Origin of the sequence: Providencia sp. Je.9.19, from assembly GCF_051129765.1 — a bacterium.
Classification (GTDB): Bacteria; Pseudomonadota; Gammaproteobacteria; order Enterobacterales; family Enterobacteriaceae; genus Providencia.
Window position 1 is genome coordinate 115,343 of record NZ_JBCPSS010000004.1, and the last position, 115,343, is coordinate 230,685.

Genomic DNA, 115,343 nt, shown 5'->3' on the forward strand with positions numbered 1-115,343 from the left:
AAGAGCAAGAAGCGGCTGAAATGCAGGCAGTATCTGCTATCGCTGAAGGTCGTCGCTAATCACTAAGGTGGGTCTGCCTTGTATCTGTTTGAAAGCCTTAATCTAGTCATTCAAAAATATCTTCCTAAAGAGCAGATTGAATTACTGAGAAAAGCCTATGTCGTTGCACGGGATGCCCATGAAGGACAAACCCGTTCAAGTGGTGAGCCTTATATTACTCACCCAGTTGCTGTTGCTTGTATTTTAGCTGAAATGCGCTTGGATCATGAGACATTAATGGCCGCGCTACTTCATGATGTGATTGAAGATACTCCAGCGACATTTCAGGATATAGAGCAATTGTTTGGAACTACCGTCGCCGGTCTTGTCGAAGGCGTATCCAAACTTGATAAATTAAATTTTCGCGACAAAAAAGAAGCTCAAGCAGAAAACTTCCGCAAAATGATCATGGCGATGGTAAAAGACATCCGGGTTATTTTGATAAAACTGGCAGACCGCACTCACAATATGCGCACGCTTGGCTCATTAAGGCCAGATAAGCGTCGACGTATTGCGCGTGAAACATTAGAGATTTATAGCCCCCTAGCACACAGACTAGGTATACACCATATTAAAACTGAGTTAGAAGAGCTCGGTTTTGAAGCTCTGTATCCAAACCGCTATCGTGTTATCAAAGAAGTTGTCAAAGCAGCTCGTGGTAACCGTAAAGAGATGATCCAAAAAATCCTCTCTGAAATTGACGGTCGATTAACAGAGGCTGGTGTACCGTGCCGAGTCAGTGGGCGCGAAAAGCATCTTTACTCTATTTATCGTAAAATGCATCAAAAAGAGCAGCGATTCCATTCCATCATGGATATCTATGCTTTTAGAGTGATTGTTAAAGATGTCGATACTTGCTATCGCGTTCTAGGCCAAATGCACAGCCTGTATAAACCTCGTCCAGGACGTATTAAAGACTATATTGCGATACCCAAAGCAAATGGCTATCAATCTTTGCATACCTCATTAATTGGGCCACACGGCGTACCTGTTGAAGTTCAAATCCGTACTGAAGATATGGATCAAATGGCTGAAATGGGAGTAGCTGCACACTGGGCCTATAAAGAACAAGGCGAACAAGGCACAACTGCACAAGTTAGAGCTCAACGCTGGATGCAAAGCTTACTTGAGCTCCAACAAAGCGCAGGAAGCTCTTTTGAATTTATTGAGAGTGTGAAATCAGACTTATTCCCTGATGAAATTTATGTGTTCACACCAGAAGGTCGTATTGTTGAATTACCCACTGGCGCAACACCCGTTGACTTTGCCTATGCGGTACATACCGATATTGGCCATGCCTGTGTTGGTGCCCGCGTTGACCGTCAACCTTATCCACTGTCTCAATCGCTGACGAGTGGTCAAACGGTTGAAATTATCACCGCGCCGGGCGCAAGACCGAATGCAGCTTGGCTCAACTTTGTGGTCAGTTCTAAAGCTCGCGCCAAAATACGTCAATTACTGAAAAATTTAAAACGAGAAGACTCGGTTAATTTAGGTCGTCGGTTATTAAACCACGCACTCGGTGCTGGAAATAAATTAAGTGATGTACCGCAAGCCAATATTGATGCTGAATTGGCTCGCATGAAACTGCATTCTATCGATGATTTATTGGCTGAAATTGGTTTAGGTAATGCCATGAGTGTGGTGGTTGCACGTAACTTACAGAACAACCCGCAAACCACTCCTGACGACCAAATCATCGTCGAAAGTCGTAATAAATTATCGATCAAAGGTGCTGATGGTGTCTTGATTACATTCGCAAAATGTTGTCGCCCTATTCCTGGGGACCCAATCATCGCCCATATCAGCCCTGGTAAAGGGTTAGTTATTCACCATGAATCATGCCGTAATATTCGAGGCTACCAAAAAGAGCCCGATAAATTTATGGCGGTAGAATGGGATAACGAAACTGACACAGATTTCATTGCAGAAATCAAAGTCGACATGATTAACCATCAAGGTGCACTTGCTAACTTGACCGCAGCTATTAATGATGCGAACTCAAGCATTCAAAGCATGAATACCGAAGAAAAAGATGGCCGTGTCTATTGCGCCTTTATCCGTCTGACCACGAAGAATCGTGTCCAATTGGCCAATGTTATGCGCAAAATACGTATTATGCCTGATGTTCTGCGAGTCAGTCGAAATCGTAACTAACGATATATTAATTAACAAGATACTCTAATTAACTATGAATGAACGCCGCTATCGCCGCATTTGCCAAATGATGGCGATGCGGCAGCCCGACCTAACCATTTGCCTTGAAGAAATTCATAAGCCTCATAACGTTTCTGCCATTGTTCGCAGTGCAGACGCTGTAGGTATACATCAAATCCATGGGATTTGGCCTGATCAACACGTCAAACTATCTGTCTCTTCCGCCGCTGGTAGTAATAGCTGGGTAAAAGTCATCTCTCACCAATCTACCGAAGAAGCTATTTTCTCAATAAAATCACAGAATATGCAGGTTTTAGCGACAAATCTATCCGATCACGCCGTAGATTTTCGTGAAATTGATTATACCCGCCCAACCTGTATTATGATGGGACAAGAAAAAAAAGGCATTTCGCCTAGAGCCTTAGCTCTTGCAGATCAACACATCATTATTCCAATGGCTGGGATGGTGCAGTCTCTTAATGTTTCTGTCGCCTCTGCACTTATTTTATATGAAGCGCAGCGCCAACGTCAGCTCGCAGGAATGTATGAAAGAGAACATAGTTTATTATCTGAAGAAGAACAGCAAGAATGCTTGTTTGAAGGTGGCTATCCTGTCTTAGCTGAGGTCTCTAAGCGTAAAGGACTTGCTCGCCCTTACATTAATAATATAGGGCAAATTGAAGCCGACGATGAATGGTGGGCGCAAATGCAACAACGAAATAAAAAATCAAACTACAAAGAATAAGATTCATTAATTACCCAAAACCTATGACTCGGAAAAACTGAATTCCGCCGTAACTTGAAGCATTGCGAGTATAAGATTAAGGACGAAACCATGAATAGTGGGCTACTTGATACCATTTCACTGACCTCCTTACATGGCGTTGGTGCCAGCCAGTCAGAAAAAATGAGTAAGATAGGTTTGAACACTGTTCAAGATCTGCTATTACATTTTCCTCTTCGCTATGAAGACCATACCCGCCTTTATCAAATTCGCGATCTTCTTCCTGGTACGACGGCAACAGTGACAGGCGAAGTTTTACAAACCAAAGTACTGTTTGGTCGTAAAAAAATGATGACTTGTCTCATCAGTGATGGAACCGGAAATTTGACGTTACGCTTCTTTAATTTTTCTGCTGCAATGAAAAATAATTTAGCTGAAGGGCGCAGCGTGACCGCCTACGGTGAAGTCCGCCGAGGCATGCAAGGGCCTGAAATTATTCATCCCGAATATAAAGTATCTCAAGATACCGATAATATTACCCTTCAGGAAAATTTGACGCCAGTTTACCCCACCACTGAAGGTGTTCGTCAAATAACACTGAGAAAAGTAATGGATCAAGCACTCGGGATGCTTGAAAGCGGAAATATTAAAGAACTTCTACCGGATGAACTTAGTCGTGGTTTAATCAGCTTACCTGATGCGATTCGTTTACTACACAACCCACCGCCAGATGTTGAGTTAAGTGAACTTGAAAAAGGCCATCATCCTGCACAAAAACGGCTCATACTCGAAGAATTGTTAGCTCACCATTTGAGTATGTTAGCGATCCGAGCAGGCAATGAACGCCTTTATGCCAAATCATTAACACCAACTGGAAAATTAAAATCCCAATTATTAGCACAGTTACCATTTTCACCAACGAATGCCCAAAATCGGGTTGTCGCTGAAATTGAACAGGACTTAATGAAAGATGCCCCCATGATGCGATTAATTCAAGGGGATGTTGGATCAGGAAAAACCCTTGTTGCAGCGCTAGCTGCCATTTGTGCGATTGAAAATGGTCAACAAGTTGCGTTAATGGCCCCCACCGAGATACTCGCTGAACAACACGTCAATACCTTCAAACAATGGCTTGAACCCATGGGTCTCCAAGTTGGTTGGCTTGCTGGTAAACAAAAAGGTAAAGCACGCCAGCAGCAGCAGGAAGCCATTGCCAATGGCGAAGTTGCGATGGTGGTCGGTACACATGCCATATTTCAAGAACAAATCAAATTTAAATCATTAGGATTGATTGTTATTGATGAACAACACCGCTTTGGAGTACATCAGCGCCTCGCTCTGCGAGAGAAGGGCGAACAACAAGGCTTTCATCCACATCAATTGATTATGACCGCTACGCCAATCCCACGCACGTTAGCGATGACGGCTTATGCAGACTTAGACACCTCCGTTATTGATGAACTTCCTCCGGGTCGAACACCGGTCACTACTGTCGCTATTCCAGATACAAGACGAAACGATATTATTGAACGCGTCAGACAAGCCTGTATTGACGAAGGGCGACAAGCTTATTGGGTCTGTACTCTAATTGATGAGTCCGAGTTATTAGAAGCGCAGGCAGCACAAGTTACCAGTGAAGAACTGGCTTTAGCATTACCCGAGCTAAAAGTTGGATTAGTTCATGGCAGAATGAAATCATCAGAAAAACAAAGTGTTATGGCTGCTTTTAAAAATAATGAAATTCAACTTTTGGTCGCAACTACTGTTATTGAAGTCGGTGTTGACGTCCCTAACGCAAGTTTGATGATTATTGATAATCCTGAGCGCCTTGGGCTGGCACAATTACATCAATTAAGAGGCCGAGTCGGGCGTGGGGCTATCGCCTCGCACTGTGTATTGCTCTATAAGACACCAATGACACATACCGCCAAACAACGCTTACAAGTCTTACGTGATAGTAATGATGGCTTTGTCATTGCCCAAAAAGATCTTGAAATCCGAGGCCCTGGTGAATTACTCGGCACCAGACAAACAGGTAATGCAGATTTTAAAGTTGCTGACCTACTTCGTGACCAATATATGTTGCCAGAAGTACAACGGATTGCTCGACATATCCAACAACATTACCCTGACAATGCCCAACAAATTATCGAGAGATGGCTCCCTGAGCGAGAGCAATACAGCCACGCTTAAATACTCCCCATACTTAAATAACGCCTTAAAATGAAAATTGCCGTGAACAATGTCACGGCAATACCTGCTATATATTATTGTTTTTAAAAAATGTTACCCACCGATCGTTGGAAAAATAGGTAACCATAGGTAAAGTTTGATCACGAGTGCATTCACAATATCAATAAAGAATGCACCGACCATTGGCACCACTAAGAATGCCAAATGAGATGGTCCAAACTTATCGGTTACCGCTTGCATATTAGCAATCGCGGTCGGAGTCGCCCCTAAACCAAAACCACAATGCCCAGCCGCTAAAATGGCAGCATCATAATTTTTGCCCATAACACGGAAGGTCACAAAAATCGCGTAACCTGCCATCACACAAGCTTGTACCGCAAGGATAATAATCATTGGAATGGCTAAAGACGCCAATTCCCATAACTTCAAGCTCATCAATGCCATAGCAAGGAATAATGAAAGGCTGACGTTTCCAAGAACAGAGACGGCTCTATCGAAAACACGATAAAAACCCAGTAAAGACAAACTATTACTTAAAATGACACCGACAAAAAGCACGCAGACAAATTTAGGTAAAGCAAACGCGGTTCCTGCTAAAAGCTCTGAAATATAGCTCCCAGCCAACAAACAAATAGCGATCAAAGCAATGGTTTCAATTAATACCATTGATGAAATCATACGACCAGATTGGGGTTTTTCAAATGCCGTTGGTACATCTTGCTCATCTGATGCAGTGCCTGGCGTTGGGATATTGCGAATTAAGAAACGTGCAACAGGCCCACCGATTAAGCCACCTAAAACTAGACCAAATGTTGCACAAGCCATAGCAACTTCAGTTGCACTTTTAAAACCATAATCTTCAACGAAGATTTTACCCCAAGCAGCACCTGTACCATGCCCACCTGATAAAGTTACTGATCCGGCTAACAGCCCCATGAGTGGATCTAAACCCAATAATTTTGCGAGTGCGATACCGACAGTATTTTGCACTAGCAACAGGCCTACAACGACAAAGATAAAAATAAATAACGCTTTGCCACCAGCTTTTAAACTGGCTAAATTCGCATTCAAACCAATTGTAGCAAAGAATGCTAGCATCATGGGTTCTTGCAGTGATAAGTCAAAAGAAAGGCTCCAATCAAAAAGTTGCTTAATAAGTAAAAGACTAAAAGCAACTAACAATCCCCCCGCAACGGGTTCAGGAATTGTGTACTTCTCAAGAAAGGGAACCGATTTTACAAGTTTACGTCCAAGCAATAACACTAGCGTAGCTGCTACCAGAGTACCGTAGACATCAAGATGATACATGTACGTACCTCGTCTGTTGTTAATATTATATAAAACTAAATAAGACGTTAATTTCTTCCTTAAAACGCCAAAGCAGGTGATAGGATTAGAAAAAAAATCTACACTAAACACAAGTTAAAACATATAAAAATGTGATGTTATCAATTTAAAAAATAAAAAAAATATTTTACGCAAACGATTGCTTTTTGGGCTAGTCCATTTACAATGCGTTTTTTGGCGGCAGGAAATAAAATAATGAACACAACAGCGTCTGAAAAACAGAACGTTGAAACAACGGCACAACCACAAAGTGAATTGATTTATCGGCTTGAAGATAGGCCACCGCTACCTCAAGCGCTATTTGCTGCTGGGCAACATCTTCTTGCAATGTTCGTTGCCGTTATTACACCTGCAATGCTAATTTGCCAGTCGTTAGGACTACCAGCTCACGATACTCAGCGCATAATCAGTATGTCGTTATTTGCATCGGGTATAGCATCTTTAATACAAATTAGAGCATGGGGGCCTATTGGCTCTGGCTTACTTTCGATTCAAGGCACGAGCTTTAACTTTGTTGCACCTTTGATTATGGGGGGTGTTGCACTTAAACAAGGCGGAGCAGATATTCCATCAATGATGGCTGCATTATTTGGCACACTACTTGTTGCCGCACTCGCTGAAGTTATTTTATCTCGCTTTCTACACTTAGCTCGCCGCGTCATTACGCCATTAGTTTCAGGCGTTGTCGTGATGATTATCGGTTTATCACTCATTCAAGTTGGTTTGACCTCTATTGGCGGCGGTTATGGCGCTATCAGCGACAATACCTTTGGCTCTCCTGACTACCTAATCCTTGCCGGCGTAGTACTCGCGGTCATTATCTTACTTAATCGACAAAAGAACCCCTATTTACGCGTTGCATCTCTCGTCATTGCGATGGCAGTGGGTTATCTCGTTGCTTGGTGGATGGATATGCTGCCGGCGGCTCAAGCTGCTGAGGCAAAACAATCAATTATCATTATTCCAGAGCCTTTCTATTATGGTTTGTCATTTGATTGGAATCTGCTTATCCCGCTGATTTTAATTTTTATGGTGACATCTTTAGAAACTATTGGTGATATTACCGCAACGTCGGACGTTTCTGAGCAGCCAGTTAGAGGCCCGTTATATATGAAACGTATCAAAGGCGGCGTTTTAGCCAATGGTTTGAATTCGATGGTATCGGCTGTTTTCAATACCTTTCCAAATTCTTGCTTCGGCCAAAATAATGGTGTCATTCAGCTAACTGGCGTTGCAAGTCGTTATGTCGGTTATATTGTCGCATCTATGCTGGTATTACTTGGTTTGTTTCCTGCGGTCGCAGGTTTTGTGCAACAAATTCCTGAACCCGTTCTAGGCGGTGCCACAATTGTGATGTTTGGCACCATTGCCGCTTCGGGTGTTCGAATTGTATCCCGTGAGCCACTTAACCGCCGTGCCATTATGATTATTGCGCTTTCTTTGGCCGTTGGAATGGGCGTTTCTCAGCAACCATTGATATTACAATTTGCGCCTGACTGGCTAAAAACACTGTTTTCATCAGGTATCGCTGCTGGCGGTCTTACTGCAATTGTTCTGAATTTAATCTTTCCCCTCGAAAAATAGTCCATCATTCTACCGCCAGAGTTGAATCTTCTGGCGGTTCTTCTGTATGCTATCCTTAATTGCTCGACATTTAACGGATAGCTACTTTAAGTAATAAGTAGCCAATAAAGCCAACGCTCCGACAACTTGAAGTATCACAGGTATAGATGATGAAATGGTTAACTAAGCTAATTACATACGCTCTTCTATTATTTTTACTGGTGATAGTCTTCGCCTATATAGGGCTGCAAACTCGCTGGGGTGCCTCCTATGCAAGTCAATTTTTAAGTAAATTTACTGATTATGATATCGAGGTCGGTATCATGGGCCATGAGTTTTCGAATGCGGGCGAATTTATTTTTCAAGATGTTAAATTAGAATCGCAAAATAAAGATTTATCATTAAATGCCCGCCAAATCGTCATTGATGTCAATTGGCGTAATATTTTTAACGGCACCGCAATTCGACGTTTAGTAATTACCCAAGGGGAAATTGCTGCAATTAGTGCTGAAAATTCGACAAAAATTCCATTATCCGCTGATATCCTGCAATTTGAAAATAGCCAGCTTCAATTAAAACAAGCAAATAAAACGATACAAGTATCTGGCTTCACGGGAGGAATCACCCCGTGGCATCCAACAATAAACCACCCTTTTGGTTACGGTGAATTTCGTTTTACGACTAACCAGATGAGCATTAATCAATTAGCGTTTAGAAATGTAGCAATTACCGGAAAGTTACAGGAAAAAGTCACTGAAATCAGCCAAGCGAGCGGCTACCTTAATAATGGCTATATTGCAGGTGAAGGAAAAGCCTTCACCGATGGTTCAATCAATATTGATCGTCTCGTCATGAATAAAGTGGGCTGGCAAAATGATCTCACTTTTAACAACCTATTTGATGCTATCAATAGTAATAATCCGCTACAGATTAAAAATCTTGAACTTACAAATATCGATATTCAAGGTAAAGATTGGGCGCTAGCAGGGCTCAGCACTGAAATAGATCAAATTAGTTTTGTTAGAGGAAGCTGGAGTAGCCCGAAAAGCAAGATTAGCTTCAATATGGATCAGTTGGTTATTAAAGAACAGCAGCTAGATACATTGATTGGTGAGCTTAATATCGATACTGATAATATCAATATTGAGAAACTATCAGGCTACTATAACAAAGGGGTATTTAACCTAAGTGGCACTTGGCAACGTAATGATAAAATACTCACCATCGCTGATGCTAAATTAGCCGGTATTTTATATACCTTACCAGAGGATTGGCTTGAGTTTTTCGCACAACCAGCCCCCTCTTGGCTTTCTGGCATATCCATCAAAAAATTTACACTATCACAATCATTACTTATGAATATCCAACCGCAATTTCCATTTGAGTTTACAGCGCTCGGTGCCAACATTGAAAACGTTGATCTGATTAAACAAAAACAATGGGGAATTTGGAGCGGTAAAGCGACATTCAATGCTGATAGCGGCACAATTAACCAAGTTCTGGTACGCCGCCCATTTATGGAAATCCGTCAAAGTGGAAAATCGTCTGCGGCGGCCAGCTTAACAGTGAGTACCGATAAGGGTATTAGCAAGCTTGGGTTATTAGTAAAACAAGAACCTAAAAAAATCCCATTTTTACTGCGTGCATCGGGAACAAACATTGATTTAGCTGACTTAAATCAATGGGGATGGCAAGGTTTCCCACCTCAGACTTTGGGTGATTTTGATGTCACATTACAAGGGGATTTACTTGCGACCTCACTGGCTAAAAGTACAAATGGTGAACTCATGGCAATCCCTTTGCAAGGTAAGCGCATGTATCGCACGGTTATTAAAGGTGAAGTGACTTCATCCGTTGAATCTGAAACCTCAGAGCCTTCGATGATACAACCAGAAGCATTATCGACATCACAGAGCCCTTTACCTACAGAGCTGCAAATACCATCATTAGTGGCACAATAGATTCATTACGTAATAATCCACTATATAATAAGTTAATCGCGATGTAGGTTACCAATCAATAAAAAAGCAGGTCTCGCATATTTAGCTGACCTGCTTTTTTAATCGTTTTTAGCTATTTTTGTATCGTATTGCTATATCATACAAATTTAAGCATCTTGTTTGGGTTCGGTAACAGGAAAAACCATATAAATGCCACTAAATACCGCCCCAACTTGATTTTCCGCACCGCTAACCTCAACGGTGAGTTTCACGCGAGCTTTACTGCCTCTTGCTAGACGATCAAGATCGCCGCTAAGATTCGATAAATCAGCTACTGCTGTTGGCCTACCACTTACTGGTTTAGCATAGCGAATATTCGCATCCACCAGAACGATATCGCCCCCCAACTGATGTTCTTGCATTAATAACCAAATTAGCCCCCAACCGGTAAGTGTCGCAAGGGAAAACTGGCTACCCGCAAAGATAGTTTCATGCGGATTCTGATTGCCCGCTTCTGGCATTGTGGTAATAAAACGTTTGCCCGTGTATTGATCAATGCGTACACCCATTTTTTCGCTCAATGGAATGTATTTATACCAAGCTTGCTGCAATTCACCACACCAATCAGGTCGATGTAAAATTTGATCTAACGTTTCAATCGGCTTAATCATTAGGTAATGACGGACAGGTGTTTTCAGCTCACCCGCGACAATTCCTCTATTTGCAAACCCATTTTTACTAAAAAATGGAACCGCCTCTTCCCTTACGCTAGAAACAATCCGTTTTACACCTTCTTGTCTTGCCGTAGATTCAAGCGCCATGATAATTAATTTACCTAGCCCTTTTCCCTGCATAACCGGGTTCACAGCCAAAAAGCGTATTGCACCTTCGTTATCGGCATTGATATATAAACGACCAATAGCAAGAATTCGATTTTTATCATCAACAACCATTTGATGATGAGCAGTCAGGTCATAACCATCTTTCTCAGAACCAAGAGGCTGATTAAAGGGTTTACGCAACATTTCCCAACGGAATTGGTAATAAGCTGCAAATTCAATATCATCTTTCGGTGTGCGCAGATGGTACATTGTTTCCCCTTTAATAGTTTGGATCACACTTGCAGCCAGAAAGTCACAGGGCCATCATTGGTTAAGCTCACTTGCATATCTGCGGCAAATTGCCCTGTTTCAGTGACGATACCTAACTGGCGACTTTGTTGTACAAAATACGTATAAAGTTCTTCAGCACGCTCAGGCTCCGCACCACCAGAGAAACTCGGTCTCATCCCTTTGTTGGTATCTGCCGCTAATGTAAATTGAGAAACAACCAATAAGCTTCCACCAGCTTGTTGAACATTTAAGTTCATTTTGCCCTGATCATCGCTGAAAATACGATAACCTAGCACTTTTTCACATAGGCGTTTTGCTTTTTGTTCATCATCATCTTTTTCAACGCCAAGTAAAACCAGTAATCCTGAACCAATTTGGCCAATAATTTTCTCATCGACAATAACACTCGCGTGAGTGACTCTCTGAATCAATGCAATCATGATAACTCTGTACAAAAAGAGGGAGTAACTGACTAAGCTACTCCGCTGTGATAAATCAGTATATTATTCAACTTCTGCACTAAAGTCGTAAGTGCGGAAATATTCAGGAATAGTGTCCTTATTTAAGACATGTACGCCTTTAATACCAAGGGATTGCGCGGCCTTCACATTTTCTTCTATGTCATCAAAGAAGATAGCCTCAGAGGCATCGAACTCCTCCGATTGCAGCACATATTTAAAAATTTCAGGGTCAGGTTTACGCATTCCCAAATCTTGAGATAAATAGAGGAAATCAGAGGAAGCGGCAATTTCAGGATAATGCTGCGGCCAATAGTCTAAATGCAGGCGATTGGTATTCGATAAGACGACAACTCGATGTCCTTGCTCACGCAGGCGTTCCATAATGTCGATAACTTCTTGTCTTAACGAAATAAAAATCGAGTGCCAACCTTCGGCAAAGTCTTCGAAGCTCAGAGTGATCCCGATTTCTTCACAAAGTAGCTCAGCAAACTCTATATCTGAAATTTTTCCACACTCATGTAATTGAAAGATATTCCCAAACGTAAATCGTGATCTGATTTCTTCACTCGGGGTATCGCTGAGTTCAGCCCATTTATCAAAAACACGATTAAAGTCGATATCAATAATCACATTACCCATATCGAAGATATACAGCATAAGTTTTCCTCTTCATTATTAACTAAATTTACTTTAATCATTATTCGTACAGCTGAACAGCCCTAATTAGTGATTATTCGCGTTATTTTGTTAATTTATCAATTGAGCTATCCACATTTAGGATAAATTATAAACAGTGAGAGAGGAAAAACGGATAATAGTGATGAGCTAATAAACAACAAGGGATAATTGAGAATTATAGATATCGGTAAATTGCCTTACACCACATCACTTTTTCAATGTAAGGCAACCACTTCATGCCAACAAATAACACATTAGTTAGCTTTTAACCTAAGCTAGTTACGGCTTATTTATACTGTTGCTTGATTTCTTGAACGATAGCAAGTCCACGTTTTGATTCTTTTTCTGCTATTTCAGCAGACAAACCAATGTAAGCGCGAGGATCAAGCATTTCCTTAATTTCATCACAACTAAACGCGGCAGTAATAACCTCATTTTTGATTAAGTTAGTATAAAAATCCTCTCCATCTGCGGCGGTTTTAATCGCTTCGTCATACAATAAAGAGTGTGCTTTATCTTTACCTAATTTTTCTGCCATTTTCATCATAACGTATTCAGTATTATCTAATCCCTTGTTTCTTAATACGTTATGTAGCATCCTTTCCTCATGAGGCACGATAGTTCTAGAAAGTTCTTCAGTTCTCAGTAAAATTTCTGTTGTCAGTTCAAGGGCCTCTTCAAGTAGCCCATCAAATAGCATGTATGAGCTACTATCACCTTCATAAGGTCTGACCGCAGAGTACATTCCGACGCTAGGCAACGAATACAATTTTTGAGAATTTGCGATAATACCTTTAGCTAATTTAGGATTAATTTTATGTGGCATCGTGCTACTACCGACGGTACCTTTAGTAAATCCTTCAGAGACTTCCGCAATTTCTTCTAATGTTGTACTGTAAACTTCTTCACCAATTTTATGACAAATATTCGCCATCAACGCTAAATTAGAGATATATTCTAATTTATGGGTGCTAAGATTCCTTGATGGAACCTCCATAGCTTCCATACCTGTAAGTTCAGCGACTCTTTTTTGAACGGCAATACCGACACCGGGCATCGAGTTAAACGCCCCAACTGCACCGCCCATCATGATAGTAAATACACGCTTTTCACACTCTTTCATTCTTTGGTAACAATCGATAAAATCACTTATCCACACGGAGACTTTGTATCCATAAGTAATTGGGATCGCATGACGCCCATGGGTTCTCCCCGCCATTACCATTGTTTTGGTTTTTGATGCTAAGTTTGATAAGTTTTCGATAATCTCACTTAAAAGCAACATAAACTTATGATGTACTGTTTTCATCATATACAGCTGTGAACTTTGTTGTATGTTTTGAGTAGTAATCCCGTAATGAATGTATTTACCACTCTCTTCTGAACATGCGTTCACTAAAACCTTTAAAAAAGGCACAAAACCATGACCGATTTTTTGATAAATACGGTTCATTTCTTCAAAATCAATATTCTCAATTTTTGCTTTTTGCTTAATTTCATCAGCTGCTGATTGTGGAATAAAACCTTGCTCAGCTTGAGCTTGAGCTAGCATTGATTCAAACATTAACCAAGTTGAATATTTGGCTTCATTGGATAGCAGCGCTTTTATGCCGCGATCATCAATTGTTTTACTTTTAGAATCATATAACGCTCTCATCATGTATCCCTTCTCTATTTCTTCATCGCTTCATCAACAGCATTTCGCACAAATTCTACTTTCGGTCCATATACAACATGAATATGGTTTGCCGCAGGAAAGAAAAATGCTGTACATCCTGACTCCAACATCAACTCTTTATCAATTACATTGACCTCTGAAATATCAATACGTAGTCGGGTAATACAGTTATCAACATTACGAATATTGTCTTTGCCACCTAACGCTTTAATAAGAAGATCTGCAATTTCGCCATAACGCTTTTCTTTGATTAATGTATTTTTAAGATTACTCGACTCTTCTCTTCCTGGCGTTTTAATATCAAATTTGACAATCGCCCAGCAGAAAATAAAGTACGTGATAACAGCCAAACTCGTTCCAATAATGACTAAGAAAATCCAGTTAGTATTCTCATAGAGCAAACCGAAGATGGTGAAATCAAAAATTGTTCCTCGAATATAGCCAATAGCAACACCAGCTAAAGAGAGCAGAACTGCACCAATGCCGACAATAACCGCGTAGATTAAATATAAGAGTGGTGCAATAAAGACGAAGGTAAATTCTAACGGTTCAGTGACGTTACCTAACATTGCCGTTAATACCATCGTGACTAGCATCGATTTAACTTCAACGCGATTCTCTTTCCTTGATGTCTTATATATTGCAAGAGCAATTGCAGGGAATAAGAATAAAGTCACCAACATTTGTTGTTGAGCCATAAAGCGCGTTAAGCTTGGCATCATTGCCCAATATTCACTATTTGGCCCTTGTTTAAATAACACTTCAGTCATCGCAGGCACAACACCAACAAAGGTTTGCCCATCAATAACGTAAGAACCACCCGCTTCAGTAAATCTAAACAGCACATTCCAAACATGGTGTAAACCGAATGGAATAAACAGTCGTTCACCCGCAGCAGTAAAGAATGGCCCCACAGGACTCAGGATCACTGCTGATAATTTCATTAAACCAAGAACTAATACTTCCCAAATAAACGGTAGAAACGCGCCAACCGCAATCATGAGTCCAATCATGATGATTGAAACTGATTTTTTCCCTGAAAAGAAAGCAAACGCAGTGGGCAGTTCGAGATTATAGAATTTATCCGTTGCCCAAGATGCAATTAGGCCGGTAATAATCCCTCCTGCGGCGCTAATATTCATGGTTTGTATACCTAAAACCTTGATCTGCCCCACTTGCGTCATAATGGCAACATCAGCGAGCTTACCATTGAGCACTAACCAAATATTAATGGTAATTATCAAGGTTAAATACCCGACAACAGAGGCAAAAACTGCGATTCCTTTATCTCTTTGGCTCATGCCATAGGCAACACCCATCGCAAAAAGGAGTGGAATATTGTCAAAAATAACACCTGCAATAGCACGAATACTGACTAATAATGCATTAACGGTTTCATTTCCAAGGAAAGGAAATCGAGCAATCATATATGTTTGAACTAAAGCACCACTGATCCCTAGAATCATACCGATTGGAGCTAAAACGCCAATTGGAAGAAGCAAAGTCCTCCCAAAGCGCTGAATTGAATCACTAAACTTTCTTCTGGCCATATTTTTTCCTTATGACTTAGAATGTAGAAACTATAGGGATACTAGCACTGGGAGTTCAGTGAAATAAATGCTGTTGCGGTTTTAAATGTTATCTCAGGTCATTAATTATGACCCATGTCATTTTTGAGGGTATTTGATTGATTTTTAACTATTTTCTAGTTATCAGTGCTGACTTCTTATTTAATGGCTTATTAATATAAAAGAGTGCCACAACTATAATCTAATTATTTGTTATAAAATTTAAATTAAGTTTTCTAATTCGTTTATCAGTAAATCCGCTAAAATAAAAAAGCCTATCCTTGATTTTGTGTCATCTTTTTTCGTATCGTGATTATCTGAAAAACAAAATAGAGTATTATTCGCGTAGGTCGTTAATTCATTGGTATGAAAAGCAGTCATACTAATGATATTCGCTTCTTTTAATTGTACAATTTTTGCAGTTTCAATAATTTTTTTGGTTCCCCCAGAGAGAGAAATAAATATCACTGTATCGTCCTTATTGACTAAACGAGTGAAGGTGTCAGACAAATTGTAATCATTAATGAAAAAACAGTGTAGCCCCAGCGCAAACAGCAAGTGCTCAAGATAATAGCCAACCGCTTTACTGGTTCCCCTTGTAACAATAAAGATATTTCTAGAGTTGCGCAAAAGCTTAGCGCAATCATGGATCTGCTCTTCATTAATCAAGGTAAAACTTTTAGTAATATTCTTTTCTAATTGTTTTTTATAAGAGGATGAATTAATTTTATCTTTTTTATTTTCCGTTAAAATATGATTACTAATTTGGAACTTAAGCTCTTTAAATCCACTAAATCCTAATTTTTGAGATAAATTAATGATCACCGTTTTTGAGACAAAAGTCTTAGCGACTAATTCATTGATATTTAAGTAAGGAATATCCGCAATATTATCGGTGAGATACTTCAGTACCTTTTTTTCGCTACTCGTTAAAGCATCGTAATTTTTCAAAAAATCCAACATATCTCACCTAATAAATTGAGTATCACAATCCCATCAAAAGCTAGGGGTAGAACATCGTCAACAAGATAAAAGACATATAAACCGTCAATTAATTGATTATACGTTAAATAGTGTATTTAAATAGGACTTGAAATAGCATTCTGTGAGTTACATGAGTAATTAAGTGAAAATATGCATTCGGCCATATTTCAACGATTACTTATCTTTCTCAATCGCTTTGCTTTCCATCGATTCACCATTTCATCAAGAAAGAACAATTTAAGCGCTTTTATCACTAAAATCCCCCCCCAAATGCTAATCAGCCAAATCGGCCAATTTCGATGAGGAGTGAAAAGAAAATTAACAATCAAAATTACACCACAGACTATAATCGCAATAATTATATTTTTAAATAATTTAGCTTCATCCTCTACCCGCTTTTTGGCTAGGGTAATTCGATTATCTAGCTCTGAACTTTCAATCAAGACTTCTGATGAGAGTTCAGACACACTAACATTAAAAACTGAGGCAAGAGCACTAAGCGTCTCTAAACTAGGCGTTTCACCATTTTCGATTCGCTGGATAGTTCTTATACTAAGTGATGACAATTGAGCTAATTGATCTTGAGACCATGCTCTTTGTAATCTCAATATTTTAACTTTATTATTCATAGCAATAGCACCTTAGAGTTAATTGAGTCATTGCTTAAATTAATACATCAATCAGCTATGTAATCGTGACGACAGGAATACGACTTAACGACGACACCATCATGACAATAATATAATTAGTAAAAATAAGCTCATTTATATCTCTGATTGCTATCATTATTACAGCAATGAATACGAAATAACCGCTCTCTAACTTTGTAGCAGTACCTTATTGATTGGGCTCGCTATTAATGTTAATTGCATAAAACTATCATCGTTGATGATAGAAGCTTAGCAGCAATTAATTTAACGATAGACGTAAAAAAGGCACTTCATATTGAAGTGCCTTTTCGTATATCTAATGACTAAAATTAGTCTTTGCTGCGACCTGAACGACGACGGTCATTCTCAGTCAAATGACGCTTACGCAGGCGAATTGACAGTGGAGTCACTTCAACTAGTTCATCATCATCGATAAACTCAAGCGCTTGTTCTAGTGTCATTTTAATTGGTGGTGACAGTGTTGTTGCTTCATCAGTACCTGACGCACGCATGTTAGTCAGTTTTTTACCGGTTAAGCAGTTAACTGTCAGGTCATTTGAACGAGAGTGAATACCGATGATTTGGCCTTCATAAACTTCCGCACCGTGACCTAAGAATAATTTACCGCGATCTTGCAGGCTGTATAGAGCATAAGCAACTGCTTTACCCTGACCATTAGAAATCAGAACACCGTTTTGACGGCCGCCGATTTCGCCTGGGCGAACATCATCATAATGGCTGAATGTTGAATACAGTAAACCTGTACCTGAAGTCATTGTCATGAATTCAGTACGGAAGCCAATCAAACCACGGCTAGGAATAACGTAATCAAGACGCACACGGCCTTTACCATCTGGCATCATGTCACGTAGGTCGCCTTTACGCTCACCTAACGCTTTCATGGTATCGCCTTGATGTTGCTCTTCAACGTCTAAAGTCACTTGTTCGAATGGCTCTTGCTTACGACCATCGATTTCACGAATGATAACTTTTGGACGCGAAACAGCTAACTCGAAGCCTTCACGACGCATGTTTTCAATCAGAACAGATAAGTGAAGCTCACCACGACCAGAAACACGGAATGCATCTGGATCTTGAGTTTCTTCAACACGCAGTGCCACGTTGTGGACTAATTCTTTGTTCAGACGATCAAGAATCTGACGTGAAGTCACATATTTACCTTCACGACCACAGAATGGTGAAGTATTGACGCAATAGAACATACTAACTGTTGGCTCATCAACGGCCAGCGCAGGCAGCGCTTCAACATTACCTGCATTACAGATAGTGTCAGAAATGTTCAATTCACCCAAACCAGTCAGAGCAACGATATCGCCAGCTTCTGCTTGTTGGGAATCGATACGCTCTAGACCTAAGTGAGTCAGAACTTTACCGATTTTACCATTACGTGTTTTACCTTCGCTATCGATAACAGTGACTTGCTGATTAGGTTTTACAACACCGCGTTTAATACGGCCAATACCAATAACACCTAAGTAGCTGTTGTAATCTAGCTGTGAAACTTGCATCTGGAAAGGACCTTCCAGATCAACACTTGGTGGCTCAACATACTTCACGATAGCTTCGTATAGTGGGGTCATGTCTTCAGCCATTTCAGTATGCTCAAGACCTGCAATACCCATCAGAGCTGATGCATAAACAACAGGGAAATCAAGCTGCTCATCCGTTGCACCTAAGTTAACGAATAAGTCGAATACTTGGTCAACAACCCAATCAGGACGTGCACCTGGGCGGTCAACTTTATTGATAACAACAATTGGTTTTAGGCCATTATCAAAAGCTTTTTGTGTTACAAAGCGAGTTTGCGGCATTGGGCCGTCAGTTGCATCAACAACGAGTAGAACGCAGTCAACCATGGACATAACACGTTCAACTTCACCACCGAAATCGGCGTGGCCTGGGGTGTCTACGATGTTGATGTGGTAGCCATTCCATTGAATAGCAGTATTTTTCGCAAGGATTGTAATACCGCGCTCTTTCTCCAAGTCATTGGAGTCCATAACACGCTCATCAACTGTTTCACGTTCACCGAAGGTGCCCGATTGTTGCAGTAATTTACCAACCAGTGTTGTCTTGCCATGGTCAACGTGAGCGATGATGGCGATGTTTCTTAAGTTTTGAATTGACAAGGATTTTTACCGTTTAATTGACAGAAAAGGAATATGCCTTTTGAGTCGTTATTATAGCTCAAAGCATACTTTCTACGTTAATTTGCTGTTATTTTACACGTTTTTCCACACAAGTGGAATAAATGTGAAACTCATCACTGTAAAAAAAGTTTTTAATGAAAAAACATCCAGTTGCATAATAATGCCAGAATATTTTAGAAAATAGCTCATATCAGCACTGAGAAATCACAAAGTGGTAGAATAATACGCTAAAAACTAGATATTAGCAGCCAAAAAAAAGAATAAAAAATAAACTTTCTTTCATTATCACCGTTTTTAATGTCTTTCTTCTATATTTAGATATATCTAAATTGACACTTTCGATATATCTAAATATAGTAATACCACAATATCTTTTTAGATATATCGAAAATATAATAAGGAAATACTATATGCTAATTCATTCTTGTCGTCATGTATATTATTCACATCATGATGAAAACCATCACGGTCATGGCGCTGGCTGCTGCCACAGTGAAAACCGTCACGAACACGGCGAAGGTTGTCATGGTGAAGGTCATCATGGTCGTGATCACGGCGAAGGCTGTCATGGTGAAGGTCGTCATGGCCGCGGTCACGGCGAAGGCTGTCATGGTGAAGGTCGTCATGGTCGCGGTCACGGCGAAGGCTGTCATGGTGAAGGTCGTCATGGTCGTGGTCACGGCGAAGGCCGCCGCGGTAGAGGTAAAGGCTTGCGTCGTTTATTTGACCATGGCGATCTCCATATCATGGTGCTTTCGTTAGTAGCAAAAAAACCAAGCTATGGCTATGAAATCATTAAAGACATTCAAGAAGCTTCGAATGGCCTTTATGTGCCAAGCCCAGGTGTTATCTATCCAACACTGACACTGCTAGAAGAACAAGGCTTTCTTGAATCGCAAATTGTTGAACGTAATCGTAAAAGTTTCACCCTAACTGCGGAAGGTGCTGAACACCTAGCGCAAAATAAAGATATAGAAACAATGATTACGCGAAAATTAGCAAAAGCTCGCGATATGCAACAAGGCGTCAATTTAACTGAAGACATTGAAATGGCAGTTAGCCGCTTCAAAGCACTACTGCGCCATAAAATGGTTTTAAAACAGTTAAATGAAGAACAAACTCGTCAAATTGCAACGATCATCAATGATGCAGTTAAACAAATTGAAGAAGTAAATACATTACTCACTGACAATGACGACGAATAGTCAAACCGTCACCATTCTCTACTTCTGTAAAACTTCAGCTCTGTGCTCAATCATCAGCACAGAGCTGTTCTTATTTTTGATCATCCTCTGTTCCGACACCTCTATTACTTAAAAATCCTTTTTTTATACTTTAATTTCAATCTACTAAATATAAAATTGCATTCCTTTTAGAATTTACTTAATCCAAATTCTGTTTGAAAAAACAGAACGAATATCATTTATGGTGTATATTTTATTGATATTCTTTCATTTAGGAGGTGCACCATGCTAAATATTAATCGCGAGCAAATGTCAAAACTCGCCTCAGAAGAACTCAAAAAACAACGGAATTTACTGATCGTACTTGCTGTATTGCTTTTTGTTGGCGGTATTTTTTGCCTGATCAATCCAATGATCTCAGGTATTGCCGTGAGCGCTATTCTTGGTATTTTATTTATTATGAGTGGCTTAGCGATCCTCGTCAGCACTTTCAGTTCTAGCTTATATTCAGGCTGGTCGAAAATATTCAGTTTCGTCATTGGGGTGGCTTACTGTACTTTGGGCTATTCTTTTATTAAAGACCCGATTCAAAGTTTAGTTCTACTTGCCATTTTTGTTTCTGTCCTGTTTATTATTGGTGGTGTGGTCAGATTATATGTTGGATTTCAACAAATTAAGACATCCAGTGGCTGGGTACAAATTCTCATCGGTATCTTAGACTTCGTGATTGCATTCCTGTTAATTGGCAATGGCCCGCTAACATCAATCACCTTATTAACGACCTTAATTGGTATTGAAATGTTATTCAGTGCTTTTAGCTTATTTACGCTGTTGAGCATTCTCAAAAAGAACCAATCTTAATATTCAAAAAAAGGATGCTATTGTTAGTCGCATCCTTTTATTTTTTTATTCGCTTATTCACTTTCAAAAGCGCCCATATTTAATCTTTTCACTACAACTTCATGACACTCAATTCAATATAGTTAGCTCTTTTTCACCATTTTGGTGCACCCCTGAGATTAATCGCACCAATACAGTGCAATCATTCACCTTTACCAACGCTAATACTTATTATTTCATCCTAACGATCAGTATTTATTATGCTTTATAAAGTTGGCACGATTTTCGCTTATATTAATTGCAGAATTGCAGAGTAATAAAAACTGACACTGCAAAGCCAGACAACCAACAAATACATCAACCCAATATTGTCATTTGTTGATTAGACCCGACCAGGAGAGCCGAGAATGTCCGCTGAACATATTTTATCGTTAATTGAAGAGCACAATGTAAGATTTATTGATCTGCGTTTTACCGACACTAAAGGTAAAGAGCAACACATCACTATCCCTGCTCATCAAGTTGACGAAGACTTCTTTGAAGAAGGCCAAATGTTTGATGGCTCATCATTCGGTGGTTGGAAAGGAATCAATGAATCTGACATGGTATTGATGCCAGATCCGTCAACGGCAATGATCGACCCATTCTTTGCTGATATCACCTTAATTATTCGTTGTGATATTTTAGAGCCAGGCACCATGCAAGGCTACGGCCGTGACCCGCGTTCAATTTCAAAACGTGCTGAAGATTTCCTACGTTCTAGCGGTATCGCTGATATTGTTCTATTCGGACCAGAACCAGAGTTTTTCGTCTTTGATGATATTCGCTTTGGTAACAGCATGCATAGCAGCTACTACCACATCGATGATATCGAAGGTGCATGGAATACAGGAACTAAATACGAAGGCGGCAACAAAGGCCATCGTCCTTCAGTAAAAGGTGGGTATTTCCCAGTTCCTCCAGTCGATTCATCACAAGACCTACGCTCTGCAATGTGTACTACTATGGAAGATTTGGGCTTGGTAGTTGAAGCTCATCACCATGAAGTTGCAACAGCAGGCCAAAATGAAATCGCAACCCGCTTTAATACAATGACGAAAAAAGCGGATGAAACCCAAGTTTATAAATATGTCGTGCACAACGTTGCACACGCCTTTGGTAAAACGGCAACCTTTATGCCAAAACCATTAGTTGGCGACAACGGTTCTGGTATGCACTGCCATATGTCCCTATCTAAAGATGGTGTTAACCTATTTGCAGGGGACAAATACGGCGGCTTATCTGAAATGGCTCTGTATTATATTGGTGGCATCATCAAGCATGCGCGCGCATTAAACGCATTCACTAACCCAACGACTAACTCATATAAACGTTTAGTCCCAGGTTTTGAAGCACCTGTCATGCTGGCTTACTCTGCCCGCAACCGCTCAGCATCTATTCGTATTCCAGTGGTTGCCAGCACTAAAGCACGTCGTATTGAAGTTCGTTTTCCAGACCCTGCGGCTAACCCATATTTAGCGTTCGCAGCACAGTTAATGGCCGGACTTGATGGCATCATCAATAAGATCCACCCAGGCGATGCGATGGATAAAAACCTATATGACTTACCACCGGAAGAAGCAAAAGAAATCCCAACAGTGGCAGGTTCATTAGAGGAAGCACTGGCTGAATTGGATAAAAACCGTGAGTTCTTAACTCGTGGTGGTGTATTTACCGACGATGCTATCGATGGCTATATTGAATTACTGCGTAGCGACATTCAACGTGTTCGCATGACGCCACACCCACTCGAATTTGAAATGTACTACAGTGTGTAACACGCCGTTCCACTGCTAGTCTTTGTTGCCGTGAAGCACTTGCCCCATCTATGATGGGGCCTTTTCTCTCTAAATAATAACGGTAGCAAAACTAAATTATCGACGTTAAATTGCGGTGTTACTCAGCAAATCAGGTATAATGCACCAAAATAGTGCAGATTAGTGCAGGAGTAGAACCGTATGAAAACCGAACATTTGCCCGCGCCGGAACATATTCTCGATTCACTGCTTAATAGTGTACTGATACTGGATTATGATTTGGTTATTCACTATGCCAATCATGCCGCATTACAGATCTTAACCCAGAGCCAGCGCAAACTTTATGGTACCCCCTTTCCGCTATTATTCAGCTACTGTTCATTGAATGATGAACTGATGCTAAATAGCTTAAAAGAGGGGCATAGTTTTACTGAAAATGAAATCACATTGGTATTTAATAACCACTCCCATGTGATGTCTCTCAGTGCACAACCATTTTCTGATCAATTCATTTTAGTTGAACTGTCACTACTCGATAGCCAACGACGCCTTAGCCAAGAAGTTGCCCAAAATGTGCAACAGCTTGCCGCTCGAGAACTTATCCGTGGTCTTGCCCATGAAATAAAAAATCCACTTGGGGGATTACGCGGCGCCGCTCAACTATTATCTAAAGCGCTACCAGACCCTAAACTTAACGAATACACTCAAGTCATTATCGAGCAGGCCGACCGCTTAAGAGCATTAGTCGATAGACTACTTGGCCCACAATATCCAGGTCCAAAAACTCAGCAAAGTATTCACCACATTGTTGAAAATGTGACACGTTTAGTCGCTTTAGAAAAACCGGATGATGTGACGCTAATTCGTGACTATGACCCGAGTTTACCCGACCTAGAACACTACCCTGACCAAATTGAACAAGTGCTGTTAAATATCACTCGTAATGCATTACAAGCACTTGAGAAAACAGGGGGAACCATCACTTTGCGTACTCGCACCGCATTTCAAGTAATGTTGCAGGGTGAGCGTTATCGATTAGCCGCACGTATTGATATTGAAGATAACGGCTCCGGTATTCCGTTATCTATTCAAGATACCTTATTTTATCCCATGGTCAGTGGGCGACCAGATGGCACAGGTTTAGGACTCTCTATCGCACGCAGTTTAGTTGACCAACACTTGGGCAAAATTGAATTTACCAGTTGGCCGGGACACACCGAGTTTTCTATTTATCTACCAATCAAAAAATAGGGGATAACCCATGCAACAGGGAAAAATTTGGGTCGTTGATGACGACAGTTCTATTCGCTGGGTATTAGAGCGTGCGTTAAGTAGCGCTGATTTTGATTGTACCTGCTTTGATAGCGCCAATGCCGTACTTACCGCATTAGAAACTGACCTCCCTGATGTGTTGCTATCTGATATTCGCATGCCAGGTACTGATGGTCTAGAACTACTCAATCAACTAAAGCAATCTCATCCCCTGCTACCGATTATAATTATGACAGCACACTCTGACCTTGATGCTGCGGTCAGTGCTTATCAATCAGGGGCATTTGATTATCTACCCAAACCGTTTGATATTGATGAAACCGTCGCCTTAGTGGAACGCGCGTTAAACCATAGCCGCGAGCAAAACCATACCAATCGAGATACTAAACAAAAAGCACCGATTGTCTCTTCCACCATGATAGGTGAAGCCCCTGCCATGCAGGAGGTATATCGTATTATCGGTCGTTTATCTCGCTCATCAATTAGTGTGCTTATTAATGGTGAATCGGGAACTGGTAAAGAATTAGTGGCTCATGCGCTACACCAACACAGCCCACGAGTGAACGAACCGTTTATTGCACTCAATATGGCCGCAATTCCCAAAGACTTAATTGAGTCAGAACTTTTTGGTCATGAAAAAGGCGCTTTTACTGGTGCGACACAAGTTAGACAGGGGCGCTTTGAACAAGCCAATCGGGGCTCTTTATTTTTAGATGAAATTGGTGATATGCCCCTTGATGTTCAAACCCGATTGCTCCGAGTGCTCGCTGAAGGACAGTTTTACCGTATTGGCGGTTATACTCCGGTAAAAGTAGATGTCCGTATTATTGCCGCCACTCACCAAGATTTAGAAAAACGTGTCAAAGAAGGTTTATTTCGCGAAGACCTTTTTCATCGATTAAATGTTATTCGGGTGCAATTACCTCCATTACGAGAGCGTCTTGAAGATATTCCGCGTCTTGCTCACTTTTTTTTGCAAAATACCGCAAAAGAATTGGGTGTTGAAAGTAAAGTACTCCATCCTGATAGTGAAAAAATTCTTCAACGCTATTATTGGTCAGGTAACGTTCGCCAATTAGAAAATGTTTGCCGCTGGTTAACAGTGATGGCGGCAAGCCAAGAGATTTTACCCCAAGATTTACCGGATGATTTATCTGATGAATCACATCCTAAAGCGCATAAATCTGACAATCAGACTCAACACTTAGCACAAACACAACCCGCCTTATCACGAACGCTTAGTAATGAAGGGGCTTGGTTTGAGCAATTAGCCCAATGGACAGATAATGCGTTAATTGAAGGCAAAGAAGATTTACTCGCTCAAGCTCTTCCTTTATTGGAGCACACGATGCTAAATTGCGCGCTCAAATACACCAATGGTCATAAACAAGAAGCCGCTCGTTTATTGGGTTGGGGTCGGAATACGTTAACTCGTAAATTAAAAGAGTTAGGTATAGAGTAATTTTCTCGTCGATAAATGATAATTAGATTGGTGAATATAACCACCAATCTCTTATTTATATCATCGAAATAAGAAATTGAACAATCAATAACAACAATAACAATTAAAAAAGAAACAAATAGTAAATATAAATATTGATGTAAATAAAAAAATTAATTATTAGAATCATCATAAATAGATTAAATCGGCCTATTAAAACATATCTATTTATGACAACCCCCTCCATATAGATTTTCTCATTAGCATAAAAAATAAAAAATTCACATTATGAGTTGCCAATTAAAAATAAACAATTTACTTAATAATAAAGATAATATTTTATCATTATTTAATAAGATTGACACTACTGATAAATGTTAATAATTTAAATTATTGACATTATCAGGAAACATATCCAACCCATAATGTGAAAAGAAAACAAAAAACCATAATAATAAAAACAACATAACTAGTTATACCTAAAATACACAAAACTTGTTTATTTTAAAAATAAAATACAGAATACTCACGTCTAGAGTGAATATGGTGACTTATTTAATTACCATTCAATACGAATTAATTCTCGGAGAGTAAAAAATGAAAAAAAATATTATTTCAACTTTAATGGCCACTAGCATCCTATTACTATCTGCTCATAGTTTTTCTAAAGATGGAGATATTAATTTTGTAGGTGAAATTATTGATAATGCTTGTCAAGTAACAACAGGTTCTGATGCAATTAAAGTTGTTTTAGGCAAGGTATCTAAAACGACCTTATCAAACGCGGGTAGCACCGCAGCTGCGACTAAATTTACCATTCAATTGGAAAATTGTCCTGCAACAATAAAAACGGCGACAGTCAAGTTCGATGGTGCCTCGTATAATGGAAATAACGATGTACTTCAACTAACTAACTCTGGAGCAGCTGATACAGCCCAAAATGTAGGTATACAAATTCAAGATGTAACAGGTACTACTGTTCCACTTTATACCGCATCTAGCGAATATACTTTAAAAGAAAGTGTTGTAAATAATTTAGACTTTACCGCTCGTTATATCGCTATGTCGGATAACGTGAGTGTAGGTAAAGCTGATTCAACAGCAACTTTTACAATCAACTATAATTAAACCTAATTTAAGGTTTATACGGATGTAAGCCTTATAATTGTCTATTCAGTGGTGGCGACATGAAATCTATTATTTATCTTTTTATTTTTTTATCCTCATTAACTAATATTTCCTACTCCGGTGTAATTATTGGAGGAACTCGTCTCATTTATCCAGAAGGAAATAAAAATGTTAGTATCACTGTTGAAAATCCGGATAAAACCCCTTATTTAATTCAATCATGGATAGAAAATGATAATGAAGGTAACCAATCCGATTTTACTATTACGCCACCACTTTTTCGACTAAATTCAGATAATACAAATTCCTTACGTATTTTCTTAACCCAGAACACATTACCAAAAGATAGAGAGTCATTATTTTGGCTTAATATTAAAACTATTCCAGCGACAGAAAAAACAGCTGAAAACTCATTAAGAATAGCATTTAAGACACAAATGAAATTAATTTATCGTCCAACTTCATTAGCAAAGGTAAATTTTGAGGTAGAACAAAATAAATTGGTGTGGTCAAAGGTAGGGAAATCTATCATAGTTAAAAACCCAACACCCTATTATATGAATTTTCAATCAATTAATTTTAATGGTAAAAATGCAGAAAACATTACTTATATAGCCCCATTTTCAAGCAAATCTTTTATTACAAATAATAATGAACTACATGGCACGATAAAATGGGAAGTCATAAATGATTATGGCTCCGCAATTAATGCATCGGAAATAAAAATATAGCCATAATGGCCACTAGGTTTATCTATGAAAATAAATAAAATATGCCTTAGCCTATTATTATCATTAGGCTATATAACAATATCGTTTTCTGAGCCAGAAACATATTTTGACCCAGAATTTTTAGAATTACCAAATAAAGATACCATTGATTTAAGCCAATTTGAACGCAACGAGCAATTACCTGGTCAATATTATGTTGATATTTATATTAATAACAGTTTAATTGGTTCAAGAAATATTGTTTTTTTTACTAACACGAATAAAAAATTAGAACCCTGCCTATCACTCAGTGACTTAAAAGATATTGGTGTAAAAATAAATGACTATCCCAAACTAGAAGTTACGGGCAGCCAATGTATCAATTTATCGACGATACCCGATGCTAAAAGTGAGTTTGAATTTAACTCTCAACGTCTATATTTAAGTATTCCACAAATTGCCTTAAATATTAATCCAAGAGGATATGTTGACTTAGCAGCGATAGATGATGGAGTGAACGCTCTGTTACTCAATTACAGTTATAACGGATCACGTAATACTGATCGTAATCATACTAAAAACAGTACTACATCAAACTTTGTTAACTTACGTCCAGGGCTGAATATTGGCGCATGGCGTTTACGTAATTATTCAACTTGGTCGAATAGTAGTGGGCAACCAAATAAATGGGATACTGTATACACTTATTTGACTCGCAATATTAATATGCTCAAAAGTCAATTAACTTTTGGTGATAGCTCATCGCCTTCCATCATTTTTGATAGTGTACCATTTCGAGGAGCACAACTGGTCACAGATGATGATATGTATCCAGAGAGCTTACGCGGATATGCTCCTATTGTTCGTGGAATTGCCCGAAGCAATGCTCAAATCACTATCCGCCAAAATGGTTACACCATTTACCAATCAGATGTTGCAGCGGGTCCTTTTGAAATAACTGATCTCTACGCAACAGGAAGCAGTGGTGACTTACATGTAACTATCAAAGAGGCCAATGGTAGCGAACAATATCAAATTATTCCTTTTGCTTCTCTTCCCGTATTACAACGTGAAGGATATTTTTCCTATAATGTGACAGGGGGTCAGTATCGTAGTTATGACCGCAGTGTTGATAAAAAACCCTTTGGTCAGCTCACCCTCACTTATGGCCTACCTTATGGCATAACCTTATATGGTGGTAGCCAAATAAGTAATAAATATCAAGCCTATTCTATTGGCTCAGGACAAAATTTAGGTCGCTTTGGTGCTCTTTCCATTGATATCACTCAAGCGAGCTCTACACTCAGTCATGGAGAAAAAGCTAATGGACAATCTTATCGTTTTCGTTATAACAAAAATCTGAATGATATTGGCACTAACATCGCATTAGCAGGTTATCGTTATTCAACTAAAGGGTTCTACAGCTTAGCTGAAGTATTCGATAGTTACAGAGACACAAACTATACCCCTATGAATGAAAGGCGTCGCAACCGTGGAGAAATTACGCTAAGCCAAAGCTTAGGAGATGATTTCGGTTCCCTATCTGTCGGATTTGTGAGTGAAGATTATTGGAATAGTGGCCGCAAAACACAGTCAACCATTATTGGTTACAGTAATAGTTGGCAAGGTGTTAGTTATGGTTTGAATTATAGTTATAACAAAAATACTAATAATAATAATAGTAGTGGTATTAATAGTAATGACCATCAAATTGCTTTTAATATCAATATTCCATTTAGTTTATTTGACGATTCTTTCTACTATAACTTTAATAGCACAAATACCAACGATGGCAATTCATCTGCCAGTATGGGTATTTCAGCCTCACAAATGAATAACCGCCTTAACTGGAGTATCCAACAAAACATACCAACTAAAGATTCTAATGCTGCCGGTAATATAAATGCTAACTATAAAGGGCAGTATGGGCAAATTTCAGGGGGAAGCAGTTATAGCACCAATAATTACAATTTTTACTATGGTGCAAATGGTAGCTTAGTCGCACACGCTGGCGGTATAGTCCTTGGACAACAACTCGGTGAAACTGCCGCTTTAGTTGAAGTACCAAATGCGGAGAATGTACCTATTTTAAACCAATCAGGTGTAATTACGAATAGCCAAGGCTATGCATTAGTACCCTATATGAGTGCTTACCGCAGTAATGGTATTCAAATTGACACATCGAAATTACCCGATGATACAGAAATGGAACTAACTAGCCAAACTGTCGCACCAAGCCGTGGAGCACTGGCAAAAGCTAGTTTTAATGCCAATGTTGGCTATCGCGTTATGATGACGTTACGCTTTGCCGATGGTAAACAATTGCCATTTGGTGCACAGGCCATATTCCAAAATAATAGCCAACTCAATGCCATGGTGAGTAATAACGGGGAAATTTACCTATCAGGAATGCCTGAAGAAGGTACGTTCATCATTCAATATAACGATAAACAACAATGCAGTGTGACATATAATTTGGCTAATCTACCGAACTATATTGGCTTATATAAAACCAATGCTATTTGCCAATAAAAGGAAAATAATAATGAAAAAATCACTAATTAATATTTTAGTCATAATAAGCTACGGAGTTGCTTATTCAAAATATGCAGAGGCAACTTGTACACAAAACCCAGCATTTAAGAATGTTATAAGCGACGTACCAACGACTACGTACAATATAAATTATACTGACATGACTGTGAGAGAACTAGGACAAATCGCTACAGATGTCTATGTAACAACATCGCCTAGTTATTCTTCATATGACCCTTCGACTACTGATAATTGTGGCACAGCTCACATATATTATAATTTTATAAATGGATGGAATACTAATAATAATAATTCGGGAATCCAAGGAATAACTATTAGTGCAGTAAGCTCAAATGGCTCTTTAGTCCCTTATCATCAACAAACTCCCTTTGTAGCCAACCAACCCCCTTTTAATTTTAGAGGCAATCGAAAATGGATATTAACTATAAAAAAAACAGGACAAGTAAAGCAATCTGGGTATATAAAATCCGGATATGTTGCCGAAATGATTCAAACCAATACAAATCCAAAACCAGAAACATGGTATTTAGGTAAATTAAATATCCCTGAAAATGCAATAAGAATAAATGTTATTAGTTGCTCTATAAAAGATGGAATATCATCCTACGATGTGACTATGGGAGACTGGTATGATACTCAGTTTACAACCATCGGCTCTACAAATGGCTTAATTAATATCCCCATTACTTTGACATGTATCCCTGGAATGAATATTAAAGCTAAAGTAACTGGCTTATCTGAAGGAGCTAATAATATTTTAAGTCTCAATGGCTCTGATAAAGCAACGGGTATTGGTATCCAAATATTGGATAAAAATAATATTCCAGTCATTTTTGAACAGGATATTGATATTCAAAATAAAGTACCTAATGGAGACTATATGTTTAACTGGAAAGCTCGCTATATTAAAACGGCAACTAATATAACACCAGGTACTGCAAATGCTACTGCCAGCGTAAACATTCGCTATGAATAAGGTTATTCTATGAAAAAACCAACATTAATTTTATTTATTTTAAATATACTAGCAATACCAGCACATACAGCAGATTTGGTATCCTTAAATTTTAAAGGTAATATTAAAGCAGCTAGTTGTAATTTATCTACTCCCGATGATATTGATATAAACTTAAATAATATTTCTATGGGAGTTTTTTATAATACAAATAGTGCATCTAATTGGAACCCTTTTAATATCGAATTAAAAGATTGTTCATCTTATATTAAGCAAATTAATATTACATTCACAGGTACGGCTGATAATGCAGATATAAATAGTCTCTATAAGAATCAAGGCACAGCAACTAATATCGCCATTCAGTTACAAAGTATTAATGACACTGTCATGTTAGGCAACAATAAAACATTAACAATACCGACCAATGGAAAATCTCTTGTCACTATACCTTTACAGACTAGAGCATTTTCTGTATTGGGTAACGGTACTGCTGGAACATTATCTGCCAATATTACAGCCACTATTACTTATTTATAGAGAAGATCACGATGAATAAAATTATCCTCTGTATTGCATTCATATTATTTACCCTTTCCTCTATGGCCGAGTCGATAAATATTAATGTGCATGGCAATGTAGTGACCATGCCTTGTAAAATAGAACAAAATAGTTATTTAGTTGATTTTAAAAAAATTAACTTATGGAATTATCGGGATCCGGCCCAAACTCCATGGATAGATTTTTCAATAAAACTCATAGAGTGCCCAACCACGACTAAAACTGCTAAGTTTATTATCAGTGGTACTCCTGATAACACTGATAATAACTACTTTATTAATACAGGATCATCGATAGGAAGTGTTTTACAACTTGTACAAAAAGATAATAAAAAAGTCATCAAAAATGGAACTGAGTTAGATCTTACAGTAAATAGTTCTACCAATAGTGTTGATGTACCTTTATCGGCACGAATTATAGCGTATGGTCCAAAATTAGAACCAGGAACATTCAGAAGTCATGTTGAGTTTACTGTCATTTATCCTTAATTATTAAATAAATAATAATTATCAAATATAGATAATCGATAAAATACTTTATGAACTTTATTATTTACACTGTTTTACTTAAAAGCCCATTACCAACAATATTTATTTTTAATTCATTCATATATATTGTATTGAGCTTTGTTTTTCACTATTTAGTATCATTATTTAATGAAATCCTCATATAACCAATTATTTTCAATAAGTTAGAATTAAAAGAAATATATATACCTCTAAGGAGTAGGCAATGAATAATGACTATACTATTTCTGAAATCATAGGTAATAAAATAAAATTATTACGCAAAGAAAAAGGGTTATCACTAACTCATGTTGCAAAAATTATTGGAATTAGTGAACAACAACAACTTCGCTATGAACGAGGTACAAATCGTATATCAATAGATAGATTGAAGCAATATTCTGATTTCTTTAACAAAAATATAATCTATTTTTTTAATTTCAATGATTTTGAAAAAAAAGAAATAGAAAACCATAAAATTAATAACAAAAATAAAGGTGATTAATATGAATTATTATATATCCAAGATTATTGGCGCAAGAATTCGAACTCAACGTAAAAACAAAAAAATGAGTATTCAACAACTTAGTAAATTATTAGGAATTAGCCAACAACATCAATCACGCCATGAACTAGGCGATATACGCATTCATGTAGACACACTATATGCTGTTGCTGAAATTTTTAATATTGATATTAATGATCTTATGTGTGATTTCACTGAGAAATCCAATACAGAAGGAAACATATGTAAAAATTCGCTTAAACATCAGCTTCAAGCAGAGTTGCTATTATCGCCTGACCAAATAGTTAATTATCGAAAAACGATCTAGTTATATTTACTTAGTTAATGTGTTTGCTAATGTTTTAATAAGTGCAGATATTCTACAGTCATAAAATGACAATTAAGATAATATAAAAATCTTTCCAACAAAATCTAACCTGATATGAAAAATCCTGAATAAATATTCATATTATACATCATCGAAAAATGTCAAACGACCTATTTTGATGATGTATATTGGAGGCTCTATTTTAGATTAATAAAATAAGAATATACATATTAGACAATATAGACAAAAGAAAATAAAAGCGTGTGAATTTAAAATCTAAAAAATCACCATATACGAGATAAATAAACACTTAAAATCACCATGCAATTATTAATAGTTTATTATCGTTATTTAACTTAAACAATCACCTCCCCGAAAAACCAAAATATAAATTATCATCTAACTCCTACTTAATTTTAACTCATAATGTGTTTAATAAAATTATAATATAATTATTAAATTTAATTTTCTTATATTAAACCAATTTCCTCCTGACTTGTTTATTTATAAAAATAGAATCAAAATACACTCCAGTTGAGTAAGTGATTATTCGCACAACTCAATATAATTAAATAAAAACCTTTTTGGAGAGAATTGAATGAAAAAGAACTTACTTGCATCATTAATTGCTGCAACATCTATTTTTGCTGTTAGTAATGTATTTGCAGCGGATGGTACTATCGACTTTACAGGGGAAATCACAGATCAAGCTTGTGAATTAGCAGCAGGCTCAGATGCTTTAAAAGTTAACTTAGGTAAAGTATCCAAAAAAGCACTACCAACTGCGGGAAGTACTGCTGCGGCAACTAAATTCACAATTAAATTAATTAATTGCCCAAGCACCGTTACAGCAGCATCAGTTAAATTTGATGCTGACTCTTATTTAGGTGATGACTCTGTCATTAAAATAAAACAGGATACTGGTGCAGCTACAGGTGTAGGGATCCAGATTACTGATGACGTAAATACTGTCGTACCATTATTTACAGCGTCTAAGACTTATCCACTCAAAGAAAATGTAGAAAATAATTTAGATTTCAGAGCGCGTTATATTGCTAAGACAGATGCAGTCACTGTTGGTCCTGCTAATGGTTCTGCAACATTTACAATTAATTATAACTAAATAATTCATAAGGTTTAAATGGAATTAAACCTTATTTCATATATTTACTGGTGGTGATATGAAACACATTGTCTATTTTTTTATCTCTTTATTGATAGTTATCAATACAGCTCATGCAGGTGTGATCATTGGTGGAACACGTGTTATTTATAACGAAGGCAATAAAGATGTCAGTATTAGTGTTGAAAATCCAGATAAAATCCCTTATTTAATTCAATCGTGGATAGACGGAATTGATGAAAAAAAACAATCGGATTTCACCATAACACCTCCGTTATTTCGTCTCAATGCAGATAAAACTAATGCGCTTAGAATATTTCTAACTGAGAATAAATTACCTAAAGATAGAGAGTCATTATTCTGGCTAAACATAAAGACAATACCAGCCACTGAAAGAACTGAAAACTCGCTACAAATTGCCTTTAAAACACAAATGAAATTAATTTATCGACCAACATCAATAAAAGACGTTAATTTCGTTGAAGAACAAAAAAAATTAAGTTGGTCTAAATCGGGAAATAAAATTATCGTTAAAAACCCGACACCCTATTACATGAATTTCCAAAGTATTACATTTAACGGTAAGAAAGCGATTGATATCTCCTATGCGGCTCCATTCTCTACTGCATCATTTGAAATTAATGATACAGCAAGTAATGGTACCGTTAAATGGGAAGTTATTAATGATTATGGTGCGGCATCAGATGCATCGGAAATTAAAATATAGTCTTTATAAACCTAGGCTTTTCTATGAAAACAAATAAAATATGTCTTAGCCTACTTTTATATTTAGGCTATACGGCATCCACTTACGCAGAAAACCTTCCAATTAATAATAAAATGGAAAGTAATACGTATTTTGATCCTGATTTTTTAGAGTTACCAAATAAAGACTCAGTTGATTTAAGCCAATTTGAAAACAATGAACAATTACCTGGAAATTACTACGTTGATATTTACATCAACACAAATTTAATTGGTGCAACAAATCTTAAATTTAATAAGGGTAACAATAACGAATTGACACCTTGTCTATCAATTGCTGATTTAAAAAGCTTTGATATTAAAATCGCTGATTATCCTGAACTACAAAATACTCAAAATGGCTGTGCCAATTTATCGGCGATTCCAGATGTAAAAAGTGTATTTGAATTTGATTCACAGCGCCTTTATTTAAGTGTTCCACAAATTGCATTAACAAAAAATCCAAGGGGTTATGTTGACTTAGCCGATATTGATAATGGTATTAATGCATTACTGCTTAATTATAGCTATAGCGGTTCAAAAAACTATAACCGTAAAAAAGGCGGAACTGATACAAACTCGAACTATGTCAATTTAAGACCGGGTTTAAATATCGGCGCATGGCGTTTACGTAACTACACTACATGGTCAAATAGTGATAATCAAACCAATAAATGGGATACCGTTTATACCTATGCCTCACGTGGAATAAACAGCATCAAAAGTCAGTTAACGTTAGGGGATAGTGTTTCCCCCTCACAAGTATTTGACAGTGTGCCTTTTCGAGGTGCTCAACTGGCGACAGATGATGATATGTACCCAGAAAGTTTGCGCGGTTATGCCCCAGTAGTACGCGGAATTGCACGCAGTAACGCACAAATTACCATACGTCAAAATGGTTATACCATCTACCAAACCGATGTAGCCGCAGGTCCGTTTGAAATTAATGACTTGTATCCAACTGGGGGAAGTGGTGACTTACATGTCACAATAAAAGAGTCAAACGGCAGCGAACAGGTACAGATTGTTCCCTTTGCCTCACTTCCTGTTTTACAACGTGAAGGTTATTTGTCTTATAGCGCAACTGGTGGGCAATATCGCTCTTATGATAGCCATGTGGATAGAACTCATTTTGCCCAATTCACACTTATCTATGGTTTACCTTATGGCATTACGGCTTATGGTGGGAGCCAAGTCAGTGAAGATTATCAATCCTACTCTATCGGGACAGGACAAAACCTTGGTCGTTTTGGTGCAATATCTATTGATATTACTCATGCAGATTCTAAATTGCGTGAAGACCAGAAAGAAAGTGGGCAATCATACCGTTTTCGTTATAACAAAAATTTAAATGATATCGGCACTAACATCGCATTAGCGGGTTATCGTTATTCAACTAAAGGCTTCTATAGTTTATCCGAGGTGTTTGATGGTTTTCGAGATACTGACTACACCCCTGAAATTGAGCGTCGTCGTAATCGTGGAGAAATAACCTTAAGCCAAAACTTGGGTGAAAGTTTCGGTTCAATTTCAGTTGGTTATATCAATGAAGACTATTGGAACAGTGATAGAAAAACACAATCTGCCACGCTAGGTTATAACAATAGCTGGCAAGGTATTAGCTATAGTTTGAATTATACCTATAACAAAAACACGAATAATTATTCTTACTCATCGGACAGTAAAAATAAAAGTGAAGATGACCACCAGTTCGCATTTTCAGTCAACGTACCATTTACTGTATTCGACGATACTTTTTACTATAACTTCAATAGCAATAGTAGCAGCAACAATTCAAGCACAGGCAGCATGGGGGTATCCGCATCCCAATTGAACAATCGCTTAAACTGGAGCATGCAGCAAGGATTTACCAATAAAGACAGTGGCACATCAGGTAATATGAACGCCTCCTATAAAGGTCAATATGGTGAAATATCTGGAGGCAGTGGTTACAGCACAGATAGCTATAATCTTTATTATGGTGCAAACGGTAGCTTAGTCGCTCACTCAGGTGGATTGGTATTAGGCCAGCAACTTGGTGAAACCTCGGCTATTGTTGAGATTCCTAACGCTGGCGATGTCCCTATTATGAATCAAGCCGGTGTGGTGACCAATAATCAAGGCTATGCGCTAGTGCCGTATGTCAGTGCCTACCGTAAAAACACCATTGATATTGATACCTCTGCGCTACCAAATGACACTGAAATGGACTTAACCAGCCAAAGCGTTTCACCAAGCCGTGGCGCTATCGTGAAAGCAAACTTTGCCGCCAATGTGGGCTATCGTGCCATTATGGTGCTTACTTTCACTGACGGTAAACCGGTACCTTTTGGCGCACAAGCAATATTCAACGGTGAGAGTCAGTTAAATGGCATGGTCGGTAATGACGGTGAATTGTATTTATCTGGCTTAGCAGAAAATGGAAATTTTATTATTCAATATAATGATAAGCAGCGATGCCAAGTAAATTATAACTTAGCGGGTTTATCTAATTATATGGGCTTATATAAAACGACTGCGGTTTGCCAGTAATAGGATAATAGTGATGAAAAATTCAATTTATAAATTAGCCGTAGCTATAGGGTATATGCTTTTATATTCAGAGCATGCAATCTCAGCATGCATCCAAAGCCCTAGCTTCAATAATGTTCAAGCATATGTGCCTGCTAGAACCTTCACATTACAATATGATGATACAGGCCAACGAGATCTCGAAACAATATCTATTCGATACTTAAATGATGGAAAAACATATTCTAATAACGATGGTGACTGTGGCTACTCATATTTAATAGGTAATTATGTTAATAGTTGGGTACCAAATGCATCTAAAGTCGCACCAACTAATATAGCAGGTATAGGTATTTCTGTTAGCACAGCGGCTATAGGTAGCTTTAACTCAACATTTGGACCAAGTAACCCAGGTAGTTATGCTTGGGGAATATCGGATACTGTCTGGCATATAACAATAAAAAAAACAGGACAAGTAACAACATCGGATTCTATACGTTCAGGAATGATAGCAAGATTGACTCAAACTAATACTACACCTAATAGTACTTGGTATTTAACCGCATTGAATATGCCAGCTAATGCGATAAAAATAAATGTACTTAGCTGTTCATTAAAAAGCAATCAATCAACTTATAACGTCAATATGGGCGATTGGTATGACACTCAATTTAATAACATCGGTGATACTAGTGACATGGTTAATATTCCAATCACACTAACATGTAAAGCTGGAACAAATATTAAAACAACTATTACAAGTAGTGGTGGATATGTTGATGCTGCAACAGGAAAACTTGCACTTTCTAGTATAAATAAAGCGACAGGCGTTGCAATTCAATTATTAGATAAGAATAATCTACCTATTAAACTAAATACCAAAAATAGTCTGCAAAATAGCGTTCCTGAAGGTGACTATATGTTTGATTGGAAAGCCCGTTATATAAAGACAGAAAATCAGATCACTCCAGGTACCGCTAATGCAACAGCAACTGTTAATATTCGCTATGAGTAGGAATAAAAAATGAAAATAACATATAAAGCTTTAATTTTACTCAATAGCTTGATTGTAAGCTCTAATTTATACTCTGCTGATAATATCACTTTAAATTTCACTGGAAATATTAAAGCATCAACCTGTAATTTAGTGGGCGGAGATAATATTGATATTGACTTAAATAAAATATCAGCCGGTGTACTAAGTAACGCAGGTTCTGGCTCTGTATGGAAGACCTTTGATATTAGTTTAAATAACTGCTCTCCCTATATCAATCAAGTAAAACTAACCTTTACTGGTACAGTGGATACAGCTGACGCGAATAGTTTATATAAAAATCAAGGTACTGCAAAAAACCTTGCTATCCAGCTACAAAATGGGAACGGAACAACCGCTTTAGGGCACCAGAAAATATTACAAGTTCCATTGAATGGACAAACAAGCATCAATATTCCATTAAGAACAAGAGCATTTAGCTCGCTAGGTAATGCGACCCCAGGTACCGTTTTAGCTAACATCACTGCAACGATTACCTATCTATAAAATGAGAAAATGATATGAAAAACCTTATACTATTATTATCATTAATCAGCTGCTCACTATTTAACATTGGGCAAGCTGCAAATATCAAGGTTCATGGTATCGTTACTGCAATGCCTTGCGAACTAGAGAAAACTAATTATTTAATTGATTTAAATAGAATAAACATATGGAATATCAAGGATACACAGAAATCACCCTGGGTAAATTTTTCAGTTAAACTCAAAAATTGTCCCATAGGAACGAGCCAAACAGTAATGACAATATCAGGTATATCGGATCCTATCGCACCTGAATATTTTATTAACAACGGTACCGCTAAAAATGTGGCTCTAAATCTAGCAAGTACGGCAAATAAATTGACCATCAAGAATGGTGATTCAATTACAGCTGCAGTTAATACTCAAAATCGCAGTGTTGAAATACCATTATCGGCTAGAGTATCTGGCTATGGTGGAGGAATGCTCCCTGGAAGTTTTAGAAGTCATTTAGAATTTACGTTTATCTATCAATGATAGTGAATATTTTGTTATAAACTTAGCTTTAATTAGAACAGTTTTTTAGTAATAGATATATCGATTGAAATATCATCAATATATGACATTACTTATTATTGATAAACATATAACACTCTAGTTAAAAAACTAAATATTCTAGCTTAATATTCAAGAGTCATTTTTTGAAATTTGAGTTTAGTTACCAATGATCAATTAAATTTATTAATACTAAAATATTTCCAGTATTAAACTAGCTCATTTCTACTCGAAAAATATATAGCTGGAATTTATAATAAAGGATAAAAATGAAAAAAATTAAACATATTATTATTGGGTGTATATTTTCTTATCCAATTTATACACAGGCTGCTTGTACCCAAAACCCGAACCTACGCAACGTCATCGTGGATGTTCCGGCACGAACTTTTGCTCTTCAATATGATGATACCGGAGCAAGAGATTTAGCAACAATTCAGGTTAATTTTAAAGGATCATCAGTTAATACCTTTTCAGGTAACAATGGCCAATGTGGCAATGCATATTTATATGCAGATTACGTCAATGGCTGGGTTCCCAACGGAAATAAAATTGCCGCTAGTAATATACCGGGTATTAGTATTCAGGTAAAAGCAACAGAAATTGGTTATCTGAATACTAACTATGGTCCACCAACCGCGGCTAATCCACTAGCTTGGAGATTACCCAATCCTTATTGGACAATAACAATCAAGAAAACAGGTCAAGTAACGCAACCTGGTAATTTAAAAGCTGGCCATGTTGGTAGACTAACACAGAGGAATCCAGCACCTCATAACAGTACATGGAATTTGACATCTTTGAATATCCCAGCGAATGCAATAAAAATCAATGTATTAAAATGTTCAATAAAAGCCAGTAGTTATAATGTCAATTTAGGTACTTGGTATGATACTCAGTTTCAGAATATTGGTAGTGTTAGTAACAGCGTCAATATACCTATTACCTTAAGTTGTGCTGCAGGAACAAATCTTAACGTAACAGTCACGAGCAGTGCTGGATATATTGATGTCAACACCGGAAAAATTAAATTATCGACGCAAAGCCAAGCATCGGGGGTGGGCATCCAATTATTGGATAGAAACAATAATCCAATAAAGTTAAATTCTAAATTTACCTTACAGAATAATGTTGCAAATGGGGACTATATGTTTAATTGGAAGGCAAGATATATTAAAACAGCTAATGGAATCACAGCCGGAAGTGCAAACTCAACTGCATCAGTAAATATAAGATATGAATAAAAAATCAAAAAAAGACTTAAAAATAATAAATTAAATATTTAGCTAGCATGATAAAACACAATTTTTATATTACATTATTTCTGATAAGATTAAGAAAACCAAATTAATTCACTAAGTTAATATTATTTATAAAATAAAAATCATGACAAAAGAGTATGCCTATGTCTAATTATTACCTCCCGTCTAAAATAGTCGGTAATAGAATACTTTATTATCGAAAAATGAAAGGTGTGACTGCTACCGAAATATCAAAAATTATCGGAATAAGTGAACAACAACAGTCAAGATATGAACGAGGAATAAACAGAATCAACTTAGATAGGTTATTTCAATATGCAATATATTTTGAAATTTCAATACAGGACCTTTTTATAAATAATGATGAAGAGAATCTAGAAATTAAAAGTTATTTCAAAAATGCAACTTAACCATTTCTATTAATCTAGCTTTATATTGAGATTTAAATCATGAAAAAAAACATATCAAAACTTGTTGGCTTAAAAATAAGAGCATTGCGAGAAAGTCATGGAATGAGTGCTAAAACATTAAGTCTTTTATTAGGCATTAGCCAACAGCATCAATCTCGTTATGAAAATGGTGACGTTAATATACATGTCGATACGATATATCACTTATCTCAAATATTTAATATCGATCCTGTTTATTTTTTTACCGACCTCAGTACCGAAAATAAAATAACAAACGAAGCGCATTGTAAAAAAGATTATTATGCGGCTGAAGCACTTGTCTTTTAACTGTTTATCAACCTGCTTGGACATCTAAAAATGTCTATTTATTATAACCGGTGTCAGTTTCATCATGACACCGGCTTATTTCCTCTACTTTGATTCATCCAATAACCAATTCTGAAATATTACCATTGCAGGTGTCATCGGTTTGGATTTCAAACGACTTAACCAATAACCGCCCAGAGTGACGCTAATATTAAATGGTTGAACTAATAATCCAGCACTTAATTCATTTTCAAACATACAACTCGGCACTAGTGCGATACCGTTAGTCATTAACGCCGCCTCAACGATTAAACGCGATGAGTCAAATATAGGGCCTTTAACACGCCATGGCTCAATCTCTGCGGCTAAAAACCATTTCTCCCATTCATCTTTACGATAGGAACGCATAAGTTGATGTTCTTTTAAATCAATTGGGTGTTTGAGCTTATGACCCACTTTTTCTGAACATACCACCGTATGCGCCGTAGAAAATAACGAGATATTTTCTACCAATGGCCAGAGTCCTTCACCAAAACGAATAGCAAAATCAGTTCCTTCGGCAGCTAAATTGACCACGTTATTGTGGGTCATAATACGCAAATCAATGTAAGGATATAAATGAGAAAACCGCTCTAAACGCGGTAATAACCAACCAACCGCAAAAGTACCCACCACTGAAATACTTAATACCTCGTGATAGTGTCCATCTTCAAATTGCTGTAATAATGATTCAATTTGATCAAAAGAACGACTTAGTACTGGCAATAATGCGAGTCCCTCATCTGTCAGCGCTAACCCTCTCGGTAAACGAATAAATAATTCTAAACCTAATTGTTCCTCTAGTAAGCGAACCTGCTGGCTAACGGCGGCCTGCGTTACATTCAATTCAAGACCCGCACGTGTAAAATTAAGATGACGAGCCGACGCTTCAAACGCCCGCAAGCCATTAAGTGGAAGCCGGTGACGATAGTTACCTGACATAAGATTTTCTTTTACCTCATCGAATTTTATATCGTTACACATAAAAACCTAAAACACGCATACTAGCCGCCAATAACGCATTGGTAGGTGTTAACAATGTATTTTAAAGTACTTCGAAACAGCTAAATAGTGATTTCCTGTATTTAATTAGCAATAACCTAAACTTTCTCTTTGGATAAATAACCTTATGAAAACTATTTTTCGTCAAGGACGAGTATTTCTCGCCCTAAGTTTGGCTTTTACCTCAATTTCCGCTTTGGCTCTAACACAACAAGAAATGGATGAGATAATTAAACCATTAATGGAACAACAGCAGATCCCTGGCATGTCAGTCGCTGTTTCTATTGCGGGTAAACACACTATTTACCACTATGGTGTGCAATCAAAACAAACTAAAGTTCCAGTTAGTGATAACACGTTATATGAAATAGGCTCATTATCAAAAACCTTCACCGCCACACTTGCCACTTATGCACAGGGACAAGGAAAGCTCGATTTTTCACAAAAAGTTAGCCATTACATACCTGAACTGAAAAACTCGGCTTTTGATAATGTCACCGTTATGAATCTTGCAACTCATACCTCAGGGCTATCAATATTTGTACCTAATACAGTCACAAACAGCGCTGAGCTAATCCGTTATTATCAACAATGGAAACCTGAGAAAAATATCGGTCAATACCGCTCATATTCAAACTTGGGTGTTGGCTTATTAGGTATTGTGACTGCAAAACAATTAGATATGACATTTTCCGACGCCATGGAAAATCTAATGTTGCCTGCACTTGGTCTAAAACATACTTATATTCATGTACCTAAAGACCAACAAAAGAATTATTCGCAAGGTTATGATAAGAAAGATCAGCCCGTTAGAGTAACACCCGAAATATTAGATGCTGAAGCTTATGGCTTGAAATCAACAGCCCAAGATTTGATTCGCTTTCTAGATATCAATATGCAGGTGACGAAAGTGGCTAAGCCTTGGCTAGAAGCGGCTGAAGATACGCATACAGGTGTTTATTCAACGGATTCTTTCGTCCAAGATATGATGTGGGAAAGTTATCCGTGGCCGGTATCCCTTGCGCAATTGCAGCAAGGTAATAGAAATGAAATGGCGCTTGAGCCACACAAAGTAGAATTAATTCAACCCGCTCTAGCACCTGAAACCCGTGCTTACTATAATAAAACTGGTTCAACCAACGGATTTGCCACCTATGCGATGTTTATCCCCGAAAGCCAAATCGCTGTAGTGATACTTTCCAATAAATGGTATCCAATACCTGAGCGCATATCTGCCACCTATCAGATATTGGAAAAAATAGACCATTAGTTTTGAATCTTTGATTATCATGCTCTAAATAGTTTGGACTGTAGCAAGGCGGCAAGTGAAACTAATCTTTAGTCAGCATAGCCAGCACCGCTACAGTTCAAAATATGACGAGCCTTAAATAACGCGTGAAAACTGCCGCTGCCTCATCTGACTCCTCAGATAAACATCAAAACACATACAAATATTGCGGATCAATAAACGCCCTTGTGGGGTCACTTTAATACCTGCTTCGCTCAATTCAATTAATCCATCATCTGCCATCGGTTTTAACAGTTCTAAATCCTCTGCAAAATAAACTTTAAAATCGATAGGATACATCTCTTCGACCTGTGAAAAATTAAGTTGGAAATTACAAATCAACAACTTAATCACATCACGACGGATGCAATCATCATGTGTCAATGCTAATCCACGCCAGAGTGCCTGACCTTGTTGTTCTACCTGTGCATAATACGTTTTTAAATCTTTTTGGTTTTGCGCGTAGTTATCACCCAACATACTGATGGCTGAGACACCTAAACCTAATAAATCACAATCCCCTTGGGTAGTATAGCCTTGGAAATTACGATGTAATATTCCTTCACGCTGTGCAATCGCTAGCTCATCTTGTGGGCGTGCAAAGTGATCCATTCCGATAAACTGATAACCATCGGAGGTCAGTGTCGCGATAGTTTCTTGCAAAATATCAAGTTTTTGCTCTGCGGAAGGTAAATCTTCATCTTTAATTTTGCGCTGTGCAGCAAATAGATTTGGTAAATGTGCATAATTAAATACACTTAAGCGATCTGGCGATAATTCCGCGACTTTCTTCAGTGTAAAAGCAAAACTTTCTGGTGTTTGTTTCGGTAAACCATAAATCAAATCAATACTTGTAGAGGTAAAACCGGTTTCTTTTGCTCGCTTGATTAAAGCAAAAATAAAGTCTTCATCTTGTTCGCGGTTGACGAGACGTTGTACTTCTTTATTAAAGTCCTGCACACCCATGCTTAAACGATTAAACCCTTCATGACGTAAATGGTCAATCATGTCTAATTCAATTTCACGAGGGTCGATTTCAATCGACATTTCCACATCATCAGCAAAATGGAAATGTGTTTTTAACAAAGCGACTAAATGACTGACTTGCGTTTTATCTAGATAGGTTGGTGTACCTCCGCCCCAATGCATTTGGCTGACGGTACGATTTTTCAATAATGCGGCTCGCTGAATAATTTCCTTTTCTATCACTTGTAAATATTCATCAGCTTTATGTTTTTGCCGAGTCACCAATTTATTACAACCACAGAAATAGCAAAGCTTATGACAAAAAGGAATATGCACATAAAGAGATAATGGGCGCTCGGGATAGCGCTCTGTCGCACTAATAAACGCTTTCTCATCATATTCTTGATTGAATTCTAAAGCCGTTGGATACGATGTATAGCGTGGCCCTGAATAATTATATTTTTGGATGAGAGAAAGATCCCAAACGATATTTTGCTCTGACATTAACATTCCTCAATTGACCAATAGCTCAAAACCAAACTTTGGATTGCGCCTTATTTAGATTTTTTATTAGGCGATATTTATAGGTGAGTAGATTATATACTCTAAATAATTCAAAAGGCAGCTAGGCGACAACACCGCAACTTTAAGTATGACGAGTATAGTATTGTTATGAAAAAGAGACTTGATGTAACATCAAAGAAAAGTAGTTTAGGGGAAAATAGGCATTATTTCCCCTCGTGTAAAACGAGAGGAAACATTAAAGGAGGATTATTTACTTTTTAAGATGCGCATAATGTCATCTAGTTTGTCTTCTTCCTCTTCGTTTTCTTCTTCATCGCTAAACTCAATACCCAACTGCTTCATCAGCTCATCGATACGATCTAAACAAGTATCAATATATTTTTGCTCTTTTTCAGTTATCGTTTCACCATCTTCTAAACGAGCTAAAAGGCCGTCTAAGCGATCATCACTTTCTAACATCTCTAACTCTTTCTCAGGAGAGAGCTTTTCTTTCACTATTGGTTGTTTTACCACAACCGGCGCTGCCTTGGGTTGATTTCCATCGAGAATCAAAGCCACTGGTTTTTTACTGCCCAAACGTGGGTCTACCACATTATTTTGACCGTTATTTTGACCATTTGCAGGTTTGTCTTGGTTACGACTACCGGATTTGTTACCACGATGTTTTTTATCGTGCTTACGTTCACGACCTTCAGCATTCAATTCAGCGGTCGTTTTACGGTATTTTTTTTTGGTTTTACTTGTCGGTTTTTTTGGTGAATTCATGGTCTGATACCTTGATAAAGTCAGTTTCTGCTGCGGAATCTAGCAGAATCCCTCAAGCGGCGAAAGCACTGCTTTGCAATTAAAGTAGATTTTTTTTATCCGCTTGATAACTCATAACAGTACATGATTGATTATAGCGCGATTTTGCCCTAATGGGAAAAACGGCCCCAGAATTTGAGGCCGTTAAATAAAGGAGGTAATTAAGCGTCGACCAGTATCATTTTCAATAAAAATAAAATAGCCACTAAAACAACACACAAACCAAGATCACGCCAACGGCCAGTACCAATTTTCATGGCACAGTAAGCAATAAAGCCTAATGCGATACCTTCGGTAATTGAAAAGCTAAATGGCATCATCACTGCGGTAATAAATGCAGGAACAGATTCAGTCAAATCATCCCACTTCACGCGAGTTAGGCTTGATGTCATCAGCACACCAACATAAATCAACGCACCTGCGGTTGCATAAGCAGGAACCATACCGGCTAGTGGTGATATAAACATGGTCAATAAGAACAAAATGCCGACAACGACCGCAGTCAGTCCGGTACGACCGCCAACAGAAACACCTGATGAGCTTTCAATATAAGCGGTAACGGATGACGTTCCCATTGCTGAACCCGCAACGGAGCTTAAACTATCAACATATAATGCCTGCTTCATGCGAGGGAAAGTACCGCGTTCATTAGTAATCCCCGCTTTATCCGTTACACCAATCATTGTGCCAGAGGAATCAAACAGGTTAACTAACATGAAGGAAAAAATAACACCGGAGAGTGCGAGATCAAATGAGCCACTAAAATCAACTTGCCCAACAACACTAGTGATACTTGGCGGCATAGAAAAAATACCACTAAATTTCACATCGCCAAGGGCTAAACCAATCAGCGTTGTCACCGCAATAGAAACCAATACCGCAGCATGGATATTACGAGCGGCTAAGATGGCAATAATAAAAAAGCCGAGTGCGCCCAACCAAACATTGTGATGCGTTAAATTACCGATAGATACTAAAGTATCTGGGTTAGCCACGATAATACCGGAGTTTTTCAACCCCATCATGGCAATAAACAAACCAATACCACTGGTAATACCGACACGCAAACTCAGAGGAATATTAGCAATAATCCAATAACGAATACGAAATAAAGTGAGGATAAATAAACCGACGGCACCCCAAAATACAGCCCCCATCGCCACTTCCCATGAGTAGCCCATAGCACCAACAACCACAAAAGCGAAGAAGGCATTCAATCCCATCGCAGGTGCGACTGCAATAGGCAAATTAGCCAATATCCCCATAAAGATGCTACCTATCGCCGCAATTAAGCAAGTGGTAACAAAAACCGCTTTGATATCCATGCCAGCAATAGACAAAATTTGTGGGTTAACAAATACGATATATACCATCGTCAGGAAAGTCGTACAGCCTGCAACGACCTCTGTTTTCGCCGTCGTGCCGTGTTCTTGTAGCTTAAAAACACGCTGAAACAAGCTCTGTTGTGATGTCGAGCCAGAAGATTGATTACTCATTAGATGCGCCTAAAAAAAGTTTTTTTCGACTCATACTACCGTTAAAATTGAGAAAAGAAAACGATTGCGTGAACTTTAAGACCAAAAAAACCCTAACTTACTGATACAACGTGATGAATTTGAATAATCAACTAAAGATAAATTTTTGAATGAGATAGCGACGATCACGCCGCTATTTTAAGATAATCAGGATAACGCGAGCAGTTTTTGTCTACGCCAAAACAGGAGTTTACGTTTCGCTGCTAACTTATGTGGTACATTTTGGTTACTCAATTTCTTTGCAATCACATTCGCTGCAATTTCAATGCTCAAACACATGACAAAATAGATAAAGGCAACAAATAGGAATACTTCAAGAGGATAAACCATTTCACGGTTATTAACTTGTGTTGCCAAAAATGATAGTTCCGCTACCCCGACAATATAAGCTAAAGAAGTATCTTTAATTAATGCTATCCATTGGTTGATAAACGACGGCACCATCATGCGTAAGGCCTGTGGTAAAACAATATAGAACAGCGATTGCCAGCGATTAAGCCCTAATGACATACCCGCTTGCCATTGCCCTTTACCTATCGCCAATATTCCTGCTTTCACTGCATGGGCTAAATAAGCAGAGGTGATCAATGCCAGCGCACAAACGACGGTAGTGATCCCGGGGATCTCCGTTCCCAGTAAAATGGGTAACAAGAAATAGGTCCAGAAGATCAGCATAATAACGGGAATAGCGCGGAAAAAGCCAAGAATAGCCGCGAAAACATTCATCCAAAAGCCGCGTAACATTGCCAATGCGATACCGGCTAAAGTACCTAAAATGATAGATGCGCCACCAGCAAGTATGCTAATAACCAGCGTCAAAGCCGCCCCTTCTAGTGGGCCATCAGGGTAAGCACCAAAAAGTAGGTATTGCCAATTTTGCTCGATAACTGAAAAGTCCATTTTATACCCCTTGCGCTAAATTACGCTGTTGACGCCACTGACCCCAAGCTTCCATCAATGCGATAATGGCAATATATAGCACCGTCGCAACGCCAAAGGCGGTGAAGGTTTTCAGTGTTTGACTATCGACTTGGCGAGAAACGTATGAAAGCTCAGCGACGCCAATCGCCATTGTCAGTGATGAATTTTTCACCACATTCATATATTGGCCAAGCAGCGGTGGCATGGCAATTTTTACGGCTTGTGGTAGAACGACTAATTTCATCGCTTGCCAAGATGTCAGCCCTAAAGCAAAAGCCGCATATTTTTGCCCTTGGCGTACACCACGAATACCCGCGCGCACTTCTTCTGCAATGAAAGGTACGGTATATAGGGTTAAACCCACAAATCCAGCTAAAAATTCAAACGATGGCCAACCAAGAGTCATCCCCAGTAATGTCACCGTATGAGGCGTATTCAGCCACTCCATCGCCGACGATGGCAAAATCTCACCTGAAGCAAAATACCAAAAAAACAACTGCACGAGCAAAGGTGTGTTACGAAAAATTGAAATATAGAGCGTCACTAACCAACGTAGCGGGGCTATTTGGCTGTCCTTTGCAGATGCAACGATGAAACCTAATAGCGTAGAGGCAATAATAGTACAAACCGAGATCCAGACTGTGAGTAAAAATCCATAGCCAAACCACTCAAGGTATTGGGGTGCCAGTAAGTTTGCAGACCAAAAGTCATCGCTAAAAAATTTCTCAAACATAATAAATACCTACTTCTTTCACACCAATACACTTAATACTTTAAGGTGCTAACGCCCATGCAACTTACAGTATGGCCTGTATAATCAAGAACCCCGCGACATTTGCGGGGTATCTATTTATCTAACCTTTCATCTCAATGTGTCACATCAACTAGCATTAAGTGAATACAACATCATGTTGATTGATTATGACTGAGGCTGTTGTTGGCTCAGCGGTGCAAATTTAAAATCACCACGAGGCTGTGCGGCTTTCGTTTCTGGACCAAACCAACGGTCATAGATTACTTGCGCTTTACCCTCTTTTTCCAATTTCAACAGAGTTTGATTTACGCTTTCCACCAAACGATCTTCACCTTTGTTTGTTGCCAGCGCTTGATACTCTTTTGTCAGACTAAATGGTGAGATTTCGAAATCTACTTTTACCTTTTCGGGTAAATTACCAAGCAAACCAACTAATTTCGCATCATCCTGAGTGATAGCTTGTACGTTACCATTACGTAGTGCTGCGAAGGCTTGCGGGGTGTCATCATAGGAAATGACTTTAGTATCAGGGAAACGCTCACGCAAAGTCACTTCCTGTACGGTGCCTTTGTCAGCGCCAATACGCAGTGGTTTGATATCATCTGGCGTTTTCAAAACACCTTTACGTGCGATAAATTTTTGGCCTGTCGCAAAATCAGGGATAGTAAAATCAACCTGTTTTGCACGCTCATCAGTGATGGTGAAGTTAGCACCAATCAAGTCAACTTTGCCTGAGCTTAGCAGAGGAATACGATTTGCAGGGTTCGTTGGACGCAATTCTAATTTAACACCTAAATCATCAGCGACTGCCTGGGCAATATCAATATCATAACCTGCTAATTTTTTAGTTTGTGGATCAATAAACCCAAACGGAGGATTACTATCAAAAACAGAAATACGAACAACTCCCGCCTTTTTAATATCATCTAATTTGTCCGCACTCGCGATATTCGCTGTCAGCGCCAGACCTGTAAGTAATACGGTAGTAAGAATACGAGCTTTCATTGAACACCTCAGACGGTAAGTTTTTGTAAATCGACCATCACAAGCTATCAATTAATGCTTAGCACCGGAAATAATATTAGATAATATATTTATAACCAAATGGAATAACAAAGATAATAAAAAAAGGGCAAAACCCACTGGGTGCCCTAAATATGGCTTACACCATATAGATCGCTTATTGAGCGAGAAGAAAACGAATCATTGAATAAGTGACTAATACTCTAAAAAACGCAGTTACAGCTCAAAGCATGGGGAGCTTCAACGTTTTTCAAAAAAATTGCATTACTCATGCTTTAAATAATTTAGCAGTATGAAACTAAGCCCTAGAAACATACATAAGTATGTGACTAGGGTTAGTGAATGAAGCCAACACTGCTATAGTACGAAATATGACAAGTATTCAATACGTTAAAAATACTCAAAATAATTTGAGTTGCAGCAAGGCGGCAAATGAAACTAAGCCCTAGAAGCATACACAAGTATGTGACTAGGGTTAGTGAATGAAGCCAACACCGCTGCGACTCAAAGTATGATGAGTTATTTACTCGTCAGCATCTTCTCTAAATTATCCCCACCCACATGACGGAAATCCTGCCCTTTAACATAATAGAAAATAAATTCACAAATATTTTGGCAGCGGTCACCGATACGCTCAATTGAGCGCGCACAAAATAACGCCGTTAAAACACTTGGGATCGTGCGTGGGTCTTCCATCATGTAAGTCATCAATTGACGAACAATACCTTCGTACTCTTGATCAACTTTTTCATCTTCACGATAAATACGGACAGCTTCTTCCACGTCCATACGTGCAAATGCATCTAATACATCATGAAGCATTTGTATCGTGTGACGCCCTAATGACTCTAAACTAATCAACAAGGGTTGATGTTGATGTGAGAATTTTTCCAATGCTGTCTGGCAAATTTTATCAGCAACATCACCAATTCTTTCTAGCTCGGCAATAGTTTTTGAAATCGCCATAATCAAACGCAAGTCGCTCGCCGTGGGCTGGCGCTTAGCAATGATTTTGATGCATTCTTCATCGATAGACACTTCCATCATATTGACTTTGTGATCGTTTTCGATAACTTCACGCGCTAGGGCTTCATCCTGATTATGCATTGCCGTGATAGCTTTGGTGAGTTGTTCTTCGACCAACCCTCCCATCGTCATCAACTCAGTATGGATATGTTCCAGTTCAGCATTGAACTGCCCAGATATATGTTTATTGTGATTCAGCGTATCCATCGTCGGCTCCATATCAACCGTAGCGGCCAGTAATATAATCTTCAGTTTGTTTCATTTCTGGGGTAGTAAACATTTTGTCGGTGTGATTAAACTCAATCAATTCACCGAGGTACATAAATGCAGTGTAATCAGAACAACGTGCTGCTTGTTGCATATTGTGGGTCACGATAACGACGGTGTATTCTGATTTTAATTCGCTAATTAATTCTTCAATTCGACCCGTTGAAATTGGGTCAAGCGCTGAGCAAGGCTCATCAAGCAATAAAACCTCAGGGCGAATGGCAATGCCACGCGCAATACATAAACGTTGTTGCTGACCACCTGATAAGCTATAACCACTTTGGTGTAACTTATCTTTGGTTTCGTTCCACAACGCAGCTTTCGTTAGCGCCCATTGCACACGCTCGTCCATATCAACACGAGACAATTTCTCAAATAAGCGAACACCAAAAGCGATGTTATCGTAAATAGACATTGGAAATGGCGTTGGCTTTTGGAATACCATACCAACCTGCGCACGCAATAATGCAATGTCTTGTTTATCAGTCAGAATATTTTGACCATCCAGTAAAATTTGCCCTTCTGCACGCTGCTCACCGTATAACTCGTACATTTTATTGAACGTACGCAGCAGTGTGGATTTACCGCAACCTGACGGGCCAATGAAGGCGGTGACTTTATTCTTTTCAATATCTAATGAGATATTTTTCAGTGCCTGAAACTTTCCATAGTAAAAGTTAAGGTCACGTACTTGAATCTTACAATTTTCAATTTCGTTTGCTTTGATCATGGCTACTTCTCTCTATAAATCTCTGTTCAATCCGGGGCTAGTGTTTTTTCTGTGCAAACACAACGCGTGCAATGATATTAATTAACAAAACGCATAAGGTGATAAGAAGCACCCCTGCCCATGCTAAATGCTGCCATTCTGAGAATGGACTCATCGCGAATTTAAAAATAGTCACAGGTAAGTTAGCAATCGGTTCGCTCATATCTGTACTCCAGAACTGATTAGACAGTGAAGTAAACAGTAGCGGCGCGGTTTCTCCCGCAATACGTGCGATTGCTAGCAAAATCCCCGTAATAATCCCGGATACAGATGCTTTTAACGTAATCGATAAAATCATTTTCCATTTTGGCGTACCTAGCGCATATGCAGCTTCACGCAGACTATCCGGTACTAACTTCAACATATTTTCAGTAGTACGGATAACGATCGGAATTTGCAATAACGCCAATGCAATAACACCCGCCCAACCAGAGAAGTGCTGCATTTGAGCCACCACAATGGTGTAAACAAACAGGCCAACCACAATAGAAGGGGCTGATAACAAAATGTCGTTAATAAAACGAGTTACTGAAGCAAGCCATGATTTACGACCATATTCAGCTAAATAAATACCCGCAAGAATACCGAGCGGTGTGCCAATGACTGTTGCCCATAAAATTAATAATCCACTACCGACGATAGCATTTGCAAGTCCACCACCCGGTGTGTTTGGTGGAGGCGTCATTTCGGTAAATAGATTAATGGACATTCCATCAATCCCTTTAGTTACTGTCGAAAATAAAATCCACACTAACCAAAACAGACCGAAAGCCATTGCTAGCATGGAGATAAATAACGCCATGCGGTTAATTTGACGACGCCATGCTTGGCGACGAGTACGTTCTTTTTGATTTACAACCATTGGCTGAGAGATTGACATACTAACGGCCCTCGCTCTTAGCAAGACGCATCACCATCAATTTGGATATTGCTAACACAATGAATGTAATGACAAACAGGATTAATCCAAGCTCCATCAATGCCGCGGTATGCACGCCACTTTCAGCTTCAGCAAATTCATTCGCCAACGCAGAGGTAATACTGTTGCCCGGCATAAATAATGAAAGGCTATCCAACTGGTAGGTATTACCAATTACAAAAGTAACCGCCATGGTTTCACCCAGTGCACGCCCAAGGCCTAACATCACACCGCCTATCACTCCATTTCGGGTGTACGGCAACACGATGTTCCAAATAACTTCCCATGTGGTACAGCCGATACCGTATGCAGATTCTTTCATCATGACCGGTGTTTGCTCAAACACGTCACGCATTACGGAGGCAATATAAGGAATGATCATAATAGCGAGGATAATTCCCGCAGCTAAAATACCAATACCAAAAGCAGGACCTGTGAATAATTCGCCTACAATCGGAATAGTCGACATCACATTGCCGACAGGTTCTTGGAAGTATTCAGCAAATAGAGGGGCAAACACAAAGAGTCCCCACATACCGTAAACGATACTTGGAATTGCAGCCAGAAGCTCAATAGCGATACCTAATGGGCGCTTTAACCAGTTAGGGGCAAGTTCAGTTAGAAACAGGGCAATACCAAAACTAACTGGTACCGCAATGATAAGCGCAATGAGTGATGTCACTATGGTGCCGTAGATAGGCACAAGTGCACCGAACTGCTCCGCTGGCGCATCCCACTCTTTTGTCCATAAAAACGAAAACCCAAATTTCTGCATACTCGGCCAAGATGCAAAAATAAGGGAAATAATAATACCGCCAAGCATTAACAGAGTGATTAGTGCAGCCATCTTTACTAGCGCACTAAAAATTACATCACCTGATTTGCTAGGGGCTTTAAATGCCGTTGTTTTTTCGGCCATGCGCTTTGTTCTCATTTCACACCTACGATATCATCAGTAGGATTTACAATTTTCATGACGTTTATATGCAAAATAATTCGAGCTGTATATCGGTAGCAAGTGAAGCTAACATCCAAACAACTCGAAATATGATGGATATAGAAAGTGGATGCTATTCCTCAGCACCCACCTGCCACTGCCAACCCGAGGCTCACTTTAGAACAGTGATTTACCTTGGCTATCTTTAACTTCTGTTTTCCATGCTGCACGAACTGCTGTTACGACTTCAGGTGGTAAAACTGCATAGTCGAGTGCTTCTGCTTGTTTGCCGCCTTTATCATAGGCCCAGTTGAAGAAATCGAGGACCGCTTTACCTTTCTCTGCATTAGCTTGTTCTTTGTGAACTAAAATAAATGTCGTTGATGTAATTGGCCATGCATTCGCACCGTCACGGTTAGTGAGGTCTTGAGCAAATGATTTAGACCAGTCAACTTTTTTCGCTGCTGCGCTAAAACTTGCACCTGTTGGTGATACAGCTTCGCCATCTGCTGAGATAAGCTTAGTATACGCAAGATTATTTTGTTTTGCGTAAGCATATTCAACATAACCGATTGAGCCTGGTAAACGTTGAACAAAGGCGGCTACGCCATCGTTACCTTTACCGCCAACACTTGTTTTTGACCAGTTAACAGTCGAACCAGCGCCAATCTCTTCTTTCCAGCTTGCACTTACCTTCGCTAAGTAGCTAGTGAATACGAAAGTTGTACCTGAACCATCTGAACGTCTAACAACCGCAATTGTTTGATCCGGCAGGCTAACGCTTGGGTTTAATTTAACGATTGCTGGGTCATTCCATTTGGTGATTTTGCCGAGATAAATATCACCGAGTGTTTTACCATCGAGGGTCAATTGACCTGATTCAATGCCTTTTACGTTTACAGCAAGAACCACGCCACCAATCACGGTAGGGAATTGGAATAAACCATCTTCTTTTAATTTTTCATCCGTCAATGGCGCATCTGATGCACCAAAATCAACGGTTTTTGCATTAATTTGTTTAACGCCACCAGAAGAACCGATCCCCTGATAGTTCACTTTATTACCTGTTTCTTTCTGATAAGAGTCAGCCCACTTCGCATAAACCGGAGCAGGGAATGTAGCACCAGCTCCTGTCAGGTTAGTAGCAGCAAAAGAAGACATTGCAGTCAAAGATAAAGTTGCTGCCATTACGCTTGTTAGGGTGGTACGCATCATTTTCATAATCCCTCCGGGGATGTAAGAAACAATCAAGTATTAAATTGTGGGTGAATGTCACGATAGGGAAAATAAGATAATTTGGTTGCAGCAACATGTCATATTTATGACAGTTTTATGACAGTTGATTTTTTCAATGTATTTATAGCGAGAAAAAACAGCGACACATAATGAAGATAACAATAAAACCAAATAGTTATATGAAAATAAAGGAATGGATATACGCTATAAAAAAAATGACACATTGTCATAAAAAATTTAAAAATGTTTTTTTTATAAAAAATAAACTCACATTAGCGAGTTTATTTTAGTGATAAATAGAATAAGCATTACGTTACCATAATTTCATACCTGTTTTATGCAGGCTAGGAGCAGTTATCTTGCTTGAAAGCTCGCTTATCATATCCTTTGTTACAGTTTCGACTTTTTTCTTTACTTGTTTTTCAGTTTCTATTTTTGCATTAATGACCATTTGTTCTTTTGAAGAAAAAATTGGTTTTACCTGCGAGTTTTTAGCCCGTTTTGCTTCGACCAACTCTGCTTTTATATATTTATCCCTGATTTGTTTAAACATAGGACTCTCTTCTAAACTTTTCGCAGAAAAAACAATCGATTCTTTATTTCTTTCAGGCGCAGGGGCTAATTTTTTTGATTTTAAAGATACGATGATATCTTCGGTTAACGCTTTAGCCGCATACTCAGGCTTATTACATTTTTTTCCTGCATCTTTAAACATTTGAAGTTTAGCCATTTCTTCAAATAAACCTGGAGCAATTTTACCTTTTGACGATTGACTTACCATAGTGCGCTTTCCTTCCGGTCTCTCTAAGGTAGCATCTTGGGATAACCTCAAAATTGGTGAAAGTAGTGATAGAGATAAAGGCATTGGCGGCGGAGGTGGCGTTGAAGATAACTTCGATTCAACCTGTTTTTTGGGTGAAATACCCACTACCTCAGTATGCTGATCACTCCAAGTCACTTTTTTCGATTTTTTTTCAGTTCTTGAAATAAAAACATCTTGAACATTAATCACCTTGTTCATTTTTACCAAGGCGACTTTTTTTTCACTATCTAATGGAAGGGTGCTTAATACTGTTACATTTTGAGACTTTTTAATGGCTCTAGCTAAATTATTAATAATCGACATAATATTGATCCTAATGATTTGATTGACCACTATTATCTAAGTAACTCAATCATCAGATCTTTCAGATAACGATTGTATTATTTATAGGATAAATATTTATTTTTACCGAATGAATAACTAGGAATGAATACAATTGGAGGATAACGACTATTGAGCAAATCGATAGGCGCAGTTAGATTTAGCTAACTGCTTTTTTTGAATTATTCTTCTTTCTCTTTCAATGGTAGGAGTGCGCGAATAGCAAATCCACCGCGCTCACTTTTATGAATTTCAATGTTTCCTTCGTGAGCATCAACAATACGGCGAATAATGGCAAGTCCCAAGCCTGTTCCTGTATTACTACGAGCTTTTTCACCTTGCACAAAAGGTTGGAATAAGCGTTGGATATCTTCTTCTTTGATTCCTATGCCATCATCTTCGACTTGGAACCAAACAGAGTCTTCATTTTTGCCGCTACTGACCTTAATCCAACCGTTACCATAACGATAAGCATTGACTATCATATTGGTAATCGCACGCTTAATGGCTAATGGATTACCATTAACCATCATCGAGCCAGATTCAAGTGAAGTTTCAATTTCACCAACAACGCTCATTTCAGACGTGACTGCTTCCATTAAAATAGCATTCAGGTCGCAGAACTCCATTTCCATCTCTTGCCCTGTTTTCAGGTAAGACATGAACTGACCAATAATCGCGTCACACTCTTCAATATCTTTATTTATCGATTCTGCCAAATAATTATCTTCTGGACTCATCATTTCTGTGGCGAGACGAATACGTGTCAATGGCGTTCTTAAATCATGGCTAACCCCTGCCATTAATACAGTTCGGTCATTTTCCAGTGTTTTAATACCGGTAGCCATATGATTAAATGAACGAATTGCAGCCCTAACCTCTGCGGCACCTTTTTCCTGCATTGGGGGTAAACTTGCCCCTTTACCCACCTCGCCCGCATGGTATTCCAATTCAAGCAGTGGTTTATTTTGATAACGGATATACAACCAAACACCCGCAAAAATGGTAAGGAAAATAGTCAGTGTATAGCGAAAAACGAGGGAGAATTGATTTTGACCGATCTCAGTCAAAGGCACTCGCACCCAAATATCGGGTGCAAGATAAGACGTCAGCCATAAAATCGGGTATTCACGACCAAGCTCAAGATGAACACTTGCTTTGCCGCCGAGATATTCCGACATATTTTTACTCAGAAAATCATATTCTTTTGCCCAATTCAATCCTTCTTCCATCGCGGCTGAATGTGCATAAAAAGTAATACCTAATTCATTATAGATTTTCTTGCGTAGAGCTGGAGATACTCGAACTGAGGTTCCATCTTGTAGAACCATTTTCTCTGTCATTAATGTTCTTACTTCGTAAGCCAGCACTTTATTGAATTGTTGTAAGCTAGGCATGACAACAAAATTCAACACGACCATATAGCTGGTCACAAGACTAGCAAACAATAAAGCAACAAATAAAAACAACGAGCGAGAAAATGTGCTACGTCGTGAGAACCTCAATCGCTTCATGCTTTACTACCATCCGGAACAAACACGTAGCCCAAACCCCAAACGGTTTGAATATAGCGAGGATGCGCAGGATCTTCCTCAACCATACGGCGTAAACGAGAGATTTGAACGTCGATAGAACGTTCCATAGCACTATATTCACGGCCTCGCGCTAAGCTCATCAGTTTATCACGAGATAATGGCTCTCTTGGGTAAGAAACCAAGACTTTTAAGACCGCAAATTCACCGCTCGTCAACGGCATGTTTTCTTCACCTTGGAACATTTCACGAGTACCAAGATTCAGTTTAAATTTACCGAACGTAATAACAGCATCATCCTGAGATGGCGCACCCGGTAATTCATTTGCTTGACGGCGTAGTACTGCTCGGATTCGAGCCAATAATTCACGAGGGTTGAAAGGCTTAGGTATATAGTCATCCGCACCGATTTCTAAACCAACGATACGGTCAACTTCTTCACCCTTAGCCGTTACCATAATGATAGGAATTGGGTTGTTTTGGCTGCGTAAGCGACGGCAAATAGATAATCCATCTTCGCCTGGTAACATCAAGTCTAATACGATCAAATGAATGGATTCTCGAGTCAAAATCCTATCCATTTGTTCTGCATTCGCAGCACTTCTTACCTGAAACCCTTGCTCAGAAAGGTAACGCTCCAGCAGTGCACGTAAACGCATGTCATCATCGACGACAAGAACCTTATAACTTTCCTGCATTGTGTAGCCCTCAAGATGTGCATCTTTAGAATTATTTTTCTATTGAATGTGAACATATATAATATTTATGCTCACTAATTTACCATTAACCTAAGATTTAATGAATCATTTTACACTTCATGCGGTTAGTGGCTTATAGCTTATTTCTAGAACAAAATAGGTAACTTGTCCACCTGGTGTGCTAACAGTGATTTCATCATCCACTTGTTTGCCTATCAGGGCTCGTGCTACAGGAGAATCTATCGAAATCCATTGTTTGGCTGGATCAAACTCATCCGCACCCACTAACCGGAATATTCTGATATTTTCATTTTTATCTTCTAGTTTAACCCATGCACCAAAAAACACACGCCCCTCTTGGCGAGGGTCGGGTTCAATAATCCTGAGTTGGTCTAGCCTTTTGGATAAAAAACGCACACGTCTATCAATTTCTCGCAGCCTTTTTTTACCATAAATGTATTCCGCATTTTCTGAACGATCGCCTTGAGCAGCCGCTTCAGTGACAGACTGAGTCACAATGGGGCGCTCTTCTTTCCAAAGATATTTTAATTCTTTATCAAGGGCATCCCAGCCATCACGTGTAATTAATAGACTTTTCGCCATAACCTTCAAATATGTATAAGTTGATCCGTTAATTATAATATTTTATACAAAATAATCTGCGACTTTCATACCAATAGAATTAAATTCATTCTGGAAATTCTCTCTACCACCAAGTATAACAGTGCCATTGATTTTTTTTCCGTTCTTTGAAGTAGGTATTTAAACACGACATGAATGAAACTCTAAGCCAAATCATTGCAGCTGAGCTGCATACCCAACCTAAACAAGTATTTTCTGCCATCACACTGCTTGATGAAGGTAATACCGTCCCGTTTATTTCGCGTTATCGTAAAGAGGTTACCGGCGGGTTGGACGATACTCAGCTTCGCCAGCTTGAGAGCCGTTTAGGATACCTAAGAGAACTCAACGATCGTAAGCAAACCATTCTTAAATCAATTGACGAACAAGGTAAACTCACGCCTGAGCTCAGTAATGCGATTAATACCACTTTAAATAAAACTGAGCTTGAAGACCTTTATTTACCCTTCAAACCTAAGCGCCGTACCCGTGGCCAGATTGCCATTGAAGCTGGATTAGAGCCTTTAGCCGATACGCTTTGGAGTGACCCGAGTCAATCACCTGATACACTCGCCCAAACCTTTATTAATGCAGACAACGGTGTAGCAGATATCAAAGCGGCTTTAGATGGTGCAAGATACATTTTAATGGAGCGTTTCGCCGAAGATGCATCACTTTTAGCTAAAGTTCGTGACTATTTATGGAAAAATGCCCACTTAGTTTCTGTTGTTGCTGATGGCAAACAAACAGAAGGCGTTAAATTTAGCGATTATTTTAAGCATCAAGAACCCGTTTCCCAAGTTCCATCCCACCGCGCACTCGCCATGTTTCGTGGCCGAAATGAAGGAATTTTGCAGCTTTCGCTCAACTGTGACCCGCAATTTGAGGAGCCACCAAAAGAAAGTTACTGTGAAGAAATTATTACTCGCCACCTTGACCTACGTTTAAATAATGCCCCTGCTGACCAATGGCGTAAGGCCGTCGTGAGCTGGACATGGCGTGTTAAGGTGTTGCTGCATTTAGAAACTGAGATCATGAGTGTACTGCGTGAGAAAGCAGAAGAAGAAGCCATTAATGTCTTCGCCCGTAATCTCAATGACTTACTAATGGCAGCGCCTGCTGGTATGCGCGCAACAATGGGGCTAGATCCAGGTTTGCGTACAGGTGTTAAAGTTGCCGTTGTCGATGCAACCGGTAAAGTTATCGCGACAGATACAATTTATCCACATACTGGACAAGCAGCAAAATCAGCCACAATTGTGGCAGAGCTGTGTCAAAAACACCAAGTTGAGCTTGTTGCTATCGGTAACGGGACAGCATCAAGAGAAACCGAACGCTTCTTTGCTGAGGTACAAAATCAGTATCCGGGTGTCACTGCACAGAAAGTGATTGTCAGCGAAGCTGGCGCATCCGTTTACTCGGCATCAGAATTAGCGGCTTTAGAGTTTCCAAATCTTGATGTGACCTTACGTGGCGCAGTATCCATTGCCCGTCGCTTGCAAGACCCTCTCGCAGAACTGGTTAAAATCGATCCGAAATCAATTGGTGTAGGCCAATATCAGCATGATGTAAGCCAAACACAATTAGCGCGTAAGCTTGATGTAGTGGTTGAAGACTGCGTAAACTCAGTCGGTGTTGATCTTAATACCGCATCAGTTCCACTACTGACTCGCGTTGCAGGCTTGAGTAAAATGATCGCGCAAAATGTCGTGGATTGGCGTGATGAAAATGGCCAGTTTGCTGATAGAAAACAGCTGTTAAAAGTTGCGCGTCTTGGCCCCAAAGCGTTTGAACAATGCGCCGGTTTCTTGCGGATCACCAATGGGAACAATCCGTTGGATGCATCAACCGTCCACCCTGAAGCCTATCCTATCGTGGAAAAAATTCTGGAAGTCGTCCGCCAGCCACTAAAAGAAATCATGGGTAACTCACAAGTATTAAACGGCTTAAGCCCGCGTGAATTCACCACTGAGCAATTTGGTGTACCGACCGTGACTGACATTATTAAAGAACTTGAAAAACCAGGCCGTGACCCTCGCCCTGAATTTAAAACGGCCACCTTTGCCGATGGTGTCGAAACCATGAATGACCTTACTCCGGGAATGATCTTAGAAGGGACGGTAACTAACGTCACTAACTTCGGGGCATTTGTGGACATCGGCGTTCACCAAGATGGGCTGGTACACATCTCATCCCTATCCAATAGCTATGTTGAAGATCCGCATAAAGTCGTCAAGACAGGGGAAATCGTCAAAGTTAAAGTGGTCGATGTGGATATTCCACGTAAACGTATTGCACTGACAATGCGTTTAGACGAACAACCTGGGGACACAAATAGTGCGCCTCGCAATGCGAGTCCAGCTCAAGAAAAAAATACACGTAAAGCACCTGCGCCTAGAGGCCAATCTCGCCAAAACTCAGCATCATCCGGCAATAGCGCCATGAGTGATGCATTGGCGGCAGCACTCGGCAAAAAACGTTAAAAATCCATTAATCGGCTCCATAACATGATAGTTATGGGGTCGATTATTAATTAAGCGTTTAGTTTTCAATATATTCAATTACAAATTAAATTAATAAATCTCATCTTTTGTTTAAATCTAACTCCGTATATTTACTCACGCCTTAAACTCATCGTCGCCAACAAAACACTGTCAACTCAACGCTTCGTTGATCCATATCAAGCCAAATTGACGAAAAAAGAGGCTAAATATAACAAAAGGCAGATGATTATGATTATCATTGTTAATTAGATTAATTTTTGTTTTTCGTCGCATTTATCACGGAAGCATCTATTATTTTAATAATAATTATCAATATTGTTATTCATTAAAATTATTGGAAGGCAACATGGCTATACTTCCTCATTGCAGTTATAAAATACTTGGTTTCTCACCAGAGATAAGCCCCGCTTATAGACAAAAATTACTTTCCCTTGGCTTATTGCCGGGGTCCATATTTAAGGTGGTTCGTGTCGCACCTTTTGGTGACCCTGTTCAAATAGAAACCCATCGAGTCAGCTTAGTTTTACGTAAAAAAGATTTAGCATTATTGAATCTGGACGAAACACCAACTGCGTAAAAATAAGTCATCGGTCTCGATAAGATTCTTATTGTAACTATTGGCAAGACTCTCCACTGGCAAATACATTTATTGGCAAACACTATGAAACCACTCACTATCGGCCTAATCGGCAATCCCAACGCCGGTAAAACAACACTCTTTAATCAGCTTACCGGTTCGCGCCAACGGGTAGGTAACTGGGCAGGTGTCACTGTCGAACGAAAAGTTGGCCGCTTCCATACCGCGGATCATAAAATAGAGCTAGTTGATCTTCCTGGCACCTATTCACTGACCACCATTTCAGAACAAACCTCTCTTGATGAACAGATTGCCTGTTATTTCATTTTGAGCGGCGAAGCCGATATGCTAATTAACGTCGTTGATGCCTCTAACTTAGAGCGAAATCTCTACTTAACGCTGCAATTAGTTGAATTAGGCGTACCTTGTATTGTTGCGCTGAATATGTTGGATATTGCGCAAAGCCAACATATTGATATCGATATTGAAAAATTAGAGAAACAACTCGGATGCCCTGTTATTCCAATGGTATCCACCCGTGCAACTGGTATTGATAAGCTGAAAAAAGCTATCGATAGCCAACCACAAAATAACCTACAAGCATTAGTCCAATATCCCCCTCAATTATTAGATGCTGTCGATTCATTATCAGAACAAATTTCAGCACAACAATTTAGCCAACAACAACGCCGCTGGTTATCCTTACAAATATTAGAAGGCGATATCTATAGTCGTCAGCGAGCCAATATTTCAGAAACGCAGCTTGCCGATATTCGCTTACGCTTAAATGAACATCTACATGAAGAACCTGAATTATTAATTGCGGATGCACGTTATCAATCTATCGCCACAATTTGTAATGCTGCAATTAATAATAGCGCCGCTGAACCTAACAAACTCACTCAATCACTTGATAAATACATTCTGAATCGTTGGCTTGGTGTGCCCGTTTTCTTATTCGTGATGTACCTGATGTTTGTCTTAGCCATCAATATTGGTGGCGCATTACAACCTTTCTTTGAAGGTGCATCCGAGGCGATATTTATTCACGGTATTCAATGGACTGGCGCCTATTTTAACTTCCCTGAATGGCTAACCATTTTCCTCGCTCAAGGGGTCGGTGGTGGTATCAATACAGTTCTCCCATTAGTGCCGCAAATCGGGATGATGTACCTATTCTTATCGTTATTAGAAGATTCAGGTTATATGGCTCGTGCTGCTTTTGTGATGGATAGGCTCATGCAAGCACTGGGCTTACCGGGTAAATCTTTTGTGCCTTTGATTGTGGGATTTGGTTGTAACGTCCCATCAATTATGGGTGCCCGTACACTCGATGCTCCACGGGAAAGACTGATTACAGTATTAATGGCACCCTTTATGTCATGTGGTGCACGACTCGCTATTTTCGCTGTATTCGCTGCCGCTTTCTTTGGTAAAAATGGCGCCAGTATAGTTTTTTCTTTATACCTTCTCGGTATTGTGGTCGCTATTTTAACTGGGTTGTTATTAAAACATACGCTCATGCGCGGCGAAGCATCACCGTTTGTGATGGAGTTGCCGGTTTATCATGTCCCTCACCTCAAAACGTTATTGATTCAAACTTGGCAGCGTTTAAAAGGCTTTGTGATCCGCGCAGGTAAAGTCATCGTAGTTGCCAGTATTTTTATTGGCGCACTCAATAGCTTTTCATTTTCAGGTAAACCTGTTGATAGCATTAATGATTCAGCCCTTGCTTCCGTAAGTAAAGTGATTACTCCGGTTCTTCAACCCATTGGTGTTCACGCTGATAACTGGCAAGCAACGGTTGGGTTGATCACGGGTGCAATGGCGAAAGAAGTGGTGGTCGGTACCTTGAATACACTGTATACCGCAGAAGCGATTACTGCGGAACCTTTCGATGCAGCATCATTTAATTTACTCGAAGAATTAGAAGATGCCGTTTCTGAAACTTGGGATAGTTTAAAAAATACATTTACACTAAGCGCGCTATCCAACCCTATCGAAGCGAGTAAAGGGGATGGTGAAATGGAATCCGGTTCAATGGGCACCATGGCGGCTAAATTTGGCTCTGGTATTGCGGCTTATAGCTATCTGATTTTCGTCTTGCTGTATGTGCCTTGCGTGTCGGTGATGGGTGCGATTGCTCGCGAAACCAATAAAAGTTGGATGATGTTCTCTATTCTTTGGGGACTCAACGTTGCCTATAGCCTTTCAGCTTTATTCTATCAAATCGCAACATTTAGTGAGCATCCACAAAGTAGTTTAATTACCATTGCAGCCGTTGTTCTATTTAATATTGTGTTGTTTGTTCTCCTACGTCGTATGCGTAGTCGAGTAACCCTCAATCTGCAAACTAAAACAGCGAAACAGTGTTCTGATTGCTCAAGTAGTGCTTGTCACTAAAGGAAAATATGATGGTCAGCCTGCTTCAAGTGAGAGACTTAATTGCTTTATATGGGCAAGCTGACCTCGAATTACTCAGTGAACAATTGCATACTCCAGCCCCACTGATTAAAGCAATGGCGGAAAAATTAGTTAGTTTAGACAAAATAGAAAAGGTCGATGTCAGTGCATGTTTAACAGGGGTCAGCTGCAAAGGCTGCCCTGAGAGTCAAGATTGTGCACATTTTGTGTATAAAATTAAGTGATTCAAATTTTAGTTATCTACTCTACCAAACGACACTGAAAATCTAATAAATATTCACAGAACTCATCAGGATGGGAAATAAATGGTGCATGGGCACTATTACGCATCACGATAGAAGGAGAGTCTGGGTACATTTTATCTAATAACGTCGCGACCTTACGTGGTACTAAACCATCTAAGTAACCGTAAATGCGCAAAAAAGGCACATATAAATTTTTCAATTCATCTCGTAAATCTTCTGTGCGCAGTGATTCAAGACCTGCGTTTAACACCTCAACCGTTGGTATTGGTTGTTCCAAAACAACCGATTTTAGCAATCTAGCATCATTACGCGCACTTTCAGTGCCTAAAGTTTGCAAGGCTAAAAAACGTTCAACTGTACGATGAAAGTCAGCAGATAATTGATGCTCAAAACCAAGCAAGACCTCAGGTTTAATCCCCGGCCAGTCGCTTTCATTCGCCTTGAAACAAGGGGAAGATGCCACAGAAATTAGGCCTTTAATTTCTTGTTGATGATCCAGAGCTATGCGGCTAGTGACTAATCCACCTAATGACCATCCTAACCACATTGCATTTTTAGGCGCTAATTCCCACACCGTATCCGCCATTGACTGTACATTCATTGGTGCGAAATCATGACTACGACCATAACCCGGCAAGTCAACCAAATGAATGCGAAAATGGGAAGTGATTCGCGGAATTATCGTTTGCCAAACTTGCGCATTCAGTCCCCATCCATGTAGCAGCACAAGATCTTGTTTTCCTTCGCCGACGGTCTGCCAATATAGCGTTGTCATGGTTACACTCTCTTTTAATTCGGAATCAGCCAACTATATCTATGATAACAATATCTATGCTAACAATAGAAGGGAACTGTTGGCTATGCCAACAACCATTAAAATTACCATGTCAGGGCGTCTGTAGCTTTTGTTTAAAAAGTATCCCCTTAATGCCACAATGTTGCCCACGCTGTGCATTGCCTTATGAGCCTCATGATAAGCAATTATTAGCATGTGGACGTTGCTTAAAGCAACCTCCTGCATGGCAACAATTAATCACTGTTAGCCCTTACCAAGCGCCGTTAAGAAAACTCATTCATCGCTATAAATTTAATAAACAGCCTCAGTTATCCTTTGTTATTGCGAGAATTTTTTTACTTTTTTGGCTAATGGGCTATCGTCAAAATCAATGGAAAAAACCCGATTTGCTCGTCTCTATCCCAATGCATCCACATCGATTATGGCAACGTGGATTCGATCATATGGCACTAATTGGTGAAAAATTGTCCACATGGCTCAATATCCCTTATTCGGGAAATTCATTAACGCGCACTCGTGATACACTGGCTCAGATAACATTAGAACGGGAATACCGCCTAAGCAACCTAAAAGGTGCATTTACGCTAACCACTACAGTTTCAGGGTTACACATTGCTATCATCGATGATGTCATTACCACCGGTGCCACGATGAATACTGCCGCACAATTGCTGATTTGTGCTGGAGCGCATACTGTTGATGCGTGGTCCTTGTGTCGCACCTTGTAGGAAAGGGGTAAATGGGCGTATTATAACCAACGAAAGCAGTCAACTATTATTGAGCAAATGATTATGATTAATATTACAGAAGCAGCACAGGCTCATTTTGCCAAGTTGTTGGAAAATCAAGAGCCAAACACCCAGATCCGAGTATTTGTCATTAACCCAGGCACACCAACTGCTGAATGTGGCGTATCTTATTGCCCACCAGGTGCAGTTGAAGCGACTGATAAAGAACTCAAGTTCGAAAAAATCTCAGCCTATGTTGATGAAATTAGCGCACCATTTTTGGATGATGCTGAAATTGACTTCGTCACTGACCAACTAGGTTCACAACTAACGCTCAAAGCGCCTAACGCTAAAATGCGTAAAGTTTCTGACGATGCCTCATTAATTGAGCGCGTTGAATATGTTTTACAATCACAAATTAACCCTCAGTTAGCGGGTCATGGTGGTCGTGTTTCCCTAATGGAAATCACTGATGATGGTTTTGCTATCCTGCAATTTGGTGGTGGTTGTAATGGTTGCTCCATGGTCGATGTCACCTTAAAAGAAGGCATCGAAAAAGAGTTACTTAAAATGTTCGAAGGCGAGCTAAAAGGCGTTAAAGACTTGACCGAACATCAACGTGGCGACCACTCGTTCTACTAGATCCCAAAGACTAGATTTATTTTTATTTGGCACCCGAGCATGATTAACGGGTGCCAGCTTTCCTGTATTCGCAAGAGTTTGCCCTTACAATTCGGTATTTTATGGATCATTTTGAGATAATAACACCTGAACAGGCTCATCAGCACTGGTTAAACAAGACCGCTGTACTTGTGGATGTACGCGATCCACAAAGTTTTCGTGCTGGCCATGCAAGTGGCGCTTATCACCTAACCAATGAATCAATCACTGCGTTTTTAGAACAAACTGATTATGAACAGCCGGTTATGGTCATGTGTTACCACGGGCACAGTAGCCAAGGCGCTGCACAATACCTGATTAATATTGGTTTTGAATCTGTTTATAGTATCAGTGGCGGATTCGAAGCATGGTTAAGGGAATATCCACAAGCCGTTACGGCTCTCTAAACGAGAAATCGCATTCATGACCCATATCACTTCTTTTGCTAACCCAAGAATGGCGCAAGCATTCGTTGACTATATGGCTAGTCAAAATATTCATCTGCGAATACAGCCATCATCCGAACAGCAGCAACAGTTTGAACTTTGGTTAGACGATGAGCAGCATCTTTCACAAGTTCGCCATGAACTTGATGTATTTTTGCAAGATCCGAATCATCCCCGTTATCTCGCCGCAAGTTGGCAAACTGGCAATACGGATGCGCAATTCCAATATCGCAACTACCTCACCCTCCGTTATTTAAAAGAGCAATCAGGCCCATTAACGATAGCCATTATTCTGTTATCCGTTGTGGTTTATCTGTGGGTCGTCATGACCGATGCTCGGGAAGTTTTGCGCTATTTAGCTTGGCCTATAGGCGATCAACAAACTGAATTATGGCGTTGGTTTAGCCCTGCCGTTGTTCACTTTTCAATTTCACATATCGGTTTCAATCTTGCACTCTGGTGGTTTCTCGCCGGCCAAGTTGAACGCAAACTCGGTAGTGGTAAGCTGTTCACCATTTTATTAGTCTCTGCATTGTTTAGTAATTGGGGACAATCACTGTTTAGTGAAAATAACTTTGGCGGATTATCCGGTGTGGTTTATGCCCTTGTCAGCTACGTTTGGCTAACGGGTGAGCGCCGACCTGAATTGGGAATTGGTGTACCTCGTGGATTGATGATCTTCTCAATTGTCTGGCTCTTTTTCGGTTATTTCGATATTTTAGGTATGCATATTGCCAATGCCGCACATACTTCAGGGTTAATTATCGGCTTATTGATGGGAGTATGGGATAATAGGCACAGTTTTAAACACCAGAGCTCCAAATAAAATTATTTTAATAATTAGAGGCTAACGCTGTGAAACAAACCCAGAGACATGATGCAATTATTGAACTTGTGCGTCTTCAGGGATATGTCAGTACTGAAGAACTTGTCGAACATTTTGAGGTCAGCCCTCAAACAATTCGTCGAGACCTCAACGATCTCGCTGAACAGAATAAAATCCAACGACATCACGGTGGCGCAGCACTGCCCTCAAGCTCGGTGAATGCAGCTTATAATGACCGTAAAATCATGTGGTCAGACGAAAAAGCGCGAATTGCACAACATGTGGCTAGCCAAATTCCTGATGGTGCGACTTTATTTATTGATATCGGAACAACGCCCGAAGCGGTCGCCCATGCTTTAGTGAATCATAAAAATTTGCGAGTTGTGACCAACAACCTCAATGTCGCTACTCTATTGATGCAAAAAGAAGATTTTCGTTTAATTCTCGCGGGTGGCGAAGTCCGTTCACGAGATGGCGGTATTGTCGGTGAAGCAACCCTCGATTTTATCTCCCAATTCAGGCTCGATTACGGCATTCTAGGTATCAGTGGTATTGATATGGATGGCTCATTATTAGAGTTTGATTATCATGAAGTTCGCACCAAACGCGCCATTATTGAAAACTCGCGTTGCGTAATGTTAGTTACTGACCATTCAAAATTTGGCCGTAATGCCATGGTAAACCTCGGTAATATGAACCTAATTGATTATTTATTTACTGACCAACAACCACCTGACAGTATTCTCAAAGTGATTGAACAACATAACGTTCAGCTCGAACTGTGTTAAAAAATAGCCTTCCATGATGGTAGCCTCGCTGCCATCATTCCCCTCTATATTTTCGATCCCTAGATTTTATTTTCCTTTACTCATTAGCAAATTATTCATACACAAAATAATTCGTGTTACAGCTAGGCGGCAAACGAGGATATCCCAATGAGCGTACATTAGTACGTGATTTGGGTAGCCGAGTGCTGCCAACAACGCTGTGGCGCGAAATATGAAGTGTATCGACACAAAATAATTCACATTACAGCTAGGCGGCAAACGAGGATATCCCAATGAGCGTACATTAGTACGTGATTTGGGTAGCGGAGTGCTGCCAACAACGCTGTGGCGCGAAGAATGAAGTGTATCTGCACAAGGTATGAAGTGTATAAAACTTGTTACCTATATCACGCACTTGTTATATTTATATCGATTACTAGTTGGCATATTAATGAAATTTGACTACAATCAAATGAGCGAAAACGAACATATTTGAAAGTATTTCGAACATCTCAGGGGTATGCATGGAAACTAAAGACTTGATTGTAATTGGCGGCGGAATTAACGGCGCTGGTATTGCGGCTGATGCTGCAGGCCGTGGACTGTCAGTATTGCTGCTTGAAGCTCAAGACTTGGCGAGTGCAACCTCATCAGCGAGCTCAAAACTCATCCATGGTGGCTTACGTTACCTTGAACATTATGAGTTCAGGTTAGTCAGTGAAGCGCTTGCTGAGCGAGAAGTCCTATTACGGTTAGCACCGCACATTGCCTTCCCAATGCGCTTTCGCCTTCCTCACCAACCACACTTACGCCCTGCATGGATGATCCGTATTGGCTTATTCCTGTATGATCATTTGGGAAAACGCGTTAGCCTACCAAGCAGTAAGAGTTTGAAATTTAGCCAAAACTCCGTGCTTAAACCGGAGCTGGCGAAAGGTTTCGAATATTCAGATTGTTGGGTTGATGATGCGCGTTTAGTCGTGTTAAACGCTCAAGAAGTCGTTCGTAAACAAGGTGAGGTCCGCACTCGAACAAAAGTCACTCGTGCATATCGTGAAAATGGTTTGTGGATTGTGGAAGCACAAGACCTCCGCACTGGCGAAACCGAAACCTGGAAAGCCAAAGGCCTCGTGAATGCGACAGGACCTTGGGTAAAAGAATTCTTTGATGATGGTTTGAAATTAAAATCGCCTTATGGCATTCGCCTTATCAAAGGTAGCCATATTGTGGTGCGCCGCGCCCATGATGAGCCACAAGCTTATATCTTACAAAACGAAGATAATCGTATTGTGTTTGTCATTCCTTGGATGGATGAGTTTTCAATCATTGGAACCACCGATGTTGAATATAATGGCGATCCAAAAAATGTCAAAATTGATGAAAATGAAGTCAACTACCTGTTAAAAGTCTATAACGACCACTTTAAAAAACAGCTAGGTAAAGATGATATCGTGTGGGATTACTCTGGTGTTCGTCCGCTGTGTGATGATGAGTCTGATTCACCACAGGCAATCACTCGTGACTACACCTTAGATATTCATGATGAAAATGGTCAAGCACCACTGTTATCTGTCTTTGGTGGTAAATTAACCACTTATCGTAAGCTTGCTGAAGCGGCAGTCACTAAACTGGCAAGTTACTACCCAAATGCGGGCAGTCCTTGGACAAAAAACGGTCAGCTACCGGGTGGTGATATTGAAGGTTGTGACCGTGATGGTTATTCACGCCTGTTACGCCAACGCTACCAATGGCTTCCTGAAGGACTTGCCTTACGTTATGCAAGAACCTATGGCAGCAACAGCAAATTGATCCTTGAAGGTGCTAATTCACTTAGCGACCTTGGTGAAGCATTTGGCAATAACGTCTATGAAGCAGAATTACGTTATTTAGTGAAAAATGAATGGGTTGTTGAACTAGATGATGCTATTTGGCGTCGGACTAAATTGGGTATGTGGCTGAATGATGAAGAAAAACAGCGCATTACACAATGGTTAGCAAACACAGTGGTTAGCAGAACAAACTAAAACTGCTGAACTGGCGCAATAATCCAAACGTAAAAATAGAATCTCGTTGTTATAGTAAGTTGTAGATTGAAAGCAGTCTCGTTGTAAAATAAACGCCGGTCAGTGTTTGCTGACTGGCGCTTTATTTTTAGATACGGGCTGAGGTTGTACAAATTGATTTAGTTTGCTTATAATATGTACTCACATTTTTACACGTTGGCCTAATCACACTAACGTCAATTAGCAGGTATTCCTCACGATGAACTAAGCACTGCCAGAGAATATTTTCCAATACCGTTTTTCGGTATTCATTTTTCTGTTCCTGGCGGGCAATAGTTATCATCCTATCTTATTCGAAAGATAATCTTCGTTGTCTGCCCTCTATTTATTGGAGGTATCTATGACGGCTGCTTGTCACTTTTCACAACTCAATATCGAATTTAATCAAACTGCACTTTTTCCACCTTTAAGTGGCACTCTGTTTTGCCAAAAAAATGCCTTAGTCGGTAATAATGGTAAGGGGAAATCCGTGCTAATGCGTATGCTCGCCCAAATATTAACACCCACATCAGGTCACATTCACTGGAACATCCCATTCATTCACGTTGATCAACTGACTCGTCTAACAGGCAACACGCTTATCGATGCCTTAGGGATTAGTGAACTTTATCAAGCATTTGCTCGCATTAATGCGGGTAATGGCACATTAGTCGATTTTGAATTAGTTGAAGATAAATGGCATTACCCTGCAACATGGCAAAGCCTGCTCGATTCCGCAAATCTGCCTATCTCGATGGAAACACCTATTGCGTATCTCAGTGGAGGAGAGCGTACTCGCCTTGCGCTTTGCCGCGCTTTTTTGCATCCCAATCATTTTTTATTACTCGATGAGCCAGATAACCACCTCGATACGGAAGGTCGCCAATGGTTAAGTGAAAAACTGGCACAACACACCGCAGGAAGTTTGGTTATTACTCACAACCGAACACTATTAGCCCATATGCAGAATATTCTAGAGCTCACTGACAAGGGTCTGCATGAATATGGTGGAAATTATGCCCTGTATGATGAGCAACGAAAATTTGAACTAGCCGCTATTGAAGCCGAATCGGAGAGGCTTGATAAGCATATTCGTCATGAGAAGCAGCAACAACAAGCCACATTACAAAAAGCAGCTCAACGGCGTAAGCAAGGTGAAAAAGTACGCTCAAGTGGATCGCAGTCCTTGTTATTACTGGATATGAAAAAAAATAGAGCAGAGAAAAGGCAATCGAACGTTGCTGAGCGACACCAGCGCGTTATTGGCGATTTACACGATCAGTTACAACAAAGCCAAGATAAAATCATTCATACCAAACCCCAAAAAATGTATTTAAAATATCAAGGTGATGGTCGTAAAGTCACTGTATTTGCTGCTGATTTACACTTACCTTACGGTTATCAAGCTCCTCTATCGTTTACTGCATACAGTAGTGAGCATTGGCATATAAAGGGGCACAACGGTAGTGGAAAATCGACCTTACTTAAAATACTTGCGGGTCATATCCAAGCGCTATCAGGAGAGTATCGTATCAGTGGTGAGTTTTGCTATTTAGACCAACACTTAAATCTATTAGATAAGTCGTTGCCCGTCGCCGAAGCATTACACCACTATCAACCTGCTTTTACTGTTGAGCAATGGCGCACACAACTTGGGATGTTACGTATTCGAGGGGATAAATCATTACAACCATTACATCTGCTCAGTGGTGGGGAGCAACTTAAAACCACCTTACTAGCTTTAACTCATAGTCCCACCCCACCCGCAGTGCTATTACTTGATGAGCCCGATAATCACTTAGATTTAGATTCAAAACAATTACTTGAAAATTTATTGAATGAATATCAAGGCACTTTATTTTTAGTTTCTCATGATAATGTATTTATTGAGCAATGTAATATCACCCATGAATTAAATCTCTCTAATCAATAAACAAACAAGGCTGCCCTATGGCAGCCTATTTCTAACGAATAAAGGTATTTTTCACACGACTGGAAACCAAAAAGTAAGGGATCCAAATGACACAATAAAAACCACTATTAACCGCAGTGATTAAATTTGAATAATTAATCTCTAGGCCAAAATAATTAGGGAAAACAAAACGAGCCCCAATAATCACCACCAGATAAATAATCATTGAAATGATAAACAAGAGCTTAGCGCTTTTTTTCCATTTAATTGCTGCGATAAAAGTCCATAACAGCAAAGCAATTAATAGGCCATAGCCCATTTGTAATAAATAAAATGCAGATGCAAAACCCGAAACATAAAAATCAGAATCTATTTGAGTCGCTAATGGCCAAGCAATTTTTACTTGGCTAATCTCTTGTAGCATCATGCTGATAGCTTTATAGAACATATAAAATAGCCCTATAAGCGGTAAAATAAGCCATCCACCAATGCCTTGAACAGGTACTTTTTGCACATGTTGAGCGGTAACATGAGAAACCTGTTGTTCCCCCTGAGATAACTGACGGGTTTCCATTCTAATAACCTTCTATTTACCTTGTATCTTTTCTTCAATAAATGCTTTAAGCACTTTCGCCTGATTATGTTGCGTATCTTTTGCACTATATAATAAGGTTAAATGACCTTGCTTTGCCTTTTCGACTAACGGCTGCCAAGCGGATTCATTATTATTGAGCTCTTGGCGATATTGCGTAATAAATTGTTCAAATTGATCTGTATTTTGATGAAACCATTTTCGCAATTCATTGGAGGGAGCAACAGCTTTATTCCACTCATCACACTGTAAATCCGTCTTTTTAATTCCTCTTGGCCATAATCTATCAATTAACACCCGATAACCATCTTCAATAGAGGTGGCGTCATAAACTCTTTTACAATAAATCATCAACTTACCTCTTATTATCGTGAGTTAGACCATGACTTAGTTTACAAACGTATTTTTAACTCTCACGGAAAGTAAAAAATAGGGGATCCAAATCGCACAACTGACAAGGACTCGACTAATATCTTTAATATCTGAAGGTTCAAATTCTAAATCAAGCAATGTCATTGCTAACACAATATCTGAGACAACTAGCACCAAAGAAAATAACTGGAAGAAAATATAAACTTTAATCGCTATTTTTTTCTTGGTAAAAAATACATAACATAAAAACAAGAGTACGGAATAAAGAATCGAGTTACCTAAGATTTCGAAGTAAATTAATTCTTTGAATAAAGGAATAAATGAATCTGATAGCGGATTAGTTAATGCATCCCAATATTCAATCACTTCAATATTTTGAGCATAAATCGTCGCGGGCAAAACAAAAATAGATAAAATAATGCCCAACATTGGCAAGATAAGCCATCCACCAAAACCCGTTAACTCATTTTTTATTTTTGGCGCAGGGGCAGTTGGCGTGGCAGGAGGTATCGCGTCGAAAGACTGCTGTGGTATTTTATCTTGAGATGGCTCATGATTGTTCATCTAAACATCCTTGAATTGTATCATACTCATACTTTCGCTTTATTCTGAACTAAGCACTTTTATAGGCTCCAACTATCACCGCAAATCTGTCATGATTGTTTTATCAGACTAACTATATTGCTTCTTTTCCTCATTCAAATACAACTATATTAAGCACAATATCATATTTGAATGGTAAATTATGAGTAACCAAATGCGCTTCTTAATAATAAAGAAAAGTCCTATAAGGTGATGACCATGCCAACGCTATTACTGCCAGAGCACTTTCGCTGCGATGATTTTTTTGCATTTCATTTAAGAGATCAACAAAACATTGCGGAAATTGTTGAGAATAAACAGTTACGTAAAGGCATTATTTGGCATAACAACCCTGCGCAAATAAACCTTCGTATCGATAACCAGCAAGCTATCATTTCACTCGATATCGACTCATCCAAACTTGGCTCATCAAAAAACACATCAGATGAAGAGCAAATCGTGGCTCTTGGAAAAAATTTGTTAGGTCTTCATCAAGGAGTAGAACAATTTGAAGAATGTTATTTAACTGACCCTCGGTTGGGGAAACTGATTAAAAACCAGCGAGGTTTACGGATTTATCAATCTGCCAGCCCATTTGAAGCCCTCGTTTGGGCCATTATCGGTCAACAAATCAGCGTTCATGCCGCAATTGCCATTCGCCGCCGGTTTATTCAGGCTGTCGGAATGCAGCACTCATCAGGCATCTGGTGTTTTCCGAACGAGCAACAAGTCAACCAAGTCGATGATGATACTCTTCGCCAAACCGGCTTTTCTACCGGCAAAATTGTCGCTTTGCGGGCACTATGTGATGCAATCAAAAACCAACAACTTGATTTATCTGTACAAATAACCTCATCCAATATTGCCCATCTCACGGAGCAGTTATTAAGTATAAAAGGTATTGGACCATGGACAGTGAGCTACGCCTTACTTCGGGGCTTTAATTATCTCGATGGTTCTTTACATGGCGATGTAGCAGTGCGACGTAATTTGCAAATATTACTAACACAAGATGAACAACCTAACGCCAAAGAAACTGAAAAATGGTTAGCACAATATTCCCCATGGCGAGCCTTAGTGGCAGCACATTTATGGCGCAGTCAGTCGGCCGCGGGTTATTAGTGATAGAAATGAGAAAGAAGAGAAACTGGGCAAAAAAAGTTTGTTTTGTGGCACAGAACGGTTGAGTATGCCTGAGATGAGAACATGAGGATTGAGTTTACTGAGGGGCTAAAACGATAAAAGCCCTGACGTTAATACGTTCAGGGCTTTTAAGATACTGCCAACTTAATTTTTAACATTAATGACTACTAGTTTAGTGTTACTTTGATACTACGTTTAAAATGTACAAATTTATTACGATATGGTGACTAACTGACTCCATATAATATTTGTTTATAAAACTGTTATCTCATCAAGACAAGAGTAACAGATAAACAGTACACTCTCCCACGCGATATATACTATTGATGCGTTGCCTTACTCCCCGTTGCTGACCATTGCAGCCGCAACCAAAAAGCACTATCCAAGCCTTACATCATCGCGTTTACACTCTTTAGCGATAGCAATGTGCTATCGCTGAACTGCTTGTCACAGCGTGTTTCTGTGCTGTTGATACTTAATCTACATGTTTTAAATTATATGTCAATACTGTATTTATTTACATATATTATTCATTGAAATAATGGGTTCAAAAGACCAAGAAAATCAGCAATACCGTCTCTGAAAAATAAAATATCGTGGCGTAATGAATGAAATTATTATTAAAAATACCCCAAATAAAAACCCCATTCAACCTAGCGAATTCACACTATATTGAATGAGGTTTTAAAAATTCACCACATCAATGAATTAGCGCAGCCAGTTAGTTTTAACCAGTTGAACAACTTCATCGCCACGGCCACTCATAATTGCTTTCATCATATATAAACTAAAGCCTTTGGCTTCTTGCGCCTCAATTTCTGGCGGCATTGATAGCTCTTGTTTTGCTGTCAACACATCGACAATAACCGGACCATCATGAGCAAAAGCTTCTTTTAATGCACCGTCAAGATCTTCACTTTTCTCAACTCGGATACCTTTAATACCCGCAGCATTGGCAATCGCAGCAAAATTAGGATTATGTAAATCAGTGCCAGCCGTTAAGAAACCTGCAACTTTCATTTCCATTGCCACAAAGCCCAAAACACCATTGTTATGGATGATAATTTTGACTGGAAGCTGCATTTGCGTCAGGGAAATAAAATCCCCCATCAACATACTGAAACCACCATCACCACACATGGCGATAACTTGACGATTTTTATCAACAGATTGTGCGCCCAATGCTTGTGGCATCGCATTTGCCATTGAACCGTGATTAAAAGAGCCTATCAGGCGGCGTTTACCGTTCATTTTTAAATAGCGCGCAGCCCATACAGTTGGTGTGCCAACATCACAAGTAAAAATGGCATCGTCATTTGCCAACTCACTAATTTTAGTCGCTAGATATTGTGGGTGAATAAGACCTTCATGTCCCGGCTTCGCTAAATCATCTAGCCCTTTACGCGCTTCGGCGTAATGTTTCAATGCACCATCTAAATGTTTTTGATCTTGCTTAGCCTGCAAATGTGGTTGTAATGCAGTAAGCGTTGATTTGATATCGCCAATAAGCCCCATATCAATATGACAATGAGAACCTAGGCTACCTGCATTAATATCTATCTGAATAATTTTTGCATCTGTTGGGTAGAACGGGCGATAAGGAAATTGGGTACCTAATAATACCACGGTATCCGCATTCATCATTGCATGGTAGCCCGAAGAAAAGCCGATTAACCCAGTCATACCAACGCTATACGGATTATCCCACTCAATATGTTCTTTACCGCGCAGGGCGTGAACTACAGGTGCTTTTAGAGTTTCAGCCAATTTAACCACTTCATCGTGAGCACCAGCACAACCGTTACCACAAAATAACGTGATATTTTTAGATTGATTCAAGGCTTCGGCCAATTTTTCAATCTCAGTACGTTGTGGCATGATCAACGGAGCTTGTGGCTGATACCACGTATCTTTAGCGGTTTCTGGTGCATCTTTCAACGCAATATCCCCAGGGATCACAACAACAGATACCCCTTTATTAAGGATAGCTTTGCGCATTGCAATGCCTAAGACCTGTTGAATTTGCTCTGGATTAGTGACCATCTCACAGTAATGACTGCATTCACGGAAGAGTTCTGTCGGATGTGTTTCTTGGAAATAATTACTACCAATTTCACTTGAAGGAATATGAGCTGCGATAGCTAATACAGGCACTCGATTACGATGGCAATCATATAATCCATTAATAAGATGCATATTACCTGGACCACAAGAACCTGCACAAACCGCTAAGTTCCCTGTTAGCTGAGCCTCTGCCCCTGCGGCAAATGCAGCGACTTCTTCATGACGAGTTCCTAGCCATTCAATAGCACCTTGACGGCGCAAGCTATCTGTTAAACCGTTTAATGAATCTCCAGTAACGCCCCAGATACGTTCAACACCTGCATTATCAAGAACTTTAGCAATGTAGGATGCAATACTCTGTTTTTTCATAATGGCACTCTTTTTAAGTCAGATAATTAGGTTATTTGCAGATATTCTTCATATGCTGCAATACTCACTCATTCTCAAATGCTTGGGCAATAATTGAATTGATTGTAGCTAAAGAAATAGTCTATTCCTACCGACTAAATTAAATATAAAACAGAACAATACAATAACCTGTTAATATCAAAAGAAGAACTAAGTATCAGCATAAATATGGATTGTATTTGTCACATAAAGAAATCATCAGATTTAGACTATCGCAAAAAATTTATTATCAACTTAGTGAAAATTAATATTACGTTGCTGTTTTACTAATCAAATTTATTTTTACACATAAAAAATCTATCGATATTACCAATGATTAACAACCCTATTTAAGCTAATTTCATTAAAACATGCGGTAATTACCAATTGATTTTAAATTAGTAATTTTCACTTTAAAATCATGCAAATAAAACAAAACAATCCATTAAATCTAGCTTTCAGGCAAAACCCAGCATTTACATTCAATATAAGGTGGTGGCAATGGATTAAAATCACGTTATTTTACAATATTTCGAAATTATTGTATGATAGAAACCATGTTAAGCTATTAGATGGTGACTTTTTTGCTTCATTTACAACAATCTTCACAGCCATGTTCTTTGTCATTAAATCAACTTCAATATTATTCTCATGATTTTTTTTCGCTATATTCCTGCCTACGGTAACCTAATCAAAAAATAGCTGATACAAATCAATAAAATCAGCAAAATATCATTTTCACTTTCAAATAATGTTTAAATAATTTATGTATTGTTCATATAACGACTATTCTAAATATTAAGCACTTGCTCTTTATCCAAAAAACTCAGATGTGAAAAACCTACATTTTGAATGTCGTTTAAAAAGTTCTTAATATTCAGATAACAGGATGGCTCCATGAAATTTAGAAAAAAAAGAGAAAAACCGTTAAATATTAATGATATTACTATCATTGATGACGGTAAATTAAAAAAAGCAATCACCGCTGCTTCGCTGGGTAATGCGATGGAATGGTTTGACTTTGGTGTATATGGCTTTCTAGCCTATGTATTAGGTCAAGTGTTCTTTCCGGACGCATCACCGAGCGTTCAGATGATTGCCGCATTAGCTACTTTTTCAGTACCTTTTTTAGTTAGGCCACTCGGAGGACTTGTATTTGGTGTCCTAGGTGATAAATATGGTCGACAAAAAGTATTGTCGATGACCATTATCATTATGGCAATCAGTACCTTTTGTATAGGGTTAATTCCTTCATATAACAGCATCGGTATCTGGGCACCGATACTATTACTTATTGCTAAACTGGCTCAAGGGTTCTCAGTCGGTGGCGAGTATTCAGGTGCCGCTATCTTCGTTGCAGAGTATTCACCCGACCGTAAACGTGGCTTTATGGGAAGCTGGTTAGATTTCGGTTCAATTGCCGGTTTTGTACTAGGTGCAGGTGTCGTAGTACTGATTTCAAGTATTCTAGGGGAAGAAAGTTTTCACGATTGGGGCTGGAGAATTCCATTTTTCTTAGCACTTCCTTTAGGGATTATTGGTCTTTATTTACGTCATTCTCTTGAAGAAACCCCCGCATTCCAACAACATATTGAAGCGTTAGAAAAACAAGATAAAGCCAATATTCAAAACCCACCGAAAGTTTCTTTCCGTGAAGTGGCGACTAAATATTGGAAAAGTTTGATGATTTGTGTCGGCTTAGTGATCGCAACTAATGTAACTTATTATATGTTGCTGACTTATATGCCAAGTTATTTATCACATAACCTGAATTACTCAACCGACCATGGTGTGCTAATTATTATTGCCATTATGATGGGTATGTTATTTGTTCAGCCATTGATTGGGTTGATGAGTGACAGAATAGGTCGTCGTCCTTTTGTCATCGCAGGTAGTGTAGGTCTTATTTTCTTAGCCTATCCGGCCTTTATGTTGATCAACAGTGGTTCTGTCGGCTTAATTTTTGTTGGTTTATTAATTCTAGCTGTATTATTAAATTGTTTTACGGGTGTAATGGCATCAATTTTACCCGCTATTTTTCCAACCCATATTCGTTACAGTGCTTTAGCAATCGCCTTTAATATTTCAGTATTAATTGCAGGTGCAACACCAACAGCAGCAGCATGGTTAGTCGAATCAACCCATGATCTGTATATGCCAGCCTATTATCTGATGGTGATCGCCGCTATCGGTTTGCTAACCGGTATTAAAATGCCAGAAACTGCAAATAAACCATTAAGAGGTGCGACTCCTGCGGCTTCTGATAAAGCAGAAGCAAAAGAGATCTTATCTGAGCACTTTGACAACATTGAACAAAAAGTTGAAGATATTGAAAAAGAAATTGCTGAACTTGAGAAAAAACGTCAATCTTTGATCAATCAGCACCCTAAATTGGATTAACCTTTTCAAAGGCAAAGGAGGAAAGCGGTGGCAGCAAAACAAGTTTGTCATCTTATCTGGTTTCGCAATGATTTGAGAGTCACAGATAATAAAGCGCTTTCCTCCGCCTGCGCTGATCCGCAGGCGAAAGTGATTGCATTATTCACCGCTACGCCACAACAATGGCAATCGCATGATGTTTCTGCACGTCAAATTACTTTTTTGCATCAAAACCTCGTTGCATTACAACATTCCCTTGCACAACTCGGTATTCCGTTAGTTTGTCATACTAGCGCGAGTTTTACTGAGGCCGCACAATGGGTGCTTGATTACGCCAGCGAACAGCAAGCGGATGCACTTTTTTTTAATCGCCAATATGAGATAAATGAAAAGCAACGGGATGAGTGGTTAGTCAAACAATCTCATGCCTTACATATTCATGCTTTTGATGATGCTTTACTGCTTGCTCCTGGAACCGTGAGCAATCAAAAAGGCGAAATGTACCAGGTCTATACACCATTTCGGCGTGCATTTACCTCTCAACTTGTTGTCACTGATTGCCGTTCGTTAACTGTGCCAGAAAAACGCGGTAAAGCCCTCGAAATTAACGAAACACAACCGTTGTTTGCACATGCTGCGGCTGATATCTCGCCACAATTTGTGGCCGGAGAGCAAGCCGCATTACAGCAACTGAGACAATTTTGTCGTGAGCGTGTCCAAAATTATCAACGAGATAGAGATATTCCCTCAGTCAATGGAACCAGTCAATTATCCCCTTATCTAGCCATTGGCGTATTATCTCCACGACAGTGTTTTAACCGCTTACATGCGGAAAACACTCAGGTATTAGATTCTCCAGACAGTGGCGCTTTTACTTGGCTTAATGAATTGATTTGGCGTGAGTTTTACTCTCATTTATTAGTTGCTTTTCCGCGACTTTGCCGTCATCAACCGTTTATTGAATGGACTCAACATATTCAGTGGAATAACTCCCCTGACGATTTTAATGCATGGAAAAACGGACAAACAGGCTACCCCATTGTGGATGCAGCAATGCGTCAGCTAAATGAAACGGGTTGGATGCATAACCGTTTACGTATGATTGTGGCCAGTTTTTTAGTAAAAGACTTGCTCATCGATTGGCGCAAAGGCGAAAAATATTTTATGAGCCAACTGATTGATGGCACATTAGCGGCGAATAATGGGGGCTGGCAATGGTCAGCGTCAACAGGGGTTGATGCATCACCTTGGTTTAGAATTTTTAACCCAACGACCCAAGGAACCAAATTTGATCCACAAGGCACATTTATTCGCCATTGGTTACCTGAGTTAATGTCGGTGCCAGATAAATATATCCATACACCTCACGAATGGGCTGATAGTAATCACATTCAGCTCAATTATCCAACACCGATAGTTGACCATAAACAAGCGCGATTAAACACCCTAGAGGCTTTTGAGGCCGGAAAGCGAAATAGTTTGAAATTATCATCACCGTGATTGCCCTAAAATAGCGTTCAAGAATAATCAATGTAATATATGAATTTAGCCGTTATTATAATAAATCCAAATAAAAGGAGATGATATGCAGGTTATTTTACAAGTAGATTTCCCTTACCAAGGGCCTTGGGGCGATGAAATGACAACAGCGATGAATGAATTGGCTGAGTCTATCAATCAAGAGCCGGGTTTTATGTGGAAAATTTGGACGCAAAACCAAGAAACACAAAAAGCAGGCGGTATCTATCTCTTTGCCTCAGCAGCCGAGGCGCAAGCTTACTTGCAAAAGCATAGCGCCCGCTTGAAATCCTTCGGTATTCCAGCCGTTAACGGTGAAATCTTCGAGGTGAATACTGCGCTTAGCCAGCTAAACCAAGCGCAATTTATCAAATAACGCAATTAGCCTTGAAATTCAAACAGCATGACGTCTGAGGTAAATGAGCCATCTTCCTGTACTGCAAAATAGCTTTTTGCCTCATCGCTTAATGTGCTTTGATATAAGCGAATAGCCTCAATTAGCGGTGCTGGCGTTCTCATCCGCTTAACCCAGCTAGTAAATTCAAGCTCTAAACGAAAGCTTTTAATTTCACGAACGAATAGCCCTGCATTATTAAACATACCAGACCATTCCCCTGCGGAATAGTCGCGAATATGAGATGTATCCCTCAGTACTTCCACCGTTTGCAGATAAATATCCAGTAAAGGGTGTCCCGGTGAAACAACATCGATGAAAATACCTCTTCCTCCGGGTTTTAATACGCGACGAACTTCACGTAAAGCCCGCTCAACATCATGCCAATGATGAGCAGAGTAACGACTAATCACAATATCAAAAGTATCTTCAGCAAAAGGCAATGATTCCGCAGTGCCTTTACAAGTCGTAATGTTATTGAGACCACGTTCTGTCGCATTTTTTTCGACTACTGTTAACATCGCGTCTGATAAATCATAAGCCGTCACAGAACATACCAGAGGGGCGGCGCCGAAACTGGCATGCCCTGCGCCACAGCCTAAATCAAGTACATTGGCCTCATTACTGCCACTGAGTGAATGTATTAAGACCTTTAAATCCTCGCCCTGTGCATGAACTTGGCTGGTTAAATATGAATTTGCCTGTTCGTCAAATTGTTGGTAAACCGCTTGATGGTGTGTTTTCACTTTTTGTTTCCCTACGTTTTTCCACATGAAATGAAATATAATTATTTATCCATCAAAACAGAAAATGATTGAAAAAGCACCTATTTGAGCCAATAAAATAAGCAATTTATATTTAGAATACGGTATAACGCACGTGGTCAGAACTCTTTCAAGCAAGTCGAGCCACTTTATGAAATCGAAATAGATCGCCCAAAACTCGCCTTTCAAAATCTGATTTCGAAATCGAGTTTATAAAAATTTATCGTTTAAAAACGATCAGTTTCGTCCTCTTATTTTTTATACGCAGCAAGCTTAATGTAAATTTAATATTTGCTTAAAAAATTAAGTAATTACACCTAAACTATGAATTAGTTATAAAGTTAATTTTTATTCTGCCGATAATAGCTGAGTGATAAAAATAGAGAGCTTATACGGTATAAAATTTAACTTTAACCATAAAAGACCTCGTAATTAATATGGGTAAATATCGAATATGGCCAATTTAAAAAAAACCATAAAGAATATTATTGATGAAAAAATAATCAAAATGTTTTTTAAATGCCTGGTTAATAATAATGTCATACAAATAAAATATAATTGCTAAATCACCCTAATTAAAATTAGCACTTATTTAAATATTAAAAATATCTATATATTAATTAAATAATTGAAACATTAGACCAATTAAAAGCAAATAATCGGAATATTAAAAACAATGATTACTATAAATAATCCTAAGTTAGCAAATAATCACCAATAGCCTTTTCATTTAACATACTGATTTAAAATAATTTAAAACATCATTTTTTACATAAATTCACTATTTGCAACAAGTTATTAACTCCAACAATATCTACAATATTTATATAAAATATCATTTTAAATTAAAACTTAGAATAAAAAATCATATATATAATTAATATCGACATATAAACCACAATCACCCATCCTAAGTGTACCCATTTCAAGATATAATTTTTATATATAAAATGACTAACTTTCGCCCTCTGTTTAAATAAATGATTACACGTATAATGACAGGCTATCATTTTTGATATAAGTCAAATTATCTAAAATAAATAGAAAATAAAACATTAATCACTTTTAAAGTGATTACGTTTTGCTATTGATTTTTTAATTTCCTCTTACATCTAAGTAATTAAAAAATTGCTTTAATGATTAATTAAAATTTTTTATTAAATTAAAAATTTAATATTTTACTTATTTACCATCGTCATGAATAACAACTCTTCTCGGAGAAGAAAATGAATAATAAATTTGCATTATCTGCTGCCACAGCTCTTATTTTATCTGCAACACCAGCTTTATCAGCGGATAATGCGGCAGGTGGTGTAATTAACTTCAGCGGTGCAATTACTGATACAACTTGTACAATTAATGGTGGAAAAAGTGCAGATTTTACTGTTGCATTGAATCCTATTACTGCAGCTGATGCAGGTATTACTACAGGTCTGATTGATAAAAATAAAAAAACAATCGCGTTAACTTTTTCTGACTGCGCACCCGCAGCAAAAGCCATTGATACCCCATTAACCATTCATTTCTCATCTGCAGATAATATCTCTACTGACGGTAATTATTTGCAAAATACGACTGTAAATGAAAATGATGTATCTGTTGCGCGTAACGTCGGCTTTGCTATTGCAAAACCAGGTACTAAAACAGCAATTCCATTAAATAAACCCTTTGTAACTGATATCAAAGGCAGCGCGACTAACCCAGCTAAACCTGAGTCATTAGCCTTAGATATTTACTACTATAAAACCAATGCATTACCGGCAAAAGTAGGTAGCTTGAGTTCTAACGTAACTTACACAATTTCTTACCTGTAATGATTAATAGCCAAGTTAAATAACTAACTTGGCTATTTTTGAGCGAATGAATATGCGTATACTTATTTTACTTTCTTTAATATTTAGTGTTAATTCCGCATTTGCCAATATTGTGGTCAATGGCACTCGCGTTATTTATCCGGCGAGTAATAAAGAAACTATCGTACAATTAATTAATAACGGTAATGATCCCGCCTTGGTACAATCTTGGATTGATGATGGTGATATCAATTCAACGCCAGAAACTGCTAATGTGCCATTTTTACTTTCACCTCCAGTTATAAAGGTTTCAGGTAATGCAGGCCAGCAACTGCGAATTAAAAAATTACCCTCTTCATTGCCAACGGATAGAGAATCTATTTTTTATTTAAATGTTCTCGATATTCCCCCGACACCCGATAATTTACAGGGACAAAATACGATGCAGTTGGCTATTAAAACGCGTATTAAACTGTTTTATCGTCCAACTAACTTACAAAGTATTTCAGAGAATGCAATTTCAACCGTCGAAGCGAAAGTTGAAAATCAAGGATTTCGCCTCACGAATACAAGTCCGTTTTACATCACCATTGCCAATATCAATGACGACAAAGGCCAAAAAGTACTTTCTGAATCGTTAATGATCGCCCCATTTTCTAATGTATTTGCACCTGCAAAATCCCCCGTAAAGCAGGGTAAAACCTATAGTTTGCTATATGTTGATGATTTTGGTGCCTATAAAGATAAATCGATCGTTGCGCTGTAGCTTTATCGTAAAAAGAACAACAATCCCACCAGTTAGAGAACCTGTAATAATGAAGCAGTACGGCCATCATAAAAGCCTGTTGGCAATATGCCTACTTTTCGCAACATCACCGAGTTGGGGAGTTAATTTTGACACCTCATTGCTCGCAGGTGACTCTGCAAAGTCAGACTTAACTCGCTTTTATGAAGACCAAAATATGCCTGCTGGTATCCAAGAAATGGATATTTACGTCAATAATGACTGGAAAGGCCGTTATCCGTTCACCTTTACTGGCGATGACAAGAAAATATATCTTGAACAAAAAGAAGCCATGTTGCTCGGGGTATCTCTCCCTAAACTTGACACTGAGCAATATGACTACTCATTAGAACAAATTGTTCAGGGAGGAAGCTATAGTGTTGATGTTAGTACACTAAGTATTAAATTATCTGTACCACAAAGTTTCGTTTTACGTACCCAAGTCGGCTACGTGCCTCCTGAGTTTTGGGATAGCGGCGTACCCGCAATGATCTTTTCCTATAACACCACTTATTATAAAACGAAGAATAAAAATGGTGCTAAATTATCCAGTGATGACTTTTATAGTGGTTTAGAATCCGGTCTTAATATAGGTTCTTGGCAATTTCGAGATAACAGTACCGTCAGAAAGTACTCTGGTGAACAACTGAAATGGCAGAATAATACCCGCTATATTCGAAAATCATTACCGATGCAAAAATCCAATTTATTAGTGGGTGATTTCTATACACAAGGTAATTTATTCGATTCTATGCGGATCCGTGGTGTTTCGCTCGCCTCCGATATCAACATGCGTCCAAGCTCTCAACAAGGTTTCGCCCCTATAGTTAGAGGTGTCGCACAAACAAATGCGCTGATTAAAGTTCTACAAAATGGCAGTGTTATCTATCAAGAAAGTGTCCCTCCGGGGCAATTTACCCTTGATAATATTCAGCCTACAGGCTCCGCAGGTGACTTATTAGTCATTGTGCAAGAAGCCAATGGACAAGAACAATCCTTTACTGTCCCCTTTTCTGCCGTTCCGGGTATGTTAAAGGAGGGGGTCAGTAACTATGCATTATTTGCAGGAAAAGTGAATCAGGACGGAGGAAACTACACTCCTTCTTTTGTACAAGGTACTTTTGAGTATGGTTTTAATAATTTAATCACCGGATACATAGGCACTATCGCCAGTGAAAATTACCGAGCCTATTTAGTGGGTTCAGGTTGGAATCTCCCTATTGGGGCAGTTTCCGTTGATATTACCCATGCAGATACACAATTACTGAATGATTCGCAACATGGGCAAAGTATGCGTGTCTCTTATAGTAAATTTTTAGATACCACAGCCACTAACTTCACCTTAGCGGCCTATCGTTATTCAACTAAAGGCTATTATAGCTTTAATGATTCAATTCATGCTCACGATGGCTATCGCTCATACCAAGAATCTATTGATTTGTATAAAAAAAATCAAAAAAATAATCAAGAAACACCCGCAGTTGATCTTAATACTTGGGATTCCATGCGAGGCGCAAGACCCAAAAATACCTTCACCATCAATTTAAACCAACGACTACCAGAAAGCTGGGGCACATTTTATGTTTCAGGATCGCAACGTGATTATTGGGCAACCATACCTGCAACACGAGAATATCAACTCGGCTATGCCAATTCTTATGCACAGATGAGTTATTCATTGTCAGCAAGTCGTGTACGAGACGGACAAGGAAAAGAAGAAAATCGCTACTATTTGTCCCTAAGCTTGCCTATGTCGTTATTCGATAACAATATTTGGGTCAGTTCTGGTTTTACCGCCACCGGCTCCGGTTACCAACAAAGTACCCTTTCATTAAGTGGAACCGCCCTTGAGGCAAATCGTCTTAATTATGCGTTTTCTGGTAGCAATCAGCAAAATGGACAAAATATGGCCAGTGCCAATGTCACCTATCGCGCTAATGTTTCCACTTTAGGGGGGTCATTAAGTGAGTCCAACGATTATCGTCAAACAGGTTTAAGTGCCCGAGGTAGCTTAGTGGCTATTCCTTGGAATGTGCTCATTTCTAATGAAGTAGGCAGTACCATGACCATTGTGAAAGCCCCTAAAGCTGAAGGGCTCATGATTAATGGCGACCAAAGTATTGTCACGAATAGTGAAGGACTCGCGTTAGTGCCTTATGCAATACCTTATCGAAAAAATGCCATCACGGTTACTAATACAGAAGAGACGCAAGGTGCTGAAGTCATTGGAAATATAGCCAATAGTGCCCCGCTAGAAGGCGCAGTTAGTGTCGTCAATTTTAAAACCGATACCCGTAAAAACTGGGTGAGTCGTGCATTGTTTTTTGATAACAAAGCACTCCCTTTTGGCTCAGAGATTTTGAGTATTGATGGGGAATCAATCGGCTATGTCGGACAATCTAGCGTGCTTTATTTGAAAGCCGAAAACTTCCCTAAAAAAGTCGTCGTCCAATTAGCTAATGGCAGTTGTACTATCAATGAATTGACTGAAAACCTTGATAGCTCACCCGCTATTTGCCAATAAAGAGATGTGAATAATGATTAAGAATATCCTATCTTTATGCTTATTTTTATTTAGTAGCCTGAGTTATGCTACTTGTTACAATAGTAATATTCGCTACGCACCGCCGATTAATGTAGATTTATCCGATAAGCTTTCCCCCGCGACTCCCGTATGGATAACTACAATTCCAACGCAATATGCAGGCAGTTTTAACTGTACGACTTATGAAAGCACCTTTGGCTATATTAAAATTCTAAGTACCAGTAGCCATGATGCGACTGTTTTAAGTTTTAATGAGGGCAAATATAATATTCGTGCAGAAATTACCAATAACATCCCAAATCTAACGATAAAAAAATGGGGTAGCTATTCTGCTGCCCAATTAAATGCCTCAATGACAATTAAATTTTCATTGGTCTCCCAAAAGGGAGAAAAAATACAAGGCAATACGGCGAACTTACGTGATGTTCTTATTGTGACTGATTTAAGCGGTTTAAGCTTCTTTGAAATATTACTTTGGCTACCCAAACAAATCCTTAAAATTGCCTATTGGTTACTTAACGGTTTTCAATGGCCTTATGATCAACGCGATATGTATAGCCAACCAATGAATATCACTTATTCACCCAAAATGACGACCTGTTTATTTCAAAATGCAGGTTTAGTGGTTACATTGCCGACTTTAGGACGTAATCAGGTCTTAAATGATACCAGAGCAGGCTACACACCATTTAGTTTAAATATGCGCTGCGAAAATTTGGGCAATAAAAATACCTCTGAACGTGATATTGATATCTTCTTATCCAGTAATAACTTGCTCAGTACTGATCGCACCGTTTTAATTGATAAATCACCAAATGCGGCTCAAGGAGTCGGTCTAAGATTAGTTAAAACCAGTGATAACCAACAGCCGGTGCTCATTTCAACCAATACCAATAGCCGTGGTAATGCCACATCGCTTTTTTATGTCAAAGCAGGTGGGCAATTAGAATCTAATTTTATGATCCCGATGGCGGCTTATTATTACCCATGGGCGCCGAAACAAGTTACTCAGGGCACGATCAAAACCACCGCCATCTTGAATGTAGTGTATCCATAAAATAAAAATAGGGCGCAATTGATATCCCCTTGCGCCCTATTTATATGACTTTGAATGGATTATTTACTTATTCGCATTGCCACCAAATGGCGGTTTCGCAAACCAAACCGTGATAATCAAAGCAATAAACACCCAACCACATAACCAGAAGATTTCGTTTGCCGCAATAATCAACCCTTGGCTAGTTATCTGCTGCGCAATAAATCCAGAAGTTTGCTCTGATGTCATTCCATGCGCAGCCATTTCTTGATACATCTGTAACGACTCTGGATTATAATCTGTTATATAATCAGTTAGTTGGCTATGATGCACCGCTTCCCTATCACTCCACATCGTTGTCGTAATCGATGTACCAATTGAACCAGCTAAAGTACGGAAAAAATTGGCCAAACTTGATGCCGATGCTAATTTTTCTGGTGGTAAGCCCGATAATGTTAACGTAGTTAATGGCATAAAGAAGCAGGCAACCGCCATACCTTGTACCAATTGAGGCCAAACTACCGCAGAGAAGCCCATACTCGGCTCAAATGTATATGCACGCCAAAAGAAGCAGATTGCATAAAATACAAAGCTAAAGGTGACTATCCAGCGGATATCAAGAAAATCTGATAACTTAGCGACTGGTGCTGAAAATAATACGGGCAATAAACCAATTGGCGCTAGCGCCAGTCCAGCCCAGGTTGCCGTGTAGCCATATACCTCCTGTAACAGTTGAGGTAGTAAGACAATCGCGCCAAAATAGGCCATGTACGCCAAACTGACCGAAATGGTTCCGATGGTAAAATTTCTCGACTTAAATAACGAAAGTTCTACGATTGGATTTTTATCAGTCAGTTCCCAAATGACAAGGAAAACTAACGCAACTGCTGAAAATACAGCTAAAATTACGATTTCTTTAGATGCTAACCAACCTAACTCTTTGCCTTTGTCTAGCAACACTTGAAGGCAACCCACACCGACAGAAAGTAGCGCCAAGCCAATCACATTGAATGGCACTTTGACCACTTTTGATTCCATACCTTTGAATATTATTGTGCTCACAATAATAACGAAAATACCTAAAGGCACGTTCATAAAGAAAATCCAGCCCCAATGGAAGTTATCACTAATATAACCCCCAAAAATAGGACCAAACACGGGTGCTAAAATAATCGTCATCGACCAAAATGCTAAGGCCATATTTTGCATTTTCGGCGGGTAACAACGCATTATTAAGCTTTGGGAAAGTGGGATCACCGGCCCTGCTACCGCGCCTTGCAACACGCGATACATAATAAGCATACCCAAACTATCGGAAAACCCGCACAACAGAGAAAAGATGGTAAATAACCCCGTTGCCCATAAGAAAACACGAATTTCACCAAATCGTTTCGCAAGATAGCCCGAGATAGCAATAGAAATGGCGTTTGATACCCCAAATGACGTGATAACCCACGTTCCTTGAGATACCGAAACCCCCAAGTTCCCTGCAATTGTCGGAATAGCAACGTTTGCAATTGTCGAATCTAACACTTGCATAAACGTCGCCAAGGACAATGCAATTGTTGCCCAAACTAGCTTTGTGCCCTTTAGTGGTTGAATATCTGCCACAGCCACTCCTTTCGGGCTAATCCGCGTTATCGTTAATGATGGTATCGATAATCTGATCGACATCGTTCAATTTCAGCACCAATACATCACTTTCAAAAGCGGGTGCCGTTCGTTGAACTTCAGCCAAAACAGGGCCGTTGAGATCTTTAATATCAATCGTCACATTCATCGATAAACCAATACGCAACGGATGTTTCGCGACTTGCGCTGGGTCTAATTCAACACGAACAGGGAGACGCTGAACCACTTTAATCCAGTTACCCGTCGCATTTTGAGCAGGTAATAGCGAAAACGCACTGCCCGTTCCCATATCTAGCCCAACAACAGTCCCGTTATAAACAATATCATCCCCATAGAAATCACTGTTTATCGTCACTGGCTGACCAATCCGGACTTTTTCTAACTGAGTTTCTTTAAAATTGGCATCAACCCAAACTGGCTGAATAGGAACAATCGCCATTAATGAGCTTTGAGAGCTAACTTGTGAACCCACTTGGACGTTACGGCGGGAGACATAACCTGTCATTGGGCTTTTAATTTCAGTACGTTGCAAGTTAATCCATGCGCTGCGAACACTATCTGCTGCCTGCTGTATTGCTGGCTGTTTTTTCAATTCCGTATTGCGTAATAGCGCTCGGTTGGCATTATATTGCTGAATTGAAATCTCCAGCGCAGCTTGAGCCAATTGCACAGCCTCTTGGGAGTGTTGCAAATCTTCTTTAGAAATAGTACCACTACGCCCTAACGCAATACGTCGCTGATTATCTTTTTGCGCTTGCGCAAGGGATACGCGATTTTTTTGAATTTGAGCCTGATATTCGTCGCCATTGATATACAGCTCTTTCGTCTTGCGCACCGTGGTGGCGAGATCGTGTTTTGCTTGTTCAAAAGTCAACGTCGCATTGGTTTTATCTAAGACAACGAGTACATCACCCGCCTTCACTAAGTCTGTATTTTCAAAATTGACTTGAGTGACATTACCCGTTGTTTGCGCAATGATCGGGATTTGTAATCCAGCAACATATGCGTCATCGGTATATTCTTGAAAGCGCAAGACTAAAAACCAATAAACGCCATAGGCAACAAATAAAAGAATGATAATAATTGAAGCAAATACCATCCATATTTTTCTTCGTTTTTCATTTGTCGTTTTTTGATTAGATTCATCTGTATTTTTTGGTTGGTCCATAATAACTCTCAACGTCGAAATTAATTATTCATTCTATCTGTTATATTTACGAACTCTCTGCCATAAAGCAATAGAGAACTGTTTTTAAATAACATAAAAATAGAATAGAACAATAATATGATATCTTTTATATCAGTTTTATCAGCTACTGAACTTATCTAATAACTTAGTAATTAAAATTAATATATATAAATAACATAGAGTTAAATCATTAATGTAAGGTCAATGTTAAATAAAATGAAGGCTATATCTAAATATGATATTAACTATACCATAATGATAATAAGTGTAATTGAATACACTTAAGGTTAATGGCTTTATAGAGCACATCTTAATATGATTAGATGATGAAATTCAATCTACGAGTAAATGATGTCATAATATAAAAAATTATGGACTCATTTTTCACATCATTATTTGACTAAATATCCAAAGATATATTAAAACATAGTCGAAATGAATAATTATAAACGTAGATCATTGACTGCATCTGTATACAGTCAATGAATTCATAACGCAGTAATAAATGCAATCAGTCCAAATATAACCCCAGGAACATTTGCGAAGGTAATTGGCTTATTCTTTAACTTTATTCCATACCAGAGCCATAGAGCACAGTTAAGTGAAGCAACCGCCGCTTGCATTGGATGGGTTTTATTTCCCTCAAGATTCCCTAGAATTTGTGGAATATAGGCCACATACATACTAAATGCAGTCAAGGTCGCAGCCCATCCAAGATAACTGATATATTTTGGCATATTTTCTGATGACAATTTTTATCTCCTCAATAAACTAATGACGATAGATCGAACGACCTATAAAAATAGATGTCATCACGATAGCCAATAAAACCGCAACTGCCGCCGCTAAATAGATACCTCGATAATGAATATAAGCCACCGTCATACCCGCGAGTGGGCCAGTTATCCCATAGGCAATATCTTGAAAAGCGGAATATCCACCTAGTGCCGTACCTCGCATTTGAGGCTCAACGGTTTTCACAACTTCCTTACCAATTGCAGGGTAGATAAGTGAACATCCCATCCCCGTCAGTGCCGCACCCACTAGTGCCACGCTAAATTCAGGCGCAAAACCGAGCACTACTAACCCAACACACTCGATTGATAAAGAAATCTGCGCAATTCGATAACCGTTGAATTTATCGGGTAAGCCGCCAAAAAAGATACGTACCAAAACAAACGCGCAACCAAATGCTGTGAGGGCTAGCCCTGCATTTCCCCATTGATTAGATGCAAAATAGAGTGAGATAAAAGTACTGATCACAGCAAAGCCAATGCCTTGTAGCGCCAATATAGCGCCCATTTTCCAAATTTTGCGCAAGATAGACCAAAACGACACCCAACGTCCTTGCAAAGGTAAAACTGCTTTTACCGTGCCGCTTATCAGTAATGAAATACAAGGTAGCAACATAATGACACCGGCAAGTGCTGCAAAGCCAAGATGTTGATAAATCATCAACCCTAATGGTGCCCCGACAGCAAGAGAGCCATAAATAGCCATTCCATTCCAAGACATTACCTTTCCTGCGTGTTCAGCGCCCGCAAGCCGCATTCCCCACGTTAAATTCCCTGTCAATAATTGACTCTCCCCTAAACCCAACACTAAGCGCCCCATAATCAAGAGTGAAATTTGGCAGGCTGGCCCAAGGGGTAAAATAACTGCGAGCAAACAAAACAGACCAGATAAACCACAAGCTAACATGCCCTGTAATGTGGTTCTTTTGGCACCTTGTTGATCAGCTAAGCGCCCTGCATAACCCCGAGTCAGTACCGTGGCTAAGAATTGAATACCGACCACGACACCCACCCAAATATCGTTATAGCCAAGCTCTTGATAGATAAACAGTGGAATAACAGCTAAGGGAAGGCCAACCGTCATATACGAAAAAAACATAGACGTGGCAAGGCGTAATAGCGGCCATTGTGAGCGGGTTGGGGATGTATTCATGATGAAAGGTGCCTTACTCATCAATACTGATTTGGACACCTTGAAACTAGATTAATGAATTAAAAATGTCAATCATACTTGTTTTGAAATTTTTGTTTTGCCTCTAATGTAGCAATTTTTCATTAATATGATTGATTATTATTAATTTAACTTAAACATTATTAATTGCAGTAAATTTAACTAATAGATTAGTGCTACAGAAATAATTTCTAGGGAATAAAAAGTTCACATGGTACATATAGAAATCACTAATAATCTAAATTTAGCGTTCAATGATACGATTAAATAATAGCTTTTGTATATCTTGTCGTTGATGCAAAATAGCATGAACAGTAACAACATTGCCTTTGTTTTCATAGGAATAAAGAAGAGTGTAATTTTCAGGCGATATATATCCCCTATATTTAGTTACACCTATTTCCTGTAAATATACATGTACTCCACAACATTCAGGAAAAGGATTCAGATGCCGTTCAAACCTATCAAGAATAGTATTAACTAATTTTTTATCCAATCCTTGGTCTTTTATAATACTTAAAAATGTTTCCGTGTACTTAAAATTAATTATCATCCTACAGCTCCAATTTACAGATTATCCAATAACTGGCTACGCGAGTAGAGCTTTCCTTCTTTGCTATCTTTTTCTGAAATAGATAAGAGCTTAAGTAAAGCAATAGTATCATCTCTCTTTTTTCTATCTTCATATGACTCAATGACATAAGCTGGCACACCATTTTGAGTAACCAAAATTGGCTCAGAAAGTTCAAGTGCAGCGGCATGTTTTTTAATATAACTAATCGTTTCAATTTTCATTAAGAATTCCTACATGCATTTTCAGGTAACTAGACCAAATATAGTCTATAGGTGGACTAAAAGTCAATTTACTTCCCGATCAATAAAGAAACAATAGTAAAAAGCCGGTCATTTATAGACCGGCAATTTTTACCACTCTTTGACATCTCTATCGGTTTGCGTGACGGAAGTCAGTTTGGCTAATAGAGGCAGTATTTTTTGTTTTAAATCATCCATTAAACTGTAAATTACGGGAACAAAAAGTAAGCTCAATATCGTGGAACTAATCAGCCCACCAATAACCGCGATAGCCATCGGTGCTCTAAAGCTAGCATCTGCCCCTGTCGTCAACACTAACGGCACCATGCCGGCAATCATCGCAAACGTGGTCATAATTATCGGGCGAATACGTTCCTGTCCTGCCTCTAAAATAGCCGTTTCGCGATCAAGACCTGAACGCTCTTTTTCAAGGATAAACTCCACCAGCAAAATTGAGTTTTTCGTCACAATCCCCATAAGCATTAAAATACCGATGATAACGGGTAAATCTATCATCGCACCATAAAGCACCAGTGCGATAATCGCGCCACCGATAGAAAACGGCAGAGCCACTAAAATCGTAATCGGCTGCATAAAATCTTTAAACAGCACAATTAAGATGGCAAAAACTAGCAAAATACTTAATACCATCGTAGTGCCAAAGCGTTCAAACATATCAGTCATATATTCCATATCGCCGTATTCGACCTGTGAAACACTATGGGGTAATTGTTGATACTCAGGCAATTGCATCACACTCTCAATGGCTTCCCCTAAAGTAATACCCTCTAAATTAGCTTCAATCACCATTTTACGTTGACGATTTATTCGCTCAATCTGTGAAGGCCCATCACTAGAGTCAATTTTCGCCACCGATTTGATAGGAATACTTTGTTCCCCTGCGCTTTTCACATATAAATTATTCAATACCTCAATATCATTTTGTTGATTTTGAGGAAGAATAACCTGCAATGCTAATTGCCTATCCGGTAGATTAAATTTGGCACTGCGAGAACTGGCTTCTCCCATCGTAGCAATGCGTAGTGTCGTGGAAATATCGTCCACATTCACCCCTGTTCGCCCTAAATCAACCAAGTTTGGCGTAACAAGTAACTCTTTACGCAATAACGGTTTCACCACCTGCACGTTTTTAAATCCAGCAGTTTTGGCTATCCCATTGCGCAATGCTTGAATCGCTTTTTCAAGCTCTTCAGGGTCGGTACCGGTAAATACCAACGAAAACTCTTTGCTACCATTACTGTTACTAAAGCTATAACGCGCATCAGTTTTTTGGCTCAACCACGGTGACACTGATTGTTCAAATTGCTTTTGTGATAACTCACGCTCACTTGGCTCCGTTAAAGTTAAAATCATTTCCCCCTTGTGTTGAGCAACACCCTCTGAATCATCCGCTATGCCTGCAATGGTATAAACGGATAAAATTTCAGGCCTATCTTTTAATTTCTCAGCAATTTCATTAATTTTTTGCTGAGTTTGCTCAACAGGTGTGCCTGGCGATAACTCTATATTTATCTGGCTTACACTAATATCACCATCAGGCATAAAACCAACGGGTAAGAAGCTAGTGATCCCAACGGAACCAATTAAAAACACCCCAGCAACAGATAAAGCTAATTTACGATGTTTCAAGGTTGCTGATAAAAATCGGGTATATCGCACAATCCAATTGGCAACCTTCATTCCTTCATGTTGCTGTTTTTGTGGTAATAAAACATAAGCTGCCATCAACGGTGTCACAAGGCGAGCAACCAATAATGATGATAATACTGCCGCAGAAACCGTGACACCAAAGGGCACAAAATATTGCCCCACAAAACCACCAATAAAGCTCACCGGTAAAAAGACGGCCACAATCGTCAATGTAATGGCAACAATCGCAAATCCTATCGCATCAGAGGCTTTTAGTGACGCCAGATAAGGGCGCTCTCCGCGCTCAATATATTTTTGAATATTTTCAATTTCAACAATGGCATCATCGACTAAAATACCAATCACCAAGGTCAATGCCAGTAATGTAATGCTGTTTAGGCTGTAATCAAACAGAGCCAAAATAAAGAACGTCGGCAAAATAGACAATGGTAAAGCAATCGCTGCTACTAACGTTGCTCGCCAGCTTTTTAAGAAAAAGAAAACGATAACAACGGTTAAAAATGCCCCTTCTAATAAGGTTTGAATGGTTAAATTAAAACTTGATTCGGTATATTTGACGGTCGATGAAATTAAGCTAATTTTGACCGCGGGATTCGCCGCTTGCAGTTTGGCAAGCGCCTGTTTTACCCCTTCAGCCACTTGCGTATCACTGGAACCTTTCGCTCTAAAAACCGCAAATCCCACCACCTCTTCACCATCAAACTGTGAAATGGATTTCACATTTTTATAGCCATCGTACACATTTGCAATTTCACCTAATTTGACAGATTGTTGGTTATCCATCGGTAACATCACATTGGCGATATCATCCACAGCATGCTTTTCACCCAGAACACGGATTGTGTGCTGTAAGGTATTGTATTTAGTACTACCTCCTGCGGAATTTTGATGTACATTGCGCAGTAATTCATTAATAGTCGCGATTGATATCTGCATTGCAGCCAATTTTTGAGCATCCGGTTCGACACGAATAACGCGCTCAACGCCGCCTAATCGACTCACTTTCTGCACACCCGGTACCGCCACTAGCTGCTTACTGACGGTGTCATCCACGAACCATGATAAATCAGCGATAGATTCGGTATCAGAAGAAACCGCATAACGTAAAATTGCACCACCTTCCACATCAATTCGGTTGATAAGCGGCTCATCAATTGTTTGAGGCAGCTCTGCTCGAATTTGCCCTATCTGCTCGCGCACATCATTAGTCGCCACATGAGCGTTCACGTTAAGGTTAAACTCAATGGTTGTTGATGATGACCCCTCGGTTATTGATGATGAAATATGGCGAATACCCGGAATACCCGATACCGCACGTTCAACTCGCTTGGTGACTGCATTTTCTAGCTCCGTTGGCGATGAACCATCTTGCGTCACCGTCACAGTAACAATCGGAAAAGTAATTACCGGATTCGCCGTCACCGGTAAGGTATTGAATGAAAATATTCCGGCAATAGTTAACACCAAAAAAATCACAATAGTAGGAATGGGTCTGGTGATGGCCCAAGATGATAACTGTAATTTCATTGGCTATCCTTCACTGCAATAACAATGTCATCCTGCGACAAAAACGCTTGTGCATAAGTTACAACGTCTAAATTTGTCGCTAAAGGACTGAGAATTTCCACTCGACCATTTTGTATTTTCCCCGTTTGTACTTTTTGTTTTGTCACAACCCCTTCGGTCACGGTGAAAACGAAACGCTCACCATTTGTTTCCGTTCTAATGGCGCTATATGGCAAAGTAAGTTGTTCCTCGGGTGAATTGGCGTAAACCAGCGTCGCAATTTCCCCTATACGGATACCGTTGGGCGCCTCGTTCAAGGTGACTCGCATTTTACCTAATTGTGTTAATGACGCTATTTTCGGCGATAAATAACGTAATTTACCCAAAAGTTGCTTATTTTCATCTAATTGAATAACAACGGGATTTGAACCTCGAATTCGTGCTAATTCCGATGAATGAGCGGTGGCTTCAAATTCAATTTCATTATTTTCAATTAATTTAAACAGCAACGCATTATCAGATAGCGTGCCGTTCATGGCGTAACGCTCACTAACCACCCCTGAAACGGGGGCGATAATCTTTGATTTATCTTCTTGGCTCTGTTCACGCGTTAATTGTGCTTGTAGTTGACGCAACTCAGCCCGACTCGCCTCGAGCAAGGCTTGCTGTGATAGCGCTTCTGATTTCGCTTTACCGAATTCATTCGCGGAAATTACCCCTGTTTTAGCCAGTGGCATGAGGCGCTGTAACTCTTTTTGTGACTGTGCCGTTAGAGCTTGTTGCTGCTTAATGTAAGCGGTCGCTTTCTCTGTTTCCGCTTGTAATTGCTTCACAGCCGCACTTTGAAGTGGTGATTCAAGCGTAGCGAGTAACTGCCCTTTCTCTACCCATTCACCTTCTTCAACAAAAACTGCTGTCACCCTTTGTTGCTGTAATGGCGATCCGATAGAAACCTCATTTTTAGCCACAAACTTTCCTGGAATGTTGACAACATCAATCGCCATAGTTTGTTGTGGATTAGTCACACTCAAGCGCATCGCCTCAGCGCACACCAGTTTGGGTGCGATTAACACCAATAATCCTGCGATCATCAAAAATATACTTCTCATTAGCCTTTAAGTTCCCCGAGTAGATAGCAGAGCTAATGTAAGTTCACATTGTGGGAAACTCCATAAACCAAAGTTAAACCTTAATTTTCCATTAAGGTTGGCACGCTTCACAAAGCTAGATGCATTTTTATGTCTGAGATCAAATCCTGACCATAAATTAGTTAGGCAATTATTTATTTCTTACTTACTTCAATGGTATTATCGATAAAGAATATGATTATTATTATCATTTATATTTATTGTTTCAATTTACCGGGGTCTAGGAATAATTATGTCTAAGCCATACCACTACACGCTTCTTGCCGCAGGTGTTTGCACGGCACTCTCTTCTTTTGGCGCTACTGCCGCAGAAAACTCAGATACCATGGTCGTCAGTGCATCGGGCTATTCACAGCAATTACGTGATGCCCCTGCGAGTGTGACTGTAATTACTGCTGAACAATTACAAAACAAACCGGTACGTGATTTAGCCGATGCGGTTAAAGATGTCGAAGGTGTCAGCATCGTAGGTGCAGCGAATAAACAAGATATTAATATTCGTGGCTTGCCCGGCGAATACACCTTAATACTCGTGGATGGTCGTCGTCAAAATAGCCGTGAATCTCGCCCGAATGGCAGCGGTGGTTTTGAAGCAGGCTTTATGCCGCCTGTTGAAGCAATTGAACGTATTGAAGTGATCCGTGGTCCTATGTCTTCCCTGTATGGTTCTGATGCCATGGGCGGCGTTATCAATATCATCACCAAGAAAGTCACTAATGAGTGGCACGGCAGTCTATCGACTGGCGCTATTGTGCAAGAAAACAGTGATAGCGGTAACTCAACAGATGGTAATTTCTATCTATCTGGACCATTAATGCAAGATAAATTAGGTTTGCAATTATATGGCGGCGGCGATTATCGCCAAGAAGATAAGATTATTGGTGGACATAATAAAAAAGAAAATAAAAGTGTTACTGCCAAATTAACTTTTACCCCAACAGATAATCAAACTATTTTAGTTGAAGCAGGAAGAACTACACAGGAAAGGGATGAAACTCCAGGTAAATCTATAGATGAATACGCTAACCGCGCTGGAGCACAAAAAAATCCTAAATCAGAAACGCACAATACCCGTGATCACGCAGCATTAACTTATAAAGGTGAATGGGATAGTTTCAATACAGAATTGAGTGTTTATCAAGAACAGACCAAACGAAAAACTAAATCCCAAGAGTTGAGCAAAACAACGGGTCACTGGGAAGGTGGCTATGAAGCTAGAGTTCCTGAAATCACCAATACGGTTGTTGATGGAAAAGTGGTAGCTTTTCTACCCGACAACATTCTAACCGCTGGGGGGCAGTACCAGTACTCTAAATTGAAGGACAGTTCTCTCGTCTCGGAAGGGGTGATGGAAAAAACCAGCATGTCTGTCGATCAATCCGCGTTATTTGTTGAAAATGAATTTACCGCCACTGATAACCTGATCTTAACGGGTGGACTACGTTTAGATCATCATGAAACCTATGGCAACCACTGGAATCCACGTGGTTATGCGGTTTACTACCTAACCGATGAAATCACCATTAAAGGTGGTGTATCTTCCGCATTCCGAGCACCAACGTTACGTGAAGTAAGTAAAGGCTATGGAACTGCAACTCAAGGTGGTAAAGGTGTTATTTATGGTAATCCAGATCTAAAACCCGAAAAAAGTGTCAGTGAAGAAATCAGTATTGCCTATAATCATGAATCTGGTTTTGACGCTAGCCTAACCTTCTTTAATACCGATTTTAAAAATAAGTTAACGAGTTATGCAACTGGTGAAAAGGAAACTAGTACTGGCCTATTTATCTACCAATATGACAATGTAGGTAAAGCCAATATTAAAGGTGTGGAAGTGGCAACTGGTATTCCTATCGCCCAAGATTGGAAACTCAACTTGAACTACACTTACACCGATTCAGAACGTAAAAGTGATGACGAGAAACTGAAAAATGGTACTTCCCTTAAAGGCTACCCATTGGATAAAACACCAAAACATTTAGCGAATGCAAAATTAGATTGGAACTTCAATGAAGACCTAACCTTGTACACTCGTGCTCACTATGAAGGTAAGCAAGTTTGGGCAGCCCAACGAAATAGCCATACAGGAGCCCGCTATCGTAGCGCATACACCACCATGGATGTCGGGGCTACTTATCAATTACTGAAAAATACTAAGCTAAATTTAGCAGTATTAAATATCGGTAATGAAAAAGGACCAAAAATTGATGAAAAAGGTGGCAACTGGGACGTTGAAGATGGTCGCCGTTATTGGGCGAACGTGAATTTCACCTTCTAATTGATTACCTTGTTAATTTTTGCGGGCTACCTATTACATTAAAAGCCATTCGAGTTGCATATAGGCGACAAGGGAAGGTATCCCGATGAGCATACGAAAGTATGTAATTCGGGGAGCTGAGCGTAGCCAACACCCATGCAATTTAAAGGATGATGAGTAGATACTCTAAATCATTCGAGTTGCATGTAGGCGACAAGGGAAGGTATCCCGATGAGCATACGAAAGTATGTGATTCGGGGAGCTGGGCGTAGTCAACACCCATGCAATTTAAAGGATGATGAGTAGATACTCTAAATCATTCGAGTTGCATGTAGGCGACAAGGGAAGGTATCCCGATGAGCATACAAAAGTATGTGATTCGGGGAGCTGAGCGTAGTCAACACCCATGCAACTTGAAGGATGACGAGTAGATGAATAAAATCATATTAAGTGGCCTATTACTGTGCATGACAACCAGCGCTTGGGCTCGCCCAAGCCAAACCATCCCAAAGCTGGATGAAAATGTCAGTCAGTTTTATGATATTCAGCAAACTGATATGAATTATGGTGAACGAGTCTTACGGATATACAGCGCCGTACCTTATAACGTTACGGCTAAGCGGCCTGTACTGTATATGCTTGATGGTAATGGGTTATACCCATTAGTCGTCAATAAAGCTATCAGCAAGTTTCCATCTGACTCATTGCCGATTATTATCGGTATTGGCTACCCTGTGGATGAAGCCTTTCCCAGTAAAATCCGCACTTACGATTACACCCCAAAAGTTGCAGGTGAAGCCTTTCAAGAAGGTGGCGGTTCTGATGGGTTATATCAATTCTTACAAGAAACTATCAGGCCATGGGCTGAACAACAATTTCCCCTTGATAAGCAAAAACAGACCTTATTTGGTCACTCATTTGGCGGATTATTTACCTTAATGGCTTATCAAAATCATCCTAACGATTATCAATCTTATGTCTCTGCCAGCCCGTCACTGTGGTGGGGCGAAGGGAAAATGGTAGATATCGCCAAACTCACTGATAAACAAGTGGCTTCCCCCATTAATATTACCCTAGGGGGACTTGAAGAAAAACCTGATTTATCACGGTTAACGGATGAGCAAAAGAAAAATTACCAAGTGAGAAAAAGCTGGATTACAGCACGCCAAATCTGTGACGAAATCCAAAGTCATGGCCGCATCTGTAATTTCACATTATTTGAAGGTAAGAATCACGGTAGCGTAATCCCTGATGCTATCAATAAAGCCCTCGAGATTGCCACTCAGTAACTTTTCTAGTGAATGGGTTTTAGCAAATCGCTGTATAGATTAGCTAAAATCCCCTTTCCAACAAATTCTCTTCGTATCCACTGAGTTACCAGCCCTGTTGCCGAATGTTGTGTCGCTAATAACAGATGAGAGTCCTGTCTTGGATTTTGAATTTTTTTGATCACTAATAAACCATTTTTTACATGTTCTTTAATCAAATAATCAGGCAGAAAACCGATTCCCTCACCTAGCATCTGACATTGACATTTAGTATTAAAATCAGGCACCTGAATAGCTTCTTGACCATGTAACAACCAGCCAATACGTTTATTGATGGTATGCGCCGTATCTTCCACCATAATGTTGGGATATAACCGTAATTGGCTTTCTGCAATAGGTTCAGGCATTAGCGCTAACGGGTGAGTGGATGCGATAGCAAATTCCCAATGAATAGCGCCAATCTCAGTATAATCAATACCGCCACCGTCCATTAACGTACCCGGGGCACCTATTGCGATATCAGAAAGATTATTAATAATCGCATCCCATACCCCGTTATACACTTCCGTCGTCACTGTAATTTGGCATGTTGGAAATTGTTTTTTAAGTATTTGCAGCAACTTAGCCGTATGGTATGGCGTATATAACAGTTGGTTAATACAAATACGCACACGAGCTTCAATACCTTGCTCAATAGAATAAATTCCTTTTTTAATCAAATGGAAGTTATTTAATAAGTCCGTTGCTTTGCGATAAAAATAATAACCCGCTTCTGTCAGCTCGATATTGCGTGTATCACGAATAAATAGCGCTACATCCAAATAGGTTTCTATGCGTTTTATGGTATAGCTGACCGCCGATGTGGTAATACCCAATTCTTCTGCGGCCTTACTAAAACTAGCAAACTTAGCTGCCGTAGTGTAAGTCAGTAAATTTTCTTCAGTAAAAATCGAATTCATTACTTTATTCCCTAAATAATGCTTAAAGCCTGATCTACACATACCCTAAATAATTCGAGTTACAGGTAGGCGACAAGCAAAGCTATCCCGATGAGCATACAAAAAGTATGTGATTCGGGTAGCTGAGTGCAGTCAACGACCCTGTAGCTCGAAGTATGACGGATATATTTGAATTAAATTCAACAGCATATAAAACAGTCTATATTTTAATCTCTTTTCATAGGTTAACAGAAATATTCATCTAGACAGAATATTTATTTGTTTTCCTTTGATTTTGTAAAATTGATGTAATATGAGAAAGGACTATTTATATTCGAAATACCTAATATTATTGAATTAAATACTAAAACTAAGATTTAACATTTTAATCTTTTTTGATCAAAAAAATCACAACATTAACATTTTAAAAACCTTAAATTTGAACTGCGTCACAGATCTGATTAAATCATTTATTGTGCCCTTAATTAATAAAAATAAACCAACAATTTTGGTCTAAAAACCCCCTAAAACCATCCAAAAAGGTCTGTAAACAATGCTTTCACGCACAAAAATAGCCAATTATTGAATTTAACTCAACAATGAAGGGCCTTATTGATGAATTAAATTTAAATGGATTCTTTTTATAGGTCGCAGTTGCTATGCTTTAGCCATATTAAATAGTGTTCAATTTCTATTTATCAATTTTAGTTATCAGGAGAGCGTTATGACTTCCAGCACACTGGTTCAAGAATTTCTAACCGCAGCGGAACAAGGCCAATTAGATATATTAAAAAAATGCCTTGATAACGGTATTGATATTAATGTGACAAATCGTCAAGGCCGCACCGCAATCATAAATGCCAGCCTAAACAAACATTATGAATGTGTTTCACTGCTAATTAACGCAGGTGCTGATATTGATAAACAAGATCAAACTTGTTTTAACCCTTTCCTACTTAGCTGCTTAAATAACGATTTAACGCTATTACGTTTGGTTTTACCTGCAAATCCTAATTTGGATTTATTAACTCGCTTTGGTGGCGTAGGTATTACACCTGCAAGTGAAAAAGGCCACGTAGAAATCGTTCGTGAGTTACTCGAAAAAACAGAAATGAATGTTAACCACACTAACTTTGTTGGTTGGACACCGTTACTGGAAGCTATCGTACTCAATGACGGTGGCGACAAACAACAACAAATCGTTAAGTTGCTATTAGAGCATGGTGCTAACCCTCACATGACTGATAAATATGGTAAAAAACCATTAGAGTTGGCAAAAGAAAAAGGCTATACCGAAATTGCAGCACTTCTCGTTGCGGCTGGTGCATAAGCACTGAGCGATACTCGAGACATACGCTGATAAGGAGACTTGTGAATAACGCCACATCTCATCGGCAAATATTATACGGGCTAACGGCTGATATTCATTTTTTAAATCTTCTCAATCAGCCGCAGCTTTCAGGCAAAGTAGAACAAGTCTTTAATAAAGCCATTAATGTTTCTATTGATAATCATCTTTTTACTTTGCTAAGTACTCAATTAGATAATGCACCAAATAGTTGTCGATTATTAAATAACGATTTTTCTCTTTTAAACATTAAGAATGAGGACAATTTTTATTTGTTAAATAATGAAATATGCATTGGTGAACATTATTCATTGTCTTTTTCATTATGTAAATTATGGCAACAACCGGTTATTAATTTTATTTATGAGAAAATAAACCAGAGAAATTATCAGTCATTTTTATTAAAGCAAATAAATAGATTAGATTTAATTTTAAGTGAAGCTCGAAGCTCTCTATTTAATTATCAAGGCGATAATTTATTTTATGTAGCATCCACAGAAAAATTAAATCAATTACGTAGCAATTTAATTAGTTTACTCAAGGCAAAACAACGCCATGGTTTGGCTAATGTCATTAGCCAGTTTGTTGGATTAGGTATCGGGCTTACGCCGTCTGGAGATGATTATCTCGTTGGGTTAATGGCATTTTTGCTCTTAGAAAAACATCCTGCTCGTACATTTTATCCTGAATTTCATCAGGGAATCATGCAAAGCAATGAAAGAACAACACCCATTAGCGCCATTACCCTAGAAAAAGCCCTAAACCATGAATATCGCGAAAATATGCATCAATTAATTCAATCATTAGTTGATGCGAACGAAACAAATATTTATTCACAGTTTTTAGACATTTTAAATATCGGGTCCAGTTCAGGCAGCGACATGCTATTTGGCATTCGAGATGCTTTGTATCTCACTCATTATTTCGGAGAAAGCTATGTCAACTAAAGTTGTCATAAAAAAGAATACCTATTTTGATTCTGTATCACTGATGTCCATTTCCACTAAAGCAAATCAACTTCCTAATGTTGAGCAAGCATTTGTGGCAATGGCAACAGAGATGAATAAAGGCGTCTTAAGAAATTTAGGCTTATTAACCACTGAGTTAGAAGAAGCCAAAAATGGCGATTTAATGATTGTCATTAAAGGTTCAAGCGATGAAGCCAACGAAGAGATCTTAATTGGCATTGAAGATTTATTTAATAAAAAGAATCAAGGCGGCGGTTCTCACGAAGCTAAATACGCCACCCTCAATTCAGCCAAAACACATATCCCTGATAGTAATTTAGCGATTATTTCAGTTAATGGTCAATTTGCCGCCCGTGAAGCGCGTATTGCTTTAGAAAATGACCTCAATGTGATGTTATTTTCTGACAACGTATCCATTGAAGACGAATTAGCGTTAAAAACAATGGCAAGCAGTAAAGGACTCTTAATGATGGGGCCTGACTGTGGCACGGCTATCATCAACGGTACTGCACTGTGCTTTGGTAACAGTGTGCGCCGCGGCAACATTGGTATTATCGGTGCCTCTGGTACCGGCAGCCAAGAACTCAGCGTACGCATTCATGAATTCGGTGCAGGTGTTTCACAACTCATTGGTACCGGTGGGCGCGACCTAAGCGAAAAAATTGGCGGCATTATGATGATCGATGCCCTCAAGATGTTAGATGCCGATGAAGAAACTCAAGTTATTGCCTTAATTTCTAAGCCACCAGCACCCGCCGTAGCGAAGAAAGTATTAGAGCAGGCAGAAAAATGTCATAAACCTGTAGTAGTGTGCTTCCTAGGCAGCCAACCGTTGCCAGAAGACAAACCAGGTCTTACATTTGCAAAGAGCACCAAAGAAGCTGCGCTGAAAACAGTGTTACTCGCGGGTCTCAAAAAAGAAGATTTAAACTTACATTCACTCAACTGGCCATTAATTGAAGAAGTCCGCACCAAATTAACCGCTGAACAAAAATATATCCGCGGTCTATTTTGTGGTGGCACTCTGTGCGATGAAGCGATGTTTGCTGCCCTCGAAAAATATGATGACGTCTACAGCAATATTCAACCAAACCTTGAGTATCGCCTAAAAGATGTCAATAAAAGTATCGCTCACACCTTCCTAGATTTTGGGGATGATGATTTTACCAACGGTAAACCACACCCAATGATCGACCCAACCAACCGTATTGGTCGTTTATTACAAGAAGCTCGTGATCCTGAAGTTGGTGTCATCATGATGGACTTTGTCTTGGGCTTTGGTTCTCACGAAGATCCTGTCGGCGTTATGATTGATGCAATCAAAGAAGCGAAAAATATTGCTAAACAAGATGGCCGTGAACTGATTATTTTAGGTTATGTACTGGGTACTGACCAAGATACACCAGCAATGGATGCACAAGTCAAAATGCTGACAGATGCCGACGTGATTTGGGCAAGCAGCAGCACCAATACCGGTTTATTAGGACGCGAGTTTGTCTGGAAAGGAGAGAAAGCATAATGACTTCATTATTTAAGCAACCATTAAATGTGATTAACGTTGGCATCGAAATGTTCAGCGACGACCTGAAAAAGCAGCATATTCCAGTCACTCACTTAAGCTGGACGCCACCAGGTCAAGGTAATATCGAGGTTATTCGCGCATTAGATAAAATCGAAAGCAATGCATCGCTACAAGAGAAAATTGCTGCCGCTAACGCCCAAGCTCTTGAGCGCATTATTCAATCCCAGCCGGTCCTTATCGGTTATGACCAAGCAATTAACGTCGTTCCGGGAATGACTAAAAATACTATTTTACACGCCGGCCCTCCGGTCGCTTGGAAAGATATGTGTGGCGCGATGAAAGGCGCAGTAACGGGTGCATTAGTTTTTGAAGGCTTAGCCAAAGATTTAGTTGATGCCGAACGTGTTGCCGCATCAGATGAGATTATTTTCTCTCCTTGTCACGAACATGACTGCGTGGGCTCCATGGCTGGTGTGACATCAGCATCAATGTTCATGCATATTGTCGAAAACAAAACTTACGGTAACCGTGCGTTTACCAACCTTAGTGAGCAGATGGCAAAAATTCTGCGCATGGGTGCTAACGATCAAAGCGTTATTGACCGTTTAAATTGGATGCGTGATGTATTAGGCCCAATGCTGCGCGATGCAATGACATTCGTTGGTGAAATTGACCTGCGTTTAATGTTGGCTCAAGCCCTGCATATGGGCGATGAGTGCCATAACCGTAACAATGCGGGCACCACACTATTAATCCAAGCACTGACAACCGGCATTATCCAAACTAATTTCTCAGTTGCCCAGCAAAAAGAAGTGTTTGATTTCGTGGCTAGCAGTGATTATTTCTCAGGCCCAACTTGGATGGCAATGTGTAAAGCCTCTATGGATGCAGCTCACGGTATCGAATACAGCACAGTCGTCACCACTATGGCACGTAATGGTTATGAGTTTGGTCTACGTATCAGTGGCTTACCAGGACATTGGTTTATTGGCCCATCTCAACAAGTTATCGGCCCAATGTTTGCCGGTTATAAGCCAGAAGATTCAGGCTTAGATATCGGTGATTCTGCAATCACCGAAACCTATGGTATTGGTGGATTTGCGATGGCAACCGCACCTGCCATTGTGGCACTTGTCGGTGGAACTGTTGATGAAGCCGTTGATTTTTCTCGCCAAATGCGTGAAATCACTTTAGGTGAAAACCCGAACGTTACTATTCCATTGCTTGGCTTTATGGGCATTCCAACTGCAATTGATATCACCAAAGTGGCTGCCAGCGGCATCCTTCCGGTCATCAATACAGCAATTGCTCATAAAGATGCCGGTATTGGCATGATTGGTGCGGGTATTGTTCATCCTCCGTTTGAGTGTTTTGAACAAGCAATGCTAGCTTACGCCCAGAAATACGCTTAGTTTCCAGTAATAAAAAATAACGCCCGACTAAAGTCGGGTAATAAAAATAAAACGACAAATACCCTGAGTATTTAGCTACACAGATAAACTGCAACTTTGAGTATCATGATATGCACCTCTATAGGTGTATACCCTAAATAATTTGAGTTGCAGCAAGGCGGCAAGCGAAGATATCCCAAGGAACATACACAAGTATGTGACTTGGGTAGCTAAGAGCAGCCAACACAGCTGTGGCTCAAAGTATGACGGGTATACAGGGGAATACTTAAAATGAGTATACTAAAGATCAAATGGAAACGCGGGGACTTAGCAGCCTACTTCGGGCTAATGACCAACAACCTCACCAACCTACTCACCATGATGGGCTTGCTCGTTTTTGTCGTAGGCATCCCAACTGAAATTGTTTATGGACGTATTGCACCAGCGTTCGGTTTTACCGTTTTACTTGCCAGTATCAGTTATGCTTACTTCGGTCAGCAAATGATCAAGCAAACAGGTCGTAACGATGTCACAGCTTTACCGTCAGGGCCAAGCGCGCCATCAATCTTTACCGTGACTTTCTTAGTCATCATGCCTGTATATCAAACAACACAAAATGCAGAGTTTGCCATTCAAATCGCTCTCGTTTGGTGTTTTGTTGAGGCGATGATTTTAGTTGGTGGTTCATTCCTCGGTGAAGCTATCCGTAAGATGATCCCACGTACCGTACTGTTATCTTGTCTGTCTGGACTTGGATTACTGTTATTGGCGATGAACCCAATGTTGCAAGCGTTCGAAGCGCCAACGGTTTCATTCATTGTTTTACTGTTAATCTTCATTAACTGGTTCGGTAAAAAACCTATTTTCGCTCGCATTCCAACGGGTTTATTACTGTTAATTGCGGGTACTGCACTTGCGTGGATCTCCGGTTTACAGAGCCCTGAAGCGATTAAAACCTCAATGGCGTCTTTTGGTTTCAACCCACCAGGCATCCACATTGATAGCTTCTTCCAAGGTTTGCCACATGCTTTACCTTATTTAGCGTCTGCGGTGCCATTAGGACTTGCGAACTACATTTTTGACCTTGAAAATATCGAAAGTGCGCATGCGGCTGGTGATGAATATAATACCCGTAAAGTTATGTTGGCAAACGGTTTATCATCAACAGTGGGTTGTTTTATGGGTAACCCATTCCCAGTAACCGTTTACGTAGGTCACGCTGGCTGGAAAGCCATGGGTGCAAGTGTTGGTTACACGCTAGCATCTGGTATCACGATGTTTATCGTACCGCTGTTTGGTTTAGGCGCATTCATGCTAGCCATCATTCCAATGACGGCAATTGTTCCAATACTGGTCTTCATCGGTGTGGTTACCGCCAACCAAGTGGTGAGGGAAACACCGAAAATAGAAGTGCCGGTTATCTTTATCTGTCTGTTCCCGTGGATTGCTAACTGGGCACTGACGATGGTTAATAGTGTAATGGGTGCGGCAGGCACATCAGCAAACGCCATAGGTATTGAAACACTATTGCACAAAGGCGTTTACTACCAAGGTCTTGTTCACTTAGGTAATGGTGCACCATTGGCTAGTATGTTGTGGGGCTGTATTGCTATCTTTGCTATCCTCAATCAACCATTGCGTGGTGCGATTGCAGCAGCTGTCGGTGCGATACTGGTATTCTTCGGTATCATCCATTCACCAGCAGTTGGCATTGCGACAGGCCCAACCTTGATGTTTGTGTACGCTTACCTCATGATGGCAGCTTTGTTTGTTATCAAACATTTTATGGATAGCCGTCAGTCAGTCGAAGAACAACAAGCTGAAAAAGTCAGCAAATCCGCATAACGAACCCAACCTCTGAGCGTCGGTGAGTCAAAACCACCGGCTCTCAAAAACATTATCTCAGGATACATCACAATGAAAGAACTCGTGGTTGTTGCCATCGGGGGCAACAGTATTATTAAAGATAACAACAGCCAGTCTATCGAAGCTCAAGAAAAGGCCGTACAAGAAGTCGCACACCATATTAGCGATATGCTTGAAGGCAATTACAACATTGTTCTGACCCATGGAAATGGTCCTCAAGTCGGGCTTGATTTGCGTCGTGCAGAAATTGCACATACCGTTGAAGGGTTACCATTAACCCCATTAGCCAATTGCGTGGCAGATACCCAAGGCGGTATTGGTTATTTAGTCCAGCAAGCACTGACGAATGCACTAACACAGCGTCATAACCGCCAAGCGGTTACCGTTATCACACAAGTGGAAGTTGATAAAAACGATCCTAATTTTAGTGCGCCAACTAAACCGATTGGGGCATTTTTCACACAACAGCAAGCCGAAGAGTTAAAACTAGCCAATCCAGATTGGCATTTTATTGAAGATTCTGGCCGTGGTTATCGTCGTGTAGTGGCGTCTCCGGAACCCAAACATGTTGTTGAATCAAAAGCCATTCGGACTCTCACTGAAAACGATTTTGTTGTCGTTGCCGCTGGCGGTGGTGGTATTCCGGTTATCAGCAATGGTAATGGCGGATACAAAAGTATTGATGCGGTGATTGATAAAGACCTCTCCACCACATTACTGGCAAAAGAGCTGCATGCCGATATCTTGATTATCACCACGGGTGTTGAAAAAGTGTGTATTCACTTTGGAAAACCGGAACAAAAAGCGCTCGGCGAAACCAGCACAACAGATATGCAACGCTATATGGAAGAAGGCCATTTCCCGGCGGGCAGCATGTTACCTAAAATTGAAGCCAGTCTGTCATTTATTGCCAATGGCGGTAAACGCGTCATCATCACCACACCTGAAAAACTCACCGAAGCATTACGTGGCGAAACCGGAACGCACATAATTCAAGGTTAGAAGATCCCCAACTTCACACTCGCTGAAACCTTCATCAGTGTGAAGTTTTATAATATTAATAAGGAGTTTCTATGAAAGCAGATTTCCCATCAGGCAGAAGAGAGTTCCTTTCAACAAGTGCGAAAGTCGCGGCCGCTTGTACCTTATTTGGTGCAATGTCAGGAATGGCTTCGGCACAAACTCATCAGCCCTTACAACGTAGTGGTATTTCAAGTATTACTGATAAACATTATTACCTTGATGACGCCTTACTTGAGACGGGCTTTAACTATCGTGATTCAACAGTTACTGGCACTAAGACTGCACTTCATACCCTTGAAATCAACGAGGGCAAAATAGCCGCCGTTTTAGCTAACAAACAGCATCCTAATAATGCACTAAATGCCTACAGTGCTCAGGGTAAGTTAATACTGCCCGCATTTCGTGACATGCATATCCACCTTGATAAGACCTTTTACGGCGGCCCTTGGCAAGCACCAGAGTCCCGCGAAGGCAAAACGATTATGGATATGATAGCCCTTGAGCAAAAAATGTTGCCGGATCTTCAACCCTATACAAAAGAACGCGCTAATGCGCTGATCAACTTGATCCAATCCAAAGGATCAACAATTGCCCGTAGCCATTGCAATATTGAACCAGTTTCAGGTTTAAAAAATTTAGAGGTTTTACAGCAAGTCTTAGCTGATCGTCAGCAAGACTTAACCTGCGAAATAGTTGCCTTTCCACAACATGGATTATTGCTATCAAAATCAGAGCCTTTAATGCGTGAAGCCATGCAAGCAGGCGCCCATTACGTCGGAGGTTTAGACCCCACAAATGTGGATGGCGCAATGGAAAAATCCCTCGATACGATGTTCCAAATTGCACTGGATTACAATAAAGGGGTTGATATTCATCTACATGAAACCAGTCCCGCTGGACTTGCTGCAATTGAATATATGATTAAAACTGTTGATGAAAATCGCAGTTTACGTGGCAAAGTCACCATCAGCCACGCATTTGCCTTAGCCATGCTCAATCCAGAACAAGCTGAGAAAATAGCAAAACAGCTTGCGGAACAACAAATCACCATTGCATCAACAGTGCCTATCGGTACGCTACATATGCCGTTAAAAACGCTCAATCAAAATGGGGTATTTGTGATGACCGGAACTGACAGTGTGGTGGATCATTGGTCACCGTTTGGATTAGGCGATATGTTAGAAAAAGCTAATTTATATGCTCAGCTTTATACTCGTCCCGATGAACTGTCATTATCGCGCTCTTTAGCTATTGCCACAGGAAATGTATTGCCGCTCGATGATAAAGGTCAGCAAGTTTGGCCGACTAAAGGTGATGATGCGAGCTTTGTGTTAGTCGATGCATCCTGTTCTGCTGAGGCAGTTGCACGCATTTCGCCAAGACAAGCAAGTTTCCATAAAGGGGTTCTTGCCTCCGGAACAGTACAAAAACAAACAAGTTAAACTTAGATGATTAAAAATGAGGTCAGAACTTAATTAAATCCTGACCTCATAATCAAACCTATTTCTTTGGCTCAAAAACCGTTGAAAGGTAATCGGCAATATCCTGTAAACGGTACCATTGCATCCATATATGATCACTGATCGATTTTTCCGTATACTGCTCAATAGCGGTAATTAATTCCAGCATCTCCAAAGAATCAATGTGTAAATCTCTTATCAGCGCTGAGTCCATAGTAAAAGGCTTCGTGATCCCCGAATAAGTGCGAATTTCCTTAATTTGGTTTTCAACCCATTGTTGCTGAACTATATTCTGTACAGTCATCTGATCAACCTTTCGCAAAATGGGTGGCATTATCGTTATACATTTCTTTTTCAACTTGGTTGCGAGTTAGCGCGCCCATTTCTGTTAACGTTACGGGTTTACTTGATTTTTTATCCGCTAACTGCCAGCTTTTTTTCGCCTTACCTGCCGCTTCATCGGCAACATCTACTGATTTAAAACGGTTACCAAACACATTGGCATTATTTGGAATCCCCATTTTCTCGGTACCTGATGCAATAGGCCCATTAGCATAGCGGTCTTTTTCTGCTTGATTACGTGTCAACGCACCTTGAGTAGTTAAAGTAACAGGCTGTGTTTCAGATACTACTGGTTGCCAACTTTTTTTCGTCTTCCCTGTTGTTTCATCAACAACCTCTACTGATTTAAAACGGGTACCAAACGTATTGGTATTATTAGGAATTCCCATTCCTTCCGTACTTGATGCTATTGGTCCACCAACATAGCGCTCTTTTTCTGCTTGATTACGGGTTAACGCTCCACGCCCCGATAATGTAACACTCTTTGCTTCTGGTGCTTTAGTCTGCCAAGTTTTCTTCGTTTTACCCGTCACTTTATCAGTCGTTTCAACAGCTTCAAAACGCCCCGTTAACACCGTTGATTTAGGGAAAAAGGCGCTATTATCGAAATTAAGCTTAGAGTCAACAGGTTTTGATGACATGTGGCTAACTTCTGCGGATGGAACTCGTGCACTATCTAAAATGCTTTGGTGCAATTCTTTTACCGAAGAAATCGTATTTTCCCATGCTTTTCCAGTTGATACTGCTACTCGCTCATTATTGACTTGAGGAATTTCTAACGTGCTTTTAAACCGAGGCATGCTGGGCTTATTTTCATCCTCTTCAATACTATTTTTTTGTACTGATTCAGGTATATGGCTATCGACTTTTCTATTTTCAGACTGGCTCGTTTTTATTCCTTCGTTATTCACTGCGACCAATTCTTTTGCCATAAAATAATTATTAGTAACGTAATTATTCACGGTTGATTTAGAAGACGCAGGAGCTGGATCATTAGGCGCAATAACAGGATCCGAGCCACCATCAACCATATCCTCAGGTTTGGCTTTTTTCACAGAATTTGTTGCTACAGGATTTTCAGTATTGCTCTCCGTATTTATAGAAACACTTAACTGCCCCATAATTTCGATTTGTTGTTCCAGCACCGAAAATATATTATGCAGCTGTAAGAGTCTATCAACTGATTTATCAACTTTATGTCCTATCAGCTGGTTTTTCGCTTCTATGATTAACTCTTTTTTCGTTTCCTGAAGAGAACCAACAAATAGTTTATCTGT

99 protein-coding genes (2 of these 99 running past the window's edge) are annotated in these 115,343 nt (G+C 39.4%); 57 read left to right on the top strand and 42 right to left on the bottom strand.

Going from position 1 to position 115,343, the window contains the following annotated elements:
- The 4 genes from rpoZ to recG form a co-directional block, all read left to right on the top strand.
- A protein-coding gene (rpoZ, locus tag AAZR93_RS15195; RefSeq protein WP_294107140.1) for a DNA-directed RNA polymerase subunit omega crosses the window boundary here: on the top strand, nucleotides 1-59 show its final stretch. Its footprint begins 217 nt before the window's first position; the window shows 59 of its 276 coding nt (coding positions 218-276); its start codon lies off the left edge, out of view; the stop codon is at nucleotides 57-59.
- Nucleotides 60-78: 19 nt separating this feature from the next.
- Nucleotides 79-2,196 (top strand): bifunctional GTP diphosphokinase/guanosine-3',5'-bis pyrophosphate 3'-pyrophosphohydrolase, encoded by a 2,118-nt coding sequence (spoT, locus tag AAZR93_RS15200; protein WP_434720292.1) that lies wholly within the window; start codon nucleotides 79-81, stop codon nucleotides 2,194-2,196.
- A 34-nt stretch (nucleotides 2,197-2,230) separates the two neighbouring features.
- Nucleotides 2,231-2,941, top strand: coding sequence for a tRNA (guanosine(18)-2'-O)-methyltransferase TrmH (gene trmH, locus AAZR93_RS15205; RefSeq protein ID WP_434720293.1), 711 nt, complete (start codon nucleotides 2,231-2,233; stop codon nucleotides 2,939-2,941).
- A 90-nt stretch (nucleotides 2,942-3,031) separates the two neighbouring features.
- Nucleotides 3,032-5,113: an ATP-dependent DNA helicase RecG gene (recG, locus tag AAZR93_RS15210; RefSeq protein ID WP_434720294.1), complete on the top strand. Its 2,082-nt coding sequence runs from the start codon at nucleotides 3,032-3,034 to the stop codon at nucleotides 5,111-5,113.
- A 93-nt stretch (nucleotides 5,114-5,206) separates the two neighbouring features.
- Here the strand turns inward: recG and gltS are convergent, their stop codons facing one another.
- Nucleotides 5,207-6,421 (bottom strand): sodium/glutamate symporter, encoded by a 1,215-nt coding sequence (gene gltS / locus AAZR93_RS15215; protein WP_294107136.1) that lies wholly within the window; start codon nucleotides 6,419-6,421, stop codon nucleotides 5,207-5,209.
- Nucleotides 6,422-6,655: 234 nt separating this feature from the next.
- Here gltS and AAZR93_RS15220 point away from each other — a divergent pair, with 234 nt between their 5' ends.
- Together AAZR93_RS15220 and AAZR93_RS15225 are read left to right on the top strand one after the other, a co-directional pair.
- Nucleotides 6,656-8,044 carry a uracil-xanthine permease family protein gene (locus AAZR93_RS15220; protein WP_294107135.1) on the top strand — a complete coding sequence of 463 codons (1,389 nt, stop codon included), beginning with the start codon at nucleotides 6,656-6,658 and terminating at the stop codon, nucleotides 8,042-8,044.
- A 149-nt stretch (nucleotides 8,045-8,193) separates the two neighbouring features.
- Nucleotides 8,194-9,984 carry an AsmA family protein gene (locus AAZR93_RS15225; RefSeq protein ID WP_434720295.1) on the top strand — a complete coding sequence of 597 codons (1,791 nt, stop codon included), beginning with the start codon at nucleotides 8,194-8,196 and terminating at the stop codon, nucleotides 9,982-9,984.
- 146 nt (nucleotides 9,985-10,130) lie between these two features.
- On the opposite strand, the gene fabY is transcribed toward AAZR93_RS15225, so the two are convergent.
- The 8 genes from fabY to typA form a co-directional block, all read right to left on the bottom strand.
- Nucleotides 10,131-11,054, bottom strand: coding sequence for a fatty acid biosynthesis protein FabY (gene fabY / locus AAZR93_RS15230; protein ID WP_294107133.1), 924 nt, complete (start codon nucleotides 11,052-11,054; stop codon nucleotides 10,131-10,133).
- Nucleotides 11,055-11,077: 23 nt separating this feature from the next.
- Nucleotides 11,078-11,515, bottom strand: coding sequence for a D-aminoacyl-tRNA deacylase (gene dtd, locus AAZR93_RS15235; protein ID WP_336430726.1), 438 nt, complete (start codon nucleotides 11,513-11,515; stop codon nucleotides 11,078-11,080).
- A 63-nt stretch (nucleotides 11,516-11,578) separates the two neighbouring features.
- A complete protein-coding gene (gene yihX / locus AAZR93_RS15240; RefSeq protein WP_294107132.1) occupies nucleotides 11,579-12,193 on the bottom strand; it encodes a glucose-1-phosphatase in 615 nt (204 codons plus the stop codon).
- A 307-nt stretch (nucleotides 12,194-12,500) separates the two neighbouring features.
- Nucleotides 12,501-13,871, bottom strand: a complete 1,371-nt coding sequence (locus AAZR93_RS15245; protein ID WP_294107188.1) for a class-II fumarase/aspartase family protein — start codon at nucleotides 13,869-13,871, stop codon at nucleotides 12,501-12,503.
- A gap of 14 nt (nucleotides 13,872-13,885) precedes the next feature.
- A complete protein-coding gene (locus tag AAZR93_RS15250) occupies nucleotides 13,886-15,442 on the bottom strand; it encodes a PTS transporter subunit EIIC (RefSeq protein ID WP_294107131.1) in 1,557 nt (518 codons plus the stop codon).
- A gap of 240 nt (nucleotides 15,443-15,682) precedes the next feature.
- Nucleotides 15,683-16,423 (bottom strand): MurR/RpiR family transcriptional regulator, encoded by a 741-nt coding sequence (locus AAZR93_RS15255; RefSeq protein ID WP_294107130.1) that lies wholly within the window; start codon nucleotides 16,421-16,423, stop codon nucleotides 15,683-15,685.
- A 188-nt stretch (nucleotides 16,424-16,611) separates the two neighbouring features.
- Nucleotides 16,612-17,073, bottom strand: a complete 462-nt coding sequence (locus tag AAZR93_RS15260; protein WP_336430721.1) for a helix-turn-helix domain-containing protein — start codon at nucleotides 17,071-17,073, stop codon at nucleotides 16,612-16,614.
- A gap of 350 nt (nucleotides 17,074-17,423) precedes the next feature.
- Nucleotides 17,424-19,244: a ribosome-dependent GTPase TypA gene (gene typA / locus AAZR93_RS15265; RefSeq protein WP_294107128.1), complete on the bottom strand. Its 1,821-nt coding sequence runs from the start codon at nucleotides 19,242-19,244 to the stop codon at nucleotides 17,424-17,426.
- Between the two features lie 431 nt (nucleotides 19,245-19,675).
- Here typA and AAZR93_RS15270 point away from each other — a divergent pair, with 431 nt between their 5' ends.
- The 22 genes from AAZR93_RS15270 to AAZR93_RS15375 all read left to right on the top strand — a co-directional run bounded on the left by AAZR93_RS15270 (nucleotide 19,676) and on the right by AAZR93_RS15375 (nucleotide 41,494).
- Nucleotides 19,676-20,470: a PadR family transcriptional regulator gene (locus AAZR93_RS15270; protein WP_434720296.1), complete on the top strand. Its 795-nt coding sequence runs from the start codon at nucleotides 19,676-19,678 to the stop codon at nucleotides 20,468-20,470.
- 264 nt (nucleotides 20,471-20,734) lie between these two features.
- The gene (locus tag AAZR93_RS15275; RefSeq protein WP_294107126.1) at nucleotides 20,735-21,310 is read left to right on the top strand and encodes an HdeD family acid-resistance protein; all 576 of its coding nucleotides are present in this window, start codon (nucleotides 20,735-20,737) and stop codon (nucleotides 21,308-21,310) included.
- A gap of 386 nt (nucleotides 21,311-21,696) precedes the next feature.
- Nucleotides 21,697-23,106, top strand: a complete 1,410-nt coding sequence (gene glnA, locus AAZR93_RS15280) for a glutamate--ammonia ligase (RefSeq protein ID WP_434720297.1) — start codon at nucleotides 21,697-21,699, stop codon at nucleotides 23,104-23,106.
- Nucleotides 23,107-23,286: 180 nt separating this feature from the next.
- Nucleotides 23,287-24,336, top strand: coding sequence for a nitrogen regulation protein NR(II) (glnL, locus tag AAZR93_RS15285; RefSeq protein WP_294107124.1), 1,050 nt, complete (start codon nucleotides 23,287-23,289; stop codon nucleotides 24,334-24,336).
- Between the two features lie 10 nt (nucleotides 24,337-24,346).
- On the top strand, nucleotides 24,347-25,819 hold the full coding sequence (gene glnG, locus AAZR93_RS15290) for a nitrogen regulation protein NR(I) (RefSeq protein ID WP_294107123.1): 1,473 nt from the start codon (nucleotides 24,347-24,349) through the stop codon (nucleotides 25,817-25,819).
- 576 nt (nucleotides 25,820-26,395) lie between these two features.
- The gene (locus AAZR93_RS15295) at nucleotides 26,396-26,926 is read left to right on the top strand and encodes a fimbrial protein (protein WP_434720298.1); all 531 of its coding nucleotides are present in this window, start codon (nucleotides 26,396-26,398) and stop codon (nucleotides 26,924-26,926) included.
- Nucleotides 26,927-26,985: 59 nt separating this feature from the next.
- Nucleotides 26,986-27,657, top strand: a complete 672-nt coding sequence (locus tag AAZR93_RS15300; protein ID WP_434720299.1) for a fimbrial biogenesis chaperone — start codon at nucleotides 26,986-26,988, stop codon at nucleotides 27,655-27,657.
- A gap of 24 nt (nucleotides 27,658-27,681) precedes the next feature.
- Nucleotides 27,682-30,168 (top strand): fimbria/pilus outer membrane usher protein, encoded by a 2,487-nt coding sequence (locus tag AAZR93_RS15305; protein ID WP_434720300.1) that lies wholly within the window; start codon nucleotides 27,682-27,684, stop codon nucleotides 30,166-30,168.
- Between the two features lie 13 nt (nucleotides 30,169-30,181).
- Nucleotides 30,182-31,168, top strand: coding sequence for a fimbrial protein (locus AAZR93_RS15310; protein ID WP_434720301.1), 987 nt, complete (start codon nucleotides 30,182-30,184; stop codon nucleotides 31,166-31,168).
- Between the two features lie 9 nt (nucleotides 31,169-31,177).
- Nucleotides 31,178-31,687 carry a fimbrial protein gene (locus AAZR93_RS15315; RefSeq protein WP_434720302.1) on the top strand — a complete coding sequence of 170 codons (510 nt, stop codon included), beginning with the start codon at nucleotides 31,178-31,180 and terminating at the stop codon, nucleotides 31,685-31,687.
- 11 nt (nucleotides 31,688-31,698) lie between these two features.
- Nucleotides 31,699-32,196: a fimbrial protein gene (locus AAZR93_RS15320; RefSeq protein ID WP_434720303.1), complete on the top strand. Its 498-nt coding sequence runs from the start codon at nucleotides 31,699-31,701 to the stop codon at nucleotides 32,194-32,196.
- A gap of 244 nt (nucleotides 32,197-32,440) precedes the next feature.
- The gene (locus AAZR93_RS15325) at nucleotides 32,441-32,719 is read left to right on the top strand and encodes a helix-turn-helix domain-containing protein (protein WP_434720304.1); all 279 of its coding nucleotides are present in this window, start codon (nucleotides 32,441-32,443) and stop codon (nucleotides 32,717-32,719) included.
- A gap of 1 nt (nucleotide 32,720) precedes the next feature.
- Nucleotides 32,721-33,047 carry a helix-turn-helix domain-containing protein gene (locus AAZR93_RS15330; RefSeq protein WP_434720305.1) on the top strand — a complete coding sequence of 109 codons (327 nt, stop codon included), beginning with the start codon at nucleotides 32,721-32,723 and terminating at the stop codon, nucleotides 33,045-33,047.
- A 598-nt stretch (nucleotides 33,048-33,645) separates the two neighbouring features.
- Entirely contained in the window at nucleotides 33,646-34,170 is a 525-nt protein-coding gene (locus AAZR93_RS15335) for a fimbrial protein (RefSeq protein ID WP_294107122.1), read from the top strand.
- A 58-nt stretch (nucleotides 34,171-34,228) separates the two neighbouring features.
- On the top strand, nucleotides 34,229-34,897 hold the full coding sequence (locus tag AAZR93_RS15340; protein ID WP_434720306.1) for a fimbrial biogenesis chaperone: 669 nt from the start codon (nucleotides 34,229-34,231) through the stop codon (nucleotides 34,895-34,897).
- 23 nt (nucleotides 34,898-34,920) lie between these two features.
- Entirely contained in the window at nucleotides 34,921-37,446 is a 2,526-nt protein-coding gene (locus AAZR93_RS15345) for a fimbria/pilus outer membrane usher protein (protein ID WP_434720307.1), read from the top strand.
- Between the two features lie 13 nt (nucleotides 37,447-37,459).
- Nucleotides 37,460-38,440 (top strand): fimbrial protein, encoded by a 981-nt coding sequence (locus tag AAZR93_RS15350; protein ID WP_434720308.1) that lies wholly within the window; start codon nucleotides 37,460-37,462, stop codon nucleotides 38,438-38,440.
- Nucleotides 38,441-38,449: 9 nt separating this feature from the next.
- The gene (locus tag AAZR93_RS15355; RefSeq protein ID WP_434720309.1) at nucleotides 38,450-38,965 is read left to right on the top strand and encodes a fimbrial protein; all 516 of its coding nucleotides are present in this window, start codon (nucleotides 38,450-38,452) and stop codon (nucleotides 38,963-38,965) included.
- Nucleotides 38,966-38,979: 14 nt separating this feature from the next.
- Nucleotides 38,980-39,477 carry a fimbrial protein gene (locus AAZR93_RS15360; protein ID WP_434720310.1) on the top strand — a complete coding sequence of 166 codons (498 nt, stop codon included), beginning with the start codon at nucleotides 38,980-38,982 and terminating at the stop codon, nucleotides 39,475-39,477.
- A gap of 287 nt (nucleotides 39,478-39,764) precedes the next feature.
- The gene (locus tag AAZR93_RS15365) at nucleotides 39,765-40,739 is read left to right on the top strand and encodes a fimbrial protein (RefSeq protein WP_434720311.1); all 975 of its coding nucleotides are present in this window, start codon (nucleotides 39,765-39,767) and stop codon (nucleotides 40,737-40,739) included.
- Nucleotides 40,740-40,900: 161 nt separating this feature from the next.
- The gene (locus AAZR93_RS15370) at nucleotides 40,901-41,167 is read left to right on the top strand and encodes a helix-turn-helix domain-containing protein (RefSeq protein ID WP_434720312.1); all 267 of its coding nucleotides are present in this window, start codon (nucleotides 40,901-40,903) and stop codon (nucleotides 41,165-41,167) included.
- Nucleotides 41,168-41,206: 39 nt separating this feature from the next.
- Nucleotides 41,207-41,494, top strand: coding sequence for a helix-turn-helix domain-containing protein (locus AAZR93_RS15375; protein WP_434720313.1), 288 nt, complete (start codon nucleotides 41,207-41,209; stop codon nucleotides 41,492-41,494).
- Nucleotides 41,495-41,578: 84 nt separating this feature from the next.
- Here the strand turns inward: AAZR93_RS15375 and AAZR93_RS15380 are convergent, their stop codons facing one another.
- Complete coding sequence (locus AAZR93_RS15380; protein WP_434720314.1) at nucleotides 41,579-42,454, bottom strand: LysR substrate-binding domain-containing protein; 876 nt, start codon at nucleotides 42,452-42,454, stop codon at nucleotides 41,579-41,581.
- Between the two features lie 196 nt (nucleotides 42,455-42,650).
- Here AAZR93_RS15380 and ampC point away from each other — a divergent pair, with 196 nt between their 5' ends.
- Complete coding sequence (gene ampC, locus AAZR93_RS15385) at nucleotides 42,651-43,784, top strand: class C beta-lactamase (protein ID WP_434720427.1); 1,134 nt, start codon at nucleotides 42,651-42,653, stop codon at nucleotides 43,782-43,784.
- 114 nt (nucleotides 43,785-43,898) lie between these two features.
- On the opposite strand, the gene hemN is transcribed toward ampC, so the two are convergent.
- From hemN to greB, 15 genes are all read right to left on the bottom strand, one after another.
- Nucleotides 43,899-45,272 (bottom strand): oxygen-independent coproporphyrinogen III oxidase, encoded by a 1,374-nt coding sequence (gene hemN / locus AAZR93_RS15390; RefSeq protein WP_434720315.1) that lies wholly within the window; start codon nucleotides 45,270-45,272, stop codon nucleotides 43,899-43,901.
- Nucleotides 45,273-45,539: 267 nt separating this feature from the next.
- Entirely contained in the window at nucleotides 45,540-46,058 is a 519-nt protein-coding gene (gene yihI, locus AAZR93_RS15395) for a Der GTPase-activating protein YihI (protein ID WP_434720316.1), read from the bottom strand.
- Nucleotides 46,059-46,258: 200 nt separating this feature from the next.
- Nucleotides 46,259-47,593 carry an NCS2 family permease gene (locus AAZR93_RS15400; protein WP_294107110.1) on the bottom strand — a complete coding sequence of 445 codons (1,335 nt, stop codon included), beginning with the start codon at nucleotides 47,591-47,593 and terminating at the stop codon, nucleotides 46,259-46,261.
- A 186-nt stretch (nucleotides 47,594-47,779) separates the two neighbouring features.
- Complete coding sequence (locus tag AAZR93_RS15405) at nucleotides 47,780-48,532, bottom strand: amino acid ABC transporter permease (RefSeq protein ID WP_336430718.1); 753 nt, start codon at nucleotides 48,530-48,532, stop codon at nucleotides 47,780-47,782.
- A 1-nt stretch (nucleotide 48,533) separates the two neighbouring features.
- Complete coding sequence (locus AAZR93_RS15410; RefSeq protein WP_294107108.1) at nucleotides 48,534-49,286, bottom strand: amino acid ABC transporter permease; 753 nt, start codon at nucleotides 49,284-49,286, stop codon at nucleotides 48,534-48,536.
- A 186-nt stretch (nucleotides 49,287-49,472) separates the two neighbouring features.
- Complete coding sequence (locus AAZR93_RS15415) at nucleotides 49,473-50,312, bottom strand: ABC transporter substrate-binding protein (protein ID WP_294107107.1); 840 nt, start codon at nucleotides 50,310-50,312, stop codon at nucleotides 49,473-49,475.
- Between the two features lie 537 nt (nucleotides 50,313-50,849).
- Nucleotides 50,850-51,563, bottom strand: coding sequence for a phosphate signaling complex protein PhoU (gene phoU, locus AAZR93_RS15420; protein WP_294107106.1), 714 nt, complete (start codon nucleotides 51,561-51,563; stop codon nucleotides 50,850-50,852).
- A gap of 13 nt (nucleotides 51,564-51,576) precedes the next feature.
- Nucleotides 51,577-52,353 carry a phosphate ABC transporter ATP-binding protein PstB gene (gene pstB / locus AAZR93_RS15425; RefSeq protein ID WP_336430717.1) on the bottom strand — a complete coding sequence of 259 codons (777 nt, stop codon included), beginning with the start codon at nucleotides 52,351-52,353 and terminating at the stop codon, nucleotides 51,577-51,579.
- Nucleotides 52,354-52,390: 37 nt separating this feature from the next.
- Nucleotides 52,391-53,272, bottom strand: coding sequence for a phosphate ABC transporter permease PstA (pstA, locus tag AAZR93_RS15430; RefSeq protein ID WP_294107104.1), 882 nt, complete (start codon nucleotides 53,270-53,272; stop codon nucleotides 52,391-52,393).
- A 1-nt stretch (nucleotide 53,273) separates the two neighbouring features.
- Nucleotides 53,274-54,230: a phosphate ABC transporter permease PstC gene (gene pstC, locus AAZR93_RS15435; protein ID WP_294107187.1), complete on the bottom strand. Its 957-nt coding sequence runs from the start codon at nucleotides 54,228-54,230 to the stop codon at nucleotides 53,274-53,276.
- Between the two features lie 195 nt (nucleotides 54,231-54,425).
- Nucleotides 54,426-55,469 carry a phosphate ABC transporter substrate-binding protein PstS gene (gene pstS, locus AAZR93_RS15440; protein ID WP_294107103.1) on the bottom strand — a complete coding sequence of 348 codons (1,044 nt, stop codon included), beginning with the start codon at nucleotides 55,467-55,469 and terminating at the stop codon, nucleotides 54,426-54,428.
- Nucleotides 55,470-55,797: 328 nt separating this feature from the next.
- Entirely contained in the window at nucleotides 55,798-56,610 is an 813-nt protein-coding gene (locus AAZR93_RS15445) for a hypothetical protein (protein ID WP_434720317.1), read from the bottom strand.
- Between the two features lie 200 nt (nucleotides 56,611-56,810).
- Nucleotides 56,811-58,142: a two-component system sensor histidine kinase EnvZ gene (gene envZ / locus AAZR93_RS15450; RefSeq protein ID WP_336430716.1), complete on the bottom strand. Its 1,332-nt coding sequence runs from the start codon at nucleotides 58,140-58,142 to the stop codon at nucleotides 56,811-56,813.
- Nucleotides 58,139-58,858, bottom strand: a complete 720-nt coding sequence (gene ompR / locus AAZR93_RS15455) for an osmolarity response regulator transcription factor OmpR (RefSeq protein WP_336430715.1) — start codon at nucleotides 58,856-58,858, stop codon at nucleotides 58,139-58,141. Before ompR ends, envZ begins: the two co-directional genes overlap by 4 nt.
- A gap of 117 nt (nucleotides 58,859-58,975) precedes the next feature.
- Nucleotides 58,976-59,461: a transcription elongation factor GreB gene (gene greB, locus AAZR93_RS15460; protein ID WP_434720318.1), complete on the bottom strand. Its 486-nt coding sequence runs from the start codon at nucleotides 59,459-59,461 to the stop codon at nucleotides 58,976-58,978.
- Between the two features lie 170 nt (nucleotides 59,462-59,631).
- On the opposite strand from greB, the gene AAZR93_RS15465 reads away from it, so the two are divergent.
- The 4 genes from AAZR93_RS15465 to AAZR93_RS15480 all read left to right on the top strand — a co-directional run bounded on the left by AAZR93_RS15465 (nucleotide 59,632) and on the right by AAZR93_RS15480 (nucleotide 65,208).
- Nucleotides 59,632-61,962: a Tex family protein gene (locus AAZR93_RS15465; protein WP_434720319.1), complete on the top strand. Its 2,331-nt coding sequence runs from the start codon at nucleotides 59,632-59,634 to the stop codon at nucleotides 61,960-61,962.
- A gap of 367 nt (nucleotides 61,963-62,329) precedes the next feature.
- On the top strand, nucleotides 62,330-62,560 hold the full coding sequence (gene feoA, locus AAZR93_RS15470) for a ferrous iron transporter A (protein WP_294107098.1): 231 nt from the start codon (nucleotides 62,330-62,332) through the stop codon (nucleotides 62,558-62,560).
- An 84-nt stretch (nucleotides 62,561-62,644) separates the two neighbouring features.
- A complete protein-coding gene (feoB, locus tag AAZR93_RS15475; protein ID WP_294107097.1) occupies nucleotides 62,645-64,963 on the top strand; it encodes a Fe(2+) transporter permease subunit FeoB in 2,319 nt (772 codons plus the stop codon).
- A gap of 11 nt (nucleotides 64,964-64,974) precedes the next feature.
- Nucleotides 64,975-65,208: a FeoC-like transcriptional regulator gene (locus AAZR93_RS15480; protein WP_336430711.1), complete on the top strand. Its 234-nt coding sequence runs from the start codon at nucleotides 64,975-64,977 to the stop codon at nucleotides 65,206-65,208.
- A 16-nt stretch (nucleotides 65,209-65,224) separates the two neighbouring features.
- Here the strand turns inward: AAZR93_RS15480 and bioH are convergent, their stop codons facing one another.
- Entirely contained in the window at nucleotides 65,225-66,004 is a 780-nt protein-coding gene (bioH, locus tag AAZR93_RS15485) for a pimeloyl-ACP methyl ester esterase BioH (protein WP_434720320.1), read from the bottom strand.
- Between the two features lie 56 nt (nucleotides 66,005-66,060).
- Here bioH and AAZR93_RS15490 point away from each other — a divergent pair, with 56 nt between their 5' ends.
- The 7 genes from AAZR93_RS15490 (at nucleotide 66,061) to AAZR93_RS15520 (ending at nucleotide 73,427) form a co-directional block, all read left to right on the top strand.
- Nucleotides 66,061-66,753, top strand: coding sequence for a DNA utilization protein GntX (locus AAZR93_RS15490; protein ID WP_434720321.1), 693 nt, complete (start codon nucleotides 66,061-66,063; stop codon nucleotides 66,751-66,753).
- A gap of 63 nt (nucleotides 66,754-66,816) precedes the next feature.
- Nucleotides 66,817-67,395 carry a Fe-S biogenesis protein NfuA gene (nfuA, locus tag AAZR93_RS15495; RefSeq protein ID WP_294107094.1) on the top strand — a complete coding sequence of 193 codons (579 nt, stop codon included), beginning with the start codon at nucleotides 66,817-66,819 and terminating at the stop codon, nucleotides 67,393-67,395.
- A gap of 101 nt (nucleotides 67,396-67,496) precedes the next feature.
- Complete coding sequence (gene glpE, locus AAZR93_RS15500) at nucleotides 67,497-67,820, top strand: thiosulfate sulfurtransferase GlpE (RefSeq protein WP_434720322.1); 324 nt, start codon at nucleotides 67,497-67,499, stop codon at nucleotides 67,818-67,820.
- Between the two features lie 16 nt (nucleotides 67,821-67,836).
- Nucleotides 67,837-68,685, top strand: a complete 849-nt coding sequence (gene glpG / locus AAZR93_RS15505; protein WP_434720323.1) for a rhomboid family intramembrane serine protease GlpG — start codon at nucleotides 67,837-67,839, stop codon at nucleotides 68,683-68,685.
- Between the two features lie 29 nt (nucleotides 68,686-68,714).
- A complete protein-coding gene (locus AAZR93_RS15510; RefSeq protein ID WP_294107091.1) occupies nucleotides 68,715-69,473 on the top strand; it encodes a DeoR/GlpR family transcriptional regulator in 759 nt (252 codons plus the stop codon).
- A 503-nt stretch (nucleotides 69,474-69,976) separates the two neighbouring features.
- On the top strand, nucleotides 69,977-71,476 hold the full coding sequence (gene glpD / locus AAZR93_RS15515; protein ID WP_434720324.1) for a glycerol-3-phosphate dehydrogenase: 1,500 nt from the start codon (nucleotides 69,977-69,979) through the stop codon (nucleotides 71,474-71,476).
- Nucleotides 71,477-71,855: 379 nt separating this feature from the next.
- The gene (locus AAZR93_RS15520) at nucleotides 71,856-73,427 is read left to right on the top strand and encodes an ATP-binding cassette domain-containing protein (RefSeq protein ID WP_434720325.1); all 1,572 of its coding nucleotides are present in this window, start codon (nucleotides 71,856-71,858) and stop codon (nucleotides 73,425-73,427) included.
- A gap of 31 nt (nucleotides 73,428-73,458) precedes the next feature.
- Here the strand turns inward: AAZR93_RS15520 and AAZR93_RS15525 are convergent, their stop codons facing one another.
- From AAZR93_RS15525 to AAZR93_RS15535, 3 genes are read right to left on the bottom strand one after another with little or no spacing between them, the layout of a single operon-like run.
- A complete protein-coding gene (locus tag AAZR93_RS15525; protein ID WP_294107088.1) occupies nucleotides 73,459-73,980 on the bottom strand; it encodes a DUF2569 family protein in 522 nt (173 codons plus the stop codon).
- A gap of 12 nt (nucleotides 73,981-73,992) precedes the next feature.
- Nucleotides 73,993-74,349, bottom strand: a complete 357-nt coding sequence (locus AAZR93_RS15530) for a DUF488 domain-containing protein (protein ID WP_434720326.1) — start codon at nucleotides 74,347-74,349, stop codon at nucleotides 73,993-73,995.
- Nucleotides 74,350-74,385: 36 nt separating this feature from the next.
- Complete coding sequence (locus tag AAZR93_RS15535; RefSeq protein ID WP_434720327.1) at nucleotides 74,386-74,934, bottom strand: DUF2569 domain-containing protein; 549 nt, start codon at nucleotides 74,932-74,934, stop codon at nucleotides 74,386-74,388.
- Between the two features lie 237 nt (nucleotides 74,935-75,171).
- Here AAZR93_RS15535 and AAZR93_RS15540 point away from each other — a divergent pair, with 237 nt between their 5' ends.
- On the top strand, nucleotides 75,172-76,074 hold the full coding sequence (locus AAZR93_RS15540; protein WP_434720328.1) for a DNA-3-methyladenine glycosylase family protein: 903 nt from the start codon (nucleotides 75,172-75,174) through the stop codon (nucleotides 76,072-76,074).
- 729 nt (nucleotides 76,075-76,803) lie between these two features.
- Here the strand turns inward: AAZR93_RS15540 and poxB are convergent.
- Nucleotides 76,804-78,528, bottom strand: a complete 1,725-nt coding sequence (gene poxB / locus AAZR93_RS15545) for a ubiquinone-dependent pyruvate dehydrogenase (RefSeq protein WP_434720329.1) — start codon at nucleotides 78,526-78,528, stop codon at nucleotides 76,804-76,806.
- 915 nt (nucleotides 78,529-79,443) lie between these two features.
- On the opposite strand from poxB, the gene proP reads away from it, so the two are divergent.
- From proP to AAZR93_RS15560, 3 genes are all read left to right on the top strand, one after another.
- Complete coding sequence (proP, locus tag AAZR93_RS15550; protein WP_294107083.1) at nucleotides 79,444-80,946, top strand: glycine betaine/L-proline transporter ProP; 1,503 nt, start codon at nucleotides 79,444-79,446, stop codon at nucleotides 80,944-80,946.
- A gap of 27 nt (nucleotides 80,947-80,973) precedes the next feature.
- A complete protein-coding gene (gene phrB, locus AAZR93_RS15555) occupies nucleotides 80,974-82,425 on the top strand; it encodes a deoxyribodipyrimidine photo-lyase (RefSeq protein ID WP_434720330.1) in 1,452 nt (483 codons plus the stop codon).
- A gap of 85 nt (nucleotides 82,426-82,510) precedes the next feature.
- Nucleotides 82,511-82,819 (top strand): monooxygenase, encoded by a 309-nt coding sequence (locus tag AAZR93_RS15560; RefSeq protein ID WP_434720331.1) that lies wholly within the window; start codon nucleotides 82,511-82,513, stop codon nucleotides 82,817-82,819.
- 5 nt (nucleotides 82,820-82,824) lie between these two features.
- Here the strand turns inward: AAZR93_RS15560 and AAZR93_RS15565 are convergent, their stop codons facing one another.
- Nucleotides 82,825-83,610 carry a class I SAM-dependent methyltransferase gene (locus AAZR93_RS15565; RefSeq protein ID WP_434720332.1) on the bottom strand — a complete coding sequence of 262 codons (786 nt, stop codon included), beginning with the start codon at nucleotides 83,608-83,610 and terminating at the stop codon, nucleotides 82,825-82,827.
- A 1,217-nt stretch (nucleotides 83,611-84,827) separates the two neighbouring features.
- Between AAZR93_RS15565 and AAZR93_RS15570 the strand changes: the two genes are divergently transcribed.
- The 4 genes from AAZR93_RS15570 to AAZR93_RS15585 are packed head-to-tail and all read left to right on the top strand — an operon-like array spanning nucleotide 84,828 to nucleotide 89,780.
- On the top strand, nucleotides 84,828-85,415 hold the full coding sequence (locus AAZR93_RS15570) for a fimbrial protein (RefSeq protein WP_294107079.1): 588 nt from the start codon (nucleotides 84,828-84,830) through the stop codon (nucleotides 85,413-85,415).
- A gap of 52 nt (nucleotides 85,416-85,467) precedes the next feature.
- Complete coding sequence (locus AAZR93_RS15575) at nucleotides 85,468-86,160, top strand: fimbrial biogenesis chaperone (RefSeq protein WP_294107078.1); 693 nt, start codon at nucleotides 85,468-85,470, stop codon at nucleotides 86,158-86,160.
- 49 nt (nucleotides 86,161-86,209) lie between these two features.
- Nucleotides 86,210-88,702 (top strand): fimbria/pilus outer membrane usher protein, encoded by a 2,493-nt coding sequence (locus AAZR93_RS15580; RefSeq protein WP_434720333.1) that lies wholly within the window; start codon nucleotides 86,210-86,212, stop codon nucleotides 88,700-88,702.
- Between the two features lie 13 nt (nucleotides 88,703-88,715).
- Nucleotides 88,716-89,780 carry a fimbrial protein gene (locus AAZR93_RS15585; RefSeq protein ID WP_294107076.1) on the top strand — a complete coding sequence of 355 codons (1,065 nt, stop codon included), beginning with the start codon at nucleotides 88,716-88,718 and terminating at the stop codon, nucleotides 89,778-89,780.
- A 63-nt stretch (nucleotides 89,781-89,843) separates the two neighbouring features.
- Here the strand turns inward: AAZR93_RS15585 and AAZR93_RS15590 are convergent, their stop codons facing one another.
- The 8 genes from AAZR93_RS15590 to AAZR93_RS15625 all read right to left on the bottom strand — a co-directional run bounded on the left by AAZR93_RS15590 (nucleotide 89,844) and on the right by AAZR93_RS15625 (nucleotide 99,644).
- Nucleotides 89,844-91,370 (bottom strand): DHA2 family efflux MFS transporter permease subunit, encoded by a 1,527-nt coding sequence (locus AAZR93_RS15590; RefSeq protein WP_294107075.1) that lies wholly within the window; start codon nucleotides 91,368-91,370, stop codon nucleotides 89,844-89,846.
- A gap of 16 nt (nucleotides 91,371-91,386) precedes the next feature.
- Nucleotides 91,387-92,559 carry a multidrug efflux MFS transporter periplasmic adaptor subunit EmrA gene (gene emrA / locus AAZR93_RS15595; RefSeq protein ID WP_294107074.1) on the bottom strand — a complete coding sequence of 391 codons (1,173 nt, stop codon included), beginning with the start codon at nucleotides 92,557-92,559 and terminating at the stop codon, nucleotides 91,387-91,389.
- 509 nt (nucleotides 92,560-93,068) lie between these two features.
- Nucleotides 93,069-93,332, bottom strand: coding sequence for a SemiSWEET family transporter (locus AAZR93_RS15600; protein ID WP_336430690.1), 264 nt, complete (start codon nucleotides 93,330-93,332; stop codon nucleotides 93,069-93,071).
- 19 nt (nucleotides 93,333-93,351) lie between these two features.
- Nucleotides 93,352-94,527 (bottom strand): MFS transporter, encoded by a 1,176-nt coding sequence (locus tag AAZR93_RS15605; RefSeq protein ID WP_434720334.1) that lies wholly within the window; start codon nucleotides 94,525-94,527, stop codon nucleotides 93,352-93,354.
- A 262-nt stretch (nucleotides 94,528-94,789) separates the two neighbouring features.
- Nucleotides 94,790-95,098 carry a type II toxin-antitoxin system RelE/ParE family toxin gene (locus tag AAZR93_RS15610; protein ID WP_434720335.1) on the bottom strand — a complete coding sequence of 103 codons (309 nt, stop codon included), beginning with the start codon at nucleotides 95,096-95,098 and terminating at the stop codon, nucleotides 94,790-94,792.
- 14 nt (nucleotides 95,099-95,112) lie between these two features.
- Nucleotides 95,113-95,340 (bottom strand): type II toxin-antitoxin system Phd/YefM family antitoxin, encoded by a 228-nt coding sequence (locus tag AAZR93_RS15615; RefSeq protein WP_294107070.1) that lies wholly within the window; start codon nucleotides 95,338-95,340, stop codon nucleotides 95,113-95,115.
- 129 nt (nucleotides 95,341-95,469) lie between these two features.
- On the bottom strand, nucleotides 95,470-98,556 hold the full coding sequence (locus AAZR93_RS15620; RefSeq protein ID WP_434720336.1) for an efflux RND transporter permease subunit: 3,087 nt from the start codon (nucleotides 98,554-98,556) through the stop codon (nucleotides 95,470-95,472).
- Nucleotides 98,553-99,644, bottom strand: a complete 1,092-nt coding sequence (locus tag AAZR93_RS15625; RefSeq protein ID WP_434720337.1) for an efflux RND transporter periplasmic adaptor subunit — start codon at nucleotides 99,642-99,644, stop codon at nucleotides 98,553-98,555. Before AAZR93_RS15625 ends, AAZR93_RS15620 begins: the two co-directional genes overlap by 4 nt.
- Nucleotides 99,645-99,915: 271 nt before the next feature.
- On the opposite strand from AAZR93_RS15625, the gene AAZR93_RS15630 reads away from it, so the two are divergent.
- Nucleotides 99,916-101,961, top strand: a complete 2,046-nt coding sequence (locus AAZR93_RS15630) for a TonB-dependent receptor domain-containing protein (protein ID WP_434720338.1) — start codon at nucleotides 99,916-99,918, stop codon at nucleotides 101,959-101,961.
- Between the two features lie 410 nt (nucleotides 101,962-102,371).
- Nucleotides 102,372-103,229, top strand: a complete 858-nt coding sequence (locus tag AAZR93_RS15635; RefSeq protein ID WP_434720339.1) for an alpha/beta hydrolase — start codon at nucleotides 102,372-102,374, stop codon at nucleotides 103,227-103,229.
- A gap of 5 nt (nucleotides 103,230-103,234) precedes the next feature.
- On the opposite strand, the gene AAZR93_RS15640 is transcribed toward AAZR93_RS15635, so the two are convergent.
- Nucleotides 103,235-104,167, bottom strand: coding sequence for a LysR substrate-binding domain-containing protein (locus AAZR93_RS15640; protein ID WP_294107065.1), 933 nt, complete (start codon nucleotides 104,165-104,167; stop codon nucleotides 103,235-103,237).
- 703 nt (nucleotides 104,168-104,870) lie between these two features.
- Here AAZR93_RS15640 and AAZR93_RS15645 point away from each other — a divergent pair.
- The 7 genes from AAZR93_RS15645 (at nucleotide 104,871) to AAZR93_RS15675 (ending at nucleotide 113,706) form a co-directional block, all read left to right on the top strand.
- Nucleotides 104,871-105,476, top strand: coding sequence for an ankyrin repeat domain-containing protein (locus tag AAZR93_RS15645; RefSeq protein ID WP_294107064.1), 606 nt, complete (start codon nucleotides 104,871-104,873; stop codon nucleotides 105,474-105,476).
- Between the two features lie 41 nt (nucleotides 105,477-105,517).
- Entirely contained in the window at nucleotides 105,518-106,441 is a 924-nt protein-coding gene (locus tag AAZR93_RS15650; protein ID WP_434720340.1) for a DUF2877 domain-containing protein, read from the top strand.
- Complete coding sequence (gene fdrA, locus AAZR93_RS15655; protein WP_434720341.1) at nucleotides 106,431-107,981, top strand: acyl-CoA synthetase FdrA; 1,551 nt, start codon at nucleotides 106,431-106,433, stop codon at nucleotides 107,979-107,981. Before AAZR93_RS15650 ends, fdrA begins: the two co-directional genes overlap by 11 nt.
- The gene (locus AAZR93_RS15660) at nucleotides 107,981-109,396 is read left to right on the top strand and encodes an oxamate carbamoyltransferase subunit AllG family protein (protein WP_434720342.1); all 1,416 of its coding nucleotides are present in this window, start codon (nucleotides 107,981-107,983) and stop codon (nucleotides 109,394-109,396) included. The genes fdrA and AAZR93_RS15660 overlap by 1 nt, the downstream gene beginning before the upstream one ends.
- 270 nt (nucleotides 109,397-109,666) lie before the next feature.
- Nucleotides 109,667-111,220 carry a xanthine permease gene (locus tag AAZR93_RS15665; RefSeq protein WP_434720343.1) on the top strand — a complete coding sequence of 518 codons (1,554 nt, stop codon included), beginning with the start codon at nucleotides 109,667-109,669 and terminating at the stop codon, nucleotides 111,218-111,220.
- 72 nt (nucleotides 111,221-111,292) lie between these two features.
- Nucleotides 111,293-112,243: a carbamate kinase family protein gene (locus AAZR93_RS15670; RefSeq protein WP_434720344.1), complete on the top strand. Its 951-nt coding sequence runs from the start codon at nucleotides 111,293-111,295 to the stop codon at nucleotides 112,241-112,243.
- 71 nt (nucleotides 112,244-112,314) lie between these two features.
- A complete protein-coding gene (locus AAZR93_RS15675; protein WP_434720345.1) occupies nucleotides 112,315-113,706 on the top strand; it encodes an amidohydrolase family protein in 1,392 nt (463 codons plus the stop codon).
- A 58-nt stretch (nucleotides 113,707-113,764) separates the two neighbouring features.
- Here the strand turns inward: AAZR93_RS15675 and AAZR93_RS15680 are convergent, their stop codons facing one another.
- Nucleotides 113,765-114,028, bottom strand: a complete 264-nt coding sequence (locus AAZR93_RS15680) for an acyl carrier protein (RefSeq protein WP_434720346.1) — start codon at nucleotides 114,026-114,028, stop codon at nucleotides 113,765-113,767.
- Nucleotides 114,029-114,032: 4 nt separating this feature from the next.
- Nucleotides 114,033-115,343, bottom strand: partial view of a hypothetical protein gene (locus AAZR93_RS15685; RefSeq protein ID WP_434720347.1) — the 3' portion only. The gene runs 633 nt beyond the window's last position; only the last 1,311 of its 1,944 coding nucleotides appear in the window; its start codon lies beyond the right edge, outside the window; it ends in the stop codon at nucleotides 114,033-114,035.

Coding starts and splice junctions, on each gene's coding strand:
- trmH (WP_434720293.1), top strand. CDS start 2,231: ATGAATGAACGCCGCTATCGCCGCATTTGCCAAATGATGGCGATGCGG.
- recG (WP_434720294.1), top strand. CDS start 3,032: ATGAATAGTGGGCTACTTGATACCATTTCACTGACCTCCTTACATGGC.
- gltS (WP_294107136.1), bottom strand. CDS start 6,421: ATGTATCATCTTGATGTCTACGGTACTCTGGTAGCAGCTACGCTAGTG.
- AAZR93_RS15220 (WP_294107135.1), top strand. CDS start 6,656: ATGAACACAACAGCGTCTGAAAAACAGAACGTTGAAACAACGGCACAA.
- AAZR93_RS15225 (WP_434720295.1), top strand. CDS start 8,194: ATGAAATGGTTAACTAAGCTAATTACATACGCTCTTCTATTATTTTTA.
- fabY (WP_294107133.1), bottom strand. CDS start 11,054: ATGTACCATCTGCGCACACCGAAAGATGATATTGAATTTGCAGCTTAT.
- dtd (WP_336430726.1), bottom strand. CDS start 11,515: ATGATTGCATTGATTCAGAGAGTCACTCACGCGAGTGTTATTGTCGAT.
- yihX (WP_294107132.1), bottom strand. CDS start 12,193: ATGCTGTATATCTTCGATATGGGTAATGTGATTATTGATATCGACTTT.
- AAZR93_RS15245 (WP_294107188.1), bottom strand. CDS start 13,871: ATGAGAGCGTTATATGATTCTAAAAGTAAAACAATTGATGATCGCGGC.
- AAZR93_RS15250 (WP_294107131.1), bottom strand. CDS start 15,442: ATGGCCAGAAGAAAGTTTAGTGATTCAATTCAGCGCTTTGGGAGGACT.
- AAZR93_RS15255 (WP_294107130.1), bottom strand. CDS start 16,423: ATGTTGGATTTTTTGAAAAATTACGATGCTTTAACGAGTAGCGAAAAA.
- AAZR93_RS15260 (WP_336430721.1), bottom strand. CDS start 17,073: ATGAATAATAAAGTTAAAATATTGAGATTACAAAGAGCATGGTCTCAA.
- AAZR93_RS15270 (WP_434720296.1), top strand. CDS start 19,676: ATGCTAATTCATTCTTGTCGTCATGTATATTATTCACATCATGATGAA.
- AAZR93_RS15275 (WP_294107126.1), top strand. CDS start 20,735: ATGCTAAATATTAATCGCGAGCAAATGTCAAAACTCGCCTCAGAAGAA.
- glnA (WP_434720297.1), top strand. CDS start 21,697: ATGTCCGCTGAACATATTTTATCGTTAATTGAAGAGCACAATGTAAGA.
- glnL (WP_294107124.1), top strand. CDS start 23,287: ATGAAAACCGAACATTTGCCCGCGCCGGAACATATTCTCGATTCACTG.
- glnG (WP_294107123.1), top strand. CDS start 24,347: ATGCAACAGGGAAAAATTTGGGTCGTTGATGACGACAGTTCTATTCGC.
- AAZR93_RS15295 (WP_434720298.1), top strand. CDS start 26,396: ATGAAAAAAAATATTATTTCAACTTTAATGGCCACTAGCATCCTATTA.
- AAZR93_RS15300 (WP_434720299.1), top strand. CDS start 26,986: ATGAAATCTATTATTTATCTTTTTATTTTTTTATCCTCATTAACTAAT.
- AAZR93_RS15305 (WP_434720300.1), top strand. CDS start 27,682: ATGAAAATAAATAAAATATGCCTTAGCCTATTATTATCATTAGGCTAT.
- AAZR93_RS15310 (WP_434720301.1), top strand. CDS start 30,182: ATGAAAAAATCACTAATTAATATTTTAGTCATAATAAGCTACGGAGTT.
- AAZR93_RS15315 (WP_434720302.1), top strand. CDS start 31,178: ATGAAAAAACCAACATTAATTTTATTTATTTTAAATATACTAGCAATA.
- AAZR93_RS15320 (WP_434720303.1), top strand. CDS start 31,699: ATGAATAAAATTATCCTCTGTATTGCATTCATATTATTTACCCTTTCC.
- AAZR93_RS15325 (WP_434720304.1), top strand. CDS start 32,441: ATGAATAATGACTATACTATTTCTGAAATCATAGGTAATAAAATAAAA.
- AAZR93_RS15330 (WP_434720305.1), top strand. CDS start 32,721: ATGAATTATTATATATCCAAGATTATTGGCGCAAGAATTCGAACTCAA.
- AAZR93_RS15335 (WP_294107122.1), top strand. CDS start 33,646: ATGAAAAAGAACTTACTTGCATCATTAATTGCTGCAACATCTATTTTT.
- AAZR93_RS15340 (WP_434720306.1), top strand. CDS start 34,229: ATGAAACACATTGTCTATTTTTTTATCTCTTTATTGATAGTTATCAAT.
- AAZR93_RS15345 (WP_434720307.1), top strand. CDS start 34,921: ATGAAAACAAATAAAATATGTCTTAGCCTACTTTTATATTTAGGCTAT.
- AAZR93_RS15350 (WP_434720308.1), top strand. CDS start 37,460: ATGAAAAATTCAATTTATAAATTAGCCGTAGCTATAGGGTATATGCTT.
- AAZR93_RS15355 (WP_434720309.1), top strand. CDS start 38,450: ATGAAAATAACATATAAAGCTTTAATTTTACTCAATAGCTTGATTGTA.
- AAZR93_RS15360 (WP_434720310.1), top strand. CDS start 38,980: ATGAAAAACCTTATACTATTATTATCATTAATCAGCTGCTCACTATTT.
- AAZR93_RS15365 (WP_434720311.1), top strand. CDS start 39,765: ATGAAAAAAATTAAACATATTATTATTGGGTGTATATTTTCTTATCCA.
- AAZR93_RS15370 (WP_434720312.1), top strand. CDS start 40,901: ATGTCTAATTATTACCTCCCGTCTAAAATAGTCGGTAATAGAATACTT.
- AAZR93_RS15375 (WP_434720313.1), top strand. CDS start 41,207: ATGAAAAAAAACATATCAAAACTTGTTGGCTTAAAAATAAGAGCATTG.
- AAZR93_RS15380 (WP_434720314.1), bottom strand. CDS start 42,454: ATGTCAGGTAACTATCGTCACCGGCTTCCACTTAATGGCTTGCGGGCG.
- hemN (WP_434720315.1), bottom strand. CDS start 45,272: ATGTCAGAGCAAAATATCGTTTGGGATCTTTCTCTCATCCAAAAATAT.
- yihI (WP_434720316.1), bottom strand. CDS start 46,058: ATGAATTCACCAAAAAAACCGACAAGTAAAACCAAAAAAAAATACCGT.
- AAZR93_RS15400 (WP_294107110.1), bottom strand. CDS start 47,593: ATGAGTAATCAATCTTCTGGCTCGACATCACAACAGAGCTTGTTTCAG.
- AAZR93_RS15405 (WP_336430718.1), bottom strand. CDS start 48,532: ATGGACTTTTCAGTTATCGAGCAAAATTGGCAATACCTACTTTTTGGT.
- AAZR93_RS15410 (WP_294107108.1), bottom strand. CDS start 49,286: ATGTTTGAGAAATTTTTTAGCGATGACTTTTGGTCTGCAAACTTACTG.
- AAZR93_RS15415 (WP_294107107.1), bottom strand. CDS start 50,312: ATGAAAGCTCGTATTCTTACTACCGTATTACTTACAGGTCTGGCGCTG.
- phoU (WP_294107106.1), bottom strand. CDS start 51,563: ATGGATACGCTGAATCACAATAAACATATATCTGGGCAGTTCAATGCT.
- pstB (WP_336430717.1), bottom strand. CDS start 52,353: ATGATCAAAGCAAACGAAATTGAAAATTGTAAGATTCAAGTACGTGAC.
- pstA (WP_294107104.1), bottom strand. CDS start 53,272: ATGTCAATCTCTCAGCCAATGGTTGTAAATCAAAAAGAACGTACTCGT.
- pstC (WP_294107187.1), bottom strand. CDS start 54,230: ATGGCCGAAAAAACAACGGCATTTAAAGCCCCTAGCAAATCAGGTGAT.
- pstS (WP_294107103.1), bottom strand. CDS start 55,469: ATGAAAATGATGCGTACCACCCTAACAAGCGTAATGGCAGCAACTTTA.
- AAZR93_RS15445 (WP_434720317.1), bottom strand. CDS start 56,610: ATGTCGATTATTAATAATTTAGCTAGAGCCATTAAAAAGTCTCAAAAT.
- envZ (WP_336430716.1), bottom strand. CDS start 58,142: ATGAAGCGATTGAGGTTCTCACGACGTAGCACATTTTCTCGCTCGTTG.
- ompR (WP_336430715.1), bottom strand. CDS start 58,858: ATGCAGGAAAGTTATAAGGTTCTTGTCGTCGATGATGACATGCGTTTA.
- greB (WP_434720318.1), bottom strand. CDS start 59,461: ATGGCGAAAAGTCTATTAATTACACGTGATGGCTGGGATGCCCTTGAT.
- AAZR93_RS15465 (WP_434720319.1), top strand. CDS start 59,632: ATGAATGAAACTCTAAGCCAAATCATTGCAGCTGAGCTGCATACCCAA.
- feoA (WP_294107098.1), top strand. CDS start 62,330: ATGGCTATACTTCCTCATTGCAGTTATAAAATACTTGGTTTCTCACCA.
- feoB (WP_294107097.1), top strand. CDS start 62,645: ATGAAACCACTCACTATCGGCCTAATCGGCAATCCCAACGCCGGTAAA.
- AAZR93_RS15480 (WP_336430711.1), top strand. CDS start 64,975: ATGGTCAGCCTGCTTCAAGTGAGAGACTTAATTGCTTTATATGGGCAA.
- bioH (WP_434720320.1), bottom strand. CDS start 66,004: ATGACAACGCTATATTGGCAGACCGTCGGCGAAGGAAAACAAGATCTT.
- AAZR93_RS15490 (WP_434720321.1), top strand. CDS start 66,061: ATGCTAACAATAGAAGGGAACTGTTGGCTATGCCAACAACCATTAAAA.
- nfuA (WP_294107094.1), top strand. CDS start 66,817: ATGATTAATATTACAGAAGCAGCACAGGCTCATTTTGCCAAGTTGTTG.
- glpE (WP_434720322.1), top strand. CDS start 67,497: ATGGATCATTTTGAGATAATAACACCTGAACAGGCTCATCAGCACTGG.
- glpG (WP_434720323.1), top strand. CDS start 67,837: ATGACCCATATCACTTCTTTTGCTAACCCAAGAATGGCGCAAGCATTC.
- glpD (WP_434720324.1), top strand. CDS start 69,977: ATGGAAACTAAAGACTTGATTGTAATTGGCGGCGGAATTAACGGCGCT.
- AAZR93_RS15520 (WP_434720325.1), top strand. CDS start 71,856: ATGACGGCTGCTTGTCACTTTTCACAACTCAATATCGAATTTAATCAA.
- AAZR93_RS15525 (WP_294107088.1), bottom strand. CDS start 73,980: ATGGAAACCCGTCAGTTATCTCAGGGGGAACAACAGGTTTCTCATGTT.
- AAZR93_RS15530 (WP_434720326.1), bottom strand. CDS start 74,349: ATGATTTATTGTAAAAGAGTTTATGACGCCACCTCTATTGAAGATGGT.
- AAZR93_RS15535 (WP_434720327.1), bottom strand. CDS start 74,934: ATGAACAATCATGAGCCATCTCAAGATAAAATACCACAGCAGTCTTTC.
- AAZR93_RS15540 (WP_434720328.1), top strand. CDS start 75,172: ATGCCAACGCTATTACTGCCAGAGCACTTTCGCTGCGATGATTTTTTT.
- poxB (WP_434720329.1), bottom strand. CDS start 78,528: ATGAAAAAACAGAGTATTGCATCCTACATTGCTAAAGTTCTTGATAAT.
- proP (WP_294107083.1), top strand. CDS start 79,444: ATGAAATTTAGAAAAAAAAGAGAAAAACCGTTAAATATTAATGATATT.
- AAZR93_RS15560 (WP_434720331.1), top strand. CDS start 82,511: ATGCAGGTTATTTTACAAGTAGATTTCCCTTACCAAGGGCCTTGGGGC.
- AAZR93_RS15565 (WP_434720332.1), bottom strand. CDS start 83,610: ATGTGGAAAAACGTAGGGAAACAAAAAGTGAAAACACACCATCAAGCG.
- AAZR93_RS15570 (WP_294107079.1), top strand. CDS start 84,828: ATGAATAATAAATTTGCATTATCTGCTGCCACAGCTCTTATTTTATCT.
- AAZR93_RS15575 (WP_294107078.1), top strand. CDS start 85,468: ATGCGTATACTTATTTTACTTTCTTTAATATTTAGTGTTAATTCCGCA.
- AAZR93_RS15580 (WP_434720333.1), top strand. CDS start 86,210: ATGAAGCAGTACGGCCATCATAAAAGCCTGTTGGCAATATGCCTACTT.
- AAZR93_RS15585 (WP_294107076.1), top strand. CDS start 88,716: ATGATTAAGAATATCCTATCTTTATGCTTATTTTTATTTAGTAGCCTG.
- emrA (WP_294107074.1), bottom strand. CDS start 92,559: ATGGACCAACCAAAAAATACAGATGAATCTAATCAAAAAACGACAAAT.
- AAZR93_RS15605 (WP_434720334.1), bottom strand. CDS start 94,527: ATGAATACATCCCCAACCCGCTCACAATGGCCGCTATTACGCCTTGCC.
- AAZR93_RS15610 (WP_434720335.1), bottom strand. CDS start 95,098: ATGATAATTAATTTTAAGTACACGGAAACATTTTTAAGTATTATAAAA.
- AAZR93_RS15615 (WP_294107070.1), bottom strand. CDS start 95,340: ATGAAAATTGAAACGATTAGTTATATTAAAAAACATGCCGCTGCACTT.
- AAZR93_RS15620 (WP_434720336.1), bottom strand. CDS start 98,556: ATGAAATTACAGTTATCATCTTGGGCCATCACCAGACCCATTCCTACT.
- AAZR93_RS15625 (WP_434720337.1), bottom strand. CDS start 99,644: ATGAGAAGTATATTTTTGATGATCGCAGGATTATTGGTGTTAATCGCA.
- AAZR93_RS15630 (WP_434720338.1), top strand. CDS start 99,916: ATGTCTAAGCCATACCACTACACGCTTCTTGCCGCAGGTGTTTGCACG.
- AAZR93_RS15635 (WP_434720339.1), top strand. CDS start 102,372: ATGAATAAAATCATATTAAGTGGCCTATTACTGTGCATGACAACCAGC.
- AAZR93_RS15640 (WP_294107065.1), bottom strand. CDS start 104,167: ATGAATTCGATTTTTACTGAAGAAAATTTACTGACTTACACTACGGCA.
- AAZR93_RS15645 (WP_294107064.1), top strand. CDS start 104,871: ATGACTTCCAGCACACTGGTTCAAGAATTTCTAACCGCAGCGGAACAA.
- fdrA (WP_434720341.1), top strand. CDS start 106,431: ATGTCAACTAAAGTTGTCATAAAAAAGAATACCTATTTTGATTCTGTA.
- AAZR93_RS15660 (WP_434720342.1), top strand. CDS start 107,981: ATGACTTCATTATTTAAGCAACCATTAAATGTGATTAACGTTGGCATC.
- AAZR93_RS15665 (WP_434720343.1), top strand. CDS start 109,667: ATGAGTATACTAAAGATCAAATGGAAACGCGGGGACTTAGCAGCCTAC.
- AAZR93_RS15670 (WP_434720344.1), top strand. CDS start 111,293: ATGAAAGAACTCGTGGTTGTTGCCATCGGGGGCAACAGTATTATTAAA.
- AAZR93_RS15675 (WP_434720345.1), top strand. CDS start 112,315: ATGAAAGCAGATTTCCCATCAGGCAGAAGAGAGTTCCTTTCAACAAGT.
- AAZR93_RS15680 (WP_434720346.1), bottom strand. CDS start 114,028: ATGACTGTACAGAATATAGTTCAGCAACAATGGGTTGAAAACCAAATT.